The organism is Mycobacterium sp. GA-1841 (assembly GCF_001954135.1).
Lineage (GTDB): Bacteria > Actinomycetota > Actinomycetes > Mycobacteriales > Mycobacteriaceae > Mycobacterium.
Genome location: NZ_MBEQ01000045.1, coordinates 1 through 88,207, shown reverse-complemented (window position 1 = coordinate 88,207; position 88,207 = coordinate 1). Strand labels below are relative to the sequence as shown.

Sequence of the window (88,207 nt, the reverse complement as noted above, 5' to 3'; positions counted from 1 at the left end):
CCGGGGGGGGGCCGCCTAAAGCCCCCCCCCCCCCCCGGTCCGCTCGAGGGCGGGGGCCCCCGTTCGGCCCCCCGGGCCCCCCCGCCCGCATCTTTTCGCCGGCCCGCCGTGTAGACACGAAGGCTGTGACCACTGATTCGCCCGAAGGGCTGGAAAAGGGATTCGACACCGAACTGGGCCTGACGTATCTGGAACTCACCCCGGACGGCGGTCGCGCGCAGCTGACCATCACCGAGAAGCTGCTGCAGCCCTGGGGCATCGTGCACGGCGGGGTCTACTGCTCGATCATCGAGAGCCTGGCGAGCGTGTCCGGTCACATCTGGTTGTCGCAGAACGGCGGCGGCACCGTGGTCGGCGTCAACAACAACACCGACTTCCTCCGCGCCATCGGGACGGGCACGGTGACGGCGGTTTCAGAACCCATCCACCGCGGGCGGCGTCAGCAGTTGTGGCTCATCACGATCACCGACGAGAACGGGAAGACGGTGGCCCGCGGCCAGGTGCGTCTGCAGAACGTCGCGCAATAGTCGAGCGCTGCCGGACGGCGCTTGCCATGGCAGTATCGCCCACTATGCGTTTGACCCCGCATGAGCAGGAGCGCCTACTCATCTCGTATGCCGCCGACCTGGCGCGGCGCCGGCAGGCTCGCGGTCTGCGGCTCAACCATCCCGAGGCCGTCGCGGTGATCACCGATCATCTGCTGGAGGGCGCTCGTGACGGACGCACCGTGTCCGAGCTCATGGTGAGTGGACGTGACGTGCTGACCCGCGAGCAGGTGATGGAGGGGGTCCCGGAGATGCTCGACGACGTGCAGGTCGAGGCCACCTTTCCCGACGGCACCAAACTGGTCACCGTCCACCACCCGATCGCATGATCCCCGGGGAGATCGTGTTCGGGGAAGGCGCCATCACGCTCAATGCCGGTGCGTGCCGGCTGATCTTGGACATCGTCAACACCGGTGACCGGCCGGTGCAGGTCGGCAGCCACGTGCATCTGCCGCAGGCGAATGCCGCGCTGGATTTCGACCGGACCGCCGCCCGCGGACACCGCCTCGACATCCCGGCCGGCACCGCCGTCCGCTTCGAACCCGGTGTGGCCCAGCGGGTTTCCCTGGTTCCACTCGGCGGGACCCGCGAGGTGCACGGCATCAGTCTGGATCCGCCTGGCCGATTGGAGAACTCGTGACCGAGCTGTCCCGAGCCCGCTACGCGGCGCTGTTCGGACCGACCGCCGGCGACCGGATCCGGCTGGCCGACACCGACCTGTTCGTCGAGATCACCGAGGACCGCAGCGGCGGGCCGGATCTGGCCGGCAACGAGGCCGTGTTCGGCGGCGGCAAGGTGCTGCGCGAGTCGATGGGCCAGTCCCGCGCCACCCGGGCCGACGGCGCACCGGACACCGTCATCACCGGTGCCGTCATCATCGACCACTGGGGAATCATCAAGGCCGACATCGGGATCCGTGATGGCCGCATCGTGGGGATCGGAAAGGCCGGCAATCCCGACATCATGACCGGCGTGCACCCGGCTCTGGTCGTCGGGCCGTCGACCGAGATCATCGGCGGCAACGGTCGCATCCTGACCGCGGGCGCCATCGACTGCCACGTGCACCTGATCTGTCCGCAGGTCATGGAAGAGGCACTCGGCGGCGGCATCACCACGATCGTGGCCGGGGGCACCGGGCCGGCGGAGGGGAGTAAGGCCACCACGGTCACCCCGGGCGCCTGGCACCTGGCCCGAATGCTGGAAGCGCTGGATTCCTGGCCACTCAACATCGCGCTGCTGGGCAAGGGAAACACCGTCAGCTCCGACGCCTTGTGGGAGCAGTTACGTGGTGGCGCAGTGGGATTCAAGCTGCACGAGGACTGGGGCACCACGCCGGCGGCGATCGACGCCTGCCTCACGGTGGCCGAAGCCGCCGGGGTGCAGGTCAACGTCCACACCGACACACTCAATGAGGCCGGCTTCGTCGAGAACACCTTGGCCGCAATCAAGGGTCGCGGTATCCACGCGTATCACACCGAGGGTGCCGGTGGCGGGCACGCGCCCGACATCATCACCGTCGCCTCACATCCGAACGTGTTGCCGAGCTCGACCAATCCGACCCGCCCCCATACGGTCAACACCCTCGACGAGCATCTCGACATGCTCATGGTGTGTCATCACCTCAACCCGAGTGTGCCCGAGGACCTCGCCTTCGCCGAGAGCCGGATCCGGCCGTCGACGATCGCCGCCGAGGATCTGCTGCACGACATCGGGGCCATCTCGATGATCGGCAGTGATGCCCAGGCCATGGGACGGATCGGCGAGGTGGTGCTGCGAACCTGGCAGACCGCACATGTGATGAAGCGCAGGCGTGGTGCGTTGCCCGGTGACGGCGGAGCCGACAACAACCGCGTCCGCCGCTACATCGCGAAATACACCATCTGCCCGGCGGTGGCACACGGCCTCGACGGCGAGATCGGCTCGGTCGAGGTGGGTAAGCTCGCCGACCTGGTGCTCTGGGAACCGGCGTTTTTCGGGGTCCGACCCCATGCGGTACTCAAAGGCGGAATGATCGCCTGGGCCGCTATGGGGGACGCCAATGCATCGATCCCCACCCCGCAGCCGGTGCTGCCGCGGCCCATGTTCGGCGCGACCCCGGCCGCGGCCGCGGCCACGTCGGTGCACTTCGTCGCACCGCAGGCGCTGGAGGACGGCTTGCCTGATCGGCTCGACGTCCGCCGAAAGTTCGTCGGGGTCAAGAACGTTCGGCGCATCGGTAAGGCGCAGATGCCGCTCAACGATGCGCTGCCGGACATCCAGGTCGAGCCGGACACCTTCACGGTGCGCATCGACGGTCAGGTGTGGCCCGAGCAGCCGGCCACCGAACTGCCCATGGCCCAGCGATACTTCCTGTTCTAGATGAGCAGCCTGACAACCCTGCTGACCCTTGCCGACTCGCGGCTGCCCACCGGTGGCCACGTCCATTCGGGTGGCGTGGAGGAGGCGGTGACCAGCGGTCTACTCACCGACCTCGCCACGTTGCGCGCGTATCTGACCCGACGCATCCGCACCAGCGGCTTGGTGACCGCCTCGGTGGCCGTGGCTGTCCACACCGGTGCACTGGACGCGGTCACCGCGAATGCCGAAACCGACGCCCGCACTCCGGCTCCGGCCGCTCGCGACGCCTCCCGGGCACAGGGCCGAGGGTTGGTCCGGCTGGCGCGCCGGGTGTGGCCGGGACCGCGGTGGGACACGCTCGGTCCGCGGCCCCATCTGGCGGTCGCGACCGGGGCGGTCGGGGCGGCGGCGCAACTGGATCCCGAGCAGACCGCGCTGTCGGTCGTGTACACCACGATGACGGGGTCGGCCACGGCCGCGCAGCGGCTGCTCGCGCTGGACCCGGCCGATGTCGCGACACTCACCTTCGAGCTGTCGGACTGGTGTGATGCGGTGGCCGCCGAGGCCGTGACCGGGTTGGCCGATCTGTCCGACCCCCTGCTCGACGTGCTGGCCCAGCAGCACGCGCTCCGCGAGCGACCACTCTTCTTTTCCTGAGTTGACGAGCTGAAAGGACCGCCATGCCACCACATCTCCTCGACGGTGAACCCCACGTCCACGCCGACCGGCCCAAGCGGGTGCGGCGGCCCGATGAACCGCTGCGGATCGGTGTCGGCGGCCCGGTCGGCTCGGGTAAGACGGCGTTGGTGGCGGCGTTGTGCCGGCAGTTGCGCGACGAGCTGTCGCTGGCGGTGTTGACCAACGACATCTACACCACCGAGGACGCCGATTTCCTGCGCAGGCACGCGGTGCTTCCCGATGCGCGGATCGCCGCCGTGCAGACCGGCGGCTGCCCGCACACCGCGATCCGGGACGACATCACCGCCAACCTCGACGCGATCGAAGACCTGATCGAGGCGAACCCTGGACTCGACCTGATCCTCGTCGAATCCGGCGGCGACAACCTCACCGCGACATTCTCGTCGGGTCTCGTGGACGTGCAGATCTTCGTCATCGACGTGGCCGGCGGGGACAAGGTGCCGCGCAAGGGCGGTCCCGGCGTGACGTTCTCGGACTTGTTGGTGGTCAACAAGACCGATCTGGCTCCGTTGGTCGGCGCGGATCTGGACGTCATGCGTCGCGATGCGGCCAAGGTACGCGCACACCGGCCGACGGCGCTCATCTCGCTCACCGAGGATCCGTCGTCGGGGCCCGTGCTGGCCTGGGTGCGCGAACAGTTGAAGGTCGCCCAGGCCTCGTCGGCGTGATGCACTCCGCAGTCGTCATCGTGGCAACGCCCGGTCGGATACCGCGGGTCGAGGCCTCCGGCGGCCTGGCCGGCCGTTGCACTGGGCCCGACACCGTCCACCTGGTGTCCACCGCCGCCACGCCGCTGGGTGGTGACACCGTCACGGTGCGTCTGGTGGTGGAAGCCGGTGCCCGCCTGCGGATTCGCACGGTCGCGGCAACGATGGCACTGCCCGGGGCCCACACGCCTGAATCGACAGCGCGTTGGGAGCTTGAGGTGGCCGGTCAGTTGGATCTCGATCCGGAGCCGACGGTGGTGGCCGGCGGCTCGCTGCATCGCAGTGCGACCTGGCTGCACCTCACCGAATCCGCGCGGGTGCGCATCCGTGAGCGCATCCAGATCGGCAGAACTGGTGAGCGCGACGGCTTCTGGTCGGGCGCGGTGCACGCCGACGTGGACTCGGTGCCGCTGTTGCGGCACCGCATCGAGCTCGGCGGCGGCGCGGTGGGTGACGACGTACTGTCCGCACCGCGCGCCTGCATCAGCGAATTGCGTTACCCCGAAGCGTCATTCGACACACCCGGGACGGTACTGGGATTGGCTCACGGTGGCAGCCTGGCCACCTGGCAGGGTGACCGGCTGCCGCCTTCGTCCGCAGCCGGCTAGGACGCTGCTCGCTCGGTTTCCTGTACGGACGCCGCGATCTCTTCGAGCTCCTCAATCCTGGTGCGCGCGTAGGCCTGTTGCTCGGTGATGGTGAGCTGACCACGCTTGGTGCTCAGGAACGTCACCGTCCACGACAGCAGCGTGACGATCTTCGTCTTGAAGCCCACCAGATACACGAGGTGCAGGACCAGCCAGCACAACCAGGCGAAGAACCCGGCGAACTCCAGCTTGCCCACCTTGGCCACCGCCGAGAACCGCGACACCGTGGCCATCGAGCCCTTGTCGAAGTACTCGAACGGAGCCCGGATCTTCGGGCTGGTGCCGCTGACCTCGCGCTTGATCAGCTTGGCGGCGTACCGACCGCCCTGGATCGCACCCTGTGCCACACCGGGAACCCCGTCCACCGCAGCCATGTCGCCGACCACGAAAACGTTGGGATGGCCGGGCAGCGTCAGGTCCGGCTGGACCTTCACCCGGCCGGCCCGGTCGAGCTCCACCCCGGACTGCTCGGCGAGATCCTTGCCCAGTGGGCTGGCCGAGACACCTGCCGACCACACCTTGCAGGCCGACTCGATGCGCCGGATGGTGCCGTCGGAATCCTTGACAGTCAACCCATTACGGTCGACATCGGTCACCATGGCGCCGAGCTGGACCTCGACGCCCATCTTCTCCAGCCGTTCGCGCGCCTTGCGGCCGAGCTTCTCGCCCATGGGCGGCAGTACGGCAGGTGCGGCGTCGAGCAGGATCACCCTGGCCTCGGTGGGGTCGATGTGGCGGAAGCTGCCGTGCAGGGTCTGATCCGACAACTCGGCGATCTGTCCGGCCATTTCGACGCCGGTCGGACCGGCGCCCACCACGGTGAACGTCAAAAGCTTGGCCCGGCGTACCGGATCGCTGGAGCGTTCGGCCTGCTCGAACGCGCCCAGGATGCGTCCGCGCAACTCCAGCGCGTCGTCGATCGACTTCATGCCGGGGGCGAACTCGGCGAAATGGTCGTTACCGAAGTACGACTGCCCGGCGCCGGCGGCGATGATGAGACTGTCGTAGGGAGTGGAGTAGGTGTGCCCCAGCAGGACGGAGTCGACCGTCCGCTTCTCCAGGTCGATATGGGTGACGTCACCCAGCAACACCTGGGCGTTCTTCTGCTTGCGCAGGATCACCCGGGTGGCCGGGGCGATCTCGCCTTCGGAGATGATGCCGGTCGCCACCTGGTACAGCAGAGGCTGGAACAGGTGGTGGGTGGTGCGGGCGATCAGCTTTACGTCGACGTCGGCACGTTTGAGGGTCTTGGCGGCGGTCAGACCACCGAAACCCGATCCGATGATGACTACTTTATGCCGATCCGATGCCGTAGCTCCGGGATGGCTCATTGCTGCTCCTCGCGGACGTGTTTGCCACTCAATACAACCGACAGGTTAGTCGGCATCATTCCCTCAGGTGCGGCGAGATGCCCACCGAACCGAATGTCTACCCGGATACCAGGGGCTTCAACACCTCGGCGACAGCGGTGATACCGCCGGGTACATATCCGCCCATGGTGACCGGGCTGAGGATGACGCCGTCGACGCCGGTGTCGAAGAGCTTGGTCTTAAGTTGCTCGGCGATCTGCTCGGCACTGCCGAACACGGCGCGCTGCTGGAAGTCGGGCGGGATGGCGTCGGCGGTGTATTGCTCGCCGATCAGAGCGATCACCAGCATGCTGGTCTCCAGCGTGGCCGGATCCCGGTCGATCTGCTCACACTGCTGCCGGATCACGTCGAGTTTGCGGGGCAGTTCGTCGAAATTGGCGATGATGTTGAGGTGGTCGAAGTGGCGTGCGGCCAGCGGGATGGTCTTCTTCTCGCCGCTCCCGCCGATCATCAGCGGAATGTGGTCGCGGAAACGCGGATTGGCGAACGCTTCCTCGGTCCGGTAGTACGTGCCGCTGAAGGTCGCGCGGTTACCTTCGAGCATCGGCAGGATGATCTGCAGGGCCTCGTCGAGCTTCTTGAAACGTTCGGTGAAGGTGCCGAATTCAAAGCCGAGGCTGTCGTGCTCGAGCTCGAACCAGCCGGTGCCGATGCCGAGGATGGCGCGGCCGGCGCTGATCACGTCGAGCGTGGTGATGGCCTTGGCCAGCAGCGTCGGGTTGCGGTAGGTGTTTCCGGTGACGAGGGTGCCCAGTTGTACCTTCTGTGTCGCGGTGGCCAGCGCGCCGAGCGCGGTGTACGCCTCGAGCATGGGCTCGTCCGGGGCGCCGAGCCCGGGCAGTTGGTAGAAGTGGTCCATCACGAAGACGGAGTCGAAGCCGGCGGCCTCGGCTTCCTGGGCCTGTGCGATGACGGTGGGGAAGAGTTCGGAAACGCCGGTGCCGTAGGAGAAGTTGGGGATCTGGAGTCCGAGTCGGATTGTCACTTCTCCGACCCTAGCGCGTCAGCCCAGTGTTGCCATTGCACCGCGACTGACGTGCATCGTCTGTCCGGTGATGTGGCGCGCCGCGGGGGTGCTCAAAAACACTGCAAGCCGGGCGAATTCGTCGGCCATCGAGAGCCCGCTGGTGCTCAGTCCGTCGTAGCTCGGCTCCGCCGACAGCCCCGGAGCCACGGCGTTGACCGTGATTCCGCGGGTGCCGAAGTACGCGGCCTGACCGGCCGTCCACTCGCTGAGGGCGGCTTTGACAGCAGCTTCGGCGCTGCCTTCGCGTGGGCTGGCGGGCACCACGTTGACGATCGAACCGCCGGACCGCAGATGATCGCCGACGATCTGCACGGTCAACGCCGCCGAGACCGCGGTGGCATCGAGTGCGTTGTGCCAGGCGGTGGCCAGATCGGCCAGGGTGAAGGTGCGCGGGTCCTTGGCCTCGAACAGCGGGGCCGGAACATTGACCAGGGTGTCGAGGTGATGGGGGAACAGGGCGCGGGCGTTCTCGACGCTGGCGGCGTCTGTGTTGTCGAACACGATCGAGGAGACGTCGAGTTGTTTGGCCGTCAGCTCGAGGTCTTCGCGCCGCGCGCCGGCGATGATCACGTTGTGGCCGGCATCCAGGAAGCCTGCCGCGATGACGCGGCCGAGTTCGGTGTCGCCGCCGGTGACCAGCACCTCCGCCATGATGTACCTCCATGTACCCGGGGATCGCCGCGCCGGATGGGGGCGATCCCCGTCGATGTTACTGGACAGTAGCTAGCTGGTGAAACCGGCGCGCCCGGCGTGGCCTCGAATAAGGTGACTGCGATGATCCGACCGAAGGCTGCGACCTGCGTCGACGTGGTCGGCGTGGCGTCATCGTGACGAATCCGCCACCGCTGCCGCGCTGGATCTATCTGCCGGCCGCGCTCGGCGCAATATTCGTGGTGTTGCCGCTCGTGGCGATGGTGGTCAAGGTGGACTGGCCGCAGTTCGGGTCGTTGATCTCCAGTCCGTCGTCGACCGCGGCGCTGCGGCTGAGTCTGCAGACCTCGTTGGCCAGCACGGTGTTGTGCGTGCTGTTCGGGGTTCCGCTGGCGTTGGTGCTGGCCCGTACCGAGCGACCCGTGACCCGCGTGGCGCGGCCCCTGATCCTGCTGCCGCTGGTGTTGCCCCCGGTGGTGGGCGGCATCGCGCTGCTGTACGCCTTTGGCCGGCTGGGGTTGGTGGGCAGGTATCTGGAGGCCGCCGGCGTGCAGATCGCTTTCACGACCGTTGCGGTGGTGCTGGCGCAGACCTTTGTCTCGTTGCCGTTCCTGGTGATCTCTCTGGAGGGGGCGGCGCGCACTGCGGGAGCCGATTACGAGGTCGTCGCGGCGACGCTGGGTGCCTCGCCGGCGACGGTGTGGTGGCGGGTGACGCTGCCGCTGTTGGGGCCGGGTCTGATTTCCGGCGCGGTGCTGGCCTTTGCGCGTGCGCTGGGTGAGTTCGGTGCGACGCTGACGTTCGCGGGCTCACGGCAGGGCGTCACCCGCACGCTGCCTTTGGAGATCTATCTGCAGCGGGAGACCGACGCCGACGCCGCCGTGGCGTTGTCGGTGCTCCTGGTCGCCGTGGCGGCGGTGGTGGTCGTCGGCCTGGGCAGCCGCCGGTTGCGGGCGGGAGGCTGGGGGTGACGCTGCAGGTGCGTGCCGTCGTCGAAAGCCGATGCCTGGACGTCGAATTCAGTGTGGCCGCCGGTGAGGTGCTGGCGGTGCTGGGTCCCAACGGAGCGGGAAAGTCGACCACGCTGCACTCGATTGCGGGGCTGGTCGCACTCGACGCGGGACGCGTCTCGGTGGGCGGCCGGGTTCTGGCCGACACCGCAACGGATGTGCACATGCCGACGCACGCCCGCCGCGTGGGTCTGCTGTTGCAGGATTCGTTGCTGTTCCCGCACCTGAGCGTGTTGGCCAACGTGGCATTCGGCGCCCGCGCCGGCGGGCTCGGTCGGCGTGCCGCGCACGAGCGGGCCCAGCGCTGGTTGGCCGAGGTGGATGCGACAGAGCTGGCCGGCCGCCGCCCGCGCGAGCTCTCCGGCGGTCAGGCTCAACGAGTGGCGCTGGCCCGGGCATTGGCCGCAGATCCCGAGGTGCTGTTGCTGGACGAACCGATGTCCGGTCTGGACGTGGCGGTGGCGGCGTCGATGCGCAGGGTGTTGCGGCGCGTGCTGGTCGCCGGCGGCAGATGCGCGCTGCTGATCACCCATGACCTGCTCGATGTGCTGACCTTGGCGGACCGGGTGGTGGTCATCGACGGTGGTCGCATCATCGAAAGTGGTTCAGCCGCAGAGGTACTGGCCAGACCTCGAAGTCACTTCGCGGCCCGGTTCGCCGGGGTGAACCTGGTCAGCGGGACGGTTGCTGCCGACGGTGCGCTGGCCACCGCCTGGCCCTCGGACTGGCACGGCACGTCGGCGGTCGAGATGACGCCGGGCACGCCCGCGGTGGCGGTCTTTTCGCCGTCGTCGGTGGCGGTCTACCGCGAGGAGCCTCATGGCAGTCCGCGTAACACCGTGGCGGTGACGGTCGCCGAGCTCGACAGCAGGGGCCCGGGCATTCGGGTGCGTGCCGAGGAGCAGCCGGACGGGGCGCCCGGCCTGGCCGCCGACGTCACTGCGGAGTCGGTGGCGGCGCTGCGCTTGACGCCGGGGGACACGGTCTATTTCGCAGTCAAGGCACAAGAGGTGGCCGTTCACCCCGCGGGGCGTCCCGCGTAACGCCGTCGGAGGCGGGTCCGAACCATCTGTTGAAGCCCTGTTCGAGGCGGGGCGCAGGGGTGGGTTGCCAGGCTCGGCGTGGCGCCTGGAGCCCGCGCGTCCCAGCAATTCGATATATGTGTATCCACGTGCACAGTTTTTATATGAGGCAAATTTCCGTTTGGACACTCTAAGAGCAACTCACACTTGCGTCACGGCGGTAACACGGTAGTTTCTTCCCCATGGACGAGTCGGACTCGATGTCTCATCGGCGCAGAGGTCTGTCGAAGAAGCTGGCGTTGGCCGCGATGACCGGCGCGACGGCGGCGGCGGTTGCGCTGCCGGCGGTGGCGTATGCGGATCCCGTGCCGGCGCCCCCGGCTCCTGCGCCCGCCCCGGCTGCACCCGCACCCGCGCCTGCGCCCGCCCCGGCTGCACCCGCTCCGGCGCCCGCGCCGGGCGCTCCGGCTCCGGCTCCGGTCGCCGAAGCTCCGGCTCCCGGGGCTCCGGTACCGCCTCCGGCGCCTGCCCCCGCGGACCCGAACGCGCCCGTGCCCGCTCCGGCGCCTCCGGCACCCGAGCCCGGCCGAGTGGACAATGCCGCGGGCGGATTCAGCTACGTCGTGCCCGGCGGCTGGAAGGTGTCCGACGCGACCCAGCTGTCCTACGGCCAGGCACTGCTGACCAAGATTCCGCCGGAGGGCACCCCCGAGCCGCCGAATGACACCAGCGTGTTGCTCGGCCGTCTGGACCTGAAGCTGTTCGCAGGTGCCGAGGCCGACAATGCCAAGGCGGCGGTCCGGCTGGCCTCCGACATGGGCGAGTTCTTCATGCCGTTCCCCGGAACCCGGGTGAACCAGGAGACGGTGCCGCTGGACGCCAACGGTCTCACGGGCGTGGCCTCCTACTACGAGGTGAAGTTCACCGACGCCAACAAGCCCAACGGTCAGATCTGGGCCGGTGTGGTCGGTGCGCCGCCGCCTCCGGGGACCCCGCGTGGACAGCGGGCGCCGGAACGCTGGTTCGTGGTGTGGCTGGGTTCGGCCAACCATCCGGTGGACAAGGCGGCAGCGGTGGCGCTGGCCAACTCGATTCGCCCGTGGACCCCGCCGCCGTCCGCTCAGCCCGACCCCAACGCGCCGCCGGCACCGGCTGATCCGGCCCACCCGGGTGTCGGGGTGCCGGTGCCGGTCACGAACGCTCCGCCGGAGATGATGCCGCCGGCCTGATCACGGGCGGTTACCGTACGTCGCGCCTCGATCAGGGGCCGACGTACGGCACATTTCCTTCGAGGTTGTTGACGTTCATCAGATAGCAGTTGGTGCCCCCGAAGCCCATGGCCCCGGCGGTCACGCAGCGCTGGAAGCTTCCGTCCTGCCCGATCGGGCCGTCACACGTGGTCCCGCCGCCCCATGGCGACCAACCACCCTGGCAGCCGGCGTCGGCCGGGGCGGCCGCGGCCAGTGCGATGCCTCCGGCGGCCAATGCACCCACGGTCAAGCCGATGAATGTCCTCATGATCGTTTCTCCGTTCTCGCAACCGGATGAGCATTTGCTGGACGCGTTGTGTGACGAGAGTGGCTGGAGTTGTCAGCGCGAGCTATGGGGTAGCTGGTTGGTTGTCCCGCCGACCCGGATCCGGACACGACGGTCCCGGACATGCTCGTCGGGTGGCGCCATCTCTACAGAACATGGCCACCACCTCGATCTCGACAGTCTCGTCCGGCCGCCGGCTGGTCTGTTCACAGCGCGTTGCCAGATAAGCCCCACGTTAACGAGGCAACGGTGCGGCGACAATGTGATTTGGGTTTGCCCTGGTGCTTGTTCGCCAACAGCGATCGGATGTGCCGGGCAGCGGTCGACTGCGGGGAGTTCCCAATTGACCAACTCCGGGTACACCTGGGGTGACCCAGCGAGTCCGCTGGGTATGGCCAGTGACAGGCAGGAGACTGGAATGGACGTAATGGCGGCTACCGAAATCCTGGCGCGTTCCTCCACGCTGACGAGCGTCGGCTGGATCGGCTACATCATCATCGGCGCGCTCGCCGGGTGGATCGCGGGCAAGATCGTCAAGGGTGGTGGCGCCGGCATTCTGATGAACATCGTCATCGGTGTGATCGGCGCGCTGATCGGCGGATTCCTGCTCAGCTTCTTCCTCGACACGGCCGGCGGCGGCTGGTGGTTCACACTGTTCACCGCGATCCTCGGCTCGGTGATCCTGTTGTGGATTGTCGGAATGGTTCGCCGGGACACCTGACCGGTACTCCGATGCCCGGGGCGATGACTGCCTGGCAGGTGGTCGACCCCGGCCCGGTGGGGTCGCATCCGCTGCACCGGGTCAGCGTAGGAGTTCCGCAGCCCGGACCCGGGGAGTTGCTCGTCGCGGTCCGGGCCTGCGGGGTGTGCCGCACCGACCTGCACGTGGTCGAAGGAGATCTGCCGGTACACCGGCCGCACGTCATCCCCGGTCACGAGGTCGTCGGTGAAGTGGTCGCAGCCGGTGCGGATACCGTCGGCTTTTCCTGCGGTGACCGCGTCGGCGTCGCCTGGCTGCGTCACACCTGCGGGCAGTGCAGGTACTGTCTGCGCGGACGGGAGAACCTGTGCCCGTCGTCGCGGTACACCGGGTGGGATGCCGACGGCGGGTATGCCGAATTCACCACGGTGCCTGAGGCGTTCGCCCTGCGGCTGCCGGTCGGCTACTCAGACGTCGAGCTCGCGCCGTTGTTGTGCGCCGGGATCATCGGCTACCGGGCGTTGTTGCGCACCGATCTGCCCGCGGGCGGCCGCCTGGGTCTCTACGGTTTCGGGGGTAGCGCGCACCTCACGGCGCAGGTGGCGCTGGCCCGCGGTGGCCGCGTACACGTGATGACCCGAGGTGAGCGCGCCCGCGAACTCGCGTTGACGTTGGGGGCGTCGTCGGTGCAGGGGAGTGCCGACCTGCCGCCCGAACCCTTGGATGCGGCAATCCTGTTCGCCCCGGTCGGTGACCTGGTCCTGCCCGCGCTGGCGGCCCTGGACCGCGGCGGTGTGCTGGCGATCGCGGGTATCCATCTGAGCGACATCCCGGCCCTGAACTACCAACGACATCTGTTCCAAGAACGTGAGATTCGCTCGGTCACCGCCAACACTCGGGCCGATGCCCGTGATTTTCTGGCGTTCGCGGGGGAACACCGGTTGGCGGTCAGCGCACCGGTCTATCCATTGGACCGTGCCGACGAGGCGCTGCTCGATCTCAGTGCCGGTCGCGTGGCCGGTGCGGCGGTGCTGCGGATCTAACGCATCAGGTCAGTACACCTTCCTGCCACGGTGCCTCAGAGCGCGGCCAGCGCGGCGCCCAACCTGCCGGTCAGATCGCCATGGCCGAAGGCGTACATCGGCCCAAGTCCGTCATGGATCAGCCGGGACAGGCGCGCCATCCCGCGCGCGTCCACCGCCACCGGTGAATGCAGGCGCAAGGTGATCGTGTCGATGACCGGCTCAGCTGCAGCAATATTTTTGCGGTGCACCGGGATTCGCGATGACAAAAAGATGGCGTCACTGGTGGCCTCGCGTACGCAGCGACGCAGTATCCGGGCCATCGCCGCCCGTTCCGGGGCCGACGTCAGGCGAGCGGCGCGGACCGCGATGGCACTTCCTGGTGGTGTCGGCGCCCCGACGGCCAGCAGGGCGTCGAGTCGTGGCGCGCGCACTCGGGCGGTCAGGCGAGCCCGCAGGGTGGGGCGGCAGTGCGACGGTGAAAAACCGACGGGGCAGGTCGGCGCGTCAGAAATTCGATTGTCGTTCATGGCGATCCCTCGTAGTTTCCGTGTTGTCGGGTCGTCAATGCGTGACTATCAAAGAACGTACGCCGGTCATGAATGACTAGTCAAACCTTTTCGGGGGTCACGGCGGTACGGTGGAAGTATGTCGAGAACCTGGCTTGGCGACGCCGAGACCAAACCCGCCCCCGAGCCGCTGACCCGGATCCAAGCCTTGGTCAACACCCTCGAACCGTCGGGCGCCGATCGTCTCGCAGACCTGGACGATGCGGTGCCGTGGTTGAGGACCCACGGCCTGCTCGCAGACGGTGATCGGCCCACTCCGAGCCAACTGGACCAGGTGCGCCGGGTCCGTGAAGCGTTACGTGCGCTGCTGGTCCACAACACCGGCGGGCCGCCGCCGCAACCGACACACCGTTCCGAGCTTCGCGCGGTGACCGACGCGGCCACCGCGCGGGTGGACCTGGCATCAGACGGACAGATCGAGTTGTCGGCCTCGGGCGACAGCGTCGGGGATCGACTGCTCGAGTTGTTGCTGGTGATGCGCGACGCACAGCGGGACGGCACCTGGACTCGGCTCAAAGCGTGTGCGAACGACGAATGCGCGTGGGCGTTCTACGACCGCTCGCGCAACCACGGCGGCACCTGGTGCGTGATGTCCGAGTGCGGCAACAAGCTGAAGAATCGGCAGTTTCGGGCGCGGAACAGGGCGCGCGCCGGAGACTAACTCGACAGATGCCAGACCAGGGCGGCAGCCAGCGCGCCGACCCCGTTGAGCGACCAGTGCAGCGCGATCGGTGCGATCAGGCTGCCGCTGCGCCGGCGCAGCCAGGTGAAAATGAAGCCGGCGGCGCCGGTGGCCACAACCGCCAACACCACACCGGCGATCATGCCGAACACGCCCCCGCCGAACAGCCGGGTGAAGCCGACGTTCTCGCTCGTCAGACCCAGGGAGCTGGCGATGTGCCACAGTCCGAACAGCAGTGAACCTCCGGCCGCGACGCCGCGGAACCCCCAGGCGCGGTTGAGCGCGCCGTGCAGCACGCCGCGAAACGCCAACTCCTCGGGGATCACGGTCTGCAGCGGGATGATGACCATCGATGCCAGCAGTGCACCCGAGATGGTTGCGTAGTTGTCGTTCATGAACATCGGCCGGGTCCACGGCAACATCGTGCCGATGGCGATCACCGAGACCACGAGCGCCACCGCGGCCAGCGCGTAACCGACGCCGGCGCGCCAGTGCTCCCGGCCCAGCCCCAACTCGGTCCAGCCCAGACCGCGGGCCCGAACCAGGATCAGCAGTCCGATCGCGGCGGCCGGGACGGTGGCGACACTGGCCCACGGGGTGGTGAAGTGCGCGATCAAGTTGGTCAGCGTGAGGATGACGACGACGATGCCGATGTCGGCGTAGATCCGGAAATGATGCACCGCAGAAAGCTGGGCCACCAGCGGATGGGGGCCGCCGGCCAAGGCGCTCGAATCAGACATAACTCGCTAATCGTACCGGCGCGACGCAATTACCCAGGTCACAACGTGGTCCAGGTCCAATTGGCGATGGCCGGGTCATCCTCGCCATGTTCACGGGTGTAGCTGCGGGCGGCCAGGCGGGCGTCGACCATTTTCTGGCGCAACCCCGCGGCGTGGGCGCCCAGCCCGTCGACTCGGTCGATGACGTCCATGACCAGATGGAAGCGGTCCAGGTCGTTGAGCATCACCATGTCGAAAGGCGTTGTCGTGGTGCCGCGCTCCTTGAAGCCGCGTACGTGGAGCTGCTCATGGTTGGTGTGCCGGTAGGTCAGCCGGTGGATCAGCCACGGATAGCCGTGATAGGCGAAGATGATCGGCTTGTCGGTGGTGAAGATCGAGTCGAATTCGCGCTCGGGCAGCCCGTGCGGATGCTCGGACTCCGGTTGCAGGCGCATGATGTCGACCACGTTGACCACCCGCACCAACACGTCGGGCAGCTCGCGGCGCAGGATGTCGGCGGCGGCCAGGGTTTCCAGTGTGGGGATGTCACCGGCGCATGCCAGCACCACATCCGGCTCCCCGGTGGTGTTGCTCGCCCATTCCCAGATGCCGAGTCCACGCGTGCAGTGCGCGACGGCCTCGTCCATGGTCAGGTACGTCAGCGCGGGTTGCTTTCCGGCGACGATCACGTTGACGTACTGCCGGCTGCGCAGGCAGTGATCGGCAACCGAGAGAAGGGTGTTGGCATCCGGTGGCAGGTACACCCGGACCACCTCGGGTCGTTTGTTGGCGACATGGTCGATGAAGCCGGGATCCTGGTGGGAAGCGCCGTTGTGGTCCTGACGCCACACGTGGGAGGTCAGCAGGTAGTTCAGCGACGCGATCGGTCGACGCCAGGACAGGTGCCCGCTGCTGGACAACCATTTGGCGTGTTGGTTGAGCATCGAATCGACGATGTGCACGAACGCCTCGTAGCAGTTGAACAACCCGTGCCGGCCGGTCAGCAGGTAGCCCTCCAACCAGCCTTGGCAGAGGTGCTCGGAGAGCACTTCCATCACCCGGCCGTCCGGGGAGAGGTTCTCGTCGACCGGCAGCGTCTCGGCCTGCCAGGCCTTGTCCGTTTTCTCGAACACCGCCGAGAGCCGGTTCGACGCGGTCTCGTCCGGACCCATCAGCCGGAAGCGGTCGGGGTTGGCGGCGATGACATCGCGCAGGAACGTGCCGAGCACCTTGGTCGGCTCGGCGGTCTCGGCCGCCGGCCGCTGCACGGTGACCGCGTAGTCGGTGAAATCCGGCAGGTCGAGGTCGCGCAGCAGTAACCCGCCGTTGGCGTGCGGGTTGGCGCTCATCCGCCGGGCCCCGCTCGGGGCCTGGGCCCGCAGATCCGCCCGCAGCGCCCCGTCGGCGTCGAAGAGTTCCTCGGGCCGGTAGCTGCGCAGCCATGTCTCCAGTTGGGCCAGGTGCGCGGGATTGGTCCTGGTCTCCGACAGTGGTACCTGATGCGATCGCCAGGTGCCTTCCACCAATTTGCCGTCCACCTCGTGCGGGCCGGTCCAGCCCTTGGGGGTGCGCAGGATGATCATCGGCCACAGCGGACGGCCCGGCTCGCCGTCGAGGCGAGCCGCACGCTGGATCGCGCCGATCTGGTCGAACGCCTCGTCCATGGCCGCGGCCAGTTGTTGGTGCACATTCGCCGGATCGTCACCGGCCACGGTGCCTGATTCGTCGCTCGCGACGGTGATCGGCCGATATCCGTATCCGTAAAACAGCGATTCGAGCTCTTCGGCCGGAATCCGCGACAGCACTGTCGGATTGGCGATCTTGTAGCCGTTGAGGTGCAGGATCGGCAGCACCGCGCCGTCGACCACGGGGTTGAGGAACTTGTTGGAATGCCAACTGGCGGCCAGCGGGCCGGTTTCGGCCTCGCCGTCACCGACCACACACGCCACCACCAGGTCCGGATTGTCGAACGCCGCGCCGTAGGCGTGCACCAGGGCGTAGCCGAGCTCGCCGCCCTCGTGGATCGATCCGGGTGTCTCGGCGGCCACATGGCTCGGGATTCCCCCGGGGAAGGAGAACTGCCGGAACAGTTTTCGCAGTCCGTCGGTATCCTCCCCGATGCCGGTGTAGATCTCGCTGTAGGTGCCCTCCAGGTAGGCGTTGGCCACCAGGCCCGGGCCACCGTGGCCGGGTCCGGTGATGTAGATGACGTCGGCGTCGCGCTCGCGGATGATCCGGTTCAGGTGCGCGTAGACCAGGTTCAGCCCGGGTGTGGTGCCCCAGTGCCCCAAGAGCCGCGGCTTGATGTGCTCGGCCTCCAGCGGCTGCTGCAGCAGTGGGTTGTCCAGCAGATAGATCTGTCCGACGGACAGGTAGTTCGCTGCCCGCCAGTACTGATCGAGCTTTTCGAGTTCCGTGTCGGTCAAGGCCGGGGAAAGGGTCGCGTCGCTCATGTCTCCATGGTGGTTGTTTTCGGTGAATGGCGCCTGCCGAGCCGGGTACCCGAATCGGGGCCGGTCAACCAACGGCTAGGTTCGTGGGCATGCCCGTGCCCACAAGCCTCGACCCACGAACCCCTGTCCTCGTCGGCTACGGCCAGGTCAACCAGCATCAGGATGATCCGGCGGTCGAGCCCGTCGATCTGATGGTGGCGGCCGCCCGGACCGCCGCCGACCCGCGGGTTCTGGAAGCCGTCGACTCGGTGCGGATCGTCAACCTGCTGTCCTGGCATTACCGGGACCCGGGCTTGCTGCTGGCGCAACGGCTCCGGGCCGACAAAGCCGTGACCCGCTACACCGGGGTCGGTGGCAACGTGCCGCAGACACTGGTGAACGAGGCCTGCCGGGACCTGCATGGCGGCCGGGCCGAGGTGGTGCTGATCGCCGGCGCCGAAACCTGGCGCACCCGCAGTCGGCTGCGTGCGGCCGGGACCAAACCGGACTGGACCCGTCAAGACGAATCGGTGCCCGAGGCGCCGGGTGCGCACGAGGGTGTGCCGATGGCTGGTGAGGCCGAGTTGCGCATCGAGCTGGACCGCCCGGCGTATGTGTATCCGATGTTCGAGCAGGCGCTGCGGATCGCGGCCGGGGAGACCAGCGATGACCATCGTCGCCGGATCGGTGAGCTGTGGTCGCGGTTCAGCGCGGTGGCCGCGGCCAACCCGCACGCCTGGAGCCGCGACGAACTGGCTGCCGAGAAGATCTGGCAACCCGGCCCGGACAACCGGATGATCAGCTGGCCCTACACCAAGCTGATGAACTCCAACAACATGGTCGACCAGGGTGCGGTGTTGATCCTGACCACCGTCGAGAAGGCGACGTCGCTGCAGATTCCCAGCGAGAGTTGGGTTTTCCCATATGCCGGGACGGATTCGCACGACACCTATGCCATCGGCGAACGGGCCGAGCTCCACCGGTCACCGGCGATCCGGATCGCCGGGCGACGGGTTCTGGAGCTGGCCGGGGTGAACGTCGACGATGTCGAATTCGTCGACGTGTATTCGTGTTTCCCGTCGGCGGTGCAGGTGGCCGCCGCCGAGATCGGCCTGCCCCTGGACGATCCGTCCCGTCCGCTGACGGTCACCGGTGGGCTGACCTTCGCCGGCGGACCGTGGAACAACTACGTGTCCCATTCGATCGCCACCATGGCCGAACGCCTCGTCGCGAACCCAGGTACCCGCGGGCTCATCACCGCCAACGGCGGCTACCTCACCAAACACAGCTTCGGGGTATATGGAACCGAGCCGCCGGCACACGAATTCCGTTGGCAGGATGTGCAATCCGAGGTGGACGCCGAGCCGACGCGGCAACTGCAGGTGGACTTCGCCGGTACCGGGACCGTGGAGTCCTGGACCACGCCGGTCGGTCGTGACGGCAGCGCCGAGCGGGCGTTCCTGGCGGTGCGCACTCCCGAGGGCGGCCGCACCCTGGCCCGCATCGTCGACGGGTCGCAGGCCGAGGCCACCATGTCACAGGACATCGCCGGGGCCGAGGTGCAGGTACACCCCGACGGTAGCGCCACCCTGCTCTAGCGCGACACCAACTCGCGCTGGGCCAGCATCAGCACCTCGTCGGTCGTCGGCGGGCTGGGCGGATGGTGCGACAGGCACCAGGGGGTCTGGATCTTGTGAAAGGCGTTGCCTTCCAACGCCAGATAGAACTGACCCGAACGCAGCTTGCTGATGTCGGGTACGTTGCCACCCTTGACCCGGGCCATCTCCCTGGCCACCGCGATCTGCGCAGGGGAGTTCAACAGACCGTAGAACTGCGTGGTCGCATTCCCGGGGATGTGGTTGTGCAGGCCGCGCGGCGACTGCGTGGCGAATACCAGCCCCAGACCGTACTTCCGCGCCTGCGCGGACAGCGCCAGCGTGCTGTGGGTACAGGCGGTGAGATGACTGGACGGGGCGAAGTTCTGCGCCTCGTCCATCACCAACAGCCCGCCCAGGGGACGGTCACCGGCGGGATTGCGCTTGATCCAGGCGAACAGCGCCATCTGGAGCTGGTTGACGAAGCCTTCCCGCTGCTGGTCGCTGGTGAGCCCGACCATGCTGATCACCGATACCCGGGCCCGGTAGCCGGGCGACGGGGTCAACAGCGTCCCGGGATCGGCGGCGGTGCCGGCCCCGCCGAACAGCGGGTCGTTCACGGTGGCGGCACGCAGGTTCTGGGCCAGTTCGGCGGCCAGTTTGTGCGCCCCACCCAATGCGCTGACCTCGTCGGGCAAATCGCCCAGCAGGTCGATGAAACCGCCCAGGCTGACCGAGGGGCCGGCGCCGTAGAACCGCAACGCCTCGCGCAGCACCGCGCGGGACCGCTCGGCCTTGGCGGTGTTCCCGGCGATCAGCGCGCGCGGTTCCAGTGCGGCGACGGCGGATTCGACGGCATCGGAAAACTCGTCGTCGTCATCGATCACGCTGGCGAAATCGGGCAGCGGCTGGAAGGACAACGGCCGGCCCGTCGACCGGCGCGGGGTCCAGACCACCACCTCGGTGTTGTCGAAGTACTCGTCGGCACGTGCGTCATCGGCCGGGTTCCATCCCGGGGGAGGCTCGGACCAGGGTTCACCGAGACGGGACAGATCGTTGTTCGGATCCAGCACGATCGACGACACACCGCGCAGCGCGCACTCCTCGACCAGACGCCGGATCAGCACGGTTTTGCCCGAGCCGGACCCGGCGAAGATCGCGGTGTGCTTGCGCAGTGCGGCCAGGTCGACCGACACGGCGCGCCCACCGGGACTTTCCACGCCGAGCGTGACCGCGCCGGCCGAGTGCTCGACGACCGGTGCGGATGGCTGCGTACGGATCGGTCCGGTCGCGAGTTCGGCGTCCACATCGATCTGGGCCGGGGGCGGCGGATCGCCTGCGACGTCCCCGAGGGCGGCGCGCAACCAGCCGATCCCGTGGGCCGGGCGGCGCCGGCGAAGCCACTCGGGCAGATCTGGATGGTTGTCGTCGATCAGGTCGCGCAACGCCGTCATCGTGCGGACGTCGTCCTCGTTCATCGGTAACACCCGGCCGCCGGCCGCCTCGAACTCGGCGATCATCACCGCGGTTTTCGCGCCTTTGGGCCACGGCGTGTTGCGCAGGAGGAACAGTTGGCGCCGGTCGGGGTTGAAACCGGTGGCCTCCCACGCCTTTCGGATCCGGTTCTGTACCGCCACGGCGTTGCCCGAGGCGATGGCGCGAAATGCCCAGTGCCGCTCGTCGTCGGTGCTGGCGTCGAGGGTCTGGCGCAGCCGGCCGTGTAGCACCACGCGTTGACCCGGGGGCGGGTCGGGCCGAAACGCCTGTCCGGCTTCGCCGAGCTCGGTGATCCACGCATCCAGCGCCGCCGACAACAGGCCGGGCATCGTGGTGTCCTCGCCGTCGGGGTCGAGTGCGGCCACGGTGACCGCCCGACGTCGGTAGTCGTGGAAGCGCCGGTCCAGTTCGCCGGTGTCGCCGTGCACGGTTTCACCCGTGGGTTCGGGGGGCTCGCTCACCTCACCGGTGAGTTGAGACAGTTCCTCGACCGTGTCGCGATCCAGGCAGCGCCGGACGTGGGTGTCGGCGCGTTTGAGCAGTTGGCGCGGCGTGTATTGGGTGGCCTCGTCGAACGCCGACGGCAGGATCGGCCAGCTCGGGTACGGGGCGGTGAAGCCGATCGCGGAGTAGCTGGCGGTGAAACGCCGTTCCAGGATGGCGCGACCGACGTCCGGGGTCGGCAGGCCCTGGAGCATCGCGGTGGTCCGGAACCGATCCTGGACGGTGGCGGTGGCCCGGTCCTGGATGGCTTCCCACGCCGCGGGAAGGCAGGCCACCACACCGACGGTGCGGCGCATGGTCTGCCGGATCGCCATCAGTCCGTGGGCGATGTGTTCGAGGTCGCCGGCCCCCGTGGAGCGGGCCGTTCCATCGGCGCCGGCAACTCGGGTGTCGTCGGTGCGGTCGACCGACTGGGCCAACAAGGTGTCGATCTGGTCCAGCGCCAGTACCGACGGGCCGGCCAGGGCGACAAGCCGGGAGATGTCGCGGACCGATTCCTGAGCGGTGAGCGTCGGAGTGGGCAGGCCCCACGCTTCGTTCGAGCTGCTGCCGGTCAAAAACGCCTCACCGACGTCCTGCAGCTCGAGGTCCCCGGCGCCCAGCAATACCAGGGCGCGCAGGGTGTGGTGGGCGCGTCGGACGGTGTGCCGGTGCACCTTGTGCAGCGCGTTGACGAAGTCGGTGAGGATCTCGGGCGTCAGGTCGTCGTCGCCGATCACCGCGCGGCGGTTGGCCCGGGAGATGTGGGCGACCGAGGACAGTTCCCACAACAGGTCCTTGAGTTGGGTCTCGCGCTCGCTGCCCGGACGTCCCAGGCTTTCCAGGATGCCTGCCCGAGCGGATTGCCAGAAGCCGGCCGCATCGAGCAGTTCGACCAGGAAGAAGTAGCCCCCGCCGGTCTGGACCTGTTCGCGTACCTGGCCGAGCAGGTGGGTCTTGCCCGATCCGGCCGGACCACGCACCACCACACCCAGTGGGCTGGAGTCGGTTTCCCGTTCGGCATCGCCGAACGCGGCCATCACATCGGACATCGCCCGGTCGTGCAGTCCACGCACATGCAGCGCGCCCTGCGAATGCCACAGGTCGTCGGCGGTCGGTGCCCAGGTCAGGCGAAGCGCGCTGAGCGCTTCGCGGTGTGAGAGTTCCATCAGGACTCGATCGCGATCAGATGCTTGTCCTGGTTGCCTATTTTCACGGCGGCGTCGCGATCGGCGGGGGTGAGCACCTTTTGGTTCTCCTCGGGGATCAGGCTGACGCCGGGTTGCTGGTAGAGGCTGATCAGCGCGGCGTCGACGGTGGGACGGGGCAGCTCGGGAACGGCCTGGCGCAGGCTTCGCAGGCTCACCCAGCCGCCCGGGCGGGCAGCGAGCCCGGAGTAGGCGGTGCGCAGCCGAACTTCTGGGCTCGCCGCGGCCACCGGCTCGGGCGGGAGGAACACATCGGCGGGCACGAGCTCGGACTGTTCGAAATAGCGGTGCAACGCGCCCAGCAGGGTGTACAACGCCCTGCCCTGTCCGGTGGATCGGGGTGGCGCGTCGGCGCCGAACAGCGCCCGGCACAGCGCCCAGCCGGCATCGGTCAGTTCATGCACGAGCGGACGGGTACCGGTGGACTCGATCAACCCCAGCCGGTTGAGCCGGTCCCGGCGGGACTTGTCGAGCTTGGGGCCCAGTCGTTCCAGCTCCGAGTTGGACACCGGCCGCGACTCGGCCATCAAAACCAGCAGGACGGCCTGCTCCGAGCCGGTCAGCTCGTCGGGCGCGACATTCACTGGCGAATCCCCTTCCTGCCGAGTGACTCCTGCACGTTAGCGTGTGCCCCCGACCCGGCGAGAATGTCGTTGCGGCGCACTGATTTCGCCCGATCGACGGGCCCGGGGCGCCCAGCTACCCGGCCGGCAGCGGCTGCGACGGGTCGGCGATGCGTTGCGGATCGACGGGTGTGCGCGCCCGGATCAGCGCCTTGACGTCGTCAAGGACATCCCACACATTGACGTTCATCCCGGCCAGGACGCGGTTGTCGGCGTCGAGCCAGAACGCGACGAATTCCCGTCCAGCAACGTCGCCGCGGAACACCACGCGCTCATATTCGGGTGCATGTCCGGCGTACTCCATGCCGAGGTCGTATTGATCGGTGAAGAAATAGGGCAACTCTGAGTATTCGGCGTTTCGGCCGAGCATCCCCGCAACCGCCACCGCGGGTTGTTTGAGTGCGTTGGCCCAGTGCTCGGTGCGGATCCGCGTGTCGAACAGCGGATGATGCGCGGCGGCGATGTCGCCGACGGCGTAGATGTCAGGATCGCTGGTGCGCAAGCCCGCGTCGACGAGCACGCCGCCGTCGCCCACGGCCAGCCCGGCCTGCTCGGCCAGGGCGATGTTCGGCGCCGCGCCCACGGCGACCAACACGGCGTCGGCCGCGACGCTGGATCCGTCGCCGAGCCGCAGGCCGGTGGCCTTGCCGTCAGCGCTCGTGATCTCCTGCACGGACTGGCCCAGCCGCAGGTCGACGCCGTGTTCGCGGTGCAGCTGGGCGAACACCTCGCCCAGCTCGGCGCCCAGCGCGGCCAGGAGCGGTTGGGATGCGGCCTCGACGACCGTGACGTCCACGCCGCGTGCGCGCGCGCCGGCGGTGACCTCCAGCCCGATCCATCCGGCACCGACCACCGCCAGCGAGCTCCCCGGGGTCAGCGCCGCGCTGAGTGCCGCGGCCTCGTCGATCGTGCGCAGGTAGTGCACCCCGGTCGTGTCGGCGCCGGAAATCGGTGGCCGCCGGGCGGTCGACCCGGTGGCCAGCAGCAGTTTGTCGTAGCCGACGGTGGTGCCGTCGGGCAACGACACGGTGTGCGCGGCGGCGTCGACGGCGGTGACCTCGGTGCCCAGTCTGAGATCGATGTTGTGGTCGCGGTACCAGGCGCGGGTATCGACGGTGAAGTCGTCGAGGGTCTTGGTGCCGGACAGGTATTCCTTGGACAGGGGCGGGCGTTCGTACGGCAGGTGGTCCTCGGCGCCGAACAGCACGATATGTCCGTCAAAGTCGTTGTCCCGCAGTGCTTGCGCTGCTTTGGCGCCGGCCAGGCCGCCGCCGACGATCGCGAATGTGGACGACGTTGTCATGTGGATTCAGCGTACTCGCCCGATACCAACTGCCTCAGCGTTCGGGCGTTGCGCACCGCGTGACCACCGAGATCGTTGTTGAAGTACACGACGACGCGGTGACCGTCACGGTCCCACCGCAGCATCTGCTGCGCCCACTGGGCAAGCTCGTCGTCGGAGTAGGGCTCGGCGTACATGTGGTGCTGCACATCGCCCGGGCCGTGCATCCGGACGTACACGAGTTCGGCGGTGGCCACCGGCCGGCACACCAGCCCGGGTCCGCTCATCACCACATAGGCGGCGTGGTGTCGCTCCAGTACCGCGAACACGGCGGGATCGTGCCAGGAGGGGTGACGCAACTCCATCGCCACCCGGATGTGGCGGGGGAGTTGCGCCAGGAAGCCGTCGAGCAGTTCGTCGTCTCGTTCGATCGCCGGGTGCAACTGCACCAACAGGGCCTCGTTGTGTTCTCCGAGCAGCTGCCAGTACTGCTCGAACCGCGGAGTCCACGGTTGAGGTGTGCGCAGCCGCCGGAAGTGGGTGAGCCCACGGTGGGCCTTGACCGACATCGTGAAGCCGTCGGGCAGCTGATCGCGCCACCCGGTGAACGTGGTGTCAGCGGGCCAGCGGTAGAAGCTGCCGTTGAGTTCCACGGTGTCGAACTCGTCGACGTAGCGGGCCAGTCTCGCCTTGGCCGGGGTGCCCCGTGGATACAGCACCCCGGTCCAGTGGTCGTATGACCAACCCGAGGTGCCGATCCTGATCATCTGCCATCACTAGGGGACGTCTGTGTAGTGCAATGTGTAGCCCTCGGCCGAGAAGGTGAAACCTCGCCCGGTCAACTCCCGCACACACGACACCCCGGACTGCTCCTGGACGTTGCAACGAAACCCCGCCACGGCGAGCACACTTCCGAACGGCAGCACCACGGCCTCCGACTGTGTGAAGTCGCGCTCGGCCAGGGCGGCGAAGTGGGCGTCGGTGTCCTGGTCGAGCACAAGGGCATTCGGCGTCGCGGTCTGCCCGGTCTCCCCGGCCGGATCCGGTACTTCCGTGGGCGCCCCGGTCACCCCGATGGCCGAGGTGCCGTCGGCCTGCTGGCACCCGGCCCGGTCCCGGGGCAGGATCGCGCAGCGCCACCGCCCGCTGGGGGTGCTGAAGTAATAGCCCTTGCGACCGTCGACGTCGAGTGCGTAGTCGGCCGCGTTGACCAGGTGCGCGGTGCCGAAGACCGGTGGCGGCGCCGTGGTGCTCACCGCCGGGGGCGGTGCGGCGTCGTCGGTGTTGATGACGCTTCCCGACGCGCATCCGGAAAGCGCGGACGCGGCGGCTCCAACGATTGCACAGACGACCAGGCAAGCCTTCACGAGGGAAGACCCTAGCGGGCGCTCACATCGCGATGCAGATGTCGGCGCCCAGCAGCAAGAACGGCCACAGCAACGTCACCTGACCGAACGCGACCAGGTCGGCGCCGGCCGGAAACTTGGTGAACAGGCTGGTTTCGATCAGCTGTACCTGCTCGGGGTGGAAGAACGCGAACACCAGGCCGATCGCCAGATAGGGCAGCGACAGCCACATCAACGTCTCGAGCACCTGCTCGACGCTGGCCTGGTAGCTCAGGATTCGGCGCAGCCGGCCCATCAGATCAGTGCCTTGTCGGCGGCCACGCGGCGGCGCACGTCGGCGAGCAACAGGTAGCTGCCGCCCTGGCGGATGAACACCGGCAGGAACCGGTTGCCGAAAGCCACGAGAAGAAACAGCCATTCGAACAGTCGTTGGCGACGGCGACCCCACGTGAAGCCGACGGCCTCGCGGAACGCCGGCGCCAAGAACCCCGCGGTGAGGAATCTCAGCAGTGGCCGGAACGGAATTCGCAACAGCGGGGTGATCATCCGCAGGTCTACGAGATCGTGCAGGTACTGCCTGACGACGTCGTCCATCGCGACCTGGGCGCACGCCTGGTCCCAGTAGGTGTCGAACTCGGCCCGGGTTGCGGGCCACTGCTCGGGGCTGACCTGCAGCGTGGTGCCCAGGGTGGCCGCCGATTGGTAGAACTGCTCGGCCTGGGTCTCGGTCATCTCGCCGCGCAGCAGTTGATAGACGTCTTCCAACCCGACGAACAGGCAGGCCGCCACCCACAGTTGCAGGTCGCGGTCGAAAGCGTTGTACGGCACGGGACTTGCCGGTCCGGACCGGACCTGACGGTGGGCCACGTCGACGGCATCGCGGAAGGCGGCCCGGTCCTGGGCAGTGCCGAGGATGGCCACGGCCAGATAGCTGAGTGTGGTGCGGGCCCGTTTCCACGGGTGTTTGAGCAGGTTCCCGGACTCCACCGGGCTCTCCACGACGCCGTAGCCGACGCCGGGCCGGGACAGTTGCATGATCACGTTGGCCGCGCCGGCGGCGAAGCCCCACAGATCCATCGCATCGGCGACGGTGACGTCCTGGTCGGACCACCGTGCGGTGCGTCGGGTGATCGAGATCCGGTTCTGCACAGGCATTCGCCGTTCCTCCTCAGCTCATGCACACGTTGGTGAACAGCAGCACCGGCCACGACACGATGGCGCCCAGGAAGGACACCACGGCATCGGCACCACGCATGTCGGCCAGGTGGCCGGTGTGCGTGAGTGACCAGATCAGGCCGATCAGCAGATAGGGCACAGCGAGGATGATCGCGGTACCGATCCACTCCGCGATCGTCATCCGGAACTCGAGGATCTTGCGTACTGCGGTCAGCATTCGAGTGGCCCCCGTCGTTGTCAGGCAGCCCCTATGTTAACGATCATTCTCAGTCGGTACGGCGAAATTGCCGTCAGTCGAGGTCGACCCGGATGGTGAGCAGGTCGCTGCCCATGACCCGGACCACCGCGCTGTTGAGTGCCGGTAGTTCCTTCAGGCGGGTGACCGGGTCGTCGTCGGGCAGCAGGTGCGCCGTGCCGGTGCGCCAGGTGCCGTTGATCCGTACCCGCACAGCCGGATTCGCCTTGATGTTCAGCACGTAGTGGGAGCGGTCGCCGTGTTCGGAGACCATCCAGAACTGGCCGTCGACGAGCCGGCCACCGACGGCGGTGCGCCGGGGTTGGCCGGATTTGCGGCCGATGGTCTCCAGCATGGTGATCGGCAGTTGCCGGCCCACCGGGTTTACGACGAGGCGTTGGGCGCCGTGGACGATGCGGCGCTTGAGGTCACCAAGATCCACCATGGGATCACCCTAGTCGGAATCCGGGGACTCCAGATTGGCACGGAATGCGGCTTCGCGGGCAAGATGGCGCGGCCGTCTGCGCAGCACGGCCCAGGCCACGGCGAGCACGATGAACCAGATCGGGGTGACCAGCAGAGCCTGTCTGGTGTCTTCCTTGAGCGTGAAAGCGACGATCAGGAAGACGAAGAAGGCCAGGACGACGTAGCACATCGCAATACCGCCGGGCATCTTGAACTTCGACGTCTCGTGCAGGTACGGCCGCCGTTTGCGGTACACGAGGTAGCTGGACAGGATGATCGTCCAGACGAACATGAAGCACAGCGACGAGATCGTGGTGACGATCGTGAAGGCTTCGATGATCGAGTCGCCCACGGCGACCATCACCACGCCCGAGAGCAGGAACACCCCGGACAGGAACAGGGCGTTGGCCGGCACCCGGCGGGTGGTGAGCCGGCCGAACAGGGTCGGCGCGTCGCCCTCGGCGGCCAGGCCGTACACCATCCGCGAGGTGGAATAGATGCCCGAGTTGGCCGACGACGCCGCCGAGGTGAGCACCACGAAGTTGACCACCGACGCGGCGATGCCGAGGCCGGCGAGGGTGAACATCGCCACGAACGGGCTGTGCTGCGGGTCGATCAGACGCCACGGGGTGACCGAGATGATGATGATCAGGGCGGCGACGTAGAACAGCATGACGCGCACCGGGATCGAGTTGATCGCCTTCGGCAGGTTGCGTTCGGGGTTCTTGGCCTCGGCCGCGGTGGTGCCGACCAGTTCGATGCCGACGAACGCGAAGGTCGCGATCTGGAATCCGGCCACGAAACCCATTGGGCCGGTGGGGAAGAAACCGCCGTCGTTCCACAGGTTGGCGAAGCTGGCGTGCGAGCCGCCGGGGGACTTGAAGTGGGTGAACACCATCACCAGGCCGACGACGATCAGCGCCACGATGGCGACGATCTTGATCAGGGCGAACCAGAACTCGGTCTCGCCGAAGGCCCGCACGGTCGGCAGGTTCAACGCGATCAGCACCACCACCGTCGCCAGCGCCGGAATCCACAGCTTCAGATCCGGCCACCAGTAGGCGACGTATCCCGAGATCGCCACCACGTCGGCCACGCCGGTGACGATCCAGCAGAACCAGTACGTCCAGCCCGTGAAGAAGCCGGCCCACGGGCCGAGAAGATCGGCGGCGAAGTCGGCGAACGACTTGTAATGCAGGTTGGACAGCAGCAGCTCGCCCATCGCCCGCATCACGAAGAAGAGCATGAAGCCGATGATCATGTAGACGAAGATCACGGACGGCCCGGCCAGCGACACCGTCTTGCCCGAACCCATGAACAGGCCGGTTCCGATCGCACCGCCGATCGCGATGAGCTGGATGTGCCGGTTGGACAGCTGGCGGGACAGGTGCCGTTCGCCCGTGATTGCTTCTGACGTCACGCCCGACAGGATTGCATGCGCCCCGTCTCAGCCCAGCACCGGGAACCGCCGTTTCGCCGCCAGTCGGTCCATGGCGGTCTGCATCACGTCGCGGATGTGCGCGTCGACCTCGGCGACATCGGGATCGGGACCGAAGCGGGCCGTGATGTCGATCGGCGGCAGCACTTCGGTGACGACCTTGGTGGGTAGCGGCAGGTTGGGCGGCACGATGACGCTGAGCCCGAACGGCAGGCCGATGCTCACCGGCAGGATGTCCAGCCGGAAGCGGGGCAGGCCGAGCCGCTTGGCCAGCCAGTTTCCGCGGGTGAGGAACAGCTGGCTCTCCTGGGCCCCGATCGACACCGTCGGCACGATCGGGACACCGGCCGCGAGCGCGGTGCGGACATAGCCGGTGCGGCCGTTGAAGTCGATCGTGTTCGCCTCCGCACTCGGCCGGTAGGCGTCGTAATCTCCGCCCGGGAACACCAATACGACCGCCCCGGAGCCCAGGGCGGCCGCGGCGTTCTCGCGGCTGGCGTGGACCACCCCGAGCCGTCGAAACAGCGCACCGGTCGGCCCGAGTAGCACGCCGTAATGGGCCAGGGTGTAGAGCGGGCGCCGGTATCCGAAATGGCGGTAGAACGCCGGGGCGAAGACCAGGACATCGGGAGTCAGCATTCCGCCGGAATGATTCGCCACCACAAGCGCCCCGCCGTGGCCTGGAATGTTCTCCAGGCCACGGACCTCGGAGCGAAACCACCACTTCGCGATCGGGGCGGCCAGTGACTCCGCCTGCCGGGTGACGACCGGATCCCACTGATCGAGTTCGGTGTCGTCCATCGTCGCTCCCGTCGTTGGGTCGCAGACGGGATACCCACTATGCGGCGACCGATGCCGCCTCTCGCATCGGCTCGAGCGCCTCGGCGATGATGTCGGCCACGTCGGTCATCGGTTTGACCTCCAGCGCTTCGAGCACTTCGGCCGGCACCTCGTCCAGGTCGGGTTCGTTGCGCGCCGGGATGAACACGGTCTTCAATCCCGCCCGCTGTGCCGCCAGCAGCTTCTGTTTGACCCCGCCGATCGGCAGCACCCGGCCGTTGAGCGTGACCTCGCCGGTCATCCCGACATCACCGCGGACCTGACGTCCGGTGGCCATCGAGACCAGTGCGGTGACCATCGTGACGCCGGCCGAAGGACCGTCCTTGGGCACCGCGCCGGCGGGCACGTGCACGTGGATGCGACGGTCCAGCGCCTTCGGATCGACACCCAGCTGCTCGGCGTGGGCGCGCACGTAGGACAACGCGATCTGCGCCGATTCCTTCATCACATCACCCAGCTGGCCCGTGAGTGCCAGTCCCGCTTCACCGTCGTTCGCACTGGCCTCGATGTAGAGGACGTCGCCACCCAGACCGGTGACGGCCAGGCCGGTCGCCACCCCGGGCACCGCGGTGCGCTCGTCGGATTCGGGGGTGAACCTCGGACGGCCCAGGTACTCGACCAGATCCGGCTCGTCCACGATGACCGGGGCCTCGGTGGAATCCAGTTTCGTGGTCACCTTGCGTAACGCCTTGGCCAGCAGCCGCTCGAACTGCCGAACGCCCGGCTCGCGGGTGTAGTCCGCGGCGATCTTGCGCAACGCCGCGTCGGTCACCGTCACCTCATCGGCGGTCAGGGCGGCTCGGTCGGCCTGCCGTGGCAACAAATAGTCACGTGCGATGGCGACTTTGTCGTCCTCGGTGTAGCCGTCGATCTGCACCAGCTCCATGCGGTCCAGCAGGGCGGACGGGATGTTCTCGATGACGTTGGCCGTCGCCAGGAACACCACGTCGGACAGGTCCAGGTCCAGATCCAGGTAGTGGTCGCGGAACGTGTGGTTCTGCGCCGGGTCCAGCACCTCCAGCAGCGCGGCCGACGGATCGCCCCGGTAGTCCGAACCCACCTTGTCGATCTCGTCCAGCAGCACAACGGGATTCATCGAACCCGCCTCGCCGATGGCCCGCACGATGCGTCCGGGCAGGGCTCCGACGTAGGTGCGCCGGTGACCGCGGATCTCGGCCTCGTCGCGCACACCGCCGAGGGCGACGCGCACGAACTTGCGACCCAGCGCCCGCGCGACGGATTCACCCAACGAGGTCTTGCCGACCCCGGGTGGACCGGCCAGCACCATCACCGCGCCGGAACCGCGTCCGCCGACGACGGCCATGCCGCGCTGGGCGCGGCGGGCCCGCACGGCCAGATACTCGACGATGCGGTCTTTGACGTCGTCCAGCCCGTGGTGGTCGGCGTCCAGAATTTCCCGTGCCCCCTTGAGGTCGGTCGAGTCTTCGGTGCGCTCGTTCCACGGCAGGTCCAGGACGGTGTCCAGCCAGGTGCGGATCCAGCCGCCCTCGGGGCTCTGCTCGCTGGACCGTTCCAGCTTGCCGACCTCGCGCAGTGCCGCCTCGCGGACCTTGTCCGGCAGATCGGCCGCTTCGACGCGGGCCCGGTAATCGGTTTCACCTTCCTGGCCGTCAGGTCCCAACTCGCCGAGTTCCTTACGGATGGCGTTGAGCTGCTGGCGCAGCAGGAATTCCTTCTGCTGTTTGTCCATGCCGGCCCGGACGTCCTCGGCGATCTTGTCGTTCACCTCGACCTCGGCCAGGTGCTCGCCGGTCCAGTCGATCAGCGACCGGAGACGACGGCTCACGTCTACGGTTTCCAGCAGTTCGCGCTTCTGCACGTCGGACAGGTATGAGGCGTACCCGGCCGTGTCGGCCAGGGCCGACGGATCGGTGATCTTGTTGACCACGTCGACGATCTGCCAGGCCTCACGACGCTGCAGCATGGCCAGCAGCAGCTTCTTGTACTCGGCCGCCAAGGCCTTGGTGTCCTCACTCGAGTCGATGTCGGCCACCTCCTCGACCTCGACCCACAGCGCGGTGCCAGGGCCGGTGGTCCCGGACCCGATGTGGGCACGGCGTTCGCCGCGGACGACGGCAGCTTCCACACCGCCGGGCATGCGACCGGTCTGCACGATCGACGCGATCACCCCGTGGGTGGGGTAGCGGTCGTCCAACCGCGGGGCGATCAGCAGTTTTCCGGCCTCGCTGGCTTGCGCTGCGCCCACCGCGGTGCGGGCGGCGTCGTCGAGTTCGACGGGCACCACCATTCCGGGCAGCACGATCGGCTCGCTCAGGAACAGGACCGGCAACGCATTCGGCGTTGTTTGTTCAGGCATCGAACCTCCAAAGTTCAGTCTGATGCGCTCAACCTTGTCGGCTCGGTGTTTGTTCCCGGCCTGCCCGGTGGGACGGTTCGCCGTGGGTGAACGCAGACCGAGGTGGCAGCCGGGCCGATCCGGCCGTCGACGGGTGTGTGTCTGCTCCGCCGGTGTGACCTCGACCGGCGCTTAGCATCCGACCCATGAACCGGGGATTTGTCGTGACGCTCGCGATCGGCGTCATCGTGGCGCTGTTCGGCCTGATCTGGGCGCTGCAAGGATTCGGTGTGCTGCAGGGCAGCCCGATGAGCAACACCACCACGTGGTCGGTCATCGGCCCGATCACCGCGGTGATCGGGGTGGTGGTCGCCGTCGCCAGTTGGCGCAAACTGCGGGGCTAAGTCCTCAGGGCTAAGCCACGGTGAACGTCACCGAATGCCACCCGGTCGCGCCGTCGGGCACAGGTGCGGCCTGCTCCGCGGTCTGGACCGCGCCGGTGTTGTCGGTGGCGCGCACGGTGATCGCGTGGTCTCCCGGGTCGCTCGCCTGCCAGGGCAGGCTCCACAGCCGCCACGTCTGAGCGGAATACGCGGCTCCGAGTTGGGCCGGTAGCCACGGGCCGTCGTCGATCCGGACCTCGACGGCGCGGACGCCGCGGTTCTGCGCCCAGGCGACGCCGCCGAAGGTCGTCGGACCCGGCGGCACTTTCTGCCGCTGTCGCGGTACGTCGATACGGGATTCGGTCTTGATCGGACCGCGCGGCGCCCAGCCCTGCTTGGTCCAATACGCCTCGGACCGGTCGAACCGGGTCAGCTCCAGGTCGGTCACCCATTTGGTGGCCGACACGTAACCGTAGAGGCCGGCCACCACCAGTCGGGCCGGATAGCCGTGTTCCACCGGCAGCGGCTGACCGTTGAGGCCCACCGCCAACAGGGCGTCCCGCCCGTCGTGCAGGGCCTGCACCGGGGTGCCCACGGTGAACCCGTCGACGGCGGTGGACAGCAGCATGTCTGCCTCCGGGTGGATTCCGGCGTCCCGCAGCAGATCTGCCACGCGGTACCCCGTCCACATGCCCGTCGAGATCAGCTCGCCGCCCACCGGATTCGACACACAGGTCAGTGTGATGACCTTCTCGACGACCTCGAACCGGTCCAGGTCGGCAAAGCTGTAGGTGATCTCACGGTCCACCATGCCGTGGATGCGTAGCCGCCAGTCCTCACGGCTGAGCTGCGGAACGCTCAGCGCGGTGTCTATCCGGTAGAAGTCGGCACTGTCGGTGAGGAAACTCGGCAGGGCCACGCCGGTGGGCTGAACGTCCGCGGGCACCGGTGCCGCCGGCGCGCGCGGTGTCGGAAGCGTTGCGCCGTTACGTTCTGCGGCCACCGAGGTGACCAATCTGCCGATTACGGCGCCGACGATTCCACTGGTGACACCGACGCCGAGCACGCCGGCGGTGATCAGCCAGCCACGTCTGCCCGCGTCGACGTTGTCGGGTGAGTCATCGGGTGAGGCATCGCGGGAGCCGGCCGGGGCGGTCCACAGCCGGCCGGCAAGCCACCGCAGCACGGCCACCCCGGCGGCGGTGCCGATCACCGTGGGCACCACGTCGAGCGCAGTCGCACCGGCGCGAGACAGCACCGCCGCACATCCGAGGATTCCGGCGACGACGAAGATCGCGCTGCCGAGCGGGCGGCGGCGGGTTTCGTAGGTCGCGGCAAGGGCGGCGACGGTGGCGATCACCACAAGTACGGCGACGGACAGAAAAAGTTTGTCCGAGGTACCGAGGGTTCGGATTGCCCACTCTTTGACCGGCCCGGGTGTCAGGTCGACGATCGCCGAGCCGACCGCGCTGCGTGGATCGGCCTGTGACGAGAACCCGACGCCGACGAGTTGCGCCACGCCGAGCGCGACCGCGGCGGCGGCGACCCCGCCGAGCATCCGGGTGTTCGACGTGGGCGTCGGCGAGGGCTGGACCATCGTCACCAAACTACGCCCGCACACCAGCAGGGAGCCTGCCGCTGGGGGTTACGGCAGGCTCCCTGGGTGGGTGGATCTCTAGGTGGCCGACTGTGCGCCGAGCACCCGTTGGATATCGGGCTTCATCTGCTGTAGCTGCTGGCCCCAGTAGCCCCAGGAGTGGGTGCCGTTGGACGGGAAGTTGAACACCCCGTTGGTGCCACCGGCCGCAATGTAGTTGTCCCGGAACGTGATGTTGGTGCGCAGCGTCAGACCTTCGAGGAACTGTGCGGCCATCAGGTTGCCGCCGTTGGTGCCGGCGTCGAGATCCGACGGGGTGCCGGTGCCGCAGTAGATCCAGACCCGGGTGTTGTTGGCCACCAGCTGGTTGATGTTGACCATCGGGTCATTGCGCTTCCACGCCGGGTCGGTCGACGGGCCCCACATGCTCTCGGCGTTGTAGCCGCCGGCATCGTTCATCGCCAGGCCGATCAGCATGGGCCACCAACCCTCGGAGGGGTTCAGGAAGCCCGAAAGTGTTCCGGCATAGATGAACTGCTGCGGGTGGTAGATCGCGTAGGTCAGCGCAGCGCTGCCCGCCATCGACAGGCCGACGACCGCGTTACCGGTCTGCGACACGCCGCGATTGGCGGCCAGCCAGGTGGGCAGCTCCTGGGTCAGGAAGGTCTCCCACTTGTAGGTGTAGTCCTGGCCGTTGCCCTTCGAAGGCTGGTACCAGTCGGTGTAGAAGCTGGACTGCCCGCCGACCGGCATGACCACCGACAGACCGGAGTCGTTGTACCACTCGAACGCCGGGGTGTTGATGTCCCAGCCGTTGTAGTCGTCCTGCGCGCGCAGGCCGTCGAGCAGGTAGACCGCATGCGGTCCGCCGCCCTGGAACTGGACGCGGATGTCGCGGTTCATCGACGGGGAGAACACGTCGAGATACTCCACCGGCAATCCCGGCCGGGAGAACGCGCCGGCGCTGGCCGACCCGCCGACGAGCCCGACCAATCCGGGCAGCGCCAGTGCCGTAACGGCTCCAACCATCAACCGGCGCAGCCACATCTTCGGCGCAGACCCCGCTGTGCCACGCATGTTTCTGAGGAACTTCATAACGGCAACCAACCCACCTTTCTTCGCCACAAGCGTTTGCCGTCGCTTTGTGAGCAAAGTGAACCACGCGCCACACCAGTCACACCGGTAACGGCGCCGCGGTGCGTGATCGCGGTTGGCTAACGATTGGAACTCGGTGCCGAGACCGAAGCCGGCCCGGGAGTGGAGGTCGACACCTCGCGAGCGGTTGCCCGACGTTCCTCGATCATCCGGCCGATCTCCTGAAGTAGCAACGGATTCCGCAATACCAGCCGCTCCAGGAAGTCGCGCTCCACCTGGAGCAGCGTGGTTTCCACGGTCGCATGGCCGTCCGCGAGTGTCTTCTCGCGGGTCAACGTCGATTGGCCGAGGAAATCCCCGCCGATCAGGGCGCGTACCGGAGCGATCGAGCCGTCTCTGCTCGCAACTGTCACCTGGATCCGACCCTCGACGATGAAACTCATCCGGCTCGGCACCTCCCCGGCGAACTGCACCTGTTCGCCGGCGCCGAACCGGGCCAATCGGCAGTGGCGGCGCAGGTCCTGCTGTTCGGTGTGGCTCAACCGCAGCGCCGGCGCGATCTCGCGTACCGCCCTGTCCATCCGTTCCGGGGTGCTGAAATCGTCGACCGCGTCGTCCAGATGCAACTCGGCCCGCCTCGCTGCGTACCAGACCCAGCGAAGAAAGGTGGATCTGGCCGCGCCGTCGTCGGCGGGTGAGCGCAGCGGTATCGACGTTCGATATTCGTTGCGGCCCAAGGCGACCGAGGTCGGCACGGCGCCCGGTCGTCGCTGCGGTAGCCGACCGCCGATCTGGTTCAGCAGCCGACACACTTCGTCGGGCGCGTCTGACGTGCCGAACACCGTGGTGACCGAGAGGGAGTGTGACGACGCCGGACGGCTCAGGTTGGTGAACGAGGCGCCGGCCAGCACCGAGTTCGGCATCACCTGCATACCGCTGCCCGTGTCGATGTGTGTGGCGCGCCAGTTCACTTCGACCACACGTCCACGCGCCGACGGGGTGTCGAGCCAGTCACCGAGCTCGAACGGCTGCTCGAACAACAGCAGTAGACCGGAGATGATCTGGCCGACGGAGTTCTGCAAGGCCAGGCCCAGCACGATCGAGCTCACCCCGAGTGCGGTGAACAGTCCGCCGACGTTGGCGCCCCAGACATAGGCGAAGATCATGCCGACCCCGACGGCGATCAGCGCGAACCGGGCCACGTCGAGGAAGATCGACGGAATCCGCTTGCGCCAGCTGCCTTCCGGCGCGCCCTGGAACAGGGTCGCGTTGAGTCCGGACAGCAGCAGGATCATCACCACGAGACCCAGGACGGTGGCGACGATCCGGACGGTGGTGGTCTCTGCCGAGATCTCCCCACCTTTGATCAGCAGGATCAGCAGTGCGGCGAGCGGAAGAATGTAGTTGCGCAGCAGACCGACCGGCCGGGCCAGGTAGCTGCTGCGTCGGCTCAGTGCATTGTGCAGCTCGGTGAGCACCACCAGCCCGACCGGTAGTCCGACGGCCACGGCCAACGCCCAGTAGAACCAGTCGGTCTCGAGCACACTTCTCATGACTGGCGGTCCACCAATCGCCAGATCGGTACTTCGACATCGTTGACGGTGACCGATCCCACGGAGGTGAACTGCCGGGCATCCTGCGTGGCCTCACGTACCCGGTCGGTGACGTACACGCCGGCTTGGGGTGCCCCGCTCTGCACCTGGTAGGCGAGGTCGACCGCCGATCCCCACATGTCATAGGCCAGGTTGGACCGGCCGATCAGGCCGCTGCCCACGGTTCCGGTGTCGATGCCGGCACGCAACCGCACGTCGTATCCGGACTCGTTGCGATATCGGTCGACGATGCGCTGCATCTCGATGGTGAAGTCCACGGTGCGGCGGATGTTGTCGAGTCTGGGCACGGTCAACCCGCAGCTGGCCAGGTAGCCGTTGTGTAACGTGCGTACCGGTTCGACACCGAGATTCTCTGCTGCCGAATCGAATTCGCGGATCAGATTGTTGACCATCGCCAACAGGTCGTCGGCGCACAGATCGGCCGAAAGCTCTTCGAGCCCGAGCAGATCGGCGAAGACGACGGTGACGTTCTGGTGGTCCTGGGCGATGTTCTCCTCGCCGTCGCGGTATCGCTGGACGACCGGTTCGGGCATCATCGACAGCAGCAGCCGGTCGTTCTCGTGACGCTGTTCCTCGAGCAGGTCTTCTTTGATCCGCAGATTGCGGCTCATCTCGTTGAACGCGATTGTCAGGTCGCCGAATTCGTCACGGGAGAGAACCGGCAGCGAGACCCCCAGCTCACCCGAGCTGATCTGGTGGGCACCGGCCTCCAGCCGGCGCAGCGGCCGGACGAAGAACCGGGCCAACAGGATCGCGGCGACACACACCACCAGGATGATCGCCACGGTGGACAGCACCAGGGTGCGGGTGAACGAGGTGACCGGGGCGAACGCCTCGGCCGTGTCGATCTTGGCCACCACTACCCAGTCCAGGCCGGGCAACTGCACCGGGGCGTAGGACATCAGGGTCTCGTTGCCCAGATAGTCGATGTCGACGAGCGTTCCCGATTGACCTCGCTGCGCCAGCCGGGACGCCTCGTTGGCCACCGGTTGCACCATCGTGGTGCCACCCTGACGAATGGACTTCTCGGCCACGTCGGGGGCTGTCCCGGCCTCGACGACCTCGTGTTCGAAGCGTTCGGGATCTTCGATGAACAGTCTCGAGTTCGACCGCATCAGCCCGTCCGGGCCGACGAGATAGGACTCGCCGGTCTCACCCATGCCGACCCGTTCCCACTTGCTGCCCGCGGTCATTATTCGGTTCACCCCGCGGATCGGGAACTGCAGGGCCAGGACGCCGGCCACCCGGTCGCCCGTGCGGATCGGGGCGACCATCCAGGCGGTGGGGCCATTCGCGGGCAGGTAGGCACCGAAGTCGGTGACGCCGATGTAGTCGAGGGCGTTGGACTCGATCGCCTGCTGGTATGCCTGGGTCAGCGCGGTGCTCTTGTACGGCCCGGTATAGATGTTGGTGCCCAGATCGGGCCCCTTGTAGGCGTTGTAGACCACGTTGCCGCGGGTGTCGAGAAGCAAGGCATCTTCGAACCCGAATCGGGTGACGATCGTGCGGAAGTAGTCGTTGAACCGGGCGTTGGCCGCCGACCAGTCGCTTCCGTCGCGCGCGTCGTCGCTGGTGATCGCCTTGGCTCGGTCGTCAAACGGTGCCGTGTAGGCGGCTTGCAGGTGGATCTGGGCATTCGATGTCGGGATCAGTGCCGCGACGTCGATCTGGTTGCCCGAGGCGGTATCGGTGCTTCGGTCGAAGCGCTTGCGGTAGTAATCGGAGACGGCCTTCTGCTCCTCGGGCGTGACCGGTTTCTTGCGCAACTCGTCGAACGCCGTGGTAAACGCCGCCGTCGCCTCGGCCGCCGTGGCCCCACGGGTATACACGACCAGCGAGTTCCTCAGGTAGCGGTACTCGGACTCCAACTGCCTGGCCTGCGCCGCGCGAGTCTCGGTCAACCGGTCGAACACCGAGTCCCGCAGCGAGCTCCGACCTGACTGATAGCCGATGACACCGACCACCGCCGCCGAAAGCATGCTGGTGATCAGCAACATCGCCAGGAGCTTGGACTGGATACTGATGCGCGACAGCGTGCTGCGCCGGCGGAATTTCGCGGAGAATTCGGTCTGAGCGGAGGCTACCGGCTCGGACGCTGCTCGCTCAGACGCTGCCTTCTCGAAAATAGACATTGAAACCAAACATAACGCGGGTACGCGATATTGGCGGCATGGTCGGCGATGACCCGTTTGACCGCGCCCGGTTCGTCACAGCTCGAGATGAGGTGTATCCACTCGGTGACCGTCAAATTGCTCAGTGCGGCTGGATGATCAACCAGCCGTGTGGGGCAACGTCCGCGTGGCTGATCTCGTCCTGCGGTGGCGCGCCCGATCCGGCGATGACGACGCCCGCCTGCACACCGAGATCGGGTAACGACAATGTCAGTGTCGTATCGCCGCCATTGAGGGCCACGATCAGCGATTCGGTGCCGGCTCTGGTCCGGTAGACGTAGTGCGTGTTGGTCAGCAACAACGGTGAGGTGGTCGCGGTGTGCAGCCACGGGTGGCGCCGGCGTAGTCCGATCAGATGCCGGTGTAGCCGTAGAGCGTCCGAATCCTCAGCGGGAGAGGTGAATTCGGGGCGGACCGCATCGTCACCGCCGCGCCGCTGTTCTTTCACACCGCGGTACGCCGATTCGTCACCGGCGTAGATGCTCGGGGTGCCGCCGGTGGTCAGCAGGACCGCGAGCGCATGTTCGACGTGCGTGGGGTTCTCCAGTTGGCTGGCGATCCGGGTCACGTCATGGTTACCGATGAAGGTCAACGGTACGAATGTGTCGAGAAAGTCGTTGTGCCGCTGGAGTGCCCAGTCCAGTTCGTGGAAGTTGCCGTCGTTGAGGCTGCTCCAGATGGCCTTCCACAGCTCGTACTGGGTGACCGAATCGACCGTCGACGCCTGCACGGTCGCTTTGTAGTCACCGTGGATCACCTCACTGACGAACCACGCGTGTGGGAACTTCTGCCGGACCGAGGGCAGCACCCGCGCCCAGAACTGGTCGGGCACCGCATACGCGGCGTCGAGGCGCCAACCGTCGGCGCCTCGGCCGAGCCAGTGCTCCAGAACCGCGGTGGTGTAATCCGCCACGTCGGCATCGTCGTGGTTCAACGCGATCAGCTCGTCGTGGCCTTCGAAGGTGTCGAATCGAGAGGTGTTGCCGCGCCTGCGAAACCACGCCGACGACGGATGGTCCGAGCCGCCGTCGAGCGCTTCGCGGTATCGGGCGAAGTCGGTGCCCACGTGGTTGAACACCCCGTCGAGCAGGATGCGCAGCCCGCGGTGGCGGGCCTCGGCCACCAGGTGGTCGAAATCGTCGTCGTCACCCAGGCGCGGGTCGATGCGGAAATGGTCGGTGGTGTCGTAGCCGTGGGTTCGGGACGCGAAGATCGGGCCGAGCGCGATCCCGGAGGCGCCGAGCTGCACGGCGTGGTCGAGCCAACCGACGATGCGCCGTAACCGGTGCTCATCGGCGGTCGGCGGGGTATCGGCGGGGAACGCGCCGACGAAACCCAGTGGGTAGACCTGCCACCAGATGGCGTGTGCCACCCACCGCGGTTCAGACACGGAACTTCGCCGCATAGAGGTCCTTCATCGGCGCGGCGAGTTCGCCGGCCGGCCCGTCCACTTCGATGCCGGGGGCCACCGTGGTGATCGGCAGCGGCGCCACCGGCGCGGCCGGCACGCCCCATTCCGACAACCACCGGCTCAACTGGGCCGAGGAGGTGGCATAGACGATGCGGCCCAATCCCACCCAGGCATGTGCGGCCGAGCACATCGGACAGTGCTCACCGGAGGTGTACACCGTGGCATTGGCGCGCTCATCGGGATTCATGTGCTCGGCCGCCCAGCGGGCGATGGCGAATTCCGGATGCTGGGTGGCGTCGCCGCCCTTGACCCGATTGCGATCGGTGAACACCGTCGTGCCGGCGTTGTCGACCAGGATCGATCCGAACGGTTCGTCACCGTCGGCGAGTGCTTCGCGGGCCAACTCGACGCATTGGCGCAACTGACCGAGGTCGTTCTCGCTGATGGCCACTCGGCCGAGTTTACGCGCCGGCCCGCTCAGGACTTCTCGCCGCAACATGGAGATGCGACGTCCAGACGGCAGGCGCAGGAGGCGCGCACGGTGACGTCGGCCCGGGCCAGCGCCAGCTCGAGTTGCCGGCCGATGATGACGGCCTCGGCGTCGCGGCCCAGCCGCCGGAGGCATTCGTGGTAGCCGTGCAGGCTCCAGACGTTGTTGGGATGCTGGCTGGACCGGCTCAGCGTGGGGTCCAGGCCGAGATCGGCGGCGTAGACGCGAGCGGCCTGTTCGACCCGGCCCTGTTCGAGCAGGAGCGCGCCGTAAGCATGCCGGGTGGGCTGCATCCACCCCCACGGTTCGTCGTAGGGCAGCGCGTCGTCGAGGTCGATCGCGCGGCGCAGCTGGGAGAAGGCGGTCTCGTGATCGCCTTCTCGATAGGCGATCTCGCCGCGGAGCATCTGTTCGGCGATGGCGAGGATGTCTCGGCTGGTGTTGTTGAACAGGTAGCGGGTGTCGGGGATACGCCGGTAGGCCGCGAGGAAAGCGACCAGCTCGGCGCGGGCCGCTTCGATCTGTCCGGTGGCCGCGTAGGCGACGCCACGGCCGTAGTGCACTGTCGCGGTGGTGGTGCAGTACAGGTCGGGATCGGTGGGCAATGGTTCAGCGATCAGGTCATCCCATCGGCCGAAGCGCACCAGCACGTGCACTCGCAACGGCACGAACGCTTCCAGCCAGTCCGCCATCGGCGGCGAGGAGACGGACAGTACGTCGGGGGTGAGCTGAGCGGCCAATTCCTCGGCCGCGTCGAGCGCGATCTGCGAACTGCCTTCGAACATCGCCGAATAGACCACGAAGTGCAGGTCGTGGGCCCGGTAGAGCGAGTAGAAGTTCAGTGCGCCTTCGCGCGCGACGAACTTCCGGTCGGCGTGTACCGCGGCAAGATTGGCTGTCACCGAGCTGCGGTAGTCGCCACACAGCACGTCGATGTGGCTGGCCATGTGTTGGAGATGTCCGGCGTCGGGCACCAGCCCGCGCAGCAGATCCGCGGCCGGCAGTGCCGCCTGGGGCGTGGCCGACATCTCCATGGCGTGGATGTAGAGGTGCAGAATGCCGGGGTGCCGGCGACCGGCGGCGGTATCCAGCGCCGCGTCGAGGATGCGTTTCGCCTCCACCACGCGCGATCCCGGGGCGGGCTCACCGGTGCGGCCGTCCCACAACGCCCACGCCGTGACATTGAGCAGGGCATCGGCGGCCAGTGCCTGCACGTCGATGTCCTCGGGATGGTGCCGGGCGAGCGTGGCCATCGCCTCGGCGTATGCGGTATGTCCGGCGGACAGGGTCGCCGTGTCGTCGGGGTCGGCAGTCGGAAATCGCTTGTGCAGCGCGGAGATCAGCCCGCGTTCCACTGCGCTCGCGCGGCCGGTGGCCGCCCGTTCGAGTTCGGCCCGGGCCCGGTCGAGTGAGGCGCGCAGATCCGTCGGGTCGAAGGCCTCCCATGCCTTGTTGTAGTTGGGGCCGACCGCGTAGGCGATACCCCAGCGGGCGAGCGCGAAATCCGGGTCGAGGACGAGTGCGCGTTCGAAGCAGCGGACGGCTTCTTCGTGGTTGAACGCGTAGGACCACACCATGCCGCGGTCGAACCACACCTGCGCCGGCCGCGACGGGGTGTCCGTCCGCCGGTGATAGGACCCGAGCCGGTAATAGGGTTCGGTCTGAGCAGGATCCGTCACGACCGTGACGGTACGCGGGTGGCTCGACACCGGCGAGGCGAACATGGTCTAGTGCTGAGATGCCGGGTTACACCCATGTCGAAGGGCTCACGTCCGCGGATGTTCAGCGTCTGCGGGCGGTGTGGGAGCCGTTGGCCGGATCGGTGCGCGCGCTGATCGACGCCACCATTCGCTCCGAGGTCGACGCCGAGGAGGTCGCCGCCGTGCGGGCCCAGATCGACGATGCCACGGCGCGGTTGCAGGCCCGGCAGATCGACGGACCGTTCGGGGTCCGCTACACCTCCGACGGCGACCGGATGCCGTGGGGTAACCCGGCGATCGGCATCCGGAATCCGATGGCGCCGCCGTTGGTGATCGTCAAGGAAGCCGACGGTGGGGTGCGGACGGATTTTCACGTCGGCGCGGCCTACGAAGGCCCACCCGGCCATGTCCACGGCGGGATGGTGGCCATGGTGCTCGACCACGTGTTGGGGGAGGTGGCTGCCAGTGACTCGGATCGGCCCCGGTTCACCGGCACCCTGACCATCCGGTATCTGCGGGCCACCCCGCTGGGGGATCTGCACGCCGAGGGCCGGATCACCCGTACCGACGGAATCAAAGCCTTTGCGTCAGGCCATGTTTCAGATGCCCAAGGCATCACGGCCGAGGCCGAGGGGGTCTTCATCCTGCCGAAGTGGGCGCGCGGACAGGCTTAGCGCGACTCACCCGCCGCGGCCACCCGGTCGATCGCGATCTCTTCGAGGCTGCGGGTGATCGTGACGAGCTCGCCGATCAGGATGCGCGCCGCACCGTTGTCGGCGGACAGTGTCGAGGCCACGTTGTGCAGCCGCCGCAGCGCGGTCGACAGTTCGGCGGTGTCCAGGCTCCACGGCACCGCGGGGCTCGGTGGTGCCCCGCGCAGCGCTTCGACGTAATCGTCGACCGCAGCGACGAACTCGCCGTGCAACGCCGACGACGGGTGGGTCGGCAGGCTGTTCTCCAGCGTGGTGCAGGCGCTGGTCACCGAGTTGAGCGCGGTCCGGTAGGACCGCAACCAGCGCCGCAGGATCGGCGGGTCCAAGCTGGTCGCACCCCACGCGGCTTCGAAGGCGGCCCGTGCGCGGAACGCCCGCTGCCAGGCTGCCGACAGGACCTCGGCAGGGTGGTCGATCTCGTGCACGAATGCCTTGATCACCAGTGCGGCATAGTCGATCTCGGTCATCAGTAGTTCGCCGGCGCGCTGACGCAACCGGATCAGGGCATGGTCGGGCAGCGCCACATGCGCCATCACCGCGAAGCCGCCACCGATCAGCACCGCGAACAGTCGGTCGGTGTTGCCCGCCCAGGGCGCCGTGGCACTGACCCCGACAGCGAACATCACGATCGCGCCGACCGTCGCGCCCACGGCGAGGTAGCCGAACTGCGATACCGCATAGGCGATCCCGACGAACAGCACCGCGCACACCGCCGAGCCGACCGGTCCGGGCTGCCACAACAGGGTGAGTATCGAGGCCACGACGATCCCGACCGCCAGGCCCGCCATCCGTCCGGCGCAGCGGGTGTAGGTGTGCGCGGTCTCGGGGCGCAGCACCACCACCACGGCCAACGGCATCCAGTAGCCGTGTTCGAGACCGCCGTACCGGGCGGCGGCCACGGCCAGCGCTGTCGTCACCGACAACCGGATCGCGTGCCGCAGGATCGGCGAGGTCCAGCTCAGGTGAGATCGGACCACAGCGGGCGCCGAGGCCAGCGAGCCGATCAGATCGGGCCGGTGTAACTGGCCGAACCGCAGCACCGCGGCCTCGCGCAACTGTTCGCACAGGCGTTGTGCCAGCGCGGCTTCGGGCCCGGTCACCGCGGCGGCGGCGGTGCGAACCCGCACCAGGGCATGTTCGGCGTCCCGGCGGGCGGTGTGGCCGTGGTCGGCGATCGCGTCGAGCAGCACTGCGGTGGCGGTCAACAGCTGTGGCAGCCCGGACTCGGCGGCCGATGGGTCGCCGTCGTCGCTCGAGTTGTCCCGATCAGCGGTGGAGCGCAGCGAGGCCAGGGTGCCCGCGATGCGTTCTGGCAGCCGGTAGCCGCCGTGGTAGGCGCGGGGGCGTTGGCTGACCTGGCTGTCGGCGAAGACCTCTCGCAGCCAGGTGAGCGGGGCGTCGTCGACGGTCGCGGTGCAGTCGGCAGCGACGTTGCGCGCATCACCGGCCAAGGCGCGGTACGCCCGGGTCAATCCCTCGCGCTGAACGCGCCAACGGCGCGGTGGCCAGACGGCGATCAGTACCGCCTGCACCACGCCGGCCACGACCACCAGGGTGGGCGCGAGTACGGACTGGGCGAGGTTGAAGGCGGTCGGTGGGGCGAGTACCAGCAAGGCGCTGGCTGCCGAGGCCACGAGCCCGGCATTGGCGCCGAGTGACCACTGCATGCCGGCGGCAAAGCACCAGAGGGCCACGACGGCGATGAACACCGGACTGTGGCCGCCGACGAGGGAGCCGATCAACACCGCGATGGCCAGTTCCACGGTGCCGGCCAGCACCAGGGGGATCCGGCCGCCGGGACTGCGCTGCAGCGCGATGGCACTGGCGATGATGGCGCCGCCGAGTGTCCACATCGCCGTCGCACCTGACCCGGCGGCCAGTGCGACGGCAGTGACGCCCAAGACGCCGATCAGGCTGCGGGCCACCGCACCGGCGTCGGGGGTACTGAGCCGGAGTGCGTCGGCTGCCTGTCCACCCGTGTGCACCCGTCCATTCTCACTCGCTGCACGGCTGCGGCGGCACATCCGCCCGCGCGTGGCGCCCAGCGGGGCGGCGGTAGGTTCTCCCATCGTGGAGAAAGTCATGGTCCTGATGCGCGCCGCGCAGGCGGACGAGCCGTGGTGTGACCGATTGCGAACCCGGGTCCGCGATGAACTACTGGCTCTCGGGCTGCCCGGGTTGGCGCTCAACGTCCGCGACGGTGCGGTGCGTGATTCGCTGATGACGTTGACGACACTGGATCCGCCGGTGGTCGCGGTGGTCAGCATGTGGGTCCGGCAGTACTACGGTGAGCAGGTCGAAGGCGCGCTGGAAGTGCTTGCCGGCGAGTGTGATTCGCTCGCGGCGTATCTGGTCACCGAATCGGTGCCGATGGCCGCACCGTCGACGGTACCGGGGGAGCGCACCGACGGGCTGGCCAACATCGCGCTGCTGCGCCGGCCGGCCGAACTCGACGCGGCGACCTGGCTGCACCGCTGGCACCGCGACCATACCCCGGTGGCCATCGAAACCCAGGCCACATTCGGCTACACCCAGAACACCGTGGTCCGCGCGCTCACGGCCGACGCGGTCGCGATCGACGGCATCGTGGAGGAGTTGTTCCCGCAAGCTGCGGTGTCGGATCTGCACGCGTTCTTCGGCGCTGCCGACGACGCCGATCTCGCCGACCGGATGCGCCGGATGGTGGCCAGTACCGATGCCTTCGGCGCGAGCACCAACATCGACACCGTGCCGACCAGTCGCTACGTCTACGTCACGCCGTTCGGCGGACCCGCCCCCGCCGAGTGAAACGTGTTCTAGTTAGGCTGCAGCGGCCACGGCGCGCACGCGAGGAGTGAAAATTGACCCTGCTGATCGAGGACGACAATCGGGTTCGCACGTTGACCCTCAACCGCCCCGACGCCCTCAACGCGTTCAACGAGGCGCTGTATGACGAGGTGACGGTGGCACTGCGCGCCGCGGCCGAGGATCCTGAGGTCGCGGTGGTGCTGCTGACCGGTGCCGGCCGCGCATTCAGCGCGGGCAATGACCTCGTCGAGATGCAACATCGCATCGCCAATCCGGATTTCGCCCCGGGTGAGCACGGGTTCTACGGGATGATCGAGGTCCTGGCGGATTTTCCGAAGCCGTTGATCTGCGCGGTCAACGGGGTCGGCGTGGGCATCGGTGCCACCATCCTGGGCTTCGCCGATCTGGCGTTCATGTCGTCTTCGGCGCGCCTGAAGTGCCCGTTCACCAGTCTCGGAGTGGCCCCGGAGGCAGCGTCCTCCTACCTGATGCCGCGGTTGCTCGGTAAGCAGAACGCCGCTTGGCTGTTGATGTCCTCGGAGTGGATCGATGCCCCGCAGGCGGCCCAGATGGGCCTGGTGTGGCAGGTGTGTGACCCTGACGACCTGTTGCCGCAGGCCCGGCGACACGCCGAAATCCTTGCCGCCAAGCCGATTTCGAGTCTGATGGCGGTCAAGCAGACCATGGTGGCCCCGATTCGGGATGCCATCTCGGCGGCTGTCGAGCGCGAGAAGGCGTTGTTCGTCGAGCTGGTGGGTGCGGCGGCCAATGCCGATGCGCTGGCGCAGTTCGCCGATCGGAAAACTAGCGGGTGACCCGTGACGGGCAGCCGTTGACCTGCGAGGGGCGTTCGTCGGCCTGGTGAGCCGCGATGATGGCGCGGATTGTGCGCCGGCAGCGTCCGCAGTCGGCACCGGCGCCGCAGGCCTCGGCGACGGCTTTGGAGGTGGTGGCGCCCGAGGCCACGATCTCGTTGACGACCTGACTGGTCGTCCCGGTGCACAGGCAGACGAACATCAGCCGTCCTGCTCGTCGACGTCCATGATGTGGGCCAACTTGCCCACGAACAGGCTCGGGTACGCACCGAACCCTGCCGTGGTCATCCATTCGGCCGCCGCGTCGGGGTGGTCGATCCACTGGCGGGCACTGATCTCGTCGGAGACCTCCTGCAGGATCATCACTTCCTGGCCGTCGTCGAGCGCCTGGTACACCCAGATCTTGCGGATGCCGCCCTGCTCGAAGCGGTCGAGACCGTCGTGCACCTTGCGCATCAGGGTGGGCACGTCGTCGACGGTGGCCACGGCGCCCACGATGACCCCGGCCACATGCCCGCGTGGGGACGGCTCGGTCAGATCGATCTTCTCCACCACTTCGCCGCCGAATACCGGTGGAATATCTTCGACGCCGGAAATATCGAACCACTCGAAAATCGCCGGCGAGCGCAGGACGTCGCGGATCGACCGGGCGTGCCGGATGCCGATGGTCACCAGTACCCGGCCCGGCTCCCAAATTGATTTATAAAGCACCACATGGTGGGCCCCGATAGAGTGCAGACCGGAACGATGTTTCTCCATCCATTTCCACATCTGTTCCACGTCGTCGACCCGGAAATCACACGACAAAATGAGCGAGTGTAAATCGTACTCACTCATTTTCATCGGCCTTTCTTTCGGGGGCGTCCGGTATGTTAGCGGAGTCTAACCTTAGTTAGGACAGGCAGTCCACCCATCGTGGCCACGCGGCGCCGCGCGCGGTCCGACAGGGCGGCAATCTTGCGAGAACACGCCGGAATTCGGTGTTGAGCGTTGCCTTGGTACGCCCTTTCTGCACTAGATTGGGGGTGCGCAGCAAATGGCAACACTTGACCAGCCCTCAAGGTGCTTAGGAGTGACGATGCAAGGCGATCCCGATGTTCTGAAATTGCTCAACGAGCAATTGACGAGCGAACTCACCGCAATTAACCAATATTTCCTGCATTCGAAGATGCAGGACAATTGGGGATTTACCGAACTGGCCGAACACACCCGCGCCGAATCATTCGAAGAGATGCGGCATGCGGAGACCATCACCGATCGAATCCTGCTGTTGGACGGTCTGCCGAACTATCAGCGGCTGTTCTCCCTGCGGGTCGGGCAGACGCTGCGCGAGCAGTTCGAGGCCGACCTGGCGATCGAGTACGAGGTGGTGGCCCGACTGAAGCCCGGGATCATCATGTGCCGGGAGAAGCAGGACGCCACCTCGGCAGGAATCCTGGAGACCATCCTGGCCGACGAGGAAGGTCACATCGACTACCTCGAAACGCAATTGGAGCTGATGGACAAGCTGGGCGACGCGCTGTATGCCGCGCAGTGCGTCTCGCGGCCGCCCAAGTAGACCGTCACGTCGGGCGTTTTCAACTCGGGTCGCCCCGGGTAGCCGGTGAACCACCGGATGCCCGGGGCGGCTTTGTTCGTGGTGTAACTTCCATAGCCTATCTAACGATATAGGTGTGAACCCGAGGCCGGCGAAAGGATGTCATGACGAGCCCGACCACAACCGACGAGCAGCCATCCGGCGGCGCGCCGCTGCTCAGCGTGCGCAGACGCAACCTGGTGTTCGTTGCCGTTCTGCTCGGCATGCTGCTGGCCTCGCTCAACCAGACCATCGTTGCCACGGCTCTGCCCACCGTGGTGGCCGATCTCGGCGGAGCCGGGCATCAGGCGTGGGTGGTGACCAGCTACCTCCTGGCTTCGACGGTCGTCACCGCCGTCGTCGGCAAGGTCGGCGACATCTTCGGGCGCAAAGCGGTGTACCAGACCGCCGTCCTGTGTTTTCTCGCCGGCTCGATCCTCAGCGGACTGTCGGGGTCGATGGCGATGTTGGTCGCCGCGCGGGCCCTGCAGGGGATCGGCGGCGGTGCGATCATGGTGACGTCGTCCGCCTTGATCGCCGAGGTGATCCCGCTCCGTGATCGGGGGCGCTATCAGGGCGCGCTCGGGGCGGTGTTCGGCGTCACCACCGTGGCCGGTCCGCTGCTGGGCGGCTTCGTCACCGATCACCTCGGCTGGCGGTGGGCATTCTGGCTCAGCATCCCGGTCGGCATCGTCGTCCTGCTGGTCTCGGCCGCCACCATCCCGGCGCTGGCCGCCCGTACTGCCCGACCGGTCATCGATTACGCCGGGATCGTCTGGGTCGGGATCGGCGCATCGGGCCTGACCTTGGCGACCAGCCTCGGCGGCGAAGTGGCGTGGACGTCGCCGGCCATCATCGGACTGGTCATCGGCTCCGTGCTGGCCCTGGCGATGTTCGTGCGGGTCGAAATGCGGGCGGCCGAGCCGATCCTGCCGATGCGGCTGTTCCGAAACCCCGTGTTCTCGATGTGCTGTGTGCTGTCGCTGGTCGTCGGATTCGCCATGCTCGGTGCGCTGACGTTCATGCCCACCTTCATGCAGTTCGTCGACGGTGTATCGCCGTCGGAATCCGGGCTGCGGACCATGCCGATGGTGGTCGGGTTGCTGATCACCTCGACGGTCAGCGGCAGTCTGGTGGGCCGCACCGGCCGTTACAAGATCTACCCGGTCGCCGGAACGGCGATCATGCTGGTCGGTTTCGTACTGCTGTCCCGGATGGATGCCGCGACGCCGATCTCGCTGCAGTCGCTGTACCTGTTGATCCTCGGCGCCGGTATCGGCATGTGCATGCAGGTGCTGGTCCTCATCGTGCAGAACACGTCGAGTTTCGCCGATCTCGGAGTGGCGACCTCCGGTGTGACGTTCTTCCGGACGATCGGCAGTTCGTTCGGTGCTGCGATCTTCGGGTCCCTGTTCGCCGGGTTCCTTTCCGACCGGCTGCCCGGTGCGCTGGCCGACAGTGGCGCCCCGGCCGTCGCGGGCGCCTCACCCAAGGCACTGCACGAGCTTCCGCCCGAGGTCGCCGCGCCGATCGTGAACGCCTACGCCGACGCGCTGGATCTGGTGTTCCTGTGCGCGGCGCCGGTGGCGCTGTTGGGCTTCGTGGTGGCCCTCTTCCTCAAGGAGGTGCCGTTGCTCGAGGCCGAGACCACGCTGGCGGCCGATCTGGGCGAAGGCTTCGGCATGCCGAGCGCCGAGTCGGCGGACCAGGTGCTGGAGACCGTGATCAGCCGGTTGATGCGCAGTTCACCCGAGATCCGGTTGCGGACGGTCGCGGGGAGCCCGGGGTGCGAACTCGATGTGGCCGGATTGTGGGCCCTGCTCAAGATCTACCGCCACAGCCAGGTGTTCGGCTCGGCCCGACTGACCGAGATCGCCGATCGGCTCGTCGTGCCCTACGAAGTCCTCGAACCGACGTTCAACCGCCTGGTGCAGGACGGCTACGTGCTGCGCACGGGAGACAGCCTGTGGCTGACCCAGAGCGGCGTTCGTCAGGTCGATGAAGTCTCCGCCGCACTGGTGGGACGAATCGTCGAGAAGCTGGGGGAGTCACCCTCATTCGAAGGCCGTCCGGACCGGTCCCAGGTCGAGGCCGCCCTCGAGCGCATCGCGCACCGGGTTGTGGTGCAGCGGGACTGGGGCGATGACCACCGGACCCCTGAGCTGGCCGGCGCGAAGACGAGAAACTAGAACTTGTTCGGTGAACGAGCCTGCCGCGCGTACGATTCGGCCATGAGCCGTATCGGAGACTTCCCCGACGACGACGTGGCCGGCTGGATCCTCAAATCTCCTGACATCGGCACCGCGATGGCCAACTTCACCAACGCGGTGTACACCAAGGGGCGGCTGCCGCTGCGGGTTCGAGAACTGGCCCGGATGGTGATCGCGCTCGACAACGAATGCACGGTGTGCCAGAACACCCGTGATTCGGAAGGCGCCGCGGCGGGAGTGGACGAGGATCTCTATGACCATGCCGCCGAATGGCAGTCCTGGCCCGGCTACACCGCACAGGAGCGGATCGCCGCCGAGTTCGCCCATCGCTTCGCCACCGGCCACACCGAACTGCGCGACGATGAGGACTTCTGGGACCGGGCCGGCGAGCAGTTCGACGCCGAGTTGCTCACCGACCTGGCGCTGTCGTGTGCGATGTGGCTCGGCATGGGCCGCGTGCTGCGCACGCTCGACATCGGCCAAACCTGCAAGCTGACACTCTGACCCGCGTTGGTTTGTCGAACCGTCTTCCCGGCAATCCAGCCGCCATGATCGGACGACTTCGCTCCATCGTGTTGGACACCCGAAACCCCCAGGCGCTGGGCGAGTTCTATGCCGGGCTGCTCGGCGGCGACATCACCACCGAGGATGAAACCTGGGTGGTGGTGACGGATCCGGACGGTCGGAGGGTGGCGTGCCAGCAGTCCCCGCAGCACGAGCCTCCGGTCTTTCCCGACCCGCGAGGCTCGCAGCAGATGCACCTCGACATCCTGGTCGACGATCCCGACGTGGCCGAGCGGGCGGTGCTGGCCCTGGGCGCCACCCGGGTCACCGATGCCGTCGGCGAGAACAACTTCCGCGTCTTTCGCGACCCGGCCGGGCATCCCTTCTGCCTGGTGTTTGCTACCGACTGACCCGGTTGCCCGCGTCGCTCAGACCAGTCCGGTGGCGTCGAACACCCACGACATGTCGGCGGTGGCGAAGTTCTCCATCCAGTCGGGCGGGGCATGGTCGGCCAGCGCGCTCATGTCCCAATAGTCCTTCCACAGTGTCACCTTGCCGTTTTCGACGCGGTGTACGGTGACGAACTTCAGCACCGCGGATTCTCCACTGGGCCAATGCCATTCCTCATGGTGCTCGTACATGGCATCGGCCCCGTTGTGCACCAGCAGGCCGGAGAAGTTCTCATAGGAGGCCAGTGGTTGCAGGCCGATCTTGAGGCGTTTGACGATGTCCTCGGGCCCCTTGGCCGCTGCGGCCGGACCGACCGGCATGTCCAGGTAGATGCAGTCATCGGACAGGTACGTCTTGAGCAGCTCCCAGTTTCGGTCCGACAGGGCCTTCCACATGCTGCGAACGGTGTCTTCAACGGGCACTGGTCAATTGGCCTTTCTCGACGGACGGAGCGCCGGCGCGGTCGCCGGCGCGTAGGAACCGGCCGGTGCGTTCGTGGCCTACCACCGGGGTGAGCGCGCCGTCGGCGAACACTGTTTTTCCGCCGACGAGAACCGCGGTGACGGTCTGGTCGTTGCGGTTCACCATCCGCGACAGGCCGCCGTAGTGGTCGACGGTTTCCTCGGCGTAGGCGTCGAGAGAGTTGTCGAGGTGCTCGGGGTCGATCACCACGACATCGGCGCGGTCTCCGATACGCAGGTGTCCGGCGTCGATCCGGTACCAGTCGCCGAGTTCACCGGTCAACCGGTGTACCGCCCGCTCGATCGACATGAACGGGGTGCCGGCCCGTTCGGCGTCGCGAACATGCCGCAGGAGCCGCAGCCCCATGTTGTAGAAGGCCATGTTGCGCAGGTGGGCCCCGGCGTCGGAGAAGCCGAGCTGGATGCCCGGGTCGCGGGCCAGCTTCTTGAGTACCTCGGGTCGATGGTTGGAGATCGTGGTCCGCCAGCGGATCGCGCTGCCGTGCTCGAGTACCAGGTCCAGGAAGGTGTCGACCGGATGCAGGCCGCCGCGGTCCTGGCCGACCTGACCGAACGACTTGCCCACCACGGATACGTCGGGGCACGCCACGATCTCGGCGTCGAAGAAGTCGCGGTGCCACACACGCACGCCGAACTTGCTGTCGTAGTCCTTGCGGAACCGGCGGCGGTAGGCCTCGTCGCGCAGCAGGGCATTGCGTTCGACTTCGTCGCGCAGGTGCAGTGCCGCCGCCCCGGACCCGAACTCCTCGAACACCACCAGGTCGATCCCGTCGGCGTACACCTCGAACGGCACCGGAAGATGTTGCCAGCGGAAGTTGCCGCCGAGGGTGTTGGCGGCCCGGGCCAGCGGTCCCATGATCCAGATCGCATACGGGTTGGCCTTGATGTCGGCGGCCGAGAGCAGGCTGGTCTTGAGTGGTCTGCGGAACACCCCGAGTGACTGGGCCACCTGCGAGACCAGGTTGATCGGGTTCTGGATGTCGGGCCCGGACTGCAGTACCCGGCCGGCGCGGCGCAACATCGACTTGAGCCGGCGCAGTTCGCGCGGCCGGGCATAGGTCGACGGCAGTGTGCGGGACCGGCACGTGTCTCCGTCGATCTTGTCGAAAAGCAGTTGTTGGGAGGACATTCCGACGAATCCGGCGTCCAGTGCCTCGGCCAGCATCTGTTCCATGCGGGCCTGTTCGGCGGCAGTCGGCAGTTCGTCTTTTCGGGTGGCCCGGTCCAGGCCCATCACCGCGGTCCGCATGTCGGAATGCCCGATGAAGGCGGCCAGGTTCGGCCCCAGTGGCAGCGATTCCAGGGCCGAGACGTATTCGTCGCAGGTGCTCCAGGTTTTGTGGTTGTCGACCGCGGCGATGACCTGATCGCGCGGGATCGCCTCGACCCGGCCGAACAGATCACCCGCATCGGCCCCACCGACGTGCACGGTCGACAACGAGCAGGAGCCGAGCATCACCGTGGTCACGCCGTGGCGCAGGGACTCCGACAACGACGGGCCGCCCAGCACCTCGACGTCGTAATGCGTGTGGATGTCCAGCATCCCGGGCAGGACCCATTTGCCGCTGGCATCGATGACCTGTGGACAGTCCGTCTCGTCGAGACCGTCGGGGGAGATGGCCACCACGTGCCCGTCGCGAATTCCGATGGTGCGCACCGCTGAGGCCGCGCCGGTGCCGTCGAACCAGCGGCCGTTGTGGATGATTGTGTCGAAGCTCACTCAGCCATAGAACAATCCGCTTGCGTCGGTGTCAACGAAATCCGTGAACAGATTTGAAAAAATGTCTACCCGGCGCGGCGGCAACGCGCTGACGTGCGGTTACAGCGGCAGCCATACGTCGGGAAGCCGCCCGTCGAGGTCGGTGAATCCGTAATGACGGGCCAATGCCGCCGAGCTGACCGACCGCTGATTCCACCGGGCCCGGTCCGGGTCGGCGGCCATCGCGGCCACCCCACGCCCCACGAAGCGCGGCGATTCCGACTCGGCGAAACCGGGCGGTGCGGCCGGGTAACCGTCGGCGCGGGCCAGATCCAGGGCACGCTGCCAGTTGGCCTCGGTGACGCCGTAGTTGTCGAGCATCATCTCCGAGCGCAGCCATCCCGGTGTGACCGCCACCGCGGTGGCGCCGAATGCCGCGAGCTCGTACCCATGGCTGAAGGCCAGCCGGTTGACCGCATTTTTGACCAGATCGTAGAACACCGAGAGACGTGGATTGTCGGCATTGAATTCTGTTGTGCCATCGGTGATCTCGACCAGAAGGCCGCCGGGGCGGTCGGCGAGCAGCGGCAGCAGGCAGTGTGATGTGATCAGGTGGGTGTCCAAACCCAGGCGCAGCATCCGCAACCCGTCGTCGAGGTCGTGCTGCCACATCGGCCGGCCCCAGGTGTCGGGGGGCCCCTTGAGCACCTCGGCTCCCCAGATGTCGTTGACCAGGATGTCGATGTGACCGTAATCGGCCGTGAGCCGCCCGGCCAGCTTGCGCACCTGCGTCACATCGAGGTGGTCGACCTGCACGGCGACACCGGTTCCGCCCAGTTTTGACACCAATTCGGCTGTTTCCTCGATGGTTTCGGGCCGGTCGTAGTCGGAATCGCGGCTCCCACATCTGCTGCTCCGGCCGGTGCACACCACCGTCGCACCCGCTTCCCCGAGCGCGGCGGCGATACCGCGACCGGCACCGCGGGTGGCCCCGGCGACCACGGCGACGCGTCCGGCCAGCGCATCCGGGTCCGGTGAGCAGCCCATCGGATGAGTATCCGCCGCGTACGGTTCCACCGCTGCGATTCGGCATTTCGTCTGATCGCCCAGGGCTTGTTCAGCGGCTGTTCAGGCCACGGTCGCGACGGCGTTGTTGACCGCACATGCGGCCCGGTTCTGATCGGGGCATGCGGGTTGTCCAGGTCGCCAACTTCTACGGCCCGCGCTCGGGCGGGCTGCGCACCGCGGTCGACCGGCTCGGCGCCGAATATCGCGCCCTGGGACACGAGGTGTTCCTCGTCGTGCCCGGCGCGCGGCCGCGGCGGCACGTGCTGCCCAGCGGCGTCGTGCGAATTGCGCTGCCCGCCAGGCTCATCCCGTTCACCGGTGGTTACCGGGCGGTACTTCCCGGTCCGGTGACGGCGCTGCTGCAACGGCTGCGACCCGACGCCATCGAAGTGTCGGACCGGTTGACCCTACGGTCGCTGGGCCCGTGGGGCCGCCACCATGGCGTGGCCACCGTGATGATCTCGCATGAACGGCTGGACCGGTTGGTCGGTCAGGTGCTCCCGGCGGCGGCCGCCCGGGCCGTCGCGGACTTCGCCAATCGGCGCAGCGCGGTGAACTACGACGCGGTCGTGTGCACGACCGCGTTCGCCCGTGAAGAATTCGACCGGATCGGCGCGCACAATGTCGCGACGGTGCCGTTGGGGGTGGACCTCGAGCAGTTCCACCCGCGACGCCGCTCGGCCAGGATGCGCAGCCGGTGGGCCGCCCCGGAACAGACCCTGCTCGTGCACTGCGGTCGGCTGTCGGTGGAGAAACACGCTCACCGAAGCATCGACACCGTTGCCGCTCTTCGGGATTCAGGCGTAGACGCCCGTCTGGTGGTGGTCGGCGAGGGTCCACTGCGGGCCCGTCTGGAACGGCACGCCGATGGCCTGCCGGTCGCGTTCACCGGGTACATCGGCTGTCGTGACACCGTGGCGGCCATCTTGGCCTCGGCCGACGTGGCGCTTGCGCCCGGCCCGCACGAGACGTTCGGTCTGGCCGCGCTGGAAGCCCTGGCCTGCGGAACGCCCGCAGTCGTGTCACGTACCTCGGCGCTCGCCGAGATCCTCACCGCGGACAGCGGGGCCACCGCGGACAACGACGCGCACGCCATCGCCCGTGCGGTCACCACGGTGATCAGCCGTCCCGAACCCCAACGGCGCCACAGTGCTCGGCGGCGTGCCGAACAGTTCACCTGGCCACGGGCCGCCGCCGGCATGCTCGACGTCCTGGGCGGCACCTAGCAACGCGAATTTTGCGCACGGTGACGCGAGATCTGGTGCAGCTGCACGGCCCGGCCCTATGTTCCGCGGGTCATATCCACGCACCCGCTGTCTGAAGGACGGTCGCCCATGTCCGAAATCATCACGGTCCCGGAATCGTTGGGCCACCCACCGTCCCCGGCCGGCCGGCAGCTGCGCGGCAACCTCGGCATCGCCTCGATCGTTTTCATGGTGGTCGCCGCCGCCGCCCCGCTGGGTGTGATCGGCGGTGTCGTGCCCCTGGGCATCGCCTCGGGTAACGGAACGGGGTTCCCCGCGACGTTCATCGCCGCCACCCTGGTGCTGCTGTTGTTCGCCGTCGGGTTCACCGCGATGACCCCGTATGTCGAGGAAGCCGGCGCCTTCTTCTCCTATGTCCGGCAGTCCCTGGGCCTGCCCGCGGGCATCGGGATCGCGTTCGTCGCGCTGGTGAGTTACGTGGCGCTGGAGGCCGGCGTCTACGGACTGCTCGGCCCGGCCGGGGCGTCCGTTCTCGAACTGGCCGGCGGCCCCGGCCTTCCGTGGTGGGTGTTCGCCGCGGTGGCATTCGCGGTGACCACCTATCTGGGCTACCGCAACATCGAATTGTCCAGTCGGGTACTGGGAATCCTGCTCACCGCCGAGATCGTGATCGTCCTGGTGCTCGATCTCGTGATCGTGGTGCGTGGGGGTGATCACGGGTTGTCCTCGGGCATCGTCAATCCGGCTGCGGTTCTGTCCGGTTCGCTCGGGATCGGGCTGCTGTTTGCGATCATCAGCTATGTGGGGTTCGAGGCCACCGCGATATTCCGGGACGAGGCCCGCGACCCCGAGCGCACCATTCCCCGTGCCACCTACCTGGCGCTGGTCCTGATCGGGGTGTTCTACGCCGTCACCAGTTGGGCGCTGATCTCCGGCTGGGGTGACGAGCAGGCCGTCACGCACGCCACCGATTCGGGTGCCACGTTCCTGGGCGACACCGCCCGTCGCTACATCGGTGCGGTAGGGGCTGACATCATCACGGTGTTGTACTTCACCAGCCTGTTCGCCTGCATCCTGGCGTTCCACAACGTGGCCTCGCGGTACGTGTTCGCGCTGTCGCAGCGTGATGTGCTGCCGGCGGTACTGAGCCGACCGCACGATCGGCACGGCTCGCCGCACCGGGCGTCGTTGTGGATCTCGGGTGTGGTCGCGGTCAGCGTCGCGCTGGCTGTGGTGTTCGGGCTGGATCCGGCCGCCCAGTTCTACACCTGGTTCGCCGGCGCCACCACGGTCGGGGTCGTGCTCCTGATGGTCGCCACCAGCATCGCGGTGCTGGTGTACTTCCGTCGTGATCGGCATGGCCTGTCGCTGTGGCGGGTGCGGGTCGCCCCGGCACTGGGTCTGGCCGGGCTGCTCGGCGCGCTGGCACTGATCCTGACCAACCTCAGCGATCTGGTCGGTGGTTCCAGTGTGCTGGCCTGGGTGATCATCGGCGTGCTCGTGGCGGCCTTCGCCGGCGGGGTCCTCGTGGGCCGATCAGCAGATTCGGCCACCTCGCACCGCCCCGAGAACCGATAATTGCCTGTCGGGACACAACGCAGGGGGCACGGATGAATCGACTTGCGATGGTGGTGGCGGCGGTGTGCCTGGGCACCTGGCTCATCGTGGCGTGCGGCCAAGCCGAGCACACCGGGCCGCAGCAATCCGCCGTCCAGCCCGCGCCGGGCGGTCCGACGATCACGATCGCGGGAATGGGCTTCAGCAAGGCACTCACGGTCGCCCCGGGCACCCAGATCAACATCGTCAACGATGACGAGGTCGAACACTCGGTGACGTCCCGCGAAAAGGGCGTGTTCGACGTCCATGTCGACGGGAAGGACCGCGCGACGCTCACGGCGCCGGAGAAGCCGGGGCAGTACACGTTCTACTGTCTGTACCACCCCGCGATGGTCGGCACGCTGACCGTCAGCTGACGCCGGCCGGTTGCCGGGGCGCGTAGCGCAACACCGCTGCGACGCCGTCGGTGGGGGAGTAGGTCCCCGGCATCCCGATGAGGTCGGCGCCGATCGAGATCGCCGCCATCGGCAGCGCCTCGTCGGCACGCAGCACGTGGGTCGGTGCACCGCCCTGTTCGGAGAGCACCTCGGGGTTCGGCGCGATCGTGGCCAGGTCGTCGGTGCTCACCACGGTGGCATCACCGAGGTCGCCGAGGATGAGGGTCTCGACGGCACCTTCACGCAACGCCGCGCACACCCCGGGCAGCCCCTCGGTGGCCAGGCCGGAGTGTCGACTCAACTCAGCGGAGAAACGTTGTGCGACAGAAGCATCCAGGTGGTGTTGTCGCTGCTCCAACCGCGCGTCGATGGTCTCGTCCAGGGCTTGACGGTCGAAGCCACTGTGCCGGGCACCGACCTGCAGCTGCTCCACCAGTTCGGTGACCCGATCGGGTAGTTCGGCGACGAGGTCGGTTCGCGAGCGCACCTCACCGACGAGGAACACGGCCTCGGGCTTCTCCTCGTCGACCAGAGCCGCCACCTGGTCGGCCACGGTCCGGATGTTCTTCGCCCGGTTCTCCTCGGTGTGGGACTGCGGATCGCCGTAACCGGGGGTGTCGGCACGACCGGCCTTGTGCACCGGGTAACCGTCGCCGTCGACCGTGACGGTGGTGACCGCGCCGCCATCGGGGCGGCCATGGTGCACTTCGACGTCGGCGCCGGTGTGATCGACGATGACCACCAGATAACCGGGCCGCTCACACCCGTGGGCAAGCGCGGGCAGCACATAGGGCAGCTCGGAGAACCGGGCCTGGGGCGCCCCGTCGCTGCGGGTGAACTGCTCGTCTACGAGTACCGCCTGTGCGTTGGCCACGACGACACGACCACCTCGGCCGACCGAAGGGCGCTCGCTGGTCACGGCGTCTTCCAGCCGGCGGAGCAGTTCGGGGCCCGCGCCCTGGCGTTCGAGGTCGCTGCGCAGGCCGCGCCATTTCAAGTCGATCTGGGCGGCGGCATCGGCGGTGTCGTGTGAGTTGTCGAAGTAGACCGATCCGTACGGCCCCTGTGAGGTCAAGAGCGACCGGAAACGCTCGGAGTGCATGGATCCCTCCGTTCTGTGGTTGGCTCGCTGGGAGGGTGCCCGCACCACAGCCGGACAAACCTAGCTCCAGGCCACCGGCATGCGCTTGATGCCGTGGATGAACGACGACAGCAATCGGTCGGGCTCCTCGGTCACCGCGATGTCGGGCAATCGGCGGTGCAGCTCCTCGAAAGCCACGGTGATCTCTCGCCGCGCCAGGTTCGCCCCGAGGCAGAAGTGCGCTCCGCCACCGCCGAATCCGAGATGAGGGTTGGGCGTGCGGGTGACGTCGAACAGCCACGGGTCGACGAATTTCGACTCGTCCCGGTTGGCCGATCCGTACCACAGCGTGACCTTCGCACCGGCCGGCAACGGCGTCTCGCCCAGCACGGTGTCGCGCGTGACCGTCCGGCGCATGTAACTGACCGGGGATGCCCAGCGGACGATCTCTTCCACCGCGGTGGGGGCGAGCTCGTCGAAACGTGACCACCACAGCTCGCGCTGTTCGGGGTAACGCGTGAGGGCCAGCACCCCGTGGCTGATCGCGTTACGGGTGGTCTCGTTCCCGGCGACCACCAACAGGATGAAGAAGGACGCGACCTCGGCCGAGGTCAGTCGTTCACCGTCCACCTCGGCCTGTACCAGGCTGGTCGTCAGATCCTCGGCGGGTGCGCAACGGCGCTCGTCGGCGAGTGCGGTCGCGTACGCGCCGATCTGCGTGGCGACCGAGATGAACTCGTCGAAGTCGGTGGTCAGGTCCGGGTCGCCGAAACCCAGGATCACGTTGGTCCAGTGGAAGATCCGTTGGTGGTCCGCCTCGGGGATACCCATCATGTCGCAGATGATCTGTAGGGGAAGGGGGCCGGAGAATTCGGTGACCAGGTCGGCGCAGCGGTCGGGATTTTGCGTCACCATCTCGGTCACCAGGCGGTGGGCGCGGTCACGCACCGAATCGTCGATCAGGGCCACCACCCGGGGAGTGAATGCGCTGCGGACGATGTTGCGCAATCGGGTATGGCGGGGGTCGTCCATGGCGATCATCGAACCGAAATACTCTGCCAGTTCCGGGGTTTGGTCGCCGATCGTGATGCCCGAGGCGGAGCTGAAGATGTCAGGGTGGCGGCTGGCGTAGAAGACGTCGTCATATCGGGTCACCGCCCAGTGACCGTGGCTCTCGGGAAATCCGTCCTCGGCGGAGGCCGGCTGAAATGAGATCGGCGCTTCGCGGCGCAGCGTCGCGAACGCTCCGTCGCGGACATCGTCGTCATTGCGCCAGAACCGCCACGAACCGAGCTCGATGTCGGCGCGAGGTACGTCGGGCGGCGGAGCCCCGTTGACGCGCGTTGCAATACCCATCTCAGCCAGCGTAGAGCGCAACCGGCCCCGGCAGTGGGTAACGCTGGGATCGGCGAGCGCGATACCCCATCGGGGTGCACGTATCACCGCTCGCAGCCGTGCGGGTTGGCAAAACGTTGCGGCGCCGGATCATTGGGGGACCGCCGGCGCCGGGTCACGACCTCAGGAGGTTCAGGAATGAAACTGACGAAGTTCGTGGCGGCGGTGTTGACGCTGGGAGCGTTGGGTGCGGGGGCACCGGTGGCCGCGGCAGCGCCGACGGTGCCGGCTCCGCTCAAGCCGGGGCACGGCCACGACGACTGTTTCCCGTTCTGCGATGGTGGTCCGCCGGGGCGTGAGTTCGATCATCGCCGTGACCACTGGGACGACAAAGGTCCCTGGTGGGCCAACAATCGCCATGACTGGTGGGACGACCGCAACGGGCCACCGCCGTGGGGCTGGGGTCCGCCGCCTCCGCTGCACTGGCGCGGCGGTCCGCTGCCGCGGACTGTCAACTACTGGGGTTACAACCTGAACCCCGTGTGGGACAACGGGTTCCGGCAGTGGGGCGTGTGGCTGTTCGGTGTCTGGGTGCCGATCATCGGAGTGGGCGTGAACTGATGCCCGGTGCGCCGGTCAACCGCTCCCGCGGGTGGGTTGGCCGGCGTCGCCCGGCTCCAAGTCGTCTTGGTCGTGGCGCACGACGCGCACCCGTCCGTGGGCCAGACACGCGGCATACCCGTGATATTTGCCGTAGAGCTCCCACGACGTGCGGTGCTCGTCGGGACTCACATCGATCCGGTGGCCGTCGGAGAAAATCAGATGCAGGCTACCGTCGTCCTCCCAGTCGGCGTGCGTGCAGCGTTGCCCGGCAAAATCGAACAGTGGGCGCACCTCGTTACGCAGTGCCTGTGGGTCGATCGGGACCACCTCGGAATCGTCGGTCTCGGTGGCCGGCAGCGTGAGCTCCAGCGGTACCGAGATGACCAGCTCGTTGTAGTCGTTCAGGTTGAGCACCAGGCCTTCACGAAACGTGATCCGCTGGACCAAGCACCCTTGAATCCATTGCTCGCTCATTTTCTCACTCTGGACCGCTCGGCGACTCGGCACAAGAGCCGCGCCTGCCCATCGGTGAACCCGGCGGCGCCCACGGTCGTGTCAACTCATGAGCGCACCGTCCGTGCGCTGCGTCCTGAGCGAAGGAGACGATGCCATGAGGATGCGACTCGGACCCGCCGTGGCCGGTGTGCTGGGTGTGGCCGCCCTGCTGCTGGCGCTGGTCGCCGCCCCGACCGCGGCCGCCGATGATCGCCTGCAGTTCACCGGCACCACCGTGTCAGGCGCCCCGTTCGCCGGGTCGAGCCTGGCCGGCCGTCCGGCAGTGCTGTGGTTCTGGACGCCCTGGTGTCCGTTCTGCAACGCCGAGGCTCCGTCGGTGAGTCAGGTTGCCGCGGCGAACCCGCAGGTCAGCTTCGTCGGCGTGGCGGCGCACTCCGACGTCGGGGCGATGCAGGGCTTCATCGACAAATACCACCTGAACTTCACAAACCTCAACGATGCCGACGGATCGATCTGGGCCCGGTACCACGTCCCGTGGCAGCCGGCCTATGTCTTCTACCGTTCGGACGGGTCCTCGACGTTCGTCAACAACCCGACCTCGGCCATGCCCGAGCAAGAACTCGCCGATCGGGTCGCGGCCCTGCAGAGCTAGTCGCCGGGCATGGCGGACAACCTGGTGGGGTTGGCGTTCGCCGCCGGCCTGGTGGCGGCGCTCAACCCCTGCGGCTTCGCATTACTACCCGGATATCTCGTCTTGGTGGTGCGTGGCCCATCATCACTCGGCCCGTCCTCACGCGGCCCATTGAGCGCCGTCGGTCGCGCGCTGGTGGCCACGGCGGTCATGACGGCGGGTTTCGTCGCCGTGTTCGGCGTGTTCGGACTGCTGACGGTCGCTGCCGCCGGCACCGTCCAACGCTATCTGCCCTACGTCACCTTTCTCATCGGTGGCGTGCTGGTCCTGCTCGGCGGCTGGCTGTTGGCCGGCCGCCGACTCGGATTGTCGCTACCTGGAGTGGTGACACATCGCGCCGGTTCGGCGCCGTCTGCCGGACTGGGTTCGATGGCCGGCTACGGCGTGGGATACGCGCTGGCGTCGCTGTCGTGCACCGTGGGCCCGTTCCTGGCGGTCACCGGCGCCTCGCTGGAATCGAATGCCGCGTGGCATGAGGTTGCGTTGTTCGCCGCGTACGCCGCGGGTTTCGCGCTTGTGGTCGGCGTGTTGGCGGTCAGCGCCGCGATGGCCGGTACCGTGGTCGTCGACCGGTTGCGGCGCATCGTGCCCTACGTCGGCCGGCTCAGTGGCGCGCTCCTGATCGTCGTCGGGGTCTATGTCGCCTACTACGGCTGGTACGAGATCGAGTTGTTCACTGCCGCAGGTGATCCCGACGATCCGGTGATTGCCGCAGCGGGGCGTCTGCAGGGTGCGCTCGCGGGCTGGGTGCACCGCCACGGAGCATGGCCATGGTTGTCGGCACTGCTGGCGCTGGTCGTGGTTGCCGTGGTGGGTCGGCTGACGGTCGGGCTGAGCAAAGCTCACCGGCGAGATGTTCCTCGATGAAAGTCGGAGACGTGCCGCAGTCTCGAGTTTCGCCGGTTCCGGCGACCGGTGAGACTGGGGGCGTGAAGTTGGTGACCCTCGACGACATCGACGCCGCCGCCCGCCGGATCGCCCCCGACATCGTGCGGACCCCGCTGATACCCGCTCGCTGGGGTGATCGGGTCCGGCCGCTGTGGCTCAAACCGGAGAACCTGCAACCGATCGGCGCATTCAAGATTCGCGGCGCGTTCAACGCGCTGGGTCGGCTCGATCCCGCCGCACGGGCAAGGGGAGTGGTGGCCTACTCCAGCGGTAATCACGCCCAGGCAGTGGCCTATGCGGCCGCGGCGTACGGTGTGCCCGCCCACATCGTGATGCCCGTGGAGACACCGTCGGTCAAGGTGCGGGCCACCCGCGACCACCGGGCGAACGTCGTGTTGTGCCAGTCTGGCGAGCGGGAGGCGGTGGCGGCCGAACTGGTCGAGCGCACCGGCGGTGTCCTCGTGCCGCCATTCGACCATCTCGACATCATCGCCGGTCAGGGCACGATCGGTCTGGAGATCGCCGCGGATCTGCCCGCCGTCGCCGCCGTGTTCGTCCCGATCAGCGGTGGCGGCCTGGCCTCGGGGGTCGGTACCGCCATTCGTGCGCTGTGTCCGGAGGCCAAGGTGTTGGGTGTCGAGCCAGAGCTCGCGGCTGACACCGCCGAAGCCCTGGCTGCCGGCCATCAGGTGAACTGGACTGCGGCGCAACGGAATCGAACGATCGCCGACGGATTGCGCGCCACCCCGTCGGCGTTGACGTTCGCCCACCTGCAGCGGGTGGTCGACGATGTCATCACGGTGACCGAAAGCGAGATCCGTTACGCGGTGGCCGAACTGGCAAACCAGGCACACCTGGTTGCCGAACCCAGCGGCGCGGTGGCATTGGCCGGCTATCGCAAAGCCGCAGCTCCGGCGGGACCCGCTGTCGTCCTCATCTCGGGAGGCAACATCGAGCCGCCGTTGCTGACCGAGATTCTCGGCCACGATCTGCGTCATCGTCAAGGCTGACGCATCGGGGCAAACCGGTATCTGTTCGTGTACTGGCTGTTTTGCGGCACAGCACATTTCGTTGTGGCCGGCGTCCAGGCGCCGACGACACAGCGGTCAGAGGCGCTGTTGCCACCCGGTAATGTCACTGGAAATGTTCTGACGACGGCCACGGTTCCGAGGGGGTGCATGTGGACGCGGTGGTGCTCGGTGTTTCGATGACACCGTCCACCGTCGGCCTGGTCCTGGTGGAGGGCTGCGAGGCCGACGGAGCGACCGTCGACCACCACGCCTTTGATATTCGTGGCTATTCGTCGTCGGGAACCGCCGAGATCTGCGACCAGGTTGTGGTCGCGGCTCGGCGGGCCGAAAGGGTTGCGGCAGAGCGTGGTAAGCGGTTGGCTGCCGTCGGTGTCACGTGGAGTTCGGGGTCGGGCGCCGAAGCGGCGATGCTGTTGTCGAAATTGGCCGAGGCCGAGATCGCAGAAGTGGTTCCGGTTCGGTTACCCCAGGCCACCGACGCGCTGGCGCGGCGGGTGGCCGGAATCGTCGGATTCGACACGACAGGCGTATGTGTGCTGGAACCCGATGTCGTGCAGGCGATGACGGTGACCGACGATGATCAGGTACAGACCACGGTCAGTCGCGGCATCGAGACGGTGGCCGGCCTGACGGAGTGGTTGTCGGTCATGTTCGACGAGGCCGAGCGCCGTCCGGACGCGTTGGTCGTCGTCGGGTCCGCAGTAGACCTTGATTCCGTTCTACCGAAAGTGGAACGCGCGCTTGACGTCCCGGTGTTCACGCCGGCTGAACCCGGCTTGCCGTTGGCACGCGGAGCGGCATTGGCCTCGGCGCAGCGACGTGCGGTGTTCGGTGAAGACGGTGCGATCGGGATCGGCCGGCGCTGGGCTGCCACGCACTTGACCCCGCTGGCGATCCTGGTCGGTGGCGTGGTCGCATTCGCGGTGTCGCTGTCCGTGGCGATCGGCCAACAGCTGGTGCCGGGCGCCGAGCCGACGCCGCAGCGGACCACGCGCCCGGTTGTGAGCACCTCGGGCGACTCGGTCTCGGTGCCCCCCACGCCCCCCGTCGTCATCCCGGCTCCTCCGCCGCCGGCGCCCGATCCACCGCCGATGCCCGAGTCGGTGGAGCAGACGGCAGTGGAACCCGAATACGTACTGGACCAGGCCGGTACCGCGCCGCCGGAGGACGCCGGATTGTCGACCGCCCCGTTGGAGCCCATGGTCCCGAGCCCGGACCCGGTGTCTCCCGAGTCGCCGTCGTCGTCACCCGAAACCATCGCTGAACCGCCCCCGGAACCTGAGCCGGTACCGGCGCCTGCTGCACCGGATCAGACGCCGATGGACCAGGCGCCGCCCGCACCCGAGGTCGCTCCGACGCCGTTGCCGGAGCCGGTGCCCGAAAACGTCCCTCCCGCACCCGAAGCGATGCCTCCGGCGCCGGAGACACCGCCTCCCGCGCCGGAGACATTGCCCGCGGCGCCCCAGCCCGAGGAACCCCCTCCGGCTGCTCCCTGACCGTTTCCCGGCCGCTCGATGCGACTGTTGACGCGGGTGGTGAAACGTTCTGACCTGATATGTCGATGAATTGACCATGGGCAACTCACCGCGCCACGGCGAACACCGCGCCCGTGCTGCCAAACTGCGCCTCCAGGGGGCAGTCCCGGAGAGCACCTACACTGGTGTAATGCACAGCGTCCCATCGTCGTCATTCGGAACCGTTCGAGCGTCGGTACTGAAAGTGTTTGCGGCGATTGGTGTCGCCACCCTCGCTGCGGCGAGCACCGTCAATGTCGCGGCAGCCGCGGTGAGCACGCCCGAGCCCGGCGCCACGATCGAGCCGGCCCCGGGGGCGGTGGTTGGGGTCGCAATGCCGCTGACGGTCACTTTCGATGCCCCGGTCACCGACCGCGCCGCGGCGCAGAGCACCCTGCGGATCAGTTCGACCGAGACTCCGACGGGTACCTTCACCTGGCTCAGTGACGATGTGATGCAGTGGCAGCCCGACCAGTACTGGCCCGCGCACTCGACGATCTCGGTGTCCGCGGGTGGCGCCAAGACCAGCTTCGAGACCGGGTCGCGGGTGCTCGGCGTGGCAGACATCGACGCGCACACGTTCACGGTGAGCATCGATGGCGAGGTGGTCCGGACGATGCCGGCCTCGATGGGCAAGCCGAAGCATCCGACCCCGATCGGGTCCTTCACCGCATTGTCCAAAGAACCTGTCGTGGTGATGGATTCGCGCACGATCGGTATTCCGCTGAGCGATCCCGAGGGCTACAAGCTCACCGTTTACGACGCCGTCCGGGTGACGTGGGGTGGTGTCTATGTACACGGTGCGCCCTGGTCGGTCGGCTCACAGGGCTATGCCAACGTCAGCCACGGGTGTATCAACCTGAGCCCGGACAACGCCGACTGGTACTTCAACAACGTGCACGTGGGCGACCCTATCGTCGTGCAGGCATAGCCGAGTGGAGGTTCCTGGCTGTCGGTGACGTCGGTACCGTCGCCGGATCAGGATGCGTCCGAAGCGCCCGATCGGCAGTTCCGGCCGTGGTCACCGTGAACCAGTAGTGCTCGTTCTTGAAATGGTGCTGCCGATGGTTGCGCCAAACTGCACGGTATAAGGCGGTTTTCGGCTTGTAGTCAGTGTGGATCAGATAGTGGCACCATTCGTAACACACGCCGAGCACGGTCAGGAACGACAGAAAGGTCAGCCCGAGACCGGGCCGCGGGAACGCCAGGAAGGCAACCGCTGTCGCGACGGGCAGGATCCACAGCAACGCCTGCCACGGAATGAAGACCAGGCCGATGTCGCGGGGGTCGACGTGGTGGCGGCGATGGTCGCGGGCCAGCATGGGATCAATGGTCACCCCGGCGAATTTGCGTGGCCGCCAATGTAGTACGGCTACATGGACCGTCCACTCGAAGAACGGGAACAGTGCCAGCATCACCACCGGCACCAGCGCGTCGGAGAGCTGCCATTCGCCGACCGCGCAGCGCGCCGCGGCGCTGACGACCAGTGCGGTGCCGATCATCCAGGGGGAGGGGTGCCTGATGAACTCCCGGGCTGCGTCACCGAGGGTGAAAACGTTGCGCGTCACCGGTTCTCCTCCATCGCGTCAAGGGCGGCCATGAGCGCTTCGGTGGCCGGCTGTAAGAGGGCTGAAGCGGCATCGCGAGCCGCCGCCGGGTCGGCCGCCGCGATGGCCTCGACGATCCGCCGGTAGGCCTCGGGGTGGCCGACCTCGGCGGCCATCATGGTGGCCAACGCGGGCAGCGCCGGCTCGTAGGTTTGGCGAAGGGTGTTGTACATCAAGCGGAATGCGATCGAATCCGCGCCATCGACGACCTGGTCCCAGAATGCCAGCGCATGGCGTTGCTGTTCGACGGCGTCGGGTTCGGCCGCCAGTATGTCGACGGTCGCGCCGAGCGCGGTGACCAGCTCGGGGCCGGCGCGACGGGCGGCCAACTCGGCGACCTTGGGTCCGTTGTGCAGTCGGGTTTCCAGGATGCTGCGCACCACGCTGACATCGAGCTCACCGGCACGCAACAACAGCCGGGGCAGCAGATCCAGCCCGGCGTGCCTGCGGAAGTCGCGCACGGTGGTGGAGTCACCTTGCCGCACCTCGACCAATCCGGCTTCCGTCAGGCGTTTGATGGCCTCTCGGACCGCGGGCCGGGAGACTCCCAGCACCTCGGCCAGTCGACGTTCGCTGGGCAGCGGCTCGCCCGGCTGCATCTGTCCGCTGAGCACCTCGGTGACGATTTGTTCGAAGACGTCCTCGGGGACGGACCGCCGGTTTACCGGTTGCAGCGCCATACGGCCATGCTGCCAAGGCACTGGTAAGAGGTCAAGTGGTAAGACCAGCGCGTACCGCGGCGGCGGTGACGTCATCGCCCGGCAGGAACGCCTCGATGCTCAGTTCGGCGGCCGTCAGGTCCAGGGCGGTGCCGAAGGTGGTGACCGTGCTCAGGAAGGTCAGAACGGTGTCATCCGGGCCGGCCAGTTCGAGCGGGACGGCCACCCCACCGAGATCGCGGACCGGTTCCATGCCGCCCGGGTATGCCTCGACCTCGGCGAGCAGGCCGGCCAGTTCGATCGAGCCGCTCACCGTGACCTCCCGTCGGAGCCGGCTGATCAAGTGATGACGCCACTCGGCCAGGTTCCGGATCCGCGGGGCCATCCCCTCCGGGTGCAGGGTGATGCGCAATGCATTGGGCCGAGACAGTAGATGAGGCGCGACGCCGCCCAGCATGAGGGCAGTACCAGCATTGGCCTGCAACAGATTCCAGCCGCGGTCGATCACCACGCACGGAAACGGATCATAGGCGTCCAAAACCTGTGTGACACCGTCGCGCACCGCGCTCATCTCGGGGTCGTCCAGCGTGCGCTCCGCGTAGACCGGCGCCAGCCCGGCTGCCAGCAGCAGCTGGTTCTGATCTCGCAGCGGAACGCCGAGAGCCTCGGCGAGACGCAGGACCATCGGCCGGCTCGGCACCGACCGCCCGGTTTCGATGAAGCTGAGGTGCCGTGCCGAAACGTCGGCCTCGATGGCCAGGTCCAGCTGACTGATTCGACGGCGCAGCCGCCAGTCGCGCATCAGTGAGCCGATCGGGCTGCGCGTCTCGGTGCTCGTCACCACCCGAGTCTCGCCCACGGCGCACGTCTTCACCACTACCTGACGGGTAATTGCCGCGGTTACCCCGTCGGGGTCACCGTAGAGGAGTCCGGCGACCCGAGGAGGAAGAGATGCGAGGCAGATCTGAGTCGTCCCAACGGATACCGGGTTGGCTGCACTTCGTGCTGGCCGCCGACCGCTCCGGTTCGGCGGCTTACGTGGGGGCCGGCTTCTTCTTTGCGCCGGTGCTCGCGGTGGTGTCGCCGTGGCCGGCGCTGACAACCGCGCTCTGGATCGCGATCGCGGCCGCCGGTCTGTGGTTGGGTGTGCTCGGCATCGCCATGGCCACGGGCCTGGCGATCGTGCTGCGCTCGAACACCGAGATCCCGGAGGATTATTGGCGTTCGATCATCGACTATCCGACCCCGCCGCGGTAGTCGACCTGCCAGTGTTTGATGCCGTTGAGCCAGCCCGACCGCAGCCGTTCCGGCGCCGCCAGTGCCGCCAGGTCGGGCATCCCGTCGGCGATGGCGTTGAAGATCAGGTCGATCGTCATCCTGGCCAGGTTCGCCCCGATGCAGTAGTGGGCGCCGGTGCCGCCAAAACCCACGTGCGGGTTCGGATCACGCAACACGTCGAAGCGGAACGGGTCGGCGAACACCTCTTCGTCGAAGTTCGCCGAGCGATAGAACATCACCACCCGTTGCCCCTTCTTGATCGGCACGCCGGCCAACTCGGTGTCGCGCAATGCGGTCCGCTGAAATGACGTCACCGGCGTGGCCCACCGCACGATCTCGTCAGCGGCGGTGGCCGGACGCTCGTGTTTGAAGAGCTCCCACTGGTCGGGGTGGTCGGCGAACGCCATCATCCCCTGGGTGATCGAATTGCGGGTGGTCTCGTTGCCCGCCACCGCGAGCAGGATGACGAAGAAGCCGAACTCGTCGTCGGAGAGTTTGTGGCCCTCCACGTCGGCCTGCAGCAGCGTGGAGACCAGGTCGTCGCCCGGATTCTTGGTCCGCTCGGCGGCCATCTGCATGCCGTACATGATCAATTCGACCGAGGCGCTGACGGCGTCGTTGGAGGCGAACTCCGGATCCTGGTCGCCCACCATCTGGTTGGACCAGTCGAAGAGTTTCTTGCGATCCTCCTGCGGCACGCCCATCAGACCGGCAATCGCCTGCAGCGGCAGTTCACACGACACCTGCTCGACGAAATCGCCCGAGCCTTCGGCGGCGGCTGCCTGGACAATCGCGTGCGCCCGTTCGGCGAGGTCGGCGCGGAGGCGTTCGACCGCGCGCGGGGTGAAGGCCCGAGAGATGATCTTGCGAAGATGCGTGTGGTGGGGGGCATCCATGTTGAGCAGCACGAACTTGCCCTGGTCGATGTGTTGTTGCACGCTGCCGTCCCGGTAGCGCGGGAGCGCGGTCTTCTCCTGGCTGGAGAAGACGTCGCTGCGCAGCGAGACCTCCTTGACGTCCTTGTGTTTGGTGACGACCCAGAATCCGCCGTCGTCGAAACCGCCCCGACCCATCGGCTGCTCGTTCCACCAGATCGGTGCGAGCCGGCGCATCTGGGCTAGTTCTTCGACGGGGAGTCGCTCGGCATAGATGTCGGGATCGGTGAAGTCGAATCCGGGCGGGAGGTTCAAGGTCGGCATGGCGTGCGCGCTCCTCGCAACGATGCGGTGTAGATGAGGTGTCGTGGCCTAAGCCATTGCTACACCACAGGTGGGCCGCCTCGGAGCCGGTTCCGAAAACTCTCACGACGTTGGTATTGGAACGTGTTCCCATCGCTGCGCTGTAACGGTTGGACGAGCGCTGCGATGCACTCAGCGCTACCATCTGTCCCCGGAGCAACAGCAGGAGGCCATCGAAGATGCGTGTCGATATCCGAAGGTTCGTGTTCGCCTTGGCGTGCGGTGTGTCAGGGCCGGCCGTCGCCTTGTCGGTGATCGCCTCGGCAGCCGCGGATCCGGGCACCCCGCCGGCGCCTCCCGCGCCGGCTCCGGCACCGGCCGCACCGGGCGCGGCCGCGCCCGTGGCCGCAGATCAGCCGGCCCCGGCGGCCGAGGGGATCCCGCACCTGGCCAGCCCGGATGCGCTGCCGCCCGGAGCGACGATGGACCCCACCGGGCAGGGAACTGAAACTCCCAACTTGAGCTACCTGAAGGATCTGTGGCATGCCGTGCAGAGCCAAGAGATCAGCGGCAAGGAGGCGCTGATCCTCGGCCTGGCGCAACGCGGGATGAACACGCCCGTCCCGAACGAGATCCAGGGCCCGAACGTGCCGCTCTCGCCGGCCGCGCCGCCTGCCCCGGCGGCAGCGCCCGGCCAGCCGGCTCCCGCAGCCCCGGCAGCGCCTGCCCCGGCTGTCCCGGCACCACCGGTGCCCGCTGCTCCCGGCGCCGCGCCGGTGCCACTGCCCTGACAGGCCGCGAGCTTCTGAAAACGACGAATGGCTGCGAAATCGCGAGATTTCGCAGCCATTCGTTTCATGTTGACCCGGGTTACACGCCCGCGGCCTCGTTCAGGGCGTTCAGCGCGCCCGTCGCCTCCAGGTATTCCTGCACCCAGCGCTCGATCACCGCGGAGGTCTTCTCGACCTTCTTGAACTGGCCGACCACCTGACCCACCGGGTTGAACGCAACGTCGACGCTCTCGTTGGGGTACTTGTGTGTCGCCGCGACGGCCATGCCGGACACCATGTACTGCAACGGCATGCCCAGCGGCTTCGGGTTGTCCGGGTTTTCCCAGGCCTCGGTCCAGTCGTTGCGCAGCATGCGGGCCGGCTTACCGGTGAACGAGCGGCTGCGCACGGTGTCCTTGCTGGTGGCCTTGGCGTACGCGGCGTGCTGCTGTTCGGTGTGCTCGCTCTCTTCGACCATGACCCACTGGGATCCGGTCCAGGCGCCCTGGGCGCCGAGCGCCAGGGCCGCGGCGATCTGCTGGCCGCTGCCGATACCCCCGGCGGCCAGCACCGGAACCGGGGCCACCTCCTTGACCACCTGGGGCCACAACACGATCGAGCCGATCTCGCCGCTGTGACCGCCGGCCTCGCCCCCCTGGGCGATGATGATGTCGACGCCGGCGTCGGCATGCTTGCGGGCCTGTGTCGGCGAACCGCACAGCGCCGCCACCTTGCGCCCCTCGGCGTGGATGCGGTCGATCATGTCTTTCGGCGGGGTGCCCAGCGCGTTGGCGATCAGCGTCATCTTGGGGTGCTTCAACGCGATCTCGACCTGCGGTGTCGCGGTGGCCTCGGTCCAGCCGAGCAGTTGCAGGGCGTCGTCGTCGCTGTGGTCGACCGGCACGCCGTGGTCGGCGAGGATCTTCTTGGCGAAGTCGAGGTGTTCCTGGGGCACCAGGGACTGCAGCATGCCCTTGAGGTCGTCGGCGGACATGTTGGCGTCCATGCCCTCGTACTTGTTCGGGATCACGATGTCCACGCCGTACGGGTGGTCGCCGATGTGCTCGTCGATCCAGTTGAGCTCGATCTCGAGCTGTTCGGGGGTGAACCCGACGGCGCCGAGCACGCCGAAGCCACCGGCCTTGCTGACGGCGACCACGACATCGCGACAGTGGGTGAACGCGAAGATCGGGACGTCGATCCCGAGCTCGTCGCAGAGTGCGGTGTGCATTCTCCAGCTCCTTGTAGTGATGGTGCGGTTTTGGGAGTCCTCGGCCGGATGGGCTCGGGACAGAAATGGAACGTGTTCTAGTTTAGTACCACCGAGGGCCCGTTGGGGGCACGACCCGGCAGATTCGTGTCAGTTCGGCGACGAATGGCACTCCGACTGGCCGGGTGTCGTACCTGCTTGGTGTACTAGCTGCATGGGCCGCACGCTGTCGCCACCCGAATCACTCGAGGAGATCGGGTTCGGTCCGGGCGGGGCGCAGGTCGGCGCGTTCTTCGACCTCGACGGCACCTTGGTGGACGGCTTCACCGCGACCGCGCACGCCGGGCATCGCATCCGGCGCCGACAGGCGGCGTTCGGTGAGATCGCCGGGATCGTCGAGGCCTCGGTGCGCTATCGGATCGGCCGGATGCCGTTCGAACGGCTGTTGGTGCGCGCGGCCGGGTACCTGCGCGGTGAATCGCTCGTCGAACTCGACGAGTTGGGCGAGTACCTGTTCGAGAATCGGATCGCCCGGCGGCTCTACCCGCACATGCGTGAGGTGGTGCGTCGGCACCAGGACCGCGGCCATACCGTCGTGATGAGTTCCTCGGCCTTGACCATCCATGCCGAGCCGGTGGCGCGTCACCTCGGGATCGACCATGTGCTGTGCAACCACTTCCAGACCGACGGTCAGGGCCGGCTGACTGGTGGCATCGTGGAGCCGATCATCTGGGGGCCACGTAAAGCCACTGCCGTGCAGGAATTTTGCCGCGCCAACCAGATCGAGCTGGCCGGCAGCTATTTCTATGCCGACGGTGACGAGGACGGTGCGCTGATGCGGCTGGTCGGGCATCCTCGTCCGGTCAACCCGCGACCGCGGCTGGTTGCCGCGGCGGCCGATCATGGCTGGCCGGTGCTGACGCTGCCCCGGCCCGGGGGTCGTCGCCGAGGCGAGGGCAGGCTGCGGCCGGGCGCCTAGCTGTTTACGCACTTGCAGTACGGGCTCGCCGGAGTCCCGATCTGGCTCTGAGGAACGCTGCTAGCGTGCACCACCACCCGCACCGAACATGTCGGCTGGCACCCGTATAAGACCGTGATCGCTGGCGTGGTGAAGCTTCCGTCAGCGCCCACGTAGTAGGGCCCATAACTTCCCGTACCCGGAGCCTCCTCGCCACAGATGTGCGTCTGACCGAAAGCGGTGTAGATGCCATCGAACTCTGCGGTAATAGTGACCGAACTACCGGGCGGTGTTGTGGGGAAATCTTTTCCGGTGACCACAAATTCAACGCCTCCAGGCAGAGGCTTGCAGGTGTAGGTACAACTCGGCACTTTTGGCGGGGTCGGTGGCTTCGGGGGATTGCTGCCGCCACCGTCGGTGCTGCCGGTTGGTTTGACGGGCGTGGTGAGACTGATCGTTCCGGCCCACGGCGAGTAGCCGGGAGCTGTGACTTGGACAGGTACCGAATTGCCCTGTCCTGGCGCAGCCCATGGGAATGTCTTGTTGGTTTGAGCGACGACGCTGCCGGAAATCAACACATCACCTGCGACCGGTACCGAATTGCGTTGTGGATCAGTCGCAGTCACCAACATGTTGCGTACTGCGTTCTGTTCCACCGAGTGCGGGGCAATCGACACCGACAGGGTTCCCAGTTGTACTGTGACGGTGTTGCTTTGATTCTCCGTGGCATCGGGATGGCACAGGCTTTGAAACACGGTGATTTGGTCGTGTTCGAACAGCTGACCTGTATAGATCGGGATCCGGTCTGCCCACGCGTATGACGACCAAAATGTCTGTCCGCCGGGATGCTTGTCGCCAATTACACGAACAACAACCCGAGCACCAACTACCAGCCGGTCCACCACCACGGCTGTGTCGGTTGGGTACACGGGATCGTCGATCACCAGATTCCGCAATGGTGCTTCTCGGTCAGATTCGACGGGCCGGGGATCGGAGTGCATGACCGACTCTTGGCAGCCAACCGTGCATGCCCACACCGTGTCACCGACGATGAGGCCAGAGGTCGGCACACTGACCGTGGGAGCGGTGGCCTTTACTCGTCCGATCCGACCGCCCATCCATTGGGAAGGGTCGTCGAGCCGCCCGCCGCGAAAGCTCGAATGCACACTGACCCACGAACCGGGTCGTACGCCCTCGACCCTCACGTATGCCGCGCAAGCCCAGAGATGTTCATCGGGAAGTGTGGGCTGTACGGGTGCGCCTAGCGGCTCCATTGGCACCGCTGGCGACAATTGACTGGTCCAACCGCACGCGGTCTGCGATATCGCCAGCCGCGGCGGTGAATCGGGCAGTTGCGCTGGGTGCTGCTGGACCGAGTTTATCGGAATTGTCGACTCGGGTTCGGGCGCTGGAAAACTTCCCCGTCCCAGTACCTGCTGTACATCCCCATCTGCGGTCGTGTAGATCGCGAACACCGTGTAGTCGGCGCCGGCCTCCACGTTGAGCAACTGCAGTTCGGTGGCGTCGCGGCATACCGGCGGCACGATCAGCGGAGGATGAATGACGCGCGGCACAACCTCAAACTTCTCGGAAGGGTCGCTTGGCGCGATTTCACACCTCGGCGATACCTCGTGCGTAACCGATACCACATCGCCGGCCTGGAATGGCTCAGGCATCCAGAATTGCGTATGCCCGTCGCGGGCAACACCGAAGAATTCGACTGATACTCCTGCCCGTTCACGGGTGATCGTGGTGTCGACGCCATTGATCGTGCCGTCGAGATCGACACACCATCCGCAATCGAGTGCTCCAGTTACTGTGGCGGACAGCAATTTGCGGTCGTCGCCGAACGGCACCGTGACTATTGGCATCGGATAGCGCGCATCCGAGGTCTGCCCTCCAGCGATTTGACGAACAATCAAAGGGCCGGTGCTCACAGCGGGGTCCAGTTGGCAGGCCGCCGAACCGTTATATGTCTGACCGTGTCCACGCAGCGAGGCGGCTCCGATCGCGCCGCCGGCGCCGGGCTGGTGTACCTCGAATCGCGCCCCAGGGGTCAGACCGGATACGCGAACATTCTGCGCGCACGCATACACGACCCCTACCACCTGAGCTTGACCCAAGGTGGAAGGAACCGCCTGCACGATAACCGCATCCGGCGACGGGGCGCTGACCTCTTGCCCGTCCTCTTGCGTCGCAGTGATCGCAGCACCGACCTGCAGGGGCAGATATGCCGGATTCACCGCGACCTCATCCCGGCCGGCGGATGCGCCCTGCTTAGCGCCGATCTCAGTGCCATTGACCCAGAGCCGCAGCGTAGTTGCGGCTTGGTGGTTTTCAACCCTGACCGTCGAATTGAGTGCAGTTAGTTCTCCTACCACCTTGGGTGGCAATAGATCTGGCATTTTGTGCACCTCAATCGGACCGCCGATATGGGTGAGCCCCCAGATGATATTAACGCCGCCGTTGTCGATCCTCGCTGGAATTCCCGGTTACGCGCCTGCCCTATCGTCGCGATTGCAAATGGGGAATAGCCGGCAGCGTCCTAGCACAGGCTTATGTGGAGGCGTAGCCGCGCTCGGAGGTTTACCTGCCGACAAAGCCAGAGTGTGCAGGGGAGTCCCGAAGACCGGCTATTCTGCGGTTTCTCGCGCAAGAACCGCGCCGCGGGCGTGCCGTTGCCCCCAGAAAGGTGATCGATGGCTGATCCCGACACGTTGCCGACTGCCTCCGACCTCGCGGGTATGTGTCCGCGCTGCGGCAGAGTGTCCAACTTTAGGCTCGTGCATTCCGAACAACTGCGGTTCCTCGGCGACCGTTGGACCGGCCGCAGCGGGCGTCGGCCTCGATGCAGCCAGTGGAGGGACGCACCGTCGAGCAGGTCTCGGTGATCGGCTGCATGGGCTGCGAGGAGAAATCCGTCGTGGTTGAGGCCGAAATCAACGACCAGTACGGGATGCAGGGCGTGTATTGGTGGCCCACCGACCACCTCGCCTACCTGGAGCATGCGGCCGGGCTGCCGCAGCCGAGGCGTACGGCGAGGGAGTTCGCTGCCTGGCCGTGCAGTCGCCCAATGCGGCCGCGGCAATGTTCCGTACCACCATCGCCCAGATTGTCCAGGACAAGGGCAGCGAGGCGGCAAAAAGTGCCGGCACATTGAACAAAGCGATCAAACAGATGGTCGCCGATCGTGCCCTGTTCGAGGACTTCGGAGACTGGGCCCACCGCATCCGCACCACGGGCAACGCCGGTGCACACGGTGAGGCCTTCGATCCGGTCACCCAGGACCAAGCCGCCGAGCTGAAAGTGTTCATCCGCGAGCTGATCAACTTCCTCTACGTGCAACCTGCACGACGGGCCGCAGCGCGGCCCGCCACGAGGAAAGCCGACCCCGCCGCCGGTCGCCGACACCACGCAGAGCTGACCACTCGGGCATCTTTGGCAGATGGTGTGGCCCTTGGGAACCGCCACCCCAATTGCCCCGACGAAGGCCACCCAATGGCAGTGCACGGCCCTCGGCGGCCAGGCACGAAAAACCTAAACTCCAGCCGGAGTCGCCGGTGCGGTCGGTAGTCTTCCCGGGTTGGGAACCGGGGGGAGGAGTGATCGAGCATGAGGTACCTGGGGAGCACGGCTGCTATTGCGTTGGTGATGCTGGCGGGCTGCAGCACAGGGGAACACAGCTCACCGACTACGACGCCGTCACCGAGCGAGACGACTGCCGCTGCAGGACCGTCAGAAACGCCGCCTACGACGTCTACACCCGACCGGCAGGCAGCGGGCTACGTGAGCCGCGAGACCTGGTCGGACGGCCCATGGCCCCTCACTGTCGACGAAGCCGTACTCGAATGTCAGGGCGACGGCCTCGTGACGATCACAGCCGGAGAATCGAAGTACTCCCTGAACGCGGCAGCCCACGCCCAGACCGGCCTTCCCGACTATGCCGACCCCATCGGGCTCCCAGACCCCAACCGGCCCGGCTTCCACGTTGACGGCGGACCACTGATCCAGCGCGGCCTGGCGCTCTGCGATGGCCGAACCAGCCCAACTACGCCCGCCGGCGTCTCCAACAAGCCGGCCGGCCTCGTCCAACGCCAAACGTGGAACGACGGACCGTGGCCGTTCACCGTCGACACTGCAACCCTGCTGTGCACCAAAGGTGCAGACGGAGAACGAGTGACAGTCGTCGCCGACCGTGAGATGTACGCCCTCAACGGGACGGCGAAATCAGCGAAGTTATGGCCGCCCTTCGACCCGATCTGGCTGGACAATCCGAACACGCCTGGCCTGAAAGTCGACATCGGCCCGATGATTCAGCGTGGGCTCGCATTGTGCGGCGGATGACCAGTTCGACGCCGCGCCGGCGACATGCGGCAGGGGCCTAGTCGACTCTGTACAGCCCCTTGCCGGTGCCCAGCGGCAGATCGAGGGTGGTCCGGATACCCGGCGCGGCGGCCACCACATCGGGGATGGCGTTGACGATCCGGCCCGCCGCGGCCAGGATCGCCGCGTAGTTGTGGTCGCCGCGGCTGCTCGTCGGGCAGATGTCGACGACATAGGACGGTTCGCCGGTGATCTCGACCCGGTACGAGCCGCCCGGCTGGGCCGGCTGGGCCCAGTCGGGGCGCAGGTCCTCGCGCACCCGGGTGATGTGCTCGACGACGATCACCGGTTTGCCGCCCACGATGCCGTTGATCTCGAAGCGCATGGCCGCCACCGTGCCCTTGGCGATCACGCCGGTGGCGACCTCGATGTCCTCGGGAGCGGGCTCCAGTTCGTAGCTCTCGGTGATCTCCTCGACCTCGACACCCAGGCCGGCCGCCAGCATCTTGATCGCGGTGCCCCAGGCGGCGCTGAGGATGCCGGGGTAGAACAGCATGCCCGGGCGATCCATCGGATTGCCGAAGCCCATCACGATCGACATCACTTCGGCGCCGTCGTAGGTGGCGTAGTCGGCGATCTCCATGGTCTTGATCTGGTCGATGCGCTGGCAGGTGCTGGCGATGGCGAACGGCACCAGGTCGGTGGCGAATCCGGGATCGACCCCGGTGATGTACACAGTCGAATTCCCGCTTTGGGCAGCATCTTCCACGCGGTCGATGGCCTTCTGTGGCATGGCGCCCCACGGGAATTGCAGACCGCCGGGGGCCGATCCCACCACGTTGATCCCGGCTGACAGCGCCGCCGTCACATCGCGGGTTGCCTCGACCGGCCGGGTGTCGCCCATCGCGCAGTACACCAGGCAGTCCGGCTTGGCCGCCAGCACGGCCTCCATGCCCTGGGTCGCGATCACTCCGGTGACCACGTCCAGCCCGGCCAGCTCGCCGGCGTCGGTGCCGACCTTGTCGTCGTTGGACACGCCGACGGCCACCAGTTCGAACCGGGGGTCCTCGATCAGTTGGATCAGTGCCAGCGCGCCGCAGTTTCCGGTTCCGAACAGTCCGACGCGGATGGCCATGGTGCTCCTTGCGAAATCTTGTTACCGACGACTTACCGACGACGTGAGTATGCGGCCTGAACGGCGAAATTGGAACATGTTCTATTTTCGCATTCCGGTGCGGTAGCCTCACGCGTCATGGGACGGGTAGACGGAAAAGTTGCACTCATCAGCGGTGGCGCACGGGGAATGGGTGCCGAGCACGCCCGGGCGCTGGTCGCCGAAGGTGGCAAGGTGGTAATCGGCGACATCCTCGACGACGAGGGCGCAGAATTGGCGGCCGAGCTCGGGGATTCAGTGCGCTACGTACATCTCGACGTCACCGCCGAAGACCAGTGGAACGCCGCGGTGGACACTGCCGTCTCCGAGTTCGGGTTGCTCAATGTGCTGGTGAACAACGCCGGCATCGTCGCGCTCGGGCAGATCGGCAAATTCGATATGGCCCAGTGGCAGAAGGTGATCGACGTCAACCTGACCGGCACCTTCCTGGGGATGCAGGCCTGCGTCAAGGCGATGAAGACCGCCGGCGGCGGGTCGATCATCAACGTCTCGTCCATCGAGGGTCTGCGCGGAGCAGCGATGGTGCATCCGTATGTCGCCTCGAAGTGGGCGGTGCGCGGCCTGACCAAGTCCGCGGCGCTGGAGCTGGGCTCCAAGCAGATCCGGGTCAACTCGATCCACCCCGGGTTCATCCGTACCCCGATGACCGAGCACTTTCCCGAGGACATGCTGACGATCCCGCTGGGCCGGCCCGGGCAACCCGACGAGGTGTCCAGCTTCGTGGTGTTCCTGGCCAGCGACGAGTCGCGTTACGCCACCGGCGCCGAGTTCGTCATGGACGGTGGCCTCGTCAACGACGTCCCGCACAAGCTGTAGAGGGTGCACCGCCCGTGCGGGGCGGTTCCGGTCACGGCAGAATGACCCCGGCACGGCACCGACTCGGTACCCGGTGCCGCACCGGTCTTTGAGGAGCTGCCCATTTCCGCCCGGAACCGTCGCGCCGGCCTGACCTTTTCGGGTCTCGCGGGTGTTGTTCTGTCCGCACTGTTGGTCGTGTCGCTGTGTGCCGCCGATTTTCCGTCGTTCGCCAAGCCGGAACCGCCGTCGGGGCGCATCGAGATCGCACAGGGCTGGCAGCTCGCGTCGGCGCGGACCGTGCGCGCCGACGGCGCGACGCTGTCCTCGCCCGGCCCCGTCGATGCCGACTGGCACGAGGTCAAACGCATGCCGTCGACGGTTCTGGCGGCGCTGCAGGACGACGGTACATATCCCGACCTGTACGTCGGAGACAACCTGGCCACGGTGCCCGACGACCTGTTCCGCCAGGACTGGTGGTACCGGACCACGTTCAGCGCCCCGGCCGGCAGCTCCAGCTATCGCCTGGACTTTCCCGGGATCAACTACCGCGCCGAGGTCTGGCTCAACGGCACGATGATCGCCGGCAGTTCACTGCTGGTGGGCATGCATACGATCCACGAGATCGACGCGACCCCCTGGATCAATCCCGGCGGGGCCAACACGCTGGCGGTCAAGGTGACCCCGGAACAGTCGTTGCAGGACATCGACGGCGTCGAGCTGGCCGACAGCTGGTGGGACTGGCTCAACTGGAACCGCATCGGCTACCAGGGCCCCGACAAGAACCCGTTGCGCGGCAATTCCTATGTGGCCGATCGCAATGCGGGCATCTTCAAACCGGTCTACCTCAGCTACTCGGGTCAAGTCGTGCTCAGTGATCCGCTGGTCACCACCGAGCTGCCGTTGCCGGCCACCGACTCGGCCCGGCTCACCGTGTACTCCGACATCCGTAACACCGCCGACGTCCCGATGCGCGGCGTGGTGCGGGCCCGCATCAGCCGGCCCGGGAAGCCGACCATCTCAGTGGATCAGGCGGTCGACCTGGCACCGGGGGAGCGCCGCGAAATCCGGTTCGACCCGGACACTTTCACCGCATTACGGGTGAGCAACCCCGACCTGTGGTGGCCCTACACCATGGGCAAGCCCGACTTGTACGACCTTCGGCTGGAGTTTCTGCGGTACGGCAGGCCCACCGACACCGTGGATTCCCGGTTCGGTATCCGCACCGTGGCACAACACCGCGACACCGACGAGCAGTTCCCTGCTCTCGGGCGCGGCGGCAGCTTCTATCTGACCGTCAACGGGCGTGACTTCCTCGTCCGGGGGGCGGCCTACACCCCGGATCTGCTGTTTCAATACGACCCGCCGCGGGAAGACGCGATCCTCGCCTACGTCCGCGATCTCGGGCTCAATATGTTGCGTCTGGAGGGAAAGTTCCCGGGCGACAACATCATCGAGCGAGCCGACGAACTCGGGATCCCCCTGATGTACGGGTGGATGTGCTGCAACCAGTGGGAGAAGTGGTGGCAGTGGGACGACGAGGATCGCCGGGTGGCCGACGAGAGCATGCGCTCGCAGATCCTGTCCCTGCGCGGGCACGCGTCGGCCTTCCTGTGGGCCAACGGAAGTGACGGCAAGCCGCCGGCGGCGGTGCTCGCCGGGTATCACGGCATCCTGCATGATCTGCACTGGTCGAACACCGTCGTCGACACGGTGTCGTCACTGGCCCGCGGCGCCGACGGCGAGCCTGACTGGGACGGTATCCACATGGCCGGCCCGTACACCTGGCGCCCGCCGAGCTACTGGTTCAGCGGCCGGTATCAGGCCACCCGGGGCTCCAACGCCGAACAGGGCGACAACGAACACATTCCGCCGTTCGCGAGCCTGAAGAAGTTCATCCCGAAGGACTTGCTCTGGCCGATCAACGAGGCATGGTATTTCCACGCCGGCGCCAACCCGAGCAACGCCGCGCTGGAGAGCATCCGGACCGCGGTGGTCCAACGATACGGATCCTCGCGCAGCGCAGAGGAGTTCGCCGGCAAGGCGCAACTGGCGCACTACGAGTCGACCCGGGCCCAGTTCGAGGCTTTCGCCGCCGGCGGCTGGGACAACCACAAGATGACAATCTACTGGATGCTCAACAGTCACTGGCCGTCGTTCTTCGGCCACATCTTCGACTACTACCTGCGTCCGGGCGGTGCCTACTACGGGGCCAAAAAGGGTCTGCGTCCGCTGTCGGTGGTGTTCGACGCCTATGCCACCGGCGATCACGACACCGCCAATGTGACCGTGGTCAACCAGTCACCCGAGGAGCGGACGGGCCTGCGGGTGCGGGTGCGCACCTACGACCTGACCGGGCGGATGCGCGACGACCGTACCGCCGCGGTGCCGGCCGTGCCGTCCAACGGCGTCGCGCCCGGGCTGACGCTGCCGCGACTGGCTTCCGATTCACCGGTGGTCTTCGTTCGTTGCGAACTGCTCGACGAGACCGGTGCCATCGTCGCCGACAACACCTACTGGCAGTCGCAGCAGCTCGACGATGTCGGCCCGCCGGTCAATGATCAGGCGTTCGATCTCGTGCAGAGCAGTTGGGCCGACCTGACCCCGCTGAACACCATGGCGCCGGCACCGGTGCAGGTGACCGCGCAACGCAGCGAGACAGCCGACGACCGTGTCGGCGTGCGGATCCGGCTGCACAATCCCGGCCGGCACATCGCGTTCTTCGAGCGGGCCGAGATCACCACCACCCGCGACGGCGACGAGATCCTGCCGATCGAGTATTCGGACAACTACGTCACGGTGTATCCGGGGGAGACGGTGGAGCTGACCGGCACGGTGAGTTCATCGGCGCCTGTCGCGAACTGGGTCCGGGTCAGTGGCTACAACAGTGCGCCGACGGTGGTGGCGATCGACCAGAAGGCACGACGATAGGATCGGCCGATGACCACAACCGATGAGCGCCATGAGCTCGGCCGGCTCGCCGAGAGTGCCGGATGGCAGCACCGTGACGTCGAGCGGGTGGACATCTACCAGCGCGATGCGACCCGGATCAGGGTGGTGTGGCAAGGCTCCGATGTGATCAGCGGGGCGACGCTGTACCAGGACGACATCATGATGACCTACACCCGCGACCTGCCGACCCTGAACGGATGGCTCAAGCGCTGAGCGGCTGACCGCGGTGCGCTGCGTAAGGTTCACATCGTGAGCGCACGCGCAGGCATCGTCGTAACCGGAACCGAAGTACTCACCGGCCGCATTCAGGACCGCAACGGCCCGTGGTTGGCTGATCAGCTCCTCGAGCTGGGAGTGGAACTCGCGCACATCACCATCTGCGGCGACCGCCCCGGTGACATCGCGGCGCAGCTGCAATTCCTGGCCTCCGAAGGCGTCGACCTGATCGTGACGAGCGGTGGGCTCGGCCCGACCGCCGACGATCTCACGGTCGCGACCGTGGCACAGTTCTGCGGTCGCGAGCTGGTCCTCGACGCACCGCTGGAGGAGCGGATCGCCGCGATCCTGCGCAGGCTGATGGGTGCCCGCGCGGAAGTGGACTTCGACTCGGTGCGCGCCGCCAACCGCAAGCAGGCGTTGGTGCCGGTGGGCGCCGAGGTGCTCGAACCCGTCGGGACCGCACCGGGCGTCGTCATCGCCGGCAGTCCGACGGTGGTGGTCCTCCCCGGTCCGCCGCGTGAGTTGCAACCCATGTGGTTCACCGCCGTGGAGACCGAGGCTGTGCAGCAGGCGATTTCGGGCCGCACCCGCTACACGCAGGAAACGGTACGGATGTTCGGGCTCGCCGAATCGGGTCTCGCCGAGACCTTGCGCGACGCCGAATCCGCGATCGCCGGATTCGATGCCCTGGAGATCACCACCTGCCTGCGCCGGGGTGAGCTCGAGATCGTCACCCGATATGAACCTGAGGCCGCCGACACCTACCGGGAACTGCTGGCACTACTGCGCGATCGGCACGGGGCCGCGTTGTTCTCCGCGGATGGGTCGACGGTGGACCAGCAGGTCGCCGCCCTGTTGGCCGGTCATCGCGTCGCCACGGCGGAATCCTGCACGGCCGGCCTGCTCGCGGCTCGGCTGGCCGATATGCCGGGTTGCTCGGATTATCTCGCCGGTGGCGTGGTGGCCTACGCCAACGAGGCCAAAGCCGAGATGCTCAACGTGGATCCAGGTTTGATCACCGAGTACGGTGCGGTGTCCGAACCGGTGGTCGAGTCGATGGTGACCGGCGCCCTGCACCATTTCGGCGTCGACACCGCGGTGGCCATCAGCGGGATCGCCGGTCCGGGCGGCGGCAGCCCGGACAAGCCGGTCGGCACCGTGTGTTTCTCGGTCCGGTCCGGATCGGCGTCGATCACCCGCACCATTCGCCTGCCGGGCAATCGATCCGATGTCCGCGAACGCGCCACCACGGTGGCGATGCACCTGCTGCGCCGGGCGCTCACCGGGACCGGCGACTAACCCGTCGCCTTGTCCCAGGTCGAGATCATCGTGCCCATGATCTCCTCTGCGCAGCCCAGACCACCGAGATGGCTCTCATAGGGCAGCTCGGTCATCACCGCATCGGGGAGCCGGGCCACCACGTGCTGACCGTGGGAGAACGGCACGATGTGGTCATGGTCGCCGTGCCACCAGTGCACCGGAACCTTGACCTCGTCGAGCCGGAAGCCCCAGTCGCGCTCGAACACCACGATGTCGTAGAACGGCGCGGCGAGTTGTTTACGACTGCCGTTGAGCAGGTCGTCGAGGAACATCGCCTTGAACTCGGGCCGGGCCAGCATGCGTCGATCGCCCTCGGGAGAGATCCGCGCGTAGATCTCCAGCGCGGGGGAGGCGACCGGACGGATCAACCGGATCAGCCCGGAGGCCGCCAGCCGGATCGGCGCACCCGCGACCTGGAGAACGGGGGCGACCACCGCACCGAGTTGCATGAGCGGACTGCTGATCGCGTCGGGGCCGACCATGGGCGCCACCCCGCCGAGCACCCCGGCCGCCATCACCCGGTCGGGCATGGCGGCCGCGGTGGCCAGCGTGTAGGGACCACCACCGGACAATCCGATGACGGCCAGCTTGTCGATGCCCAGCGTGTCGGCGATGGTGCGCAGATCGTCACCGAAATCCAGCACGCGGTCGTACTGGTGCGGCGTGGACGACCCGATACCGGGCCGGTCCACCCCGATCAACCGGATGTGGTTCCGCTCGGCATAGATCCGGGCCTCGGTCGGAATCTGGCGCCGCGCCCCCGGGGTGCCGTGCAGCCAGAACACGGCCCGGCCCTGCGGGTCGCCGAACTCGGCGAAGCCGAGTTGCCGTCCGTCGCCGACGGCCACATTGCCCTCGAGTTTGGGGCGATCGATCGGGATGACCATCTGCGGGCGCCTTCTGGAGATCCGCGACTAGCCCGCGATGGAGGCGTCGTAGATGGACTGGATGGACTTGTCCAGCGTGGCGTTGAACTCGTCGTCGCTCTGCTGGGCCGACAGGCCTTCGGTCAAGGCCCGGCTGAAGCTGGCGATCACACCGGTGTTCTGGGCGAGCAGCTTGTTGGCTTCGTCGCGCGAGTAACCACCGGACAGGGCCACCACCCGCATCACCTTGGGATGCTCGACCAGCGCCTGGTAGTGGTTGACCTCAGTCGGCAGGGTCAGCTTGAGCATGACCTTCTGGTCGGCGGGCAACGCATCGAGGTTCTTGGCGATCTCGTCACGCAGCAGGTTCTCGGCCTCGGCCTTGTCGGAGATCGAGATGGTCACCTCGGGCTCGATGATCGGGATCGGACCGTGCGAGAGCACCTGCCTGGCCACCTCGAATTGCTGGGCGACCACGGCGGCGATGCCGTCGGCGTTGGCCGCGCCGATCACCGAACGCTCCTTGGTGCCGAAGATGCCGCCCTTGGCCGCGCGGGCCAGCAGATCATCCAGCCCGGGCATCGGCTTCATCACCTGAACGCCGTCGGCGACCTCGGCCAGCCCCTTGTCGATCTTGAGCAGCGGAACGACGCCCTTGTCCTCCCAGAGGTAGGTCGCGGTGGGCTTGCCCTCGATGGTGCGGTCCATGGTCTGCTCGAACAGGATCGCGGCCAGCACCCGGTCACCGTTGAACACGGGCGAGGTGATGATGCGCGAGCGCATTTGGTGGATCAGGTCGAACATCTCGTCTTCGGAGGAGTAGGCGCTCTCTTCCACCCCGTAGAGCCGCAGGGCCTTGGGGGTCGAGCCACCGCTCTGGTCGAGCGCGGCGATGAACCCCTTGCCCGTGGTCATCTTGTCGGCCTGCTGCTGGTTCACCATGAGGTTGTCCACTCCTTTGAAGATGGCTGTCGCCTCAGAGGATATCGGCGGCTACGTCGTAGTGGTACCGGCCACCCATCGCGGCGGAATGTGAGCCGCCCACGGCGCTGCCTGCTCGAGTTCACCGGCGAGGCTCAGCAGTATCGCCTCGTCCGGCGCCATCAATTGGACACCGATCGGCAGACCGTCGCCGGTGCGGCCCAACGGCAGAGAAACCGCTGCCCAACCGGTCACATTGGCCAACGCCGTCCACCCGGTGGTGGCGAACTCGACGTCGAAAAAGGCTCGGGTCGTTCCCCGTGGCCGATTCAGCAGGCCGTAGGGCGGCGGGCCGGTCAGCAGCGTCGGCACCAGCAGCACATCGTGGCCGGCCATTCCCGCGGCGAACCGCCGGGTCTGCGCATGGACGGTGGCGATGGCGTCTGCGTAGGCCGGGCCCGTGGTGGCGAAACCCTCTCGCACCATCACCCAGGTGCTCGCCTCGAACTCGTCCTCGCGCGGCGCCCGGCCCAGGTGAGCTGTGGCCAGCTCATGTAGTCCGGCATTGCTCACCGCGTGCAGCACCGCGACGGCGTCGGCCACCGCATCCGGGTCGATCGCCGGCGCGCCGGGCTCCACCCGGTGCCCGAGGCTTTCCAGCAGCCGGCCGGTGGCCTCGACCGCTGAGACCACCTCGGGATCGATCCGGTCGGTGGGAAACGGCGACGAGGTGGCGAGCAGGACGCGCTGTGCCGGCGGCGTCCGCCCGACCGTGTCGAGGAACGGACGGGTCGGGATGGCGGCCGTGTAGGGGTCACCCGGTGCGCTGCCGGTGATGACGTCGAGCAACGCCGCACAGTCGCGGACCGTCCGGGTCAACGCATGGTTGTTCACCAGACCCTCGAGTCCGTGGCCGCCGTCGGGTGCGAACGAAGCCCGGCCGCGCCGCGGCTTGAGGCCGACCAGTCCACAACACGACGCCGGCACCCGGATCGAACCGGTGCCGTCTCCGCCCGAAGCGGCCGGCACCACGCCGGCGGCCACGGCCGCCGCCGAACCACCGCTGGACCCGCCCGGGGTCACCGCCGGCGACCAGGGATTCGCCGTGGCGCCGAACAGCACCGGCTCGGTCGTGCAGTGGTTGCCCCATTCCGGGGTGTTGGTCTTGCCGAACACCACCAGGCCCGCATCCAGATAGCGCTGCACCGTCCACGCGGTGTCTGCTGACACATGGTCGGAAAATGCCACCGAGCCCATCGCTTCGCGGGTGCCCGCCAGCGCTGTCCCGAGATCCTTGAGCAGGAACGGCACCCCGGCCAGCGGACCGGCCTGCCCCGAACGCAGCACACCGGACCCGTCGAGTGCGGCGGCCTGCGATCGTCCCCGCTCGAACAGGTCGAGGATCACGGCGTTGAGGCCGCGGGACGCCTCGAGCCGGGTGATCGCCGCGTCGAGAAGTTCTACTGCGGTCACCTCGCCGGCTGCGGCCAGCGCCGCCTGCCCGATCGCGTCGGTGCCGGCCAGTTCGAATGCCGATGTCGAATTCATCCGTCGCGCTCCGGGTTACCGCGGCGCCAAGACGACCGGAGTCGACAGGATCTCCCGGTACTCGACCATCGGCTCGCGCTTGAGCACCGCGCTTCCGGACGTGACGAGTAACTCGGTCGGGGAGACCGCGTAGTCGACCTGGTAATTCCGTGCCACGAACCGGCGTCCGGGCGTGGGATCGGCGGACGCCGCGAGCGCGGCCGAGTCCGAGAGCCGCACCCCGTGATACTCAAGGCGGCCACTGCGATCCAGGCAGATCACCACGAGTGAGCCCGCGGTACGCCCGATCGCCCGTGCCGTCTGGTACTCCCGGCAGCGGGCCTGCGAGTCGACAAAGCCAGAGCTGTCGAATGCGAACGCCGCGGCAGCTGTGGCCGCGGCCGGTTCGGGAACGCGGCGCGGTGCCGGCGGAATCGGTTTCACCTCATAGGTTCTGGCGCCGACGGCATAGACCGAATCCTTCGCGGAGAGCTTGGCGGCCAACGTGGTGACGATGACGAATGCGGTGAGCAGCGAGCTGACCATGGCGGCTGCGGCCACCCCGATCCCTACCGGTAACCAGCGCCGCTGTGGCGCCTTCCGGTGCCGTCCGCCGCGGGTCGGCGGACACATCGGATGCGGTGTGGAAACTGGGCAGGTGACCAAGCTGGCTCCCGGGAACGGCGGTGTGGTGGGCGGGTCCAGCGG

Annotated in this window: 86 protein-coding genes; 40 read left to right on the top strand and 46 right to left on the bottom strand. The window is 67.3% G+C overall.

Going from position 1 to position 88,207, the window contains the following annotated elements; genetic code table 11:
* Positions 1-125: 125 nt before the first annotated feature.
* The 7 genes from A5740_RS11490 to A5740_RS11460 are packed head-to-tail and all read left to right on the top strand — an operon-like array spanning position 126 to position 4,896.
* Positions 126-527, top strand: coding sequence for a PaaI family thioesterase (locus A5740_RS11490; protein ID WP_076194141.1), 402 nt, complete (start codon positions 126-128; stop codon positions 525-527).
* Between the two features lie 44 nt (positions 528-571).
* Complete coding sequence (locus A5740_RS11485) at positions 572-874, top strand: urease subunit gamma (RefSeq protein WP_076194139.1); 303 nt, start codon at positions 572-574, stop codon at positions 872-874.
* The gene (locus A5740_RS11480; RefSeq protein WP_076194137.1) at positions 871-1,185 is read left to right on the top strand and encodes an urease subunit beta; all 315 of its coding nucleotides are present in this window, start codon (positions 871-873) and stop codon (positions 1,183-1,185) included. Before A5740_RS11485 ends, A5740_RS11480 begins: the two co-directional genes overlap by 4 nt.
* The gene (locus A5740_RS11475; RefSeq protein WP_076194135.1) at positions 1,182-2,903 is read left to right on the top strand and encodes an urease subunit alpha; all 1,722 of its coding nucleotides are present in this window, start codon (positions 1,182-1,184) and stop codon (positions 2,901-2,903) included. The genes A5740_RS11480 and A5740_RS11475 overlap by 4 nt, the downstream gene beginning before the upstream one ends.
* Positions 2,904-3,539, top strand: coding sequence for an urease accessory protein UreF (locus A5740_RS11470; protein ID WP_076194133.1), 636 nt, complete (start codon positions 2,904-2,906; stop codon positions 3,537-3,539).
* A gap of 23 nt (positions 3,540-3,562) precedes the next feature.
* Positions 3,563-4,249: an urease accessory protein UreG gene (gene ureG / locus A5740_RS11465; RefSeq protein ID WP_076194131.1), complete on the top strand. Its 687-nt coding sequence runs from the start codon at positions 3,563-3,565 to the stop codon at positions 4,247-4,249.
* Complete coding sequence (locus A5740_RS11460) at positions 4,249-4,896, top strand: urease accessory protein UreD (protein ID WP_076194129.1); 648 nt, start codon at positions 4,249-4,251, stop codon at positions 4,894-4,896. Before ureG ends, A5740_RS11460 begins: the two co-directional genes overlap by 1 nt.
* Here A5740_RS11460 and A5740_RS11455 read toward each other — a convergent pair.
* The 3 genes from A5740_RS11455 to A5740_RS11445 all read right to left on the bottom strand — a co-directional run bounded on the left by A5740_RS11455 (position 4,893) and on the right by A5740_RS11445 (position 7,983).
* Positions 4,893-6,266 (bottom strand): NAD(P)/FAD-dependent oxidoreductase, encoded by a 1,374-nt coding sequence (locus A5740_RS11455; RefSeq protein WP_076194127.1) that lies wholly within the window; start codon positions 6,264-6,266, stop codon positions 4,893-4,895. The genes A5740_RS11460 and A5740_RS11455 overlap by 4 nt on opposite strands.
* A gap of 97 nt (positions 6,267-6,363) precedes the next feature.
* Positions 6,364-7,290 carry an LLM class F420-dependent oxidoreductase gene (locus A5740_RS11450; RefSeq protein WP_076194125.1) on the bottom strand — a complete coding sequence of 309 codons (927 nt, stop codon included), beginning with the start codon at positions 7,288-7,290 and terminating at the stop codon, positions 6,364-6,366.
* A gap of 18 nt (positions 7,291-7,308) precedes the next feature.
* Positions 7,309-7,983 (bottom strand): SDR family oxidoreductase, encoded by a 675-nt coding sequence (locus A5740_RS11445; protein WP_076194123.1) that lies wholly within the window; start codon positions 7,981-7,983, stop codon positions 7,309-7,311.
* A gap of 176 nt (positions 7,984-8,159) precedes the next feature.
* Between A5740_RS11445 and A5740_RS11440 the strand changes: the two genes are divergently transcribed.
* The 3 genes from A5740_RS11440 to A5740_RS11430 all read left to right on the top strand — a co-directional run bounded on the left by A5740_RS11440 (position 8,160) and on the right by A5740_RS11430 (position 11,244).
* Entirely contained in the window at positions 8,160-8,954 is a 795-nt protein-coding gene (locus A5740_RS11440) for an ABC transporter permease (RefSeq protein WP_076194113.1), read from the top strand.
* Positions 8,945-10,036, top strand: a complete 1,092-nt coding sequence (locus A5740_RS11435; protein WP_076194111.1) for a sulfate/molybdate ABC transporter ATP-binding protein — start codon at positions 8,945-8,947, stop codon at positions 10,034-10,036. The genes A5740_RS11440 and A5740_RS11435 overlap by 10 nt, the downstream gene beginning before the upstream one ends.
* Positions 10,037-10,257: 221 nt before the next feature.
* The gene (locus A5740_RS11430) at positions 10,258-11,244 is read left to right on the top strand and encodes an APA family fibronectin-binding glycoprotein (protein WP_076194109.1); all 987 of its coding nucleotides are present in this window, start codon (positions 10,258-10,260) and stop codon (positions 11,242-11,244) included.
* Between the two features lie 31 nt (positions 11,245-11,275).
* Here A5740_RS11430 and A5740_RS11425 read toward each other — a convergent pair whose 3' ends face one another.
* Positions 11,276-11,533, bottom strand: a complete 258-nt coding sequence (locus tag A5740_RS11425) for a hypothetical protein (RefSeq protein ID WP_076194107.1) — start codon at positions 11,531-11,533, stop codon at positions 11,276-11,278.
* A 436-nt stretch (positions 11,534-11,969) separates the two neighbouring features.
* Between A5740_RS11425 and A5740_RS11420 the strand changes: the two genes are divergently transcribed.
* The gene (locus A5740_RS11420) at positions 11,970-12,272 is read left to right on the top strand and encodes a GlsB/YeaQ/YmgE family stress response membrane protein (RefSeq protein ID WP_076194105.1); all 303 of its coding nucleotides are present in this window, start codon (positions 11,970-11,972) and stop codon (positions 12,270-12,272) included.
* A gap of 23 nt (positions 12,273-12,295) precedes the next feature.
* Positions 12,296-13,294, top strand: coding sequence for a zinc-binding alcohol dehydrogenase family protein (locus A5740_RS11415; RefSeq protein WP_076194103.1), 999 nt, complete (start codon positions 12,296-12,298; stop codon positions 13,292-13,294).
* A 35-nt stretch (positions 13,295-13,329) separates the two neighbouring features.
* Here A5740_RS11415 and A5740_RS11410 read toward each other — a convergent pair whose 3' ends face one another.
* Positions 13,330-13,803, bottom strand: coding sequence for a hypothetical protein (locus A5740_RS11410; RefSeq protein ID WP_076194101.1), 474 nt, complete (start codon positions 13,801-13,803; stop codon positions 13,330-13,332).
* Positions 13,804-13,921: 118 nt separating this feature from the next.
* Between A5740_RS11410 and A5740_RS11405 the strand changes: the two genes are divergently transcribed.
* Positions 13,922-14,503 carry a CGNR zinc finger domain-containing protein gene (locus A5740_RS11405; RefSeq protein ID WP_076194100.1) on the top strand — a complete coding sequence of 194 codons (582 nt, stop codon included), beginning with the start codon at positions 13,922-13,924 and terminating at the stop codon, positions 14,501-14,503.
* Here the strand turns inward: A5740_RS11405 and A5740_RS11400 are convergent.
* Both A5740_RS11400 and A5740_RS11395 read right to left on the bottom strand, forming a co-directional pair.
* Positions 14,500-15,264 (bottom strand): CPBP family intramembrane glutamic endopeptidase, encoded by a 765-nt coding sequence (locus A5740_RS11400; RefSeq protein ID WP_076194099.1) that lies wholly within the window; start codon positions 15,262-15,264, stop codon positions 14,500-14,502. The genes A5740_RS11405 and A5740_RS11400 overlap by 4 nt on opposite strands.
* A 38-nt stretch (positions 15,265-15,302) precedes the next feature.
* Entirely contained in the window at positions 15,303-17,696 is a 2,394-nt protein-coding gene (locus tag A5740_RS11395; RefSeq protein WP_076194097.1) for a phosphoketolase, read from the bottom strand.
* Between the two features lie 89 nt (positions 17,697-17,785).
* Here A5740_RS11395 and A5740_RS11390 point away from each other — a divergent pair, with 89 nt between their 5' ends.
* Complete coding sequence (locus A5740_RS11390) at positions 17,786-19,273, top strand: acetyl-CoA acetyltransferase (RefSeq protein ID WP_076194096.1); 1,488 nt, start codon at positions 17,786-17,788, stop codon at positions 19,271-19,273.
* Here the strand turns inward: A5740_RS11390 and A5740_RS11385 are convergent.
* From A5740_RS11385 to lon, 12 genes are all read right to left on the bottom strand, one after another.
* On the bottom strand, positions 19,270-22,419 hold the full coding sequence (locus tag A5740_RS11385; RefSeq protein WP_076194095.1) for a helicase HerA domain-containing protein: 3,150 nt from the start codon (positions 22,417-22,419) through the stop codon (positions 19,270-19,272). The two genes, A5740_RS11390 and A5740_RS11385, sit on opposite strands and share 4 nt — an antisense overlap.
* Positions 22,419-23,042 (bottom strand): hypothetical protein, encoded by a 624-nt coding sequence (locus tag A5740_RS11380; RefSeq protein WP_076194094.1) that lies wholly within the window; start codon positions 23,040-23,042, stop codon positions 22,419-22,421. Before A5740_RS11380 ends, A5740_RS11385 begins: the two co-directional genes overlap by 1 nt.
* Before the next feature lie 115 nt (positions 23,043-23,157).
* Entirely contained in the window at positions 23,158-24,384 is a 1,227-nt protein-coding gene (locus A5740_RS11375; protein WP_076194092.1) for an NAD(P)/FAD-dependent oxidoreductase, read from the bottom strand.
* Complete coding sequence (locus tag A5740_RS11370; protein WP_076194091.1) at positions 24,381-25,130, bottom strand: DUF72 domain-containing protein; 750 nt, start codon at positions 25,128-25,130, stop codon at positions 24,381-24,383. The genes A5740_RS11375 and A5740_RS11370 overlap by 4 nt, the downstream gene beginning before the upstream one ends.
* Before the next feature lie 9 nt (positions 25,131-25,139).
* Entirely contained in the window at positions 25,140-25,730 is a 591-nt protein-coding gene (locus tag A5740_RS11365; protein ID WP_076194089.1) for a hypothetical protein, read from the bottom strand.
* Between the two features lie 22 nt (positions 25,731-25,752).
* Entirely contained in the window at positions 25,753-26,004 is a 252-nt protein-coding gene (locus A5740_RS11360; protein WP_076194088.1) for a hypothetical protein, read from the bottom strand.
* Positions 26,004-26,864: an oxygenase MpaB family protein gene (locus tag A5740_RS11355; RefSeq protein WP_076194086.1), complete on the bottom strand. Its 861-nt coding sequence runs from the start codon at positions 26,862-26,864 to the stop codon at positions 26,004-26,006. The genes A5740_RS11360 and A5740_RS11355 overlap by 1 nt, the downstream gene beginning before the upstream one ends.
* 13 nt (positions 26,865-26,877) lie before the next feature.
* Positions 26,878-27,102, bottom strand: a complete 225-nt coding sequence (locus tag A5740_RS11350) for a hypothetical protein (RefSeq protein WP_076194084.1) — start codon at positions 27,100-27,102, stop codon at positions 26,878-26,880.
* A 73-nt stretch (positions 27,103-27,175) separates the two neighbouring features.
* Positions 27,176-27,565, bottom strand: coding sequence for a nitroreductase/quinone reductase family protein (locus A5740_RS11345; protein WP_076194082.1), 390 nt, complete (start codon positions 27,563-27,565; stop codon positions 27,176-27,178).
* 9 nt (positions 27,566-27,574) lie between these two features.
* Positions 27,575-29,005 carry a D-serine/D-alanine/glycine transporter gene (cycA, locus tag A5740_RS11340; protein ID WP_076194080.1) on the bottom strand — a complete coding sequence of 477 codons (1,431 nt, stop codon included), beginning with the start codon at positions 29,003-29,005 and terminating at the stop codon, positions 27,575-27,577.
* Positions 29,006-29,032: 27 nt separating this feature from the next.
* A complete protein-coding gene (locus A5740_RS11335; protein ID WP_076194078.1) occupies positions 29,033-29,824 on the bottom strand; it encodes a lysophospholipid acyltransferase family protein in 792 nt (263 codons plus the stop codon).
* Positions 29,825-29,861: 37 nt separating this feature from the next.
* A complete protein-coding gene (gene lon / locus A5740_RS11330) occupies positions 29,862-32,201 on the bottom strand; it encodes an endopeptidase La (RefSeq protein WP_076194076.1) in 2,340 nt (779 codons plus the stop codon).
* Positions 32,202-32,386: 185 nt separating this feature from the next.
* Between lon and A5740_RS11325 the strand changes: the two genes are divergently transcribed.
* The gene (locus A5740_RS11325; RefSeq protein WP_076194075.1) at positions 32,387-32,584 is read left to right on the top strand and encodes a hypothetical protein; all 198 of its coding nucleotides are present in this window, start codon (positions 32,387-32,389) and stop codon (positions 32,582-32,584) included.
* A gap of 10 nt (positions 32,585-32,594) precedes the next feature.
* Here the strand turns inward: A5740_RS11325 and A5740_RS11320 are convergent, their stop codons facing one another.
* The 7 genes from A5740_RS11320 to A5740_RS11290 form a co-directional block, all read right to left on the bottom strand.
* The gene (locus A5740_RS11320; RefSeq protein ID WP_254849145.1) at positions 32,595-34,160 is read right to left on the bottom strand and encodes a molybdopterin-dependent oxidoreductase; all 1,566 of its coding nucleotides are present in this window, start codon (positions 34,158-34,160) and stop codon (positions 32,595-32,597) included.
* Positions 34,161-34,238: 78 nt separating this feature from the next.
* On the bottom strand, positions 34,239-35,255 hold the full coding sequence (locus tag A5740_RS11315; protein ID WP_371454744.1) for an esterase family protein: 1,017 nt from the start codon (positions 35,253-35,255) through the stop codon (positions 34,239-34,241).
* Between the two features lie 119 nt (positions 35,256-35,374).
* Positions 35,375-36,808 (bottom strand): mechanosensitive ion channel domain-containing protein, encoded by a 1,434-nt coding sequence (locus A5740_RS11310; protein WP_076194072.1) that lies wholly within the window; start codon positions 36,806-36,808, stop codon positions 35,375-35,377.
* Positions 36,805-39,000 (bottom strand): adenylate/guanylate cyclase domain-containing protein, encoded by a 2,196-nt coding sequence (locus A5740_RS11305; RefSeq protein ID WP_217696693.1) that lies wholly within the window; start codon positions 38,998-39,000, stop codon positions 36,805-36,807. Before A5740_RS11305 ends, A5740_RS11310 begins: the two co-directional genes overlap by 4 nt.
* A gap of 121 nt (positions 39,001-39,121) precedes the next feature.
* Positions 39,122-40,429 carry an alpha-amylase family protein gene (locus tag A5740_RS11300; RefSeq protein ID WP_076194070.1) on the bottom strand — a complete coding sequence of 436 codons (1,308 nt, stop codon included), beginning with the start codon at positions 40,427-40,429 and terminating at the stop codon, positions 39,122-39,124.
* Complete coding sequence (locus A5740_RS11295) at positions 40,422-40,901, bottom strand: nucleoside deaminase (protein WP_076194069.1); 480 nt, start codon at positions 40,899-40,901, stop codon at positions 40,422-40,424. The genes A5740_RS11300 and A5740_RS11295 overlap by 8 nt, the downstream gene beginning before the upstream one ends.
* A 26-nt stretch (positions 40,902-40,927) precedes the next feature.
* The gene (locus A5740_RS11290; protein WP_076194067.1) at positions 40,928-42,664 is read right to left on the bottom strand and encodes a tetratricopeptide repeat protein; all 1,737 of its coding nucleotides are present in this window, start codon (positions 42,662-42,664) and stop codon (positions 40,928-40,930) included.
* A gap of 14 nt (positions 42,665-42,678) precedes the next feature.
* Between A5740_RS11290 and A5740_RS11285 the strand changes: the two genes are divergently transcribed.
* Positions 42,679-43,314: a PaaI family thioesterase gene (locus tag A5740_RS11285; RefSeq protein ID WP_076194066.1), complete on the top strand. Its 636-nt coding sequence runs from the start codon at positions 42,679-42,681 to the stop codon at positions 43,312-43,314.
* Here A5740_RS11285 and A5740_RS11280 read toward each other — a convergent pair.
* Entirely contained in the window at positions 43,311-45,338 is a 2,028-nt protein-coding gene (locus tag A5740_RS11280) for an FUSC family protein (RefSeq protein WP_076194064.1), read from the bottom strand. The genes A5740_RS11285 and A5740_RS11280 overlap by 4 nt on opposite strands.
* Before the next feature lie 85 nt (positions 45,339-45,423).
* Here A5740_RS11280 and A5740_RS11275 point away from each other — a divergent pair, with 85 nt between their 5' ends.
* Positions 45,424-46,140: an EthD domain-containing protein gene (locus A5740_RS11275; RefSeq protein WP_076194062.1), complete on the top strand. Its 717-nt coding sequence runs from the start codon at positions 45,424-45,426 to the stop codon at positions 46,138-46,140.
* Positions 46,141-46,193: 53 nt separating this feature from the next.
* Positions 46,194-46,955 (top strand): enoyl-CoA hydratase/isomerase family protein, encoded by a 762-nt coding sequence (locus A5740_RS11270; protein ID WP_076194060.1) that lies wholly within the window; start codon positions 46,194-46,196, stop codon positions 46,953-46,955.
* Here A5740_RS11270 and A5740_RS11265 read toward each other — a convergent pair.
* Together A5740_RS11265 and A5740_RS11260 are read right to left on the bottom strand one after the other, a co-directional pair.
* Positions 46,945-47,157: a bacterioferritin-associated ferredoxin gene (locus tag A5740_RS11265; protein ID WP_076194058.1), complete on the bottom strand. Its 213-nt coding sequence runs from the start codon at positions 47,155-47,157 to the stop codon at positions 46,945-46,947. The genes A5740_RS11270 and A5740_RS11265 overlap by 11 nt on opposite strands.
* On the bottom strand, positions 47,157-47,792 hold the full coding sequence (locus A5740_RS11260; RefSeq protein ID WP_076194056.1) for a fatty-acid--CoA ligase: 636 nt from the start codon (positions 47,790-47,792) through the stop codon (positions 47,157-47,159). The genes A5740_RS11265 and A5740_RS11260 overlap by 1 nt, the downstream gene beginning before the upstream one ends.
* A 241-nt stretch (positions 47,793-48,033) precedes the next feature.
* Here A5740_RS11260 and bfr point away from each other — a divergent pair, with 241 nt between their 5' ends.
* The 4 genes from bfr to A5740_RS11240 all read left to right on the top strand — a co-directional run bounded on the left by bfr (position 48,034) and on the right by A5740_RS11240 (position 51,655).
* Positions 48,034-48,513, top strand: a complete 480-nt coding sequence (bfr, locus tag A5740_RS11255; protein ID WP_067768758.1) for a bacterioferritin — start codon at positions 48,034-48,036, stop codon at positions 48,511-48,513.
* A 143-nt stretch (positions 48,514-48,656) separates the two neighbouring features.
* On the top strand, positions 48,657-50,720 hold the full coding sequence (locus A5740_RS11250) for an MDR family MFS transporter (protein ID WP_076194055.1): 2,064 nt from the start codon (positions 48,657-48,659) through the stop codon (positions 50,718-50,720).
* Between the two features lie 42 nt (positions 50,721-50,762).
* Positions 50,763-51,245, top strand: a complete 483-nt coding sequence (locus A5740_RS11245) for a carboxymuconolactone decarboxylase family protein (RefSeq protein ID WP_076194053.1) — start codon at positions 50,763-50,765, stop codon at positions 51,243-51,245.
* A 44-nt stretch (positions 51,246-51,289) separates the two neighbouring features.
* The gene (locus A5740_RS11240) at positions 51,290-51,655 is read left to right on the top strand and encodes a VOC family protein (RefSeq protein ID WP_076194051.1); all 366 of its coding nucleotides are present in this window, start codon (positions 51,290-51,292) and stop codon (positions 51,653-51,655) included.
* An 18-nt stretch (positions 51,656-51,673) separates the two neighbouring features.
* Here A5740_RS11240 and A5740_RS11235 read toward each other — a convergent pair whose 3' ends face one another.
* The 3 genes from A5740_RS11235 to A5740_RS11225 all read right to left on the bottom strand — a co-directional run bounded on the left by A5740_RS11235 (position 51,674) and on the right by A5740_RS11225 (position 54,923).
* Positions 51,674-52,090: a nuclear transport factor 2 family protein gene (locus tag A5740_RS11235; protein WP_175616223.1), complete on the bottom strand. Its 417-nt coding sequence runs from the start codon at positions 52,088-52,090 to the stop codon at positions 51,674-51,676.
* 16 nt (positions 52,091-52,106) lie between these two features.
* Entirely contained in the window at positions 52,107-53,897 is a 1,791-nt protein-coding gene (locus tag A5740_RS11230; RefSeq protein ID WP_076194048.1) for an amidohydrolase family protein, read from the bottom strand.
* A 99-nt stretch (positions 53,898-53,996) separates the two neighbouring features.
* Positions 53,997-54,923, bottom strand: coding sequence for an SDR family oxidoreductase (locus A5740_RS11225; protein WP_076194046.1), 927 nt, complete (start codon positions 54,921-54,923; stop codon positions 53,997-53,999).
* A gap of 140 nt (positions 54,924-55,063) precedes the next feature.
* Between A5740_RS11225 and A5740_RS11220 the strand changes: the two genes are divergently transcribed.
* The 3 genes from A5740_RS11220 to A5740_RS11210 all read left to right on the top strand — a co-directional run bounded on the left by A5740_RS11220 (position 55,064) and on the right by A5740_RS11210 (position 58,122).
* Entirely contained in the window at positions 55,064-56,170 is a 1,107-nt protein-coding gene (locus A5740_RS11220) for a glycosyltransferase (protein ID WP_076194045.1), read from the top strand.
* A 108-nt stretch (positions 56,171-56,278) separates the two neighbouring features.
* Positions 56,279-57,727 (top strand): APC family permease, encoded by a 1,449-nt coding sequence (locus tag A5740_RS11215; protein ID WP_076194043.1) that lies wholly within the window; start codon positions 56,279-56,281, stop codon positions 57,725-57,727.
* 32 nt (positions 57,728-57,759) lie between these two features.
* Positions 57,760-58,122, top strand: a complete 363-nt coding sequence (locus A5740_RS11210; RefSeq protein ID WP_076194042.1) for a cupredoxin domain-containing protein — start codon at positions 57,760-57,762, stop codon at positions 58,120-58,122.
* On the opposite strand, the gene A5740_RS11205 is transcribed toward A5740_RS11210, so the two are convergent.
* Positions 58,115-59,245, bottom strand: coding sequence for a hypothetical protein (locus tag A5740_RS11205; RefSeq protein WP_076194040.1), 1,131 nt, complete (start codon positions 59,243-59,245; stop codon positions 58,115-58,117). The genes A5740_RS11210 and A5740_RS11205 overlap by 8 nt on opposite strands.
* A gap of 60 nt (positions 59,246-59,305) precedes the next feature.
* Positions 59,306-60,580 carry a cytochrome P450 gene (locus A5740_RS11200; protein WP_076194039.1) on the bottom strand — a complete coding sequence of 425 codons (1,275 nt, stop codon included), beginning with the start codon at positions 60,578-60,580 and terminating at the stop codon, positions 59,306-59,308.
* A gap of 177 nt (positions 60,581-60,757) precedes the next feature.
* Here A5740_RS11200 and A5740_RS11195 point away from each other — a divergent pair, with 177 nt between their 5' ends.
* Positions 60,758-61,180: a hypothetical protein gene (locus tag A5740_RS11195; protein WP_076194037.1), complete on the top strand. Its 423-nt coding sequence runs from the start codon at positions 60,758-60,760 to the stop codon at positions 61,178-61,180.
* Positions 61,181-61,195: 15 nt separating this feature from the next.
* On the opposite strand, the gene A5740_RS11190 is transcribed toward A5740_RS11195, so the two are convergent.
* Entirely contained in the window at positions 61,196-61,636 is a 441-nt protein-coding gene (locus A5740_RS11190; protein ID WP_076194035.1) for a DUF6188 family protein, read from the bottom strand.
* A 136-nt stretch (positions 61,637-61,772) separates the two neighbouring features.
* Between A5740_RS11190 and A5740_RS11185 the strand changes: the two genes are divergently transcribed.
* From A5740_RS11185 to A5740_RS11165, 5 genes are all read left to right on the top strand, one after another.
* Positions 61,773-62,270: a protein disulfide oxidoreductase gene (locus tag A5740_RS11185; protein WP_076194149.1), complete on the top strand. Its 498-nt coding sequence runs from the start codon at positions 61,773-61,775 to the stop codon at positions 62,268-62,270.
* Positions 62,271-62,279: 9 nt separating this feature from the next.
* Positions 62,280-63,176: a cytochrome c biogenesis CcdA family protein gene (locus tag A5740_RS11180; RefSeq protein WP_076194034.1), complete on the top strand. Its 897-nt coding sequence runs from the start codon at positions 62,280-62,282 to the stop codon at positions 63,174-63,176.
* Positions 63,177-63,238: 62 nt separating this feature from the next.
* Positions 63,239-64,207 carry a threonine/serine dehydratase gene (locus tag A5740_RS11175; RefSeq protein ID WP_076194032.1) on the top strand — a complete coding sequence of 323 codons (969 nt, stop codon included), beginning with the start codon at positions 63,239-63,241 and terminating at the stop codon, positions 64,205-64,207.
* Positions 64,208-64,404: 197 nt separating this feature from the next.
* On the top strand, positions 64,405-65,724 hold the full coding sequence (locus tag A5740_RS29350) for a hypothetical protein (protein ID WP_139335072.1): 1,320 nt from the start codon (positions 64,405-64,407) through the stop codon (positions 65,722-65,724).
* 169 nt (positions 65,725-65,893) lie between these two features.
* Positions 65,894-66,673: a L,D-transpeptidase family protein gene (locus A5740_RS11165; protein ID WP_076194147.1), complete on the top strand. Its 780-nt coding sequence runs from the start codon at positions 65,894-65,896 to the stop codon at positions 66,671-66,673.
* On the opposite strand, the gene A5740_RS11160 is transcribed toward A5740_RS11165, so the two are convergent.
* From A5740_RS11160 to A5740_RS11150, 3 genes are read right to left on the bottom strand one after another with little or no spacing between them, the layout of a single operon-like run.
* The gene (locus tag A5740_RS11160) at positions 66,654-67,310 is read right to left on the bottom strand and encodes a sterol desaturase family protein (RefSeq protein WP_076194029.1); all 657 of its coding nucleotides are present in this window, start codon (positions 67,308-67,310) and stop codon (positions 66,654-66,656) included. The two genes, A5740_RS11165 and A5740_RS11160, sit on opposite strands and share 20 nt — an antisense overlap.
* A complete protein-coding gene (locus A5740_RS11155; RefSeq protein WP_076194027.1) occupies positions 67,307-68,029 on the bottom strand; it encodes a FadR/GntR family transcriptional regulator in 723 nt (240 codons plus the stop codon). The genes A5740_RS11160 and A5740_RS11155 overlap by 4 nt, the downstream gene beginning before the upstream one ends.
* Before the next feature lie 31 nt (positions 68,030-68,060).
* Complete coding sequence (locus A5740_RS11150; RefSeq protein WP_371454746.1) at positions 68,061-68,810, bottom strand: helix-turn-helix domain-containing protein; 750 nt, start codon at positions 68,808-68,810, stop codon at positions 68,061-68,063.
* 149 nt (positions 68,811-68,959) lie between these two features.
* Here A5740_RS11150 and A5740_RS11145 point away from each other — a divergent pair, with 149 nt between their 5' ends.
* Positions 68,960-69,265 carry a hypothetical protein gene (locus A5740_RS11145; RefSeq protein ID WP_076194025.1) on the top strand — a complete coding sequence of 102 codons (306 nt, stop codon included), beginning with the start codon at positions 68,960-68,962 and terminating at the stop codon, positions 69,263-69,265.
* Here A5740_RS11145 and A5740_RS11140 read toward each other — a convergent pair.
* On the bottom strand, positions 69,244-70,485 hold the full coding sequence (locus tag A5740_RS11140; RefSeq protein WP_076194023.1) for a cytochrome P450: 1,242 nt from the start codon (positions 70,483-70,485) through the stop codon (positions 69,244-69,246). The two genes, A5740_RS11145 and A5740_RS11140, sit on opposite strands and share 22 nt — an antisense overlap.
* A 218-nt stretch (positions 70,486-70,703) precedes the next feature.
* On the opposite strand from A5740_RS11140, the gene A5740_RS11135 reads away from it, so the two are divergent.
* Positions 70,704-71,255 carry a hypothetical protein gene (locus A5740_RS11135; RefSeq protein WP_076194021.1) on the top strand — a complete coding sequence of 184 codons (552 nt, stop codon included), beginning with the start codon at positions 70,704-70,706 and terminating at the stop codon, positions 71,253-71,255.
* A 79-nt stretch (positions 71,256-71,334) separates the two neighbouring features.
* Here A5740_RS11135 and A5740_RS11130 read toward each other — a convergent pair whose 3' ends face one another.
* Positions 71,335-72,465 (bottom strand): nitronate monooxygenase, encoded by a 1,131-nt coding sequence (locus tag A5740_RS11130; RefSeq protein WP_076194019.1) that lies wholly within the window; start codon positions 72,463-72,465, stop codon positions 71,335-71,337.
* A 193-nt stretch (positions 72,466-72,658) separates the two neighbouring features.
* Between A5740_RS11130 and A5740_RS11125 the strand changes: the two genes are divergently transcribed.
* Positions 72,659-73,423, top strand: coding sequence for an HAD family phosphatase (locus A5740_RS11125; protein WP_076194018.1), 765 nt, complete (start codon positions 72,659-72,661; stop codon positions 73,421-73,423).
* Here the strand turns inward: A5740_RS11125 and A5740_RS28295 are convergent.
* Positions 73,420-75,807 carry a hypothetical protein gene (locus A5740_RS28295; protein ID WP_139335071.1) on the bottom strand — a complete coding sequence of 796 codons (2,388 nt, stop codon included), beginning with the start codon at positions 75,805-75,807 and terminating at the stop codon, positions 73,420-73,422. The two genes, A5740_RS11125 and A5740_RS28295, sit on opposite strands and share 4 nt — an antisense overlap.
* A gap of 655 nt (positions 75,808-76,462) precedes the next feature.
* Here A5740_RS28295 and A5740_RS11115 point away from each other — a divergent pair.
* Both A5740_RS11115 and A5740_RS11110 read left to right on the top strand, forming a co-directional pair.
* Positions 76,463-76,975, top strand: a complete 513-nt coding sequence (locus A5740_RS11115) for a DUF4145 domain-containing protein (RefSeq protein ID WP_254849144.1) — start codon at positions 76,463-76,465, stop codon at positions 76,973-76,975.
* A gap of 39 nt (positions 76,976-77,014) precedes the next feature.
* On the top strand, positions 77,015-77,746 hold the full coding sequence (locus A5740_RS11110; RefSeq protein ID WP_083654041.1) for a DUF2511 domain-containing protein: 732 nt from the start codon (positions 77,015-77,017) through the stop codon (positions 77,744-77,746).
* A 37-nt stretch (positions 77,747-77,783) separates the two neighbouring features.
* Here the strand turns inward: A5740_RS11110 and A5740_RS11105 are convergent, their stop codons facing one another.
* The gene (locus tag A5740_RS11105; RefSeq protein ID WP_076194011.1) at positions 77,784-78,860 is read right to left on the bottom strand and encodes a diacylglycerol kinase; all 1,077 of its coding nucleotides are present in this window, start codon (positions 78,858-78,860) and stop codon (positions 77,784-77,786) included.
* Between the two features lie 117 nt (positions 78,861-78,977).
* Here A5740_RS11105 and A5740_RS11100 point away from each other — a divergent pair, with 117 nt between their 5' ends.
* The 4 genes from A5740_RS11100 (at position 78,978) to A5740_RS11085 (ending at position 84,164) form a co-directional block, all read left to right on the top strand.
* Positions 78,978-79,715 (top strand): glucose 1-dehydrogenase, encoded by a 738-nt coding sequence (locus A5740_RS11100; protein ID WP_076194009.1) that lies wholly within the window; start codon positions 78,978-78,980, stop codon positions 79,713-79,715.
* A 183-nt stretch (positions 79,716-79,898) separates the two neighbouring features.
* Complete coding sequence (locus tag A5740_RS11095) at positions 79,899-82,625, top strand: glycoside hydrolase (protein WP_076194144.1); 2,727 nt, start codon at positions 79,899-79,901, stop codon at positions 82,623-82,625.
* Between the two features lie 9 nt (positions 82,626-82,634).
* Positions 82,635-82,859: a hypothetical protein gene (locus A5740_RS11090; protein WP_076194008.1), complete on the top strand. Its 225-nt coding sequence runs from the start codon at positions 82,635-82,637 to the stop codon at positions 82,857-82,859.
* A 36-nt stretch (positions 82,860-82,895) separates the two neighbouring features.
* Positions 82,896-84,164, top strand: a complete 1,269-nt coding sequence (locus tag A5740_RS11085; protein WP_076194007.1) for a competence/damage-inducible protein A — start codon at positions 82,896-82,898, stop codon at positions 84,162-84,164.
* Here A5740_RS11085 and A5740_RS11080 read toward each other — a convergent pair.
* The 4 genes from A5740_RS11080 to A5740_RS11065 form a co-directional block, all read right to left on the bottom strand.
* Positions 84,161-85,072, bottom strand: coding sequence for an alpha/beta fold hydrolase (locus A5740_RS11080; RefSeq protein ID WP_076194005.1), 912 nt, complete (start codon positions 85,070-85,072; stop codon positions 84,161-84,163). The genes A5740_RS11085 and A5740_RS11080 overlap by 4 nt on opposite strands.
* 27 nt (positions 85,073-85,099) lie before the next feature.
* The gene (locus A5740_RS11075; RefSeq protein ID WP_076194143.1) at positions 85,100-85,993 is read right to left on the bottom strand and encodes a fructose bisphosphate aldolase; all 894 of its coding nucleotides are present in this window, start codon (positions 85,991-85,993) and stop codon (positions 85,100-85,102) included.
* Positions 85,994-86,044: 51 nt separating this feature from the next.
* Positions 86,045-87,520, bottom strand: coding sequence for an amidase (locus A5740_RS11070; protein WP_076193998.1), 1,476 nt, complete (start codon positions 87,518-87,520; stop codon positions 86,045-86,047).
* 15 nt (positions 87,521-87,535) lie between these two features.
* A partial coding sequence (locus tag A5740_RS11065) for a hypothetical protein (RefSeq protein WP_254849143.1) occupies positions 87,536-88,207 on the bottom strand: 672 nt, incomplete at its 5' end.

Bases quoted from the DNA above. Each gene is read 5' to 3' on its own strand.
- A5740_RS11485 (WP_076194139.1), top strand. From the start codon at position 572: ATGCGTTTGACCCCGCATGAGCAGGAGCGCCTACTCATCTCGTATGCC.
- A5740_RS11480 (WP_076194137.1), top strand. From the start codon at position 871: ATGATCCCCGGGGAGATCGTGTTCGGGGAAGGCGCCATCACGCTCAAT.
- A5740_RS11470 (WP_076194133.1), top strand. From the start codon at position 2,904: ATGAGCAGCCTGACAACCCTGCTGACCCTTGCCGACTCGCGGCTGCCC.
- ureG (WP_076194131.1), top strand. From the start codon at position 3,563: ATGCCACCACATCTCCTCGACGGTGAACCCCACGTCCACGCCGACCGG.
- A5740_RS11460 (WP_076194129.1), top strand. From the start codon at position 4,249: ATGCACTCCGCAGTCGTCATCGTGGCAACGCCCGGTCGGATACCGCGG.
- A5740_RS11455 (WP_076194127.1), bottom strand. From the start codon at position 6,266: ATGAGCCATCCCGGAGCTACGGCATCGGATCGGCATAAAGTAGTCATC.
- A5740_RS11445 (WP_076194123.1), bottom strand. From the start codon at position 7,983: ATGGCGGAGGTGCTGGTCACCGGCGGCGACACCGAACTCGGCCGCGTC.
- A5740_RS11430 (WP_076194109.1), top strand. From the start codon at position 10,258: ATGGACGAGTCGGACTCGATGTCTCATCGGCGCAGAGGTCTGTCGAAG.
- A5740_RS11425 (WP_076194107.1), bottom strand. From the start codon at position 11,533: ATGAGGACATTCATCGGCTTGACCGTGGGTGCATTGGCCGCCGGAGGC.
- A5740_RS11420 (WP_076194105.1), top strand. From the start codon at position 11,970: ATGGACGTAATGGCGGCTACCGAAATCCTGGCGCGTTCCTCCACGCTG.
- A5740_RS11415 (WP_076194103.1), top strand. From the start codon at position 12,296: ATGACTGCCTGGCAGGTGGTCGACCCCGGCCCGGTGGGGTCGCATCCG.
- A5740_RS11410 (WP_076194101.1), bottom strand. From the start codon at position 13,803: ATGAACGACAATCGAATTTCTGACGCGCCGACCTGCCCCGTCGGTTTT.
- A5740_RS11405 (WP_076194100.1), top strand. From the start codon at position 13,922: ATGTCGAGAACCTGGCTTGGCGACGCCGAGACCAAACCCGCCCCCGAG.
- A5740_RS11400 (WP_076194099.1), bottom strand. From the start codon at position 15,264: ATGTCTGATTCGAGCGCCTTGGCCGGCGGCCCCCATCCGCTGGTGGCC.
- A5740_RS11395 (WP_076194097.1), bottom strand. From the start codon at position 17,696: ATGAGCGACGCGACCCTTTCCCCGGCCTTGACCGACACGGAACTCGAA.
- A5740_RS11390 (WP_076194096.1), top strand. From the start codon at position 17,786: ATGCCCGTGCCCACAAGCCTCGACCCACGAACCCCTGTCCTCGTCGGC.
- A5740_RS11385 (WP_076194095.1), bottom strand. From the start codon at position 22,419: ATGGAACTCTCACACCGCGAAGCGCTCAGCGCGCTTCGCCTGACCTGG.
- A5740_RS11375 (WP_076194092.1), bottom strand. From the start codon at position 24,384: ATGACAACGTCGTCCACATTCGCGATCGTCGGCGGCGGCCTGGCCGGC.
- A5740_RS11370 (WP_076194091.1), bottom strand. From the start codon at position 25,130: ATGATCAGGATCGGCACCTCGGGTTGGTCATACGACCACTGGACCGGG.
- A5740_RS11360 (WP_076194088.1), bottom strand. From the start codon at position 26,004: ATGGGCCGGCTGCGCCGAATCCTGAGCTACCAGGCCAGCGTCGAGCAG.
- A5740_RS11355 (WP_076194086.1), bottom strand. From the start codon at position 26,864: ATGCCTGTGCAGAACCGGATCTCGATCACCCGACGCACCGCACGGTGG.
- A5740_RS11350 (WP_076194084.1), bottom strand. From the start codon at position 27,102: ATGCTGACCGCAGTACGCAAGATCCTCGAGTTCCGGATGACGATCGCG.
- A5740_RS11345 (WP_076194082.1), bottom strand. From the start codon at position 27,565: ATGGTGGATCTTGGTGACCTCAAGCGCCGCATCGTCCACGGCGCCCAA.
- A5740_RS11335 (WP_076194078.1), bottom strand. From the start codon at position 29,824: ATGGACGACACCGAACTCGATCAGTGGGATCCGGTCGTCACCCGGCAG.
- lon (WP_076194076.1), bottom strand. From the start codon at position 32,201: ATGCCTGAACAAACAACGCCGAATGCGTTGCCGGTCCTGTTCCTGAGC.
- A5740_RS11325 (WP_076194075.1), top strand. From the start codon at position 32,387: ATGAACCGGGGATTTGTCGTGACGCTCGCGATCGGCGTCATCGTGGCG.
- A5740_RS11320 (WP_254849145.1), bottom strand. From the start codon at position 34,160: ATGGTCCAGCCCTCGCCGACGCCCACGTCGAACACCCGGATGCTCGGC.
- A5740_RS11315 (WP_371454744.1), bottom strand. From the start codon at position 35,255: ATGAAGTTCCTCAGAAACATGCGTGGCACAGCGGGGTCTGCGCCGAAG.
- A5740_RS11310 (WP_076194072.1), bottom strand. From the start codon at position 36,808: ATGAGAAGTGTGCTCGAGACCGACTGGTTCTACTGGGCGTTGGCCGTG.
- A5740_RS11305 (WP_217696693.1), bottom strand. From the start codon at position 39,000: ATGTCTATTTTCGAGAAGGCAGCGTCTGAGCGAGCAGCGTCCGAGCCG.
- A5740_RS11290 (WP_076194067.1), bottom strand. From the start codon at position 42,664: ATGTTCGCCTCGCCGGTGTCGAGCCACCCGCGTACCGTCACGGTCGTG.
- A5740_RS11285 (WP_076194066.1), top strand. From the start codon at position 42,679: ATGCCGGGTTACACCCATGTCGAAGGGCTCACGTCCGCGGATGTTCAG.
- A5740_RS11265 (WP_076194058.1), bottom strand. From the start codon at position 47,157: ATGTTCGTCTGCCTGTGCACCGGGACGACCAGTCAGGTCGTCAACGAG.
- A5740_RS11260 (WP_076194056.1), bottom strand. From the start codon at position 47,792: ATGAGTGAGTACGATTTACACTCGCTCATTTTGTCGTGTGATTTCCGG.
- bfr (WP_067768758.1), top strand. From the start codon at position 48,034: ATGCAAGGCGATCCCGATGTTCTGAAATTGCTCAACGAGCAATTGACG.
- A5740_RS11250 (WP_076194055.1), top strand. From the start codon at position 48,657: ATGACGAGCCCGACCACAACCGACGAGCAGCCATCCGGCGGCGCGCCG.
- A5740_RS11245 (WP_076194053.1), top strand. From the start codon at position 50,763: ATGAGCCGTATCGGAGACTTCCCCGACGACGACGTGGCCGGCTGGATC.
- A5740_RS11240 (WP_076194051.1), top strand. From the start codon at position 51,290: ATGATCGGACGACTTCGCTCCATCGTGTTGGACACCCGAAACCCCCAG.
- A5740_RS11235 (WP_175616223.1), bottom strand. From the start codon at position 52,090: ATGTGGAAGGCCCTGTCGGACCGAAACTGGGAGCTGCTCAAGACGTAC.
- A5740_RS11225 (WP_076194046.1), bottom strand. From the start codon at position 54,923: ATGGGCTGCTCACCGGACCCGGATGCGCTGGCCGGACGCGTCGCCGTG.
- A5740_RS11220 (WP_076194045.1), top strand. From the start codon at position 55,064: ATGCGGGTTGTCCAGGTCGCCAACTTCTACGGCCCGCGCTCGGGCGGG.
- A5740_RS11215 (WP_076194043.1), top strand. From the start codon at position 56,279: ATGTCCGAAATCATCACGGTCCCGGAATCGTTGGGCCACCCACCGTCC.
- A5740_RS11210 (WP_076194042.1), top strand. From the start codon at position 57,760: ATGAATCGACTTGCGATGGTGGTGGCGGCGGTGTGCCTGGGCACCTGG.
- A5740_RS11205 (WP_076194040.1), bottom strand. From the start codon at position 59,245: ATGCACTCCGAGCGTTTCCGGTCGCTCTTGACCTCACAGGGGCCGTAC.
- A5740_RS11200 (WP_076194039.1), bottom strand. From the start codon at position 60,580: ATGGGTATTGCAACGCGCGTCAACGGGGCTCCGCCGCCCGACGTACCT.
- A5740_RS11195 (WP_076194037.1), top strand. From the start codon at position 60,758: ATGAAACTGACGAAGTTCGTGGCGGCGGTGTTGACGCTGGGAGCGTTG.
- A5740_RS11190 (WP_076194035.1), bottom strand. From the start codon at position 61,636: ATGAGCGAGCAATGGATTCAAGGGTGCTTGGTCCAGCGGATCACGTTT.
- A5740_RS11185 (WP_076194149.1), top strand. From the start codon at position 61,773: ATGAGGATGCGACTCGGACCCGCCGTGGCCGGTGTGCTGGGTGTGGCC.
- A5740_RS11180 (WP_076194034.1), top strand. From the start codon at position 62,280: ATGGCGGACAACCTGGTGGGGTTGGCGTTCGCCGCCGGCCTGGTGGCG.
- A5740_RS29350 (WP_139335072.1), top strand. From the start codon at position 64,405: ATGACACCGTCCACCGTCGGCCTGGTCCTGGTGGAGGGCTGCGAGGCC.
- A5740_RS11165 (WP_076194147.1), top strand. From the start codon at position 65,894: ATGCACAGCGTCCCATCGTCGTCATTCGGAACCGTTCGAGCGTCGGTA.
- A5740_RS11155 (WP_076194027.1), bottom strand. From the start codon at position 68,029: ATGGCGCTGCAACCGGTAAACCGGCGGTCCGTCCCCGAGGACGTCTTC.
- A5740_RS11150 (WP_371454746.1), bottom strand. From the start codon at position 68,810: ATGCGCGACTGGCGGCTGCGCCGTCGAATCAGTCAGCTGGACCTGGCC.
- A5740_RS11145 (WP_076194025.1), top strand. From the start codon at position 68,960: ATGCGAGGCAGATCTGAGTCGTCCCAACGGATACCGGGTTGGCTGCAC.
- A5740_RS11140 (WP_076194023.1), bottom strand. From the start codon at position 70,485: ATGCCGACCTTGAACCTCCCGCCCGGATTCGACTTCACCGATCCCGAC.
- A5740_RS11135 (WP_076194021.1), top strand. From the start codon at position 70,704: ATGCGTGTCGATATCCGAAGGTTCGTGTTCGCCTTGGCGTGCGGTGTG.
- A5740_RS11130 (WP_076194019.1), bottom strand. From the start codon at position 72,465: ATGCACACCGCACTCTGCGACGAGCTCGGGATCGACGTCCCGATCTTC.
- A5740_RS11125 (WP_076194018.1), top strand. From the start codon at position 72,659: ATGGGCCGCACGCTGTCGCCACCCGAATCACTCGAGGAGATCGGGTTC.
- A5740_RS28295 (WP_139335071.1), bottom strand. From the start codon at position 75,807: ATGCCAGATCTATTGCCACCCAAGGTGGTAGGAGAACTAACTGCACTC.
- A5740_RS11110 (WP_083654041.1), top strand. From the start codon at position 77,015: ATGAGGTACCTGGGGAGCACGGCTGCTATTGCGTTGGTGATGCTGGCG.
- A5740_RS11105 (WP_076194011.1), bottom strand. From the start codon at position 78,860: ATGGCCATCCGCGTCGGACTGTTCGGAACCGGAAACTGCGGCGCGCTG.
- A5740_RS11100 (WP_076194009.1), top strand. From the start codon at position 78,978: ATGGGACGGGTAGACGGAAAAGTTGCACTCATCAGCGGTGGCGCACGG.
- A5740_RS11090 (WP_076194008.1), top strand. From the start codon at position 82,635: ATGACCACAACCGATGAGCGCCATGAGCTCGGCCGGCTCGCCGAGAGT.
- A5740_RS11080 (WP_076194005.1), bottom strand. From the start codon at position 85,072: ATGGTCATCCCGATCGATCGCCCCAAACTCGAGGGCAATGTGGCCGTC.
- A5740_RS11075 (WP_076194143.1), bottom strand. From the start codon at position 85,993: ATGGTGAACCAGCAGCAGGCCGACAAGATGACCACGGGCAAGGGGTTC.
- A5740_RS11070 (WP_076193998.1), bottom strand. From the start codon at position 87,520: ATGAATTCGACATCGGCATTCGAACTGGCCGGCACCGACGCGATCGGG.